The 115,343-nt window shown below is 36.1% G+C and carries 103 protein-coding genes, 1 pseudogene and 3 riboswitches (1 of these 107 running past the window's edge); of the genes and pseudogenes, 34 read left to right on the plus strand and 70 right to left on the minus strand.

The features are described from left to right. Positions 1-330: 330 nt before the first annotated feature. The 3 genes from ACQKM9_RS07000 to ACQKM9_RS07010 form a co-directional block, all read right to left on the minus strand. On the minus strand, positions 331-918 hold the full coding sequence (locus tag ACQKM9_RS07000; RefSeq protein WP_427733668.1) for a hypothetical protein: 588 nt from the start codon (positions 916-918) through the stop codon (positions 331-333). Positions 919-1,373: 455 nt separating this feature from the next. Then, the gene (locus ACQKM9_RS07005) at positions 1,374-2,597 is read right to left on the minus strand and encodes a chloride channel protein (protein WP_427733900.1); all 1,224 of its coding nucleotides are present in this window, start codon (positions 2,595-2,597) and stop codon (positions 1,374-1,376) included. Between the two features lie 625 nt (positions 2,598-3,222). Continuing rightward, positions 3,223-4,092, minus strand: coding sequence for a LysR family transcriptional regulator (locus ACQKM9_RS07010; protein WP_427733669.1), 870 nt, complete (start codon positions 4,090-4,092; stop codon positions 3,223-3,225). A gap of 207 nt (positions 4,093-4,299) precedes the next feature. On the opposite strand from ACQKM9_RS07010, the gene ACQKM9_RS07015 reads away from it, so the two are divergent. Beyond that, positions 4,300-4,974: an NAD(P)H-dependent oxidoreductase gene (locus ACQKM9_RS07015; protein WP_427733670.1), complete on the plus strand. Its 675-nt coding sequence runs from the start codon at positions 4,300-4,302 to the stop codon at positions 4,972-4,974. A gap of 179 nt (positions 4,975-5,153) precedes the next feature. Here ACQKM9_RS07015 and ACQKM9_RS07020 read toward each other — a convergent pair whose 3' ends face one another. The 5 genes from ACQKM9_RS07020 to ACQKM9_RS07040 form a co-directional block, all read right to left on the minus strand. Then, positions 5,154-5,327 (minus strand): hypothetical protein, encoded by a 174-nt coding sequence (locus ACQKM9_RS07020; protein WP_427733671.1) that lies wholly within the window; start codon positions 5,325-5,327, stop codon positions 5,154-5,156. A gap of 470 nt (positions 5,328-5,797) precedes the next feature. Continuing rightward, positions 5,798-6,616 (minus strand): MetQ/NlpA family ABC transporter substrate-binding protein, encoded by an 819-nt coding sequence (locus tag ACQKM9_RS07025; protein ID WP_427733672.1) that lies wholly within the window; start codon positions 6,614-6,616, stop codon positions 5,798-5,800. Positions 6,617-6,632: 16 nt separating this feature from the next. Continuing rightward, complete coding sequence (locus tag ACQKM9_RS07030) at positions 6,633-7,304, minus strand: methionine ABC transporter permease (RefSeq protein ID WP_427733673.1); 672 nt, start codon at positions 7,302-7,304, stop codon at positions 6,633-6,635. Further along, the gene (locus ACQKM9_RS07035; RefSeq protein ID WP_427733674.1) at positions 7,294-8,307 is read right to left on the minus strand and encodes a methionine ABC transporter ATP-binding protein; all 1,014 of its coding nucleotides are present in this window, start codon (positions 8,305-8,307) and stop codon (positions 7,294-7,296) included. The genes ACQKM9_RS07030 and ACQKM9_RS07035 overlap by 11 nt, the downstream gene beginning before the upstream one ends. A 118-nt stretch (positions 8,308-8,425) precedes the next feature. Next, a riboswitch (SAM riboswitch) is annotated at positions 8,426-8,531 on the minus strand. Between the two features lie 79 nt (positions 8,532-8,610). Continuing rightward, positions 8,611-9,399: a carbon-nitrogen family hydrolase gene (locus tag ACQKM9_RS07040; protein WP_427733675.1), complete on the minus strand. Its 789-nt coding sequence runs from the start codon at positions 9,397-9,399 to the stop codon at positions 8,611-8,613. Between the two features lie 181 nt (positions 9,400-9,580). Between ACQKM9_RS07040 and ACQKM9_RS07045 the strand changes: the two genes are divergently transcribed. Next, positions 9,581-10,744: a pyridoxal phosphate-dependent aminotransferase gene (locus ACQKM9_RS07045; protein WP_427733676.1), complete on the plus strand. Its 1,164-nt coding sequence runs from the start codon at positions 9,581-9,583 to the stop codon at positions 10,742-10,744. Between the two features lie 464 nt (positions 10,745-11,208). Here ACQKM9_RS07045 and ACQKM9_RS07050 read toward each other — a convergent pair whose 3' ends face one another. The 8 genes from ACQKM9_RS07050 to ACQKM9_RS07085 form a co-directional block, all read right to left on the minus strand. Continuing rightward, positions 11,209-12,408, minus strand: a complete 1,200-nt coding sequence (locus ACQKM9_RS07050) for a glycine C-acetyltransferase (RefSeq protein WP_427733677.1) — start codon at positions 12,406-12,408, stop codon at positions 11,209-11,211. A gap of 345 nt (positions 12,409-12,753) precedes the next feature. Next, a complete protein-coding gene (locus ACQKM9_RS07055; RefSeq protein ID WP_427733678.1) occupies positions 12,754-13,395 on the minus strand; it encodes a YczE/YyaS/YitT family protein in 642 nt (213 codons plus the stop codon). A 124-nt stretch (positions 13,396-13,519) separates the two neighbouring features. Further along, positions 13,520-14,005, minus strand: coding sequence for a Cys-tRNA(Pro) deacylase (gene ybaK / locus ACQKM9_RS07060; protein ID WP_427733679.1), 486 nt, complete (start codon positions 14,003-14,005; stop codon positions 13,520-13,522). 14 nt (positions 14,006-14,019) lie between these two features. Next, complete coding sequence (locus ACQKM9_RS07065) at positions 14,020-14,673, minus strand: hypothetical protein (protein ID WP_427733680.1); 654 nt, start codon at positions 14,671-14,673, stop codon at positions 14,020-14,022. Between the two features lie 120 nt (positions 14,674-14,793). After that, on the minus strand, positions 14,794-16,977 hold the full coding sequence (locus ACQKM9_RS07070) for a DNA topoisomerase III (RefSeq protein ID WP_427733681.1): 2,184 nt from the start codon (positions 16,975-16,977) through the stop codon (positions 14,794-14,796). A 16-nt stretch (positions 16,978-16,993) separates the two neighbouring features. Continuing rightward, a complete protein-coding gene (locus tag ACQKM9_RS07075) occupies positions 16,994-17,587 on the minus strand; it encodes a TetR/AcrR family transcriptional regulator (RefSeq protein WP_427733682.1) in 594 nt (197 codons plus the stop codon). A 315-nt stretch (positions 17,588-17,902) separates the two neighbouring features. Then, the gene (locus ACQKM9_RS07080) at positions 17,903-18,466 is read right to left on the minus strand and encodes an NADPH-dependent FMN reductase (RefSeq protein WP_427733683.1); all 564 of its coding nucleotides are present in this window, start codon (positions 18,464-18,466) and stop codon (positions 17,903-17,905) included. 220 nt (positions 18,467-18,686) lie between these two features. Beyond that, positions 18,687-19,487: an oxidoreductase gene (locus ACQKM9_RS07085; RefSeq protein WP_427733684.1), complete on the minus strand. Its 801-nt coding sequence runs from the start codon at positions 19,485-19,487 to the stop codon at positions 18,687-18,689. Between the two features lie 146 nt (positions 19,488-19,633). Here ACQKM9_RS07085 and ACQKM9_RS07090 point away from each other — a divergent pair, with 146 nt between their 5' ends. From ACQKM9_RS07090 to ACQKM9_RS07115, 6 genes are all read left to right on the plus strand, one after another. Then, positions 19,634-20,713, plus strand: coding sequence for a PseG/SpsG family protein (locus ACQKM9_RS07090; RefSeq protein ID WP_427733685.1), 1,080 nt, complete (start codon positions 19,634-19,636; stop codon positions 20,711-20,713). An 80-nt stretch (positions 20,714-20,793) separates the two neighbouring features. Next, positions 20,794-20,982, plus strand: a complete 189-nt coding sequence (locus tag ACQKM9_RS07095; protein WP_038180262.1) for an SE1832 family protein — start codon at positions 20,794-20,796, stop codon at positions 20,980-20,982. Between the two features lie 355 nt (positions 20,983-21,337). Further along, positions 21,338-22,900 carry an ABC-F family ATP-binding cassette domain-containing protein gene (locus tag ACQKM9_RS07100; protein ID WP_427733686.1) on the plus strand — a complete coding sequence of 521 codons (1,563 nt, stop codon included), beginning with the start codon at positions 21,338-21,340 and terminating at the stop codon, positions 22,898-22,900. A gap of 376 nt (positions 22,901-23,276) precedes the next feature. After that, a complete protein-coding gene (locus ACQKM9_RS07105) occupies positions 23,277-24,164 on the plus strand; it encodes a YitT family protein (protein WP_427733687.1) in 888 nt (295 codons plus the stop codon). 201 nt (positions 24,165-24,365) lie between these two features. Next, positions 24,366-24,770 carry a transcriptional regulator Spx gene (gene spx / locus ACQKM9_RS07110; protein ID WP_427733688.1) on the plus strand — a complete coding sequence of 135 codons (405 nt, stop codon included), beginning with the start codon at positions 24,366-24,368 and terminating at the stop codon, positions 24,768-24,770. 25 nt (positions 24,771-24,795) lie between these two features. Continuing rightward, entirely contained in the window at positions 24,796-25,224 is a 429-nt protein-coding gene (locus tag ACQKM9_RS07115) for a MarR family winged helix-turn-helix transcriptional regulator (protein WP_038180287.1), read from the plus strand. Positions 25,225-25,426: 202 nt separating this feature from the next. Here the strand turns inward: ACQKM9_RS07115 and ACQKM9_RS07120 are convergent, their stop codons facing one another. Together ACQKM9_RS07120 and ACQKM9_RS07125 are read right to left on the minus strand one after the other, a co-directional pair. Then, on the minus strand, positions 25,427-25,993 hold the full coding sequence (locus tag ACQKM9_RS07120) for an RNA polymerase sigma factor (protein ID WP_427733689.1): 567 nt from the start codon (positions 25,991-25,993) through the stop codon (positions 25,427-25,429). A 229-nt stretch (positions 25,994-26,222) separates the two neighbouring features. Continuing rightward, positions 26,223-27,476 (minus strand): hemolysin family protein, encoded by a 1,254-nt coding sequence (locus tag ACQKM9_RS07125; RefSeq protein ID WP_427733690.1) that lies wholly within the window; start codon positions 27,474-27,476, stop codon positions 26,223-26,225. A gap of 160 nt (positions 27,477-27,636) precedes the next feature. Between ACQKM9_RS07125 and ACQKM9_RS07130 the strand changes: the two genes are divergently transcribed. Beyond that, positions 27,637-29,019 (plus strand): dipeptidase, encoded by a 1,383-nt coding sequence (locus tag ACQKM9_RS07130; protein ID WP_427733691.1) that lies wholly within the window; start codon positions 27,637-27,639, stop codon positions 29,017-29,019. Positions 29,020-29,321: 302 nt separating this feature from the next. Here ACQKM9_RS07130 and ACQKM9_RS07135 read toward each other — a convergent pair whose 3' ends face one another. Then, complete coding sequence (locus tag ACQKM9_RS07135) at positions 29,322-29,894, minus strand: nitroreductase family protein (RefSeq protein ID WP_427733692.1); 573 nt, start codon at positions 29,892-29,894, stop codon at positions 29,322-29,324. Between the two features lie 137 nt (positions 29,895-30,031). Beyond that, positions 30,032-31,852: a sensor domain-containing diguanylate cyclase gene (locus ACQKM9_RS07140; protein ID WP_427733693.1), complete on the minus strand. Its 1,821-nt coding sequence runs from the start codon at positions 31,850-31,852 to the stop codon at positions 30,032-30,034. Between the two features lie 96 nt (positions 31,853-31,948). On the opposite strand from ACQKM9_RS07140, the gene ACQKM9_RS07145 reads away from it, so the two are divergent. Continuing rightward, a complete protein-coding gene (locus ACQKM9_RS07145) occupies positions 31,949-32,533 on the plus strand; it encodes a glycerol-3-phosphate acyltransferase (RefSeq protein ID WP_427733694.1) in 585 nt (194 codons plus the stop codon). Positions 32,534-32,618: 85 nt separating this feature from the next. Here the strand turns inward: ACQKM9_RS07145 and ACQKM9_RS07150 are convergent. Beyond that, positions 32,619-33,110 (minus strand): annotated as a pseudogene (locus ACQKM9_RS07150) (amidase domain-containing protein); the annotation flags it as partial. 304 nt (positions 33,111-33,414) lie between these two features. Here ACQKM9_RS07150 and ACQKM9_RS07155 point away from each other — a divergent pair. Continuing rightward, the gene (locus ACQKM9_RS07155) at positions 33,415-34,437 is read left to right on the plus strand and encodes a DUF2804 domain-containing protein (RefSeq protein ID WP_427733695.1); all 1,023 of its coding nucleotides are present in this window, start codon (positions 33,415-33,417) and stop codon (positions 34,435-34,437) included. A 179-nt stretch (positions 34,438-34,616) separates the two neighbouring features. On the opposite strand, the gene ACQKM9_RS07160 is transcribed toward ACQKM9_RS07155, so the two are convergent. Then, the gene (locus tag ACQKM9_RS07160) at positions 34,617-35,339 is read right to left on the minus strand and encodes a glycerophosphodiester phosphodiesterase (RefSeq protein WP_427733696.1); all 723 of its coding nucleotides are present in this window, start codon (positions 35,337-35,339) and stop codon (positions 34,617-34,619) included. 174 nt (positions 35,340-35,513) lie between these two features. On the opposite strand from ACQKM9_RS07160, the gene helD reads away from it, so the two are divergent. Further along, on the plus strand, positions 35,514-37,745 hold the full coding sequence (gene helD / locus ACQKM9_RS07165; RefSeq protein ID WP_427733697.1) for an RNA polymerase recycling motor HelD: 2,232 nt from the start codon (positions 35,514-35,516) through the stop codon (positions 37,743-37,745). Positions 37,746-37,799: 54 nt separating this feature from the next. Here the strand turns inward: helD and ACQKM9_RS07170 are convergent, their stop codons facing one another. The 3 genes from ACQKM9_RS07170 to ACQKM9_RS07180 all read right to left on the minus strand — a co-directional run bounded on the left by ACQKM9_RS07170 (position 37,800) and on the right by ACQKM9_RS07180 (position 39,717). Beyond that, positions 37,800-37,937 (minus strand): hypothetical protein, encoded by a 138-nt coding sequence (locus ACQKM9_RS07170; protein WP_155981159.1) that lies wholly within the window; start codon positions 37,935-37,937, stop codon positions 37,800-37,802. 270 nt (positions 37,938-38,207) lie between these two features. After that, positions 38,208-38,816 (minus strand): GDSL-type esterase/lipase family protein, encoded by a 609-nt coding sequence (locus tag ACQKM9_RS07175; RefSeq protein WP_427733698.1) that lies wholly within the window; start codon positions 38,814-38,816, stop codon positions 38,208-38,210. A gap of 37 nt (positions 38,817-38,853) precedes the next feature. After that, positions 38,854-39,717: a GNAT family N-acetyltransferase gene (locus ACQKM9_RS07180; RefSeq protein WP_427733699.1), complete on the minus strand. Its 864-nt coding sequence runs from the start codon at positions 39,715-39,717 to the stop codon at positions 38,854-38,856. A 114-nt stretch (positions 39,718-39,831) separates the two neighbouring features. Here ACQKM9_RS07180 and ACQKM9_RS07185 point away from each other — a divergent pair, with 114 nt between their 5' ends. Then, positions 39,832-40,899 (plus strand): acyltransferase family protein, encoded by a 1,068-nt coding sequence (locus ACQKM9_RS07185; RefSeq protein WP_427733700.1) that lies wholly within the window; start codon positions 39,832-39,834, stop codon positions 40,897-40,899. A 57-nt stretch (positions 40,900-40,956) separates the two neighbouring features. Here ACQKM9_RS07185 and ACQKM9_RS07190 read toward each other — a convergent pair whose 3' ends face one another. The 3 genes from ACQKM9_RS07190 to ACQKM9_RS07200 all read right to left on the minus strand — a co-directional run bounded on the left by ACQKM9_RS07190 (position 40,957) and on the right by ACQKM9_RS07200 (position 45,723). Beyond that, positions 40,957-42,780, minus strand: coding sequence for an ABC transporter ATP-binding protein (locus ACQKM9_RS07190; protein WP_427733701.1), 1,824 nt, complete (start codon positions 42,778-42,780; stop codon positions 40,957-40,959). Next, complete coding sequence (locus tag ACQKM9_RS07195) at positions 42,773-44,506, minus strand: ABC transporter ATP-binding protein (protein ID WP_427733702.1); 1,734 nt, start codon at positions 44,504-44,506, stop codon at positions 42,773-42,775. The genes ACQKM9_RS07190 and ACQKM9_RS07195 overlap by 8 nt, the downstream gene beginning before the upstream one ends. A 296-nt stretch (positions 44,507-44,802) precedes the next feature. Further along, the gene (locus ACQKM9_RS07200) at positions 44,803-45,723 is read right to left on the minus strand and encodes a DMT family transporter (RefSeq protein WP_427733703.1); all 921 of its coding nucleotides are present in this window, start codon (positions 45,721-45,723) and stop codon (positions 44,803-44,805) included. Positions 45,724-45,925: 202 nt separating this feature from the next. Here ACQKM9_RS07200 and ACQKM9_RS07205 point away from each other — a divergent pair, with 202 nt between their 5' ends. Continuing rightward, positions 45,926-47,941, plus strand: a complete 2,016-nt coding sequence (locus ACQKM9_RS07205) for a sensor domain-containing protein (protein ID WP_427733704.1) — start codon at positions 45,926-45,928, stop codon at positions 47,939-47,941. A gap of 86 nt (positions 47,942-48,027) precedes the next feature. Here the strand turns inward: ACQKM9_RS07205 and ACQKM9_RS07210 are convergent, their stop codons facing one another. Both ACQKM9_RS07210 and ACQKM9_RS07215 read right to left on the minus strand, forming a co-directional pair. Next, positions 48,028-48,486, minus strand: a complete 459-nt coding sequence (locus ACQKM9_RS07210; RefSeq protein WP_427733705.1) for a threonine/serine exporter family protein — start codon at positions 48,484-48,486, stop codon at positions 48,028-48,030. Between the two features lie 10 nt (positions 48,487-48,496). Beyond that, positions 48,497-49,237, minus strand: a complete 741-nt coding sequence (locus ACQKM9_RS07215) for a threonine/serine exporter family protein (RefSeq protein WP_427733901.1) — start codon at positions 49,235-49,237, stop codon at positions 48,497-48,499. Between the two features lie 241 nt (positions 49,238-49,478). On the opposite strand from ACQKM9_RS07215, the gene ACQKM9_RS07220 reads away from it, so the two are divergent. Beyond that, the gene (locus ACQKM9_RS07220) at positions 49,479-50,852 is read left to right on the plus strand and encodes a polysaccharide deacetylase family protein (RefSeq protein ID WP_427733706.1); all 1,374 of its coding nucleotides are present in this window, start codon (positions 49,479-49,481) and stop codon (positions 50,850-50,852) included. Positions 50,853-50,919: 67 nt separating this feature from the next. Here ACQKM9_RS07220 and abc-f read toward each other — a convergent pair whose 3' ends face one another. From abc-f to ACQKM9_RS07245, 5 genes are all read right to left on the minus strand, one after another. After that, a complete protein-coding gene (gene abc-f, locus ACQKM9_RS07225) occupies positions 50,920-52,785 on the minus strand; it encodes a ribosomal protection-like ABC-F family protein (RefSeq protein ID WP_427733707.1) in 1,866 nt (621 codons plus the stop codon). A 122-nt stretch (positions 52,786-52,907) separates the two neighbouring features. Continuing rightward, positions 52,908-53,039 carry an RAxF-45 family protein gene (locus tag ACQKM9_RS07230; RefSeq protein ID WP_368537708.1) on the minus strand — a complete coding sequence of 44 codons (132 nt, stop codon included), beginning with the start codon at positions 53,037-53,039 and terminating at the stop codon, positions 52,908-52,910. Positions 53,040-53,076: 37 nt separating this feature from the next. Then, positions 53,077-54,288, minus strand: a complete 1,212-nt coding sequence (locus ACQKM9_RS07235; protein ID WP_427733708.1) for an acyl-CoA dehydrogenase family protein — start codon at positions 54,286-54,288, stop codon at positions 53,077-53,079. 1 nt (position 54,289) lies between these two features. Beyond that, on the minus strand, positions 54,290-55,459 hold the full coding sequence (locus tag ACQKM9_RS07240) for a CaiB/BaiF CoA transferase family protein (protein ID WP_427733709.1): 1,170 nt from the start codon (positions 55,457-55,459) through the stop codon (positions 54,290-54,292). Positions 55,460-55,723: 264 nt separating this feature from the next. Next, a complete protein-coding gene (locus ACQKM9_RS07245) occupies positions 55,724-56,038 on the minus strand; it encodes a DUF3870 domain-containing protein (RefSeq protein WP_427733710.1) in 315 nt (104 codons plus the stop codon). A 442-nt stretch (positions 56,039-56,480) separates the two neighbouring features. Here ACQKM9_RS07245 and pcp point away from each other — a divergent pair, with 442 nt between their 5' ends. After that, positions 56,481-57,128, plus strand: coding sequence for a pyroglutamyl-peptidase I (gene pcp, locus ACQKM9_RS07250; RefSeq protein WP_427733711.1), 648 nt, complete (start codon positions 56,481-56,483; stop codon positions 57,126-57,128). Between the two features lie 263 nt (positions 57,129-57,391). Here pcp and ACQKM9_RS07255 read toward each other — a convergent pair whose 3' ends face one another. The 4 genes from ACQKM9_RS07255 to ACQKM9_RS07270 all read right to left on the minus strand — a co-directional run bounded on the left by ACQKM9_RS07255 (position 57,392) and on the right by ACQKM9_RS07270 (position 63,404). Continuing rightward, complete coding sequence (locus tag ACQKM9_RS07255) at positions 57,392-58,861, minus strand: APC family permease (protein ID WP_427733712.1); 1,470 nt, start codon at positions 58,859-58,861, stop codon at positions 57,392-57,394. Between the two features lie 96 nt (positions 58,862-58,957). Continuing rightward, positions 58,958-60,310, minus strand: a complete 1,353-nt coding sequence (locus ACQKM9_RS07260; RefSeq protein WP_427733713.1) for an aspartate aminotransferase family protein — start codon at positions 60,308-60,310, stop codon at positions 58,958-58,960. A 419-nt stretch (positions 60,311-60,729) separates the two neighbouring features. After that, complete coding sequence (locus ACQKM9_RS07265) at positions 60,730-61,902, minus strand: saccharopine dehydrogenase family protein (RefSeq protein ID WP_427733714.1); 1,173 nt, start codon at positions 61,900-61,902, stop codon at positions 60,730-60,732. Positions 61,903-61,925: 23 nt separating this feature from the next. Beyond that, a complete protein-coding gene (locus tag ACQKM9_RS07270; protein WP_427733715.1) occupies positions 61,926-63,404 on the minus strand; it encodes an aldehyde dehydrogenase family protein in 1,479 nt (492 codons plus the stop codon). A 186-nt stretch (positions 63,405-63,590) separates the two neighbouring features. On the opposite strand from ACQKM9_RS07270, the gene ACQKM9_RS07275 reads away from it, so the two are divergent. Both ACQKM9_RS07275 and ACQKM9_RS07280 read left to right on the plus strand, forming a co-directional pair. After that, complete coding sequence (locus tag ACQKM9_RS07275) at positions 63,591-64,376, plus strand: TIGR00266 family protein (RefSeq protein WP_427733716.1); 786 nt, start codon at positions 63,591-63,593, stop codon at positions 64,374-64,376. Positions 64,377-64,838: 462 nt separating this feature from the next. Then, complete coding sequence (locus ACQKM9_RS07280; RefSeq protein WP_427733717.1) at positions 64,839-66,038, plus strand: MFS transporter; 1,200 nt, start codon at positions 64,839-64,841, stop codon at positions 66,036-66,038. A 58-nt stretch (positions 66,039-66,096) separates the two neighbouring features. Here the strand turns inward: ACQKM9_RS07280 and ACQKM9_RS07285 are convergent, their stop codons facing one another. From ACQKM9_RS07285 to ACQKM9_RS07330, 10 genes are all read right to left on the minus strand, one after another. Next, a complete protein-coding gene (locus ACQKM9_RS07285) occupies positions 66,097-67,059 on the minus strand; it encodes a 2-hydroxyacid dehydrogenase (RefSeq protein WP_427733718.1) in 963 nt (320 codons plus the stop codon). A gap of 105 nt (positions 67,060-67,164) precedes the next feature. Next, a complete protein-coding gene (locus ACQKM9_RS07290) occupies positions 67,165-67,581 on the minus strand; it encodes a methyl-accepting chemotaxis protein (RefSeq protein ID WP_427733719.1) in 417 nt (138 codons plus the stop codon). Between the two features lie 242 nt (positions 67,582-67,823). After that, complete coding sequence (locus tag ACQKM9_RS07295) at positions 67,824-68,864, minus strand: ribonucleotide-diphosphate reductase subunit beta (RefSeq protein WP_427733720.1); 1,041 nt, start codon at positions 68,862-68,864, stop codon at positions 67,824-67,826. Positions 68,865-68,875: 11 nt separating this feature from the next. Then, positions 68,876-71,101 (minus strand): ribonucleoside-diphosphate reductase subunit alpha, encoded by a 2,226-nt coding sequence (locus tag ACQKM9_RS07300; RefSeq protein WP_427733721.1) that lies wholly within the window; start codon positions 71,099-71,101, stop codon positions 68,876-68,878. Positions 71,102-71,282: 181 nt separating this feature from the next. Continuing rightward, positions 71,283-71,461, minus strand: a riboswitch (cobalamin riboswitch). A gap of 235 nt (positions 71,462-71,696) precedes the next feature. Beyond that, on the minus strand, positions 71,697-72,884 hold the full coding sequence (locus ACQKM9_RS07305) for a PepSY domain-containing protein (RefSeq protein ID WP_427733722.1): 1,188 nt from the start codon (positions 72,882-72,884) through the stop codon (positions 71,697-71,699). A 91-nt stretch (positions 72,885-72,975) separates the two neighbouring features. Next, positions 72,976-73,665, minus strand: coding sequence for a PepSY domain-containing protein (locus ACQKM9_RS07310; protein WP_427733723.1), 690 nt, complete (start codon positions 73,663-73,665; stop codon positions 72,976-72,978). A gap of 1 nt (position 73,666) precedes the next feature. Continuing rightward, positions 73,667-75,025, minus strand: a complete 1,359-nt coding sequence (locus ACQKM9_RS07315; protein WP_427733724.1) for an ATP-binding protein — start codon at positions 75,023-75,025, stop codon at positions 73,667-73,669. Beyond that, positions 75,015-75,725: a response regulator transcription factor gene (locus tag ACQKM9_RS07320; RefSeq protein ID WP_427733725.1), complete on the minus strand. Its 711-nt coding sequence runs from the start codon at positions 75,723-75,725 to the stop codon at positions 75,015-75,017. The genes ACQKM9_RS07315 and ACQKM9_RS07320 overlap by 11 nt, the downstream gene beginning before the upstream one ends. A gap of 134 nt (positions 75,726-75,859) precedes the next feature. After that, positions 75,860-76,684 (minus strand): undecaprenyl-diphosphate phosphatase, encoded by an 825-nt coding sequence (locus tag ACQKM9_RS07325; RefSeq protein ID WP_427733726.1) that lies wholly within the window; start codon positions 76,682-76,684, stop codon positions 75,860-75,862. Between the two features lie 109 nt (positions 76,685-76,793). Continuing rightward, a complete protein-coding gene (locus ACQKM9_RS07330) occupies positions 76,794-77,885 on the minus strand; it encodes a metallophosphoesterase (protein ID WP_427733727.1) in 1,092 nt (363 codons plus the stop codon). 178 nt (positions 77,886-78,063) lie between these two features. On the opposite strand from ACQKM9_RS07330, the gene ACQKM9_RS07335 reads away from it, so the two are divergent. From ACQKM9_RS07335 to ACQKM9_RS07360, 6 genes are all read left to right on the plus strand, one after another. Then, the gene (locus tag ACQKM9_RS07335) at positions 78,064-78,414 is read left to right on the plus strand and encodes an ABC transporter permease (protein ID WP_427733728.1); all 351 of its coding nucleotides are present in this window, start codon (positions 78,064-78,066) and stop codon (positions 78,412-78,414) included. A 14-nt stretch (positions 78,415-78,428) separates the two neighbouring features. Next, positions 78,429-79,091, plus strand: coding sequence for a PspA/IM30 family protein (locus ACQKM9_RS07340; protein ID WP_427733729.1), 663 nt, complete (start codon positions 78,429-78,431; stop codon positions 79,089-79,091). 110 nt (positions 79,092-79,201) lie between these two features. Continuing rightward, complete coding sequence (liaF, locus tag ACQKM9_RS07345) at positions 79,202-79,903, plus strand: cell wall-active antibiotics response protein LiaF (protein ID WP_427733730.1); 702 nt, start codon at positions 79,202-79,204, stop codon at positions 79,901-79,903. Further along, positions 79,900-80,958 (plus strand): sensor histidine kinase, encoded by a 1,059-nt coding sequence (locus tag ACQKM9_RS07350; protein WP_427733731.1) that lies wholly within the window; start codon positions 79,900-79,902, stop codon positions 80,956-80,958. Before liaF ends, ACQKM9_RS07350 begins: the two co-directional genes overlap by 4 nt. After that, a complete protein-coding gene (locus ACQKM9_RS07355) occupies positions 80,933-81,562 on the plus strand; it encodes a response regulator (protein ID WP_427733732.1) in 630 nt (209 codons plus the stop codon). The genes ACQKM9_RS07350 and ACQKM9_RS07355 overlap by 26 nt, the downstream gene beginning before the upstream one ends. Positions 81,563-81,794: 232 nt before the next feature. Then, positions 81,795-83,090, plus strand: coding sequence for a helix-turn-helix domain-containing protein (locus ACQKM9_RS07360; RefSeq protein ID WP_427733733.1), 1,296 nt, complete (start codon positions 81,795-81,797; stop codon positions 83,088-83,090). Between the two features lie 43 nt (positions 83,091-83,133). On the opposite strand, the gene ACQKM9_RS07365 is transcribed toward ACQKM9_RS07360, so the two are convergent. The 4 genes from ACQKM9_RS07365 to ACQKM9_RS07380 form a co-directional block, all read right to left on the minus strand. Further along, complete coding sequence (locus tag ACQKM9_RS07365) at positions 83,134-85,377, minus strand: histidine kinase dimerization/phospho-acceptor domain-containing protein (RefSeq protein WP_427733734.1); 2,244 nt, start codon at positions 85,375-85,377, stop codon at positions 83,134-83,136. Between the two features lie 2 nt (positions 85,378-85,379). Next, entirely contained in the window at positions 85,380-85,553 is a 174-nt protein-coding gene (locus tag ACQKM9_RS07370; protein WP_427733735.1) for a hypothetical protein, read from the minus strand. Then, positions 85,528-86,223 carry a response regulator transcription factor gene (locus ACQKM9_RS07375; protein WP_427733736.1) on the minus strand — a complete coding sequence of 232 codons (696 nt, stop codon included), beginning with the start codon at positions 86,221-86,223 and terminating at the stop codon, positions 85,528-85,530. Before ACQKM9_RS07375 ends, ACQKM9_RS07370 begins: the two co-directional genes overlap by 26 nt. Positions 86,224-86,588: 365 nt before the next feature. Then, positions 86,589-87,473 (minus strand): DMT family transporter, encoded by an 885-nt coding sequence (locus ACQKM9_RS07380; protein ID WP_427733737.1) that lies wholly within the window; start codon positions 87,471-87,473, stop codon positions 86,589-86,591. A gap of 107 nt (positions 87,474-87,580) precedes the next feature. On the opposite strand from ACQKM9_RS07380, the gene ACQKM9_RS07385 reads away from it, so the two are divergent. Then, on the plus strand, positions 87,581-87,811 hold the full coding sequence (locus tag ACQKM9_RS07385) for a DNA-binding protein (RefSeq protein ID WP_427733738.1): 231 nt from the start codon (positions 87,581-87,583) through the stop codon (positions 87,809-87,811). 133 nt (positions 87,812-87,944) lie between these two features. Here ACQKM9_RS07385 and ACQKM9_RS07390 read toward each other — a convergent pair whose 3' ends face one another. After that, positions 87,945-88,928: a homoserine dehydrogenase gene (locus ACQKM9_RS07390; protein ID WP_427733739.1), complete on the minus strand. Its 984-nt coding sequence runs from the start codon at positions 88,926-88,928 to the stop codon at positions 87,945-87,947. A gap of 558 nt (positions 88,929-89,486) precedes the next feature. Next, positions 89,487-90,782, minus strand: a complete 1,296-nt coding sequence (locus ACQKM9_RS07395) for an O-acetylhomoserine aminocarboxypropyltransferase/cysteine synthase family protein (RefSeq protein WP_427733740.1) — start codon at positions 90,780-90,782, stop codon at positions 89,487-89,489. Positions 90,783-90,898: 116 nt separating this feature from the next. Then, a riboswitch (SAM riboswitch) is annotated at positions 90,899-91,012 on the minus strand. A 199-nt stretch (positions 91,013-91,211) separates the two neighbouring features. Between ACQKM9_RS07395 and ACQKM9_RS07400 the strand changes: the two genes are divergently transcribed. Then, on the plus strand, positions 91,212-91,943 hold the full coding sequence (locus tag ACQKM9_RS07400) for an NADPH-dependent oxidoreductase (RefSeq protein ID WP_427733741.1): 732 nt from the start codon (positions 91,212-91,214) through the stop codon (positions 91,941-91,943). Between the two features lie 150 nt (positions 91,944-92,093). On the opposite strand, the gene ACQKM9_RS07405 is transcribed toward ACQKM9_RS07400, so the two are convergent. After that, positions 92,094-93,779, minus strand: a complete 1,686-nt coding sequence (locus ACQKM9_RS07405) for a hypothetical protein (RefSeq protein ID WP_427733742.1) — start codon at positions 93,777-93,779, stop codon at positions 92,094-92,096. A gap of 124 nt (positions 93,780-93,903) precedes the next feature. Between ACQKM9_RS07405 and ACQKM9_RS07410 the strand changes: the two genes are divergently transcribed. The 6 genes from ACQKM9_RS07410 (at position 93,904) to ACQKM9_RS07435 (ending at position 99,837) form a co-directional block, all read left to right on the plus strand. Then, on the plus strand, positions 93,904-94,554 hold the full coding sequence (locus ACQKM9_RS07410; protein WP_427733743.1) for a lysoplasmalogenase: 651 nt from the start codon (positions 93,904-93,906) through the stop codon (positions 94,552-94,554). 35 nt (positions 94,555-94,589) lie between these two features. After that, on the plus strand, positions 94,590-95,816 hold the full coding sequence (gene pepT / locus ACQKM9_RS07415) for a peptidase T (protein ID WP_427733744.1): 1,227 nt from the start codon (positions 94,590-94,592) through the stop codon (positions 95,814-95,816). 25 nt (positions 95,817-95,841) lie between these two features. Further along, positions 95,842-96,801 carry a DMT family transporter gene (locus ACQKM9_RS07420; RefSeq protein ID WP_427733745.1) on the plus strand — a complete coding sequence of 320 codons (960 nt, stop codon included), beginning with the start codon at positions 95,842-95,844 and terminating at the stop codon, positions 96,799-96,801. 570 nt (positions 96,802-97,371) lie between these two features. Continuing rightward, on the plus strand, positions 97,372-98,082 hold the full coding sequence (locus ACQKM9_RS07425; protein ID WP_427733746.1) for a Fe-S oxidoreductase: 711 nt from the start codon (positions 97,372-97,374) through the stop codon (positions 98,080-98,082). A 168-nt stretch (positions 98,083-98,250) separates the two neighbouring features. Further along, complete coding sequence (locus tag ACQKM9_RS07430) at positions 98,251-99,540, plus strand: Nramp family divalent metal transporter (protein ID WP_427733747.1); 1,290 nt, start codon at positions 98,251-98,253, stop codon at positions 99,538-99,540. A gap of 48 nt (positions 99,541-99,588) precedes the next feature. Then, entirely contained in the window at positions 99,589-99,837 is a 249-nt protein-coding gene (locus ACQKM9_RS07435; protein ID WP_427733748.1) for a hypothetical protein, read from the plus strand. 86 nt (positions 99,838-99,923) lie between these two features. Here ACQKM9_RS07435 and rbsK read toward each other — a convergent pair whose 3' ends face one another. The 8 genes from rbsK to ACQKM9_RS07475 all read right to left on the minus strand — a co-directional run bounded on the left by rbsK (position 99,924) and on the right by ACQKM9_RS07475 (position 107,388). Then, the gene (gene rbsK / locus ACQKM9_RS07440) at positions 99,924-100,820 is read right to left on the minus strand and encodes a ribokinase (protein ID WP_427733749.1); all 897 of its coding nucleotides are present in this window, start codon (positions 100,818-100,820) and stop codon (positions 99,924-99,926) included. 13 nt (positions 100,821-100,833) lie between these two features. Then, complete coding sequence (locus ACQKM9_RS07445; RefSeq protein ID WP_427733750.1) at positions 100,834-101,646, minus strand: energy-coupling factor ABC transporter ATP-binding protein; 813 nt, start codon at positions 101,644-101,646, stop codon at positions 100,834-100,836. Then, positions 101,639-102,499, minus strand: coding sequence for an energy-coupling factor ABC transporter ATP-binding protein (locus tag ACQKM9_RS07450; RefSeq protein WP_427733751.1), 861 nt, complete (start codon positions 102,497-102,499; stop codon positions 101,639-101,641). The genes ACQKM9_RS07445 and ACQKM9_RS07450 overlap by 8 nt, the downstream gene beginning before the upstream one ends. Further along, complete coding sequence (locus ACQKM9_RS07455) at positions 102,496-103,239, minus strand: energy-coupling factor transporter transmembrane component T (RefSeq protein WP_427733753.1); 744 nt, start codon at positions 103,237-103,239, stop codon at positions 102,496-102,498. The genes ACQKM9_RS07450 and ACQKM9_RS07455 overlap by 4 nt, the downstream gene beginning before the upstream one ends. 104 nt (positions 103,240-103,343) lie before the next feature. Further along, positions 103,344-103,943 carry an ECF transporter S component gene (locus ACQKM9_RS07460; protein WP_038180462.1) on the minus strand — a complete coding sequence of 200 codons (600 nt, stop codon included), beginning with the start codon at positions 103,941-103,943 and terminating at the stop codon, positions 103,344-103,346. 530 nt (positions 103,944-104,473) lie between these two features. Further along, positions 104,474-105,433 carry a nucleoside hydrolase gene (locus ACQKM9_RS07465; protein WP_427733754.1) on the minus strand — a complete coding sequence of 320 codons (960 nt, stop codon included), beginning with the start codon at positions 105,431-105,433 and terminating at the stop codon, positions 104,474-104,476. A 139-nt stretch (positions 105,434-105,572) separates the two neighbouring features. Beyond that, positions 105,573-106,259 (minus strand): GNAT family N-acetyltransferase, encoded by a 687-nt coding sequence (locus tag ACQKM9_RS07470; RefSeq protein ID WP_427733755.1) that lies wholly within the window; start codon positions 106,257-106,259, stop codon positions 105,573-105,575. A 19-nt stretch (positions 106,260-106,278) separates the two neighbouring features. Then, positions 106,279-107,388, minus strand: coding sequence for a mandelate racemase/muconate lactonizing enzyme family protein (locus ACQKM9_RS07475; RefSeq protein WP_427733757.1), 1,110 nt, complete (start codon positions 107,386-107,388; stop codon positions 106,279-106,281). 95 nt (positions 107,389-107,483) lie between these two features. Here ACQKM9_RS07475 and ACQKM9_RS07480 point away from each other — a divergent pair, with 95 nt between their 5' ends. Further along, entirely contained in the window at positions 107,484-108,728 is a 1,245-nt protein-coding gene (locus tag ACQKM9_RS07480; RefSeq protein WP_427733759.1) for a hypothetical protein, read from the plus strand. Positions 108,729-108,771: 43 nt separating this feature from the next. Here the strand turns inward: ACQKM9_RS07480 and nhaC are convergent, their stop codons facing one another. The 3 genes from nhaC to ACQKM9_RS07495 form a co-directional block, all read right to left on the minus strand. After that, entirely contained in the window at positions 108,772-110,223 is a 1,452-nt protein-coding gene (gene nhaC, locus ACQKM9_RS07485; RefSeq protein WP_427733760.1) for a Na+/H+ antiporter NhaC, read from the minus strand. A 211-nt stretch (positions 110,224-110,434) separates the two neighbouring features. Beyond that, complete coding sequence (locus ACQKM9_RS07490) at positions 110,435-111,535, minus strand: amidohydrolase (RefSeq protein ID WP_427733761.1); 1,101 nt, start codon at positions 111,533-111,535, stop codon at positions 110,435-110,437. A gap of 196 nt (positions 111,536-111,731) precedes the next feature. Further along, positions 111,732-111,866, minus strand: a complete 135-nt coding sequence (locus ACQKM9_RS07495; protein ID WP_255511505.1) for a hypothetical protein — start codon at positions 111,864-111,866, stop codon at positions 111,732-111,734. Positions 111,867-112,042: 176 nt separating this feature from the next. Between ACQKM9_RS07495 and ACQKM9_RS07500 the strand changes: the two genes are divergently transcribed. Further along, positions 112,043-112,333: a hypothetical protein gene (locus tag ACQKM9_RS07500; RefSeq protein WP_427733762.1), complete on the plus strand. Its 291-nt coding sequence runs from the start codon at positions 112,043-112,045 to the stop codon at positions 112,331-112,333. 13 nt (positions 112,334-112,346) lie between these two features. On the opposite strand, the gene ACQKM9_RS07505 is transcribed toward ACQKM9_RS07500, so the two are convergent. The 3 genes from ACQKM9_RS07505 to mprF all read right to left on the minus strand — a co-directional run. Next, positions 112,347-113,987, minus strand: coding sequence for a hypothetical protein (locus tag ACQKM9_RS07505; RefSeq protein WP_427733763.1), 1,641 nt, complete (start codon positions 113,985-113,987; stop codon positions 112,347-112,349). Continuing rightward, positions 113,980-114,735 (minus strand): ABC transporter ATP-binding protein, encoded by a 756-nt coding sequence (locus ACQKM9_RS07510; RefSeq protein ID WP_427733902.1) that lies wholly within the window; start codon positions 114,733-114,735, stop codon positions 113,980-113,982. Before ACQKM9_RS07510 ends, ACQKM9_RS07505 begins: the two co-directional genes overlap by 8 nt. Before the next feature lie 130 nt (positions 114,736-114,865). Continuing rightward, positions 114,866-115,343 carry the 3' portion of a bifunctional lysylphosphatidylglycerol flippase/synthetase MprF gene (mprF, locus tag ACQKM9_RS07515; RefSeq protein ID WP_427733764.1) on the minus strand. The gene runs 2,102 nt beyond the window's last position, so 478 of the gene's 2,580 nt are visible here — the last part of the coding sequence; the start codon falls outside the window, past its right edge; the stop codon is at positions 114,866-114,868.

Here is a 115,343-nt window from a genome sequence, read left to right on the forward strand (position 1 = left end):
AGTGAACCACCTTCCAATGAGTATTTATTGTTTAGCTGTCGTTAAGACTAAGTATTCCACCTCTGGCAAACAAATTCCTTCTTAAACTAACCTGCTCCGTTAGTTCAATAAAGAAAAAAGAGCTGCATATGCAACTCATGATCTTCAAGTAAAGCACCCCGTTAGTTTTAGTGAAAATCTTCACAAATTTTCTTAACTAATGGTTTCTGTTCTATTTACTGTTTTATAGGTCTTTCAAAAATCAATTCATAGTATGACCCTACTGCAACTCCTTTAAAAACGTATTAAAGTAAAGGTGTAGGAAGTTCAATAATATTTTTTGGGTGAATTTTATGGAAATCGAGTTGGGAATTTATTACTAATATTTTGTATTATATTTACTACTCTACTACTTGTATTGAGAACACCATGATTAGATACCCTCTCTAATTTTAATTGATCTTTAAAACAGGCAAGCCAATTTCTATTTCCTTTTGACGTTGGATGACAAAAATCTAAAGTACCTTTTTGAATACTGCCTGCAAAAATACCAGCATCAAAATCACGTACAGAAATCATGCCATCTAAGTTGTGATATTCTTTTTCCGTAATTTTACCACTTTCGAATAAGTATTGACGTAGTCCATATATTTCTTTTCTTGAACAGTTAGTTACATCTATTATTTTAGCTATTTCTTCGTCGTTACCGTTTGTGACTTTTAAGGAATTTACTACTTCTCTTATTTCTTCTGCTGAAATTATAGGATAAAATTCATACGGTTTTCCATTTGGATCTACTCGCATGTTTGAATTCGTAGTAGATAAATCCTTTTTGGTTAATTCGTTTAGATAAAATTTAAAATTATGATTTAATTGATTACTTTTCTGTTTTACTTTTTTATCAAAAGAGTTTGTTATGTTATAAGAAGAAATTTTCATTTTGTAGTCCGTCCTTTTCTTTGACTATTTGGATTTTTGACGATACCTTATTTAATATTAACATTAACTTACTTTATTTGAAATTTAACACAAAATCAACCACACTTATTCAACTAACCTGCCCCGTTAGTTCAATAAAGAAAAAAAGAGCTGCATATGCAACTCAATGATCTTCAAATAAAGCACCCCGTTAGCTTAACAGTAAGCCCGAAGTATAAAAAAAGCATTCGAAGTAGCATGGGCAAATACCCCCTTACTATTAGGTGATTTTTCTTGTGGCATCAAAAAGCACCTCCTAAAATTGATACGTTGATCGTACCAAGGAGGTGCTACATTTGGATATGCGTTGTTTGATTGGGGGCTTACTTTATTTCTCTAACTCCAACCAAGCCACACTGGACATGTATCGAGTGCTGACAATAGAATAAACTAAGATGTGGATGTATTCAGCTAAGTTATCCCCGTTTCAGCTTTAATAAATACACTGGTAAATATGCTGCAATTAACATAGGTATAACCAGCTTCACTTGAAAGATCATGATTAAAAGCAAAAAAACTGCCAGCGGCTTCCTGAGTACTGCACTGGTGAGAGATGTGGTGACTATGGCAATGGTTGTTACTGGATCTATCGAGAATAACGACGCAATTCCATAGCCTATGCTTACCCCTGCGAAAATAATAGGAAATATATGTCCTCCTCGCCAACCTGAGGCTAAACAAAATTCAGTTAAAAATAGCTTTAAAATACCTATTGCCAATAATAAATAAGCTGACATACCGGTCCACTTAGTAGCTATTTCGGTTAACTCATGCTCCCCCGAAAATAAAGTAATAGGAAGAATTGTACCGACTAATCCTAGTACTATCCCGCCAATAACAGCCCTAATGACTTTATAATTTTCAAGTGGTTTGAGTATTTTTTGGGCGCTATGACTAAAAAAATTATATAATTTTGCAAGCAATACTCCTAAAAGGATCAGCGGAATTATTGCTAATATTTCATATCTTCCTAATACTGATGTACCAAAATCTGCTATGGAAAATTGTTTGTTATCTATTTTGGATAATAGTATAAATACAGAAAAACCTGCAGCAGTAGTTAATGAATATACAACTATCTTTATTAGCTTAATTTGCTTTGATTCTTTTTTATCTTCAAACAATGTAATAACTCCCAATTGCGGCGCCCTAAAAACAATACCCATTGTTGTCTCAATACTATATTCGATGATGATATCTCCATGTTCATTTAATACAGAATTTTTCTTAACTAATGATTTCAAAACATCTCCTGCCCACGTAGAAAGGCCTCCTACAATCCCGACTAAAGCCGCCTCGGGACCAAGACTGGCTCCAAAAGAAAGTACACAAATTGCAGTTATGGCGCCCTTAAACACTGAACTGTAATCAATTCTTTTTGTTTGCTTGAATTCTGCTAATACTTCATCTGTTAATCGTGGGTAATTACCAATGTACTTTTGAGATAGACCTATCAAAATACCGCCAACTACACTCACGATTAGTGTCCAATATCCAATATCAATTACATTCGGCAAATCAACCCATAAAAAGCGAGTCGTTACAGAAATAATAGCGAGAAAGCTCCATACGAGAAGCCCAATAAATCCTCCTGTAACGATGCTATATAGAATAAAAGTACCTGCTCCTATAAACTTCATTCTCTTATTGCCCCACTTTCCTAAAAAGCACAGATCCTGATGCATTAAAAATTTCTGACGTTGCCACTGACCTGCTACGTTACAGTTTAATTATCTCTTATCAATACTGGTGTTAGACATCTCAGCAGAAAAATAGTTTCCACATGAATGAAATGCGTGAGCTAAATCTCAGTAAGCCCGAAATATAAAAAAGCGCAGCGTTATGGTACGCATGACGGCTTACGCTTGTCCTTTTGGTAGATACTCTAATAAATCTACATGCAATAATCTCATTTTTTATTTCTCCTTATTTCAAAAATACGGTTCTATTATTGACTAACAATATTTCTCTACAAACAACCCTTCTTATTCAACTAATCTGCCTCGTTAGTTCAATAAAAAAAGGCTCTACTCCTTTTTGAAGTAAAGCCCCCATTAGTTTAAGTACATCTATTCACAAACTTTGGTATCTATGTATTGAAATAGATCAAAACTCTTTTTCATTCATTACAGGAATACTGCTATTAAATAGAAATAGCCATCATTGGCAGCTATGTATTGAGTAAAGTATCCATTGAGATTTGTCTCTATTTCTTGAAGTAAACACAGATATTACAGGAATGATGTCCTCTTTTCTCCTTTTTAATCAATCCCAATACTTTGAATAGGACTGGATTAAATGAATCATGCTCTCCATTGCTGGAGAAACCCACTTATCTTTATGATAGGCAACAAATGTAGAAATCGCATATTGATCATCTTTAATAATTTCCCCGTTAAATAACTTATTCTCTAACTCCTTTTTTACATTGAAATAAGGGAGCATAGAAATACCGAGTCCATTCATAACACATTGCTTAATAGGTTCTATACTGCCAAAATCTACACTTCCTTCAATTTCAATAGGGTGCTCTGTAAGATAATCATCAAATAGACTTTTATAGGTGCAAGTTCTCTCTGTATAAAGAACGGTCTTACTGTTTCCTTTTTGTTTATCTTTTAATGGCGTAATTAACACCATTGATTCTTGTTTAATCTTTTCACTGTGTAAATCTCTTTCTGTCCAATCGTTCTTTTTTAATACCAACGCCAAATCAATATTTCCTTGTTGGAGTTCTAAAGGAACGTTCTGATAATCAATAGAAGTAATAGATAAGTTTACCTCAGGATACCTTTCTTTATATTCCAATAAAATTTGAGGCAATCGGCAACTTGTTAACGCCTCTGAAGCCCCAATAGTTAAATTCCCGGTCGGTTCATTGCAACTATTTGCCTTTTCTTTAACCTCCGTATAGATATCCAAAATTTTTACGGCATAAGGGTAAAACTGCTTGCCGAAATTAGTAAGAATCACTTTTTTTCCTAAGCGATCGAATAAAGGTTGGTTAAATTCCACCTCCAAATCTTTAATATGATTTGTAACAGAGGATTGCGCATATCCAAGTTGATCTGCTGCTTTTTTAAACCCACCTTTGTCTACAATCGTTTTAAAAGTTACAAGATGACGAAGTTCCATATTTATTTTCCTCCTTTTACGTTCATTTTTACTGAACGTTTCATTCATTTATATCTATTTTACTAAACTAACTTCATCATTTACAATATATTTTGTAACCAATAATAAAAGTTGGTTCAATCAAAGTGATTGCAAAATACGGTTATACCCAAATTGTGATATAGACCTTATGTTGTATTCAAAAAATTTTAAAAGGATGGTTATAATATGAACAACATTTCAGCAAAAAAACAAGAGATAATTGATGCATATATGTTTAGACACGCAACGAAGGCATTTGATCCAACAAAAAAGATCTCAGAAGAAGATTTCGATTTCATTTTAGAAACAGGTAGACTATCACCAAGTTCCATAGGATATGAACCATGGAGATTTTTAGTTATTCAAAATATGGAGATTAGGGAAAAATTAAAAGAATTCAGTTTTGGAGGACGAGGTCAGTTTCCCACGGCTAGTCATTTAGTGATTCTTCTTGCTCGTAAAGATGCTAAAGCTGATTCTGATTATGTGCAAAATCTATTGAAGAACGTTAAAAATATTCCTGAACCTATCGTGGCCAATATGACTAATTCTTATAAAAACTTCCAAGAATCTGATCTCAAGTTGTATGAAAGTGAACGAGCTCTATTTGACTGGGCTAGTAAACAAACATATATTGCACTTGGAAATATGTTAACTGCCGCAGCTTTAATCGGGATTGATTCTTGTCCAATGGAAGGTTTCAACATGGAGAAAGTAACAGAAATTCTTGAGAATGAAGGATTATTAGATAGCGAAAAATTTGGTGTATCGGTTATGGCAGCTTTCGGATACCGATCTCAAGAACCAGAGTTTGAGAAATCAAGACAAAGTCGAGAAAAAGTTGTTCAATGGATTGACTAATTATCCGTATAAAATTTGTAGTACTTTTTTGTAAAGTAATTTATTGTGTTAATTAATTTAATATATTGTAGATAGAATAGTGTAGTGCTATTTTTCCCTAGTAAGTCAAATAAAAAGTCGATTCTTATATTTTGGAATCGACTTTTTATTCTTATTCTGTTAGGAAAGCACTATAACGATCATGTTTTGAAAAAAAATCGTTCATAAACTCCAATTATTTCTACTTTTGGAATAAATATAAATAATTGTTGATCGGTACTTGGAGCCTCAAAACTTAAAGTCCATTTATATCGTTTCCCTTTTGTTCCCCTTGTTCCTCCCATATCTTCATCAACAATCGTTAAAATTACCAAACATACATTTTAACACCATTCTTTACCCTATCTAATCCAAGATTGATAAGTGTGTAGTAGTCCTTGAAGATAAATGCCATCGAACTCAGATATCCAGCTTCAGTGGCCAGACTCTCGAGATCACTTCCTCCTTCTCGGTTGAAAACTGAAAGTACGTTTTCAATTCGAAGGTTCCAGCGCTTGTCGAGTCTAGACGGGCCACTTCAGCATTTACTCGAGATATCCAGCTTCAGTGGCCAGACTCTCGAGGTCACTTCCTCCTTCTCGGTTGAAAACTGAAAGTACGTTTTCAATTCGAAGGTTTCAGCGCTTGTCGAGTCTAGACAGGCCACTTCAGCATTTACTCGAGATATCCAGCTTCAGTGGCCAGACTCTCGAGGTCACTTCCTCCTTCTCGGTTGAAAACTGAAAGTACGTTTTCAATTCGAAGGTTCCAGCGCTTGTCTAGTCTAGACGGGCCACTTCAGCATTTACTTCATCCAGTCAGGTTTGCCGAAGCCTTTGAATTCTTCATCGATGATTTTTTCAAATTCTTCTGATTTAACGATTTCTAAGATGTCTTTCGCTAGTTGTGAATCTTTGTTTTCTTCCTTAACCGCAATAACATTACGGAATTTATCCGGCATGTTTTCTAAGAATAGTGCATCTTGTAATTTAAGTCCTGCTGCAAGCGCGAAGTTTCCTGGGACACCAACAAGGTCAGCACTTTCGATTGCACGAGGCAGACCCGCTGCTTCGATTGGTTGGAACACTAAGTTTTTAGGGTTTTCAACAACGTCTTTTTCAGATGCCTTTAGTTCTTCGATGTTAGGGTCAATTTTGATAAGACCCTGTTCTTGTAACGCTAATAATGTACGTGCAGCATTTGATGGATCGTTAGCAATCGCTACTTTTGCGCCGTCTTTAATATCATCAATTGATTTAAAATCTTTTGCAAAGAAGCCCATTGGCGCTGTTGGTACGTTAATTAGACCAGTTAACTTCATTTTGTTCTGTTCATTAAAGTTTTCAAGATAAATTGAGTGTTGGAAAAGGTTTGCATCAATATCACCAGAATCTAATGCTTTGTTTGGTTGTACGTAGTCACTAAATTCAACCGTTTTTACTTTATAGCCTTTTTTCTCTAATTGCGGGATGATCGCTTTATTTAACATGTCACTATATGGTCCTGCAGTTGCGCCAATTTTAATGTCTTTTGAATCCTTTGGTTTGCTTTCATCTTTGTTACCACATGCAACTAAAGCTGAAGCTAATACGAATAATATCGCTGCTAGTAAAAACTTTTTCATTTTCAATTCTCCCCTTTTATCGTTTATCAATTGCTTTTGAAATGGCATCGCCTGAAAGTTGAATAATTTGGACGATAACAATTAATATGACAACTGTCGCAATCATAATTGTGTTGTCATAGCGGTAATAACCAAAACGAATAGCTAAGTCACCAATTCCGCCACCGCCGACAATACCAGCCATTGCGGAATATGCGACTAAACTAATAATCGTCATTGTCCCCCCTTGGATAATACCCGATTTCGCTTCAGGTAATAGCACATCTCGTATAATCATCCATGGTGTTGCACCGACAGCTATTGATGCTTCTATGACACCTTTATCAACTTCACGCATAGACGTTTCTACAAGTCTCGCAAAGAATGGAATAGCTGCTACAGATAACGAAACACTTGCCGCTACGGGACCAATTGTATCTCCAACCAGTATTTTCGTTAGCGGGAATAACGCTACTAATAGAATGATATAAGGAACGGAACGAACTAGATTGACGATAAACCCTAAAACTCCATTAAAGAAACGATTATGTAAAAATAAACCTTTGCTTGTAACAAACAGTATAATTCCAAGTGGTAAACCGATAATTAGTGAAATGCTAAGTGAAATACCAATCATCAGTAACGTTTCACCAAATGCTTTCCAAATGTCTGGAAGCATACTAATAAAGTGTTCGAAATCAAATAGCATCGTTAATCACCTCCACAAACGCACCGCGTCCTTCCATATAAGAAATAGCTCTCCCTATATTATCCGGTTGACCTTGTAGCTCCATTAAGAAAATGCCAAGCGGTTTTTCTTGAATATATTCAATTGTGCCATGCAAGAAATTACCACGTATTTCAAAGTTTTGAATCATATCTGAAATGACGCCCTCACCAGCTACATCTCCTTTGAATAATACTTTCACAATTTCCCCTGTCACACCTTTAAGAATCGTTGGCGGTATTTCAAATGAAACAACGCTGCTAATAAATTCTTGTGTTAATGGCTCAACCGGATTTGCAAAAACGTCGTAAACCGCTCCTTCTTCAATGACCCTTCCATCTTGCATAATAACCATACGATCACAAATTTCTTTCACAACATCCATTTCATGCGTGATAAGGATGATTGTAATATTCAGCTCGCGATTAATCTTTTTTAATAAGCGTAAAATGGAAATCGTTGTTTTTGGATCAAGTGCTGATGTTGCTTCATCACAAAGTAGTACGGATGGATTGTTTGCAAGCGCACGAGCAATACCGACACGTTGCTTTTGACCACCACTTAACTGCGCTGGGTAAACATCGATTTTCTCAGATAAACCGACCATTTCAAGCAATTCTTTTACACGAGCTTTAATCTGCTTCGGTGGTATAGCCGCTGCTTTTAAAGCAAATTCGATATTTTCGCCAACCGTTTTTTGACTGATTAGGTAAAAGTGCTGGAAGATCATACCGATTTTCAAACGCGCTTTACGAAGTTGTTCGCCTTTTAATTTTGTTAAATCTTGACCATTTACGACTATACTGCCACTTGTTGGTCGCTCCAATAAATTGATACAACGTAGCAGCGAGCTTTTTCCTGCGCCAGAATAGCCAACAATACCGAAGACTTCACCTTTATCGATTGTCAACGATACGTTGTCTACGCCCGTTACCGAACCCTTTTTGGTTTTATATACTTTTGTAATATTCTGAATCTCAAGCATATTGTATCCCCTCAAATCTGTTTGAATTATGCAACTTCTATAGAAATACTTGGAATTCACTGTATTAAAAAATGCTTCTTTCGGTTATCTGAAAGAAGCATCGTAAGTGTAAATTGGCGATTTATCTTCCAGAACGTACTCATTCTGTAGGAATTGGCACCTTCCCTTTTTCAGGGGGTTGCCGGACGTCATAGGGCCTATCCCTCGGTCTCTCTAGATAAAGTTCAATATTCATTTGTAAGTTATGAACTAAATATTACTGTGAAAAAATGTAGATGTCAAATACTTTTTTGAAACTTTGTACTATTCCAAAATATCTTTATATAATTCAGAGCGACGATCCTCATATACCGGGATTCGTTGGCGAATTTCATCCACTATAGAGAAATCGACATCGATAATCGACATTTCTTCATCTTCTCCACCAGTCCATAACACTTCACCCCAAGGTTCAATAACCATCGATTGACCGTTAAAATTTTGTTTTTTATGGCTAATTCGATTTACTGCAATAACAAAACACTGACTTTCAATTGCTCGTGCTTGTAATAACGTTTTCCAATGATCAATACGTGGTGTTGGCCACTGTGCAGAAACGAAAATTACTTTCGCTCCGTTCAATGCATGAAGACGTAACCACTCAGGAAAACGAATATCGTAGCAAATAACACCAGCCGCTGGAATATCACCCAGTTCAAAGTTATTCTGCTTATCGCCAGCTGATAAATACAAATGCTCGTCCATTAGACGGAAAAGATGCGCTTTGTCATATTCGCTGACAAGCTCCCCTTTATTGTTATATACGTACATCGTATTGTAGAATTCCCCATCTTTTTTTGTTGATACCGAGCCACCAACAATATGAATTTGCAATTCTTCTGAAAGCTGTTGCAGGAAATTCTTTGTACGTTCCCCGTTCGGATCTGCCAGGTCTTCTAATTTCTCTAGAGCATAGCTGGAATTCCACATTTCCGGAAGAATTGCGAGTTCCGCCCCCTTATCAGCAGCCTCCCTGATAAACTTTTCAACGTTGATAAAATTTTTTTCGATGTCCCCGAAGGCAACATTTAATTGTATACATGCAATTTTCATAACTCCACCACCTGTAGACATTTTCTTAAAAAGGTTATAATATTTCTCTTATTATTGCGACTATTTTTATACATACGTCTATTTTATCCACAAAGTAGTTGTTGTGTATAGAGTATTTAGAAGAAAGATTTTGTGGATAACAAGTTATTAAAGAAAATAATTCAAGGGGGTTTGTTCGAAAATGGAATTTTCAACGAGATTACAACAGTTGCCGAAGCAGTTTTTCGCAACTTTAGTACAAAAAGTAGGTGCCGCAGTCGCGGAAGGTAGGGATGTCATCAATTTAGGCCAAGGAAATCCAGACCAACCAACACCTACTCATATTATAAAAGCTATGCAGGAAGCTGTTATTAATCCGCAAACTCATAAATACTCTCCATTCCGCGGCTTGCCCGAATTCAAGGAAGCAATTGCAGAATTTTATGCACGAGAATACGGGGTTGAAATCGATGCAAATACGGAAGTAGCCATACTTTTTGGCACAAAAATTGGTGTAGTTGAATTACCTTTAGCTATTATGAATCCTAGTGATTCAATGCTACTCCCAGACCCTGGTTATCCGGACTATTGGTCAGGCGTAGCACTAGCAGATGTCAAGTTCGATACACTTCCATTACTAGCGGAAAACGACTTCCTACCTGATTACACAACTGTGTCAGATGAGGTAAAAGCTCGTGCGAAATTAATGTATTTAAATTATCCAAATAACCCAACTGGTGCTGTTGCTAATTTATCATTTTTCGATAAAACTGTGCAGTTTGCGAAAGATCACGATATTGCAGTAATGCATGACTTTGCATATGGAGCAATTGGATTTGATGGTAAAAAACCAGTGAGCTTTTTACAAGCTAAAGGTGCTAAAGATGTCGGGGTTGAGTTGTATACTTTATCGAAAACGTATAATATGGCCGGTTGGCGGGTCGGCTTTGCAGTTGGTAACACAAAGCTAATTGAAGCATTAAATTTAGTACAAGACCATTTATTTGTCAGCCTTTTCCCTGCTGTACAAGAGGCTGGTATTGCAGCACTTACTAGTTCACAAGAATGTGTAACTGAGTTAGTGGATATGTATGAAAGCCGCCGGAACGCATTAAAAACCGCTTGCGATCGTATTGGCTGGGCTGTGACAGCACCAAAAGGATCATTCTTTGCATGGCTTCCTGTACCAGAAGGTTATACAAGTAAAGTATTTGCTGATTTATTGCTAGAACAGGCTGATGTAGCAGTTGCTGCGGGTAATGGTTTTGGTGAATACGGAGAAGGGTATGTACGTGTTGGCTTGCTTGTTGATGAGGACAGGCTTCATGAAGCAATAACGCGTATTTCCAAACTAAATTTATTTTAATGTATATACATTGAAAATCCAACTCATTCCATAAGTTGGATTACCAATGGCATAAGTTTAAAAATAGCAATAAAACAGCCACATAATCACAATCAAAGAATACTTACTCTTTGACTCTGATTATGCGGCCTCTTATTTTGTTATTAGCTAACATAGGTGCTTATTTCGCTTTCATTCAAGGAAATCTCTGCTTTTTTAGACGATTTATCTGTACAATCCGTCTTAAATAGTAATATTAAATTCTCCAAACTCTAACCATTCAATTACCTTAACTACAGCTTTAATTTATTCTAAATCGCTTCTTATCTTTGTTTCACATGGCCCACAATTTCAGTATAAAAGAAAAAATTACTTCTCTTAATAAAAGTATTCTATATTTGTCTGTGGAAAAGATACACTTTATAGAATTAACAAAAAAATCACCTAATAAAAATGCCCAGCACATAGCGCTGAGCATTTTAATATTATGAAATTACGCCTAGCTCTTTACCTACTTTTTCATAAGTCGCTAAAGCTTCGTCTAGCATTTCTTTTGTATGTGCGGCAATTGGCATGTTACGTACGCGCCCAGTGCCTTTAGGTACAGTTGGGAAGACAATCGATTTAGCGTAGACGCCTTCTTCAAAAAGACGAGCAGAAAAGGCTTGAGTTAGTTTTTCGTCACCGATGATACACGGTGTAATCGGAGTTTCAGATGCACCGATGTTAAATCCAAGTTTTTTCAGACCCGCTTTTAAATAATCGCCATTTTCCCACAGTTGATCGCAAAGTTCTGTTGAATCAATTAACATTTGAACAGCTGCAGTGATTGCAGCAACATCACCTGGTGGTAAAGCTGTTGAGAATAAAAATGGACGAGAACGTACTTTTAACCAATCGATTAAATTCTTCTTACCAGCTACGTAACCACCTACTACACCAATCGCTTTAGATAGTGTACCAATTTGGAAGTCGATTTCTTTTTCTAAACCGAAATGCTTCACAGTACCTTTCCCTTTACCTGTTACACCTGATCCATGAGCATCATCCACATATGTAATTAGATCAAATTCTTTCGCAATTTCTACGATTTCAGGAAGTTTTGCGATGTCTCCATCCATTGAAAACACACCGTCAGTGATGACCATTACTTTATTGTATAAGCCTGATTCAGTTGCTGCTTTTGCTTTAGTACGTAAATCATCCATATCAGAGTGATTAAAAGCAATAATTTTCGCTTTAGATAAGCGACAACCATCGATGATAGATGCATGATTTAATTGATCAGATAGGATTGCATCATTTTTATCCATAACAGCAGAAATAGCTGCCATATTACAGTTGAATCCTGATTGATATGAAATGGCTGCTTCAGTACCTTTAAATTCTGCTAGTTTCTCTTCTAATTTAACGTGAAGATCGAGTGTCCCATTGATCGTGCGGACTGCGCCAGCACCTACGCCATATTTTCCGATTGCTTCTTGAGCAATTTTCTTTAATTTATCATTTGTTGCTAAGCCCAGGTAGTTATTTGAAGATAGGTTGACCAAATTTTTGCCACGCACTTGAATAACTGAACCGTTCGGGCCTTCTACTGGATCTATTTCGTTGTATAAGCCCTGGTCGCGCAGTTGTTGCAAGTTGTCGTCTACGAATGTGTTCAGTACGTTTGACAAGAAAATCATCCTTTCAATTTTGGATAAAAATATTGTAGCATACTTTCACCATTATTTGTACATCTGAAAAGTACCATCACAAACAATAAGATGAAATTCATTGAAATTACTACATACACTGTCCTTACAAGAAGAACAGTTGTACACTCAGAAAAATTAGAATACTTAATTTTCTAGATTATCTTGGCGAAAATAGTGATCTATTAAGTAATATCATCAATCATAACTTCTTCTCCACACATCAGTCGCGTTTTTATAAAAATAGATTTCCATTAAAATTCCCTCGTTATAACTCATCCATCTTATTCTAGAGTACTAAAAAAGTGAGTAGACAATAGTCTACTCACTTTTTACTTATTTCGTTAACTCTGAAAATGTTACTTGTTCTTCACCGATACATTTCAACAATAATTTACGGCTATACGCAAGCGAAAATTGAACAATTGGGCCAAGACCAAATGCCATAAGAACAGTACCAAGACCAACAGGACCACCAAGTAACCACCCTGCTACAGCAACAGCTATTTCCATAATTGTACGGGCTTTAATAATACTTAATCCCAACTTGTCTACAGCTAAAAGCATCAAACTATCACGAGGACCAGCTCCAAGATTGGCTGAAATGTACATTCCGCCACCTAAACCTATTAAAATTATACCGATAATGAAGCTAAAAAATTGTAGGGCTAAATGATCAACATCAGGTAATAACCAATTGAAGAAATCGATGAATATACCGATACTTAGCATATTGATAAAAGTTCCTATCTTCGGAAATTGACGAGTGCCAATTGCTGTAATACCAATAATAATAAGCCCAGTAATGATTGACCAACTACCAATGGAAAAACCGAAGTTTTTGAATAGACCTATATGCAGTACATCCCATGAACCCACCCCGAAGGTTTGTCCTTTAATTGTTAACGAAACACCGAGTGCAATGACGATAAGTCCCATCATAAAAAATCCCCAGCGCCAACTATTTATTTTATTCACAAGAATCCTTCTTTCTACAGAAAAATGAAAAGCCCTCTACGCAAGAAGCATAAAGTGGCTTTTCAATGATAACTAAACTATTATAACAAAATTCGTTCCTATTTAAAATAAAACTATCCTAGATTTATATAATAGCTACAAATTTCGCATTTATGATTTTCGCTAAATCAGTCGGTTGGATACATATTTGCATGCCTATTTTCCCTGCACTAACAAAGATATGGTCAAACGTTTTTGCTGATTCATCTATGAAGGTTGGAAATAACTTTTTCATACCAATAGGCGAACAGCCGCCTCTAATATAACCTGTAGTTGGCAATAAATCTTTGACAGGTAGCATCTCTATCTTCTTTTCCCCAACTGCCTTTGCAGCAGCCTTTAGATTAAGCTCTGCTGCTACTGGAATGACGAAAACGTAATACTTTTCTTTGCCAGCTGTAGACATGAGCGTTTTATACACACTCTCAACAGGTTGACCAATTTTACCTGCAACTGAAATACCGTCGACTTGACCGTCTGTGATTTCATATTCTGTCAGAGAGTATGGGATTTTTTTTTGGTCCAATAAGCGTACTGCATTTGTTTTTTGTACTTTTGCATTTTTAGCCAAAACATTCACTTCTCCTAAGCAACACGATAAAAACTAGGCTGCGTCACTCTAAATCCTGATTTCGCCATCTGTACATGATATGAATAGCAGGAAATTGCTTGATCAAATAGACGCTGTTTAAGCTTTTGCTCTAATGTTTGTGTTGCGTTTGTTACTTGCCCAAATTGATTAGTAGAATCTTCTGTTGTAACTTGTAGTTTTACTTTGGTGATTTGATCACGAGTTTGCTGGATTATCTCATTTTCGCCTTCAGTAACACATACATCTTGTCTCTTTGGTTCTAATGCTGAATGGTGAACTCTCTCTAATACTTCAAATGTTTTCTCGAGTAGAGCACCAATAGAAGAACTCTTTTCCTCGTAAACCTGACTAACTGCAGCTGAGGTCTCAACTAATGGCGATGTCTGTTCCATGTTATCTTTTGCTTTAGCACGGAATTCCTGGTCCTTTTGTTGAAGCTCACGAATAGCAGCTTGGACTTGCGGCTGATGTTGTTTCTCCTTTTTACCCGTTAGCAAGTCCATTAGCTCTTCCAAAGCTGGATTCGAGTTTGGTTGAAAATACTGAGCTGTTTTACGATAAGCATCACCTGCATTCTTTTGCCTAAGAGCTCGTTTACGATTTTCAATGTCTGTATACTGATTGTTTAATTGAGCAGCTAATTTCATGCAAATCACCTCTTTTCAAATACCATTATAGTTAAAATCTATTTTAACACCGTTATCTGAAAATTCAAAAGGTCGTTGTTCTCAAATATTTACAATATTATAGTAGTAAAAAATACCCATTTATTCATCTTTTGTTCCTAGTAGCTTCTTCAGTGCCTCTGCCATTGCATTGTTTTGTGGTTGATCATCTTGTTTTTTCATGTACTTTTGAACTTCTTTTTTAGAAACTTTTGTATTGCCAGTTTCCTTCTTACGTTTCTCAAATACAGATAATTTTTCACGATGGCCACATGAGCAAACGAAAATGCGTCCTTCTCCTTCACCACGAAGTTCCAATTTCTTATGACAAACTGGACAACGTGCATTCGTCACCATTGATACTTTTTTCTTGTGACCACAAGCTCGGTCTTGGCAGACAAGCATTTTACCACGTTTGCCATTTACCTCAAGCAATAATTTCCCACAATCCGGACATCTTTTCCCTGTAACATTATCATGCTTGAATTTTTGATCGCTCTTCTTAATATCACTAACAGCTTTTTTAGAGAAATTAACCATATTGTTAATGAAATCCGATTTTTTTGCTGAACCTTTTGCAATTTTCGTTAATTGTTGTTCCCACTCTGCAGTTAAAGCAGGTGATTTTAAATCCGACGGTACTAATTCTAATAGCTGACGACCTTTAGAAGTAGCATGTAGGTCCTTACCTTTTTTCTCAATTAAAAATGAATTAAATAGCTTCTCAATAATATCTGCACGTGTTGCTACAGTGCCAATACCACCTGTTTCACTTAACGTTTTAATTAAGTCCTTCGATTCACCACTCATAAATTGTGCTGGATTTTCCATCGCAGCTAGTAATGTTCCTTCGTTGAAATAGGCTGGTGGCTTTGTATCACCTTGTGTCATTGCAATGGCGCGGATAGCGATTTTATCACCTCTATTGTAGCTTGGTAGTGAACGCTCATCTGTGTCGTCATCATCATCTTGTTGATATACACGTTTCCAGCCCTCATCACGAATTGTACGGCCTTTTACTTTAAATACTTCATTACCCACAGCTAACGTAACCGTTGTTTGATCATATTGGAACGGGCCAAAGAAAACAGCTAAAAAACGTTTGACAATTAAATCGTATAAGCGACGTTCTTTATCAGACAAATCTTGTAAAATAGCCACTTCTTCAGTTGGAATAATGGCATGGTGGTCAGATACTTTTGCATTATCAATAACACCCTTTTGTGGTTGTACTGAATTATTACGAATTAAAAGGTTCGCTGCAGCTCGATTATCCCCAACAGCTGATGCTTTAATACGTTCCTTTAACGTGCTCTTCATATCATCCGTTAAATGCTTTGAATCTGTACGCGGATAAGTAACTACTTTATGACGCTCATAAAGATTTTGAAGCGTTGAAAGTGTTTCTTTTGCAGACCAGCTCCAGCGCTTATGTGCCTCTTTTTGTAGCTCAGTCAAATCAAATAATGCTGGGGCAGATTGACGTTTTGGGGACGTTTGAATATCTTGAATAACCCCTTCAGTTTCAGCGTCTAATATTTTTAATAACTGTTCAATTTTTTCCTTTTGGAAAGACTGAGATTGATTATTTTGACGGTCAAACCAAGTGAATTTTGTTTCGTTTGAATGTGCTTGTAAGCCATAATACGTTTTTGGTTTAAAGTTTTTTATTTGTTGTTCACGTTCTGCAATCATTGAAAGAGTAGGTGTTTGTACACGGCCAGTTGATAATTGCGCATTATATTTAACTGTCAAAGCACGTGTGGCATTAATGCCAACAACCCAATCAGCTTCTGCACGTGCTACAGCTGCCTCATATAAATGTTCATAAGAACGGCCATCTTTTAAGTTTTTGAAGCCATCTTTAATAGCTTTATCCGTCACCGATGAAATCCATAAACGTTTAACTGGTTTACGGCATTTCGCTTTTTCTAATATCCAACGAGCTACTAGCTCCCCTTCACGTCCTGCATCTGTTGCTATAATAATCTGATTGACGTCTTGACGCATTAATTGTGCTTTTACTGCATTGTATTGTTTTGTCGTTTGACGAATAGGTACTAGTTTGAAAGGATTCGGTAATATCGGTAAATCTTCCATCTTCCACTCTTTAAACTTCTGATCGTACTGTTCTGGATCAGCATGAGTAACTAAATGGCCAAGTGCCCAAGTAACAATATATTGAGGCCCCTCTAGAAAGCCATTACCTTTTTTTGTACACCCTAAAACACGTGCTATATCGCGTGCTACAGATGGTTTTTCTGCTAAAACTAAGCTTTTTCCCATATAAATTCTTATCTCCTTATTTTAACGTTTGTAAATGTTCATGTAATACATGATTAATAATTTCGGGCGTAAATTTATCAGGCAGCATGATACAATGATAGGACATCCCTTCAAGGAGGGCATATAATCGAATGACTTCTACATCAATATCCAAATCTTTTCTTGCCTCTTTTAAGAATATTAGTAATTCAACTATCGTTCTCAATAATTGATAGGAGTTTTCTAAAAGCTCCTGACATTTTGCCCGAATGGCTTCATCTACTAATGCTTTAGATGAAAATGCTAGCCAAACCTCCATTTCTAATTTCCTTTCTAAATCTAACGGTAAAAACTGACGTAAGACTTCTAGTATATCTTCTATTGAAGGACCGTTACCAAATAAACGCATCGCTTCAATTCGTTCATCCAATTTTTTTCGAATTAGTTCCATCGAATAAATAAGTAGATCACTTTGTGTTGAAAAATAGTGCCTTAAAGAGCCGACAGAAAGATTTGCTTCTTGTGCAACGTTGCGCACACTCGCATTTCCCAGTCCCTCTCTTCGAATAACTGCCCAAGTTGCTCGAGCAATTCTTTCTCTTTGTACTTCAAATTTATTTATCTTGTCCATAATCCAATCATAACACATACGACCTTTTCAATACACTTGTATTAAATTTTCAACACAGTCGTATTGTTTTTATGCGAAGGAGAATTTAAAAGGCACTATGGTTGGGGAAATTAAATCGTATACTGAAATGATAAAAACAGCACTTGAAACTGCAAAGAATCAAATGATTGAGGAGGCAAAAGAAAAGGATCAGATGCCGTCATAGGTGTTCTGTATACATCTGAGTTTATTAAAAATACAACGAAAAATGTGTATGCATTTGGTACATCATTAAAATTTATACAAACTAAAAAGGAGTGGCAAAAGCCACTCCTTTTAATGTTGGTCGATCGGTTCTTTAGGAAGATCATTACTTAGTTCGCAATATTTCCCGAACACTCGTACTAATTCTTGTAATCGTTCAAGAACATTTTCATCGATAATGTTGTTGTCTTTATCAAAGTGACTAGCATGTGTGTAGACGTAGTTTGGAGTTACGAGTGCACGGAAGTAGTCGAGGATTGGTTTTAGTTGGTTTTCAACAACTAGGTGATGTTGTTGTGTACCTCCATTAGCTACAATTGAAACCGGTTTGTAGCGCAAAGCTTTAGGATGTAGAAAATCAAACGCATTTTTTAATACACCTGGAATTGATCCTTGGAAAATAGGTGTAGCTAAAATATAACCATCTGCTTCCTCGAATTTTTTCACAAGTGTTTTCATATCATCATTATATTGATCAAATGGACGTCCATCGACAAATTGATGTTCGAAGTCCGCTAGATGTAATAACTCTAGCTCTAGGCTACCATCAAATTCTTTAATATATGTCTCTATTTGTTTTAAAATTGCACCTGTTTTTCTGCCGATAATTGTTCCGTCTACAAGTAAAATCTTCATAGATGTTACCTCCAATTCAAAATTCCTACCGTTATTGTAACAAATGCAGATTCGTTATATAAGGTGACAAGCACCATTTCGACACAATTTCAGTCTTTAGACGGAACAGAAAACTACATTTTTCCCCAAACATAGTAAACCACAATACTTTAGCAAGATGGTTTACTATGAAAATTATTTTTAGACAAAAATATAAACTCTCATCAACTGTTTTTATATTTTATGGTCTATCATTTAACGGTTTATCTATTTTTTCCTCTTCTAGTATTTCCTTTTCGATGAAAATATCTTGACGTTTCTCCCAATTAAAGATAAGTTCTTCGTCGATTATTTCTTCATGATCATCAACTAATATATCTGTTTTTCCAATCATTGAAATTTCTGCAGATTCAAATACCCTTACCTTTTGATTTGTATTTTTTATAGCTACATTATACATAGCTTTTGCTAATGTATTGGCAGAAATAGCACGGTATTTATTAAGAGGACCAATGAATATAGGATTCAAGATATTCATCAAAGCTCCACTAATTTTCTCTGCTGGACGTACTTCCTCACGATTCCCCAACAATAACGATGGTCTAAAAACCGATAATTGAGGTAATTCCAGTGCAATTAAATTATGTTCCATTTTTCCTTTTACTTGATTGTAATAGAATTTAGAAGTTTCATTTGCACCCATAGCTGAAATAACAAGTACATGCGGAATACCACATTTTTTTGCTATCGATGCTATATTTACTGGATATTCAAGATCAACTTTTTCAAACATAGCCTTTGAACCCGCCTTTTTACGTGTAGTACCTAGGCAGCAATAAAGTTCATGTGCAAATTTGAAATCTGTTTCTTCCAATTGATCGAACTGACGAATTTTCACAACAAGTTTTGGATGTTTAAAATTCAATGCACGGCGAGCAATTACCGTAATCTCCGCGTACTCTTCACTCTCGCAAAGGACTTGGACAAGCTCCTGTCCTGTCAAACCAGTTGCTCCAACAACAATTGCTGAACGCATCAACATAACTGTTCACGTCCTTTCCTAATCTATATACCGTCCAAAAATACGTATAGTTTAGCCTGTGTATCTAATATTCTAGTGATTTTACAGACATAATCATTAATTTCCCACCATAAAGTAGATAGATAAGTTGAAAGGATGGGATTTAAATGACTAATAACCAAACAGAAAATCATTCTAAAAAAACGATTGCATTTGCAGTTGAAGTTTCATCACATAATGACCTATACCCCGTTGAAAGAATCGCGACACTTGTTAAGATGTTCAGTGATGAAAAAATTCTCATTTTCATTAAGCAACCTTCTGAGTTAGCGTTGAAAAAGCTAGCAGCGACAGGAATAGAGCCTATTTCTTACCGCGATCAAAAACAGTTGCTTCAATATATATCTAAATTAAAGCCTGATTTACTTGTACGTGATGGCATAAATACAGAACTCGAAGATACGGAGAAAATAAAAGAAATTGTCCCTACTCTCGTTCATTTTGATGATTTTGGTGAAGGTGGTAAAGCAGCCGATTGCGTGTTGCATACACTTTATAGAGAAATCCGTGAAAAAGTAGATCCTCATTACTTAACTGGTCCATCTTCATTTGTTGTACCTGAAAAAATCGCAGCCATTACTTCTACTGAAGATGAAGGAGAAAGACCTCATATTGTCGTTGTATATGAAGGTAGTGATCCGGAAAATTTAACATATCGGACTATGCGCCACTTAATGCAGCTACAAATTCCTGTACGTATCTCTGTATTAGTAGATCCTTCGTACGCAAATGATATAGATGAATTGAAGATGATGGCTTTAAGTCGCAGGAATATTACTGTTATACAAGCTGCTGATATGCTGGAAACCCTACTTTCTCAAGCACAAATTGTCATTTGTTCAGCAAGTTATACCCCTTATAAAGTTGCAGTTGTAGGTATCCCTTGTATCGTCATCTCTCAAAACGAAACAGAAATTATGCATGCATTCCCTCGTGATCAAAATGGTTTTATTCAACTTGGAAGTGGTCGCAAATTAAAACAATCTCACTTGCAAAATGCTGTTATGGAACTTCTTTTGCATGAAGCACGTCGCGACCGCGCCATTAGAAACCAAAAAAAGCTCGATCTACAAAGTAACAACCATTATATCTATTCCATGCTCATTAATTTTGCGCACAGAACACCAAAAGCACAGGCTTTTTTAGTACAAGATCACACCAAGAAAACGCCACGTATGATACAATAATAAAAAAGCTGTGTTGAAATTTGGCTCAGTTCCAGAATTCGACATGGTAATAGTCGAAATCTATTTAAAGGAGTATTTTCATGCCTACTAAAGCCGAAATAGAATACCAAATATTAGAACTAAAAAGCGACTACATCCGTCATCAAGGTGACATCGAAAAACTCGATTCAATCGGGAACGGATCAGCTGTCGAGCAGGCCGAACAACGCCTAAAAGACATGGAACAACAACTAGCCGAATTGAACAAACAACTCGCAGCGTTGTCATAACTGCGGGTTTTTTTATTGTAAATGCTAATGGCGCTCGTTCAGTGGAAGATAGCCTAAGTTCGCCACGTCCTGTGGCAACGGCTACCTGACCAACATCCTGTTACCGGACAAGCACTCGAACTTTCAAAACGAAATATCTTTTAATTTTCGACCGAGAAATTGGAAGTGACCTTAAGAGGCTGGCCAAGTTCGCGACGTCCTGTCGCAACTTTTGCATGATCAAAATTCTATTGACCCAAAATCAAACTACTAACTATAACAAGAAATACGACTCGCCACGTTTACAATTATATGTTGGAAAACGAATATTTACTTACAAAGCGCAGCTGTCGTATTTTATATGGAGGACAAAATAATGAGCATTTTAACAGTTGAAAATCTTGCCCATACATTCGGCGACCGTACACTTTTTAAAGATGTATCGTTCCGCATCGTAGAAGGCGAACATGTTGGTCTTGTTGGAGCCAATGGTGTAGGAAAATCTACATTAATGAGTATCATCACGGGACAACTAATCCATGACCAAGGCAAAGTTGAATGGTTACCGAACACACATTACGGTTATTTGGATCAGCATACTGTGTTAACACCAGGTAAAACGATGCGCGAAACTTTACGCGATGCCTTTTTACCGCTTTACCAAAAAGAAGCTGAGATGAACGAAATCACAGGTAAAATGGCTGAAGCAACACCAGAAGAGCTAGAAGAATTATTAGAACAAATGGCTGAAATTCAAGACGCTTTAGATGCTGGAGATTTTTATACATTAGATATGAAAATTGAAGAAGTTGCGCGTGGACTTGGTCTAGATGCAATTGGCCTTGAGCGTGATGTAACAGCTCTTTCTGGTGGTCAACGTACAAAATTATTACTTGCGAAGCTTCTATTAGAAAAGCCAAAAGTTTTATTACTTGATGAGCCTACAAACTACTTGGATGAAGAGCATGTTACTTGGCTTTCAAATTATTTAAAAGGATACCCACATGCATTCTTCTTAATTTCACATGATACAGAATTTATGAATGGCGTTGTCGATGTTATTTTCCAATTAGAATTTTCAAAACTAACTCGCTACACTGCCACTTACGAAAAGTTCTTAGAACTAGCTGAAATTAACAAGCGTCAACATATTGATGCTTATGAAAAACAACAAGAGTTTATTAAAAAACAAGAAGGTTTTATCGCAAAAAATAAAGCACGATATTCTACAACTGGACGAGCTAAATCACGCCAAAAACAATTGGATCGCATGGAACGTATTGACCGTCCAGAAACAGCTGCAAAACCAAAATTCAACTTTAAAGAATCACGTAGCTCAGGTCGTTACGTCGTAGAAGCTGAAAATCTATTAATTGGCTACGACAAGGACAAGCCATTATTACCACCACTTACTTTCGAAATCGAACGTGGTGAAAAAATTGCCCTTGTTGGTATGAATGGTGTTGGTAAGTCAACACTATTAAAAACAATGCTTGGCAAAGTCCAACCTCTTGGTGGTAAAGTAACACGTGGTGACTTCCTCTTCCCTTCTTATTTTGAACAAGAAGTTAAAGCGGGGAACATTACACCTATTGAAGACGTTTGGAATGCGTATCCAAGTTTAGAGCAAAGCCAAATACGTGCCATTCTAGCATCTACTGGTTTGAAAAACGAGCACATTTCACGTCCATTAAACCAACTTAGTGGTGGAGAACAAGCAAAAGTTCGTATTTGTAAATTAATGATGGATGAAAGTAACTGGATGCTATTCGATGAACCGACAAACCACTTAGACGTTCATGCAAAAGAAGAACTAAAACGTGCTATGAAAGAATACAAAGGCACAATCATCCTAGTCAGCCACGAACCTGAATTTTACGAAGGTCTAGTAACAAAAATATGGGACGTAGCAGAATGGTTCTCAACTGGACATCAATAACTAAATGCTGTTGCGGCCCGCTCAGCCCCGACAAGCACTGGAACTTTCGAATCGAAAATATCTTTTCAATTTTCGACCGAGAAAATGGAAGTGACCTCGAGGGGCTGGCCGCTGAAGCTGGATATCTATCTAAAGCTGTTGGCGCTCATTCAGACTCGACAGGCGTTGGAGGGCTCGAACACAAGACGCTTTTTGTCTTGTGCCGAGACTGAAACGATTTGAAAGTCTAACGCCTGAAGTTTAATATTTCTCTAAAAACTAAAACTCCGCTTTTGCGGAGTTTTTTCAAATCCTATACATTTGCCATGGTTTCGTAGATATCCCTTGAAATCAGCAACATATCGTGTAAAAATTATTATGAGGAAGGTGGTTTTTTATGGATTCAGACAAGAAAGCTAAAATAGTACAGAGGAAAAAAAATAAACTTAAGAAATATGCAATCAAACTTTTCTTTTTAACAATAGGAGCACTTATCATGGCTGTTGGGCTGGAAATGGTACTTATCCCAAACAACTTGATTGATGGTGGCGTCACGGGTATTGCCATTATGGCCTCTCACCTTACAAATCTTTCACTAGGGTTATTCCTATTCCTCTTTAACTTACCATTTCTATATTTAGGCTATAAACAAATTGGCCGTACATTTGCCTTTTCTGTCGCTTATGGTATTGTCGTTTTATCAATAGCTACTTCATTTATGCATAATTCATCAGCATTCACAAATGATACTCTATTAGCTACGGTTCTGGGTGGTATATTACTAGGTATCGGTGTTGGGATTGCAATTAGAGCTGGCGGTTGCTTAGATGGCAGTGAAACATTAGCCATCTTATTTAATAAAAAGTTACCCTTCTCTGTAGGACAAATTATTTTATTCATGAACTTATTTATTTTAGGTAGTGCAGGATTAGTATTCGGTTTTGATCGTGCTATGTATTCGCTTATTTCATATTTCATTGCATTCAAAACAATTGACCTTGTTTCCGAAGGCTTGAATCAAACGAAGTCTATTTGGATTATTAGTGATGAAGCGGATGAAATTGGAGATCAAATTATGGCTCGTTTAGGTCGCGGTATTACGTACTTAAATGGACAAGGTGGCTATTCAAAAGATGATAAACAAGTGATTTTCTGTGTTATCAGCCGTTTAGAAGAAGCTAAATTAAAAAATATTGTAGAAGACGTTGATCCATCAGCATTTCTTGCTTTCAGTAATATGACTGAAATTCAAGGCGGAAACTTTAAGAAAAAAGATGTTCACTAAATAACTCATACTTTCAAAATCCACTGGGCATAATTAGTACAGTGGATTTTTTTTATTTAGTAGCTACTATTTTTGTCGAAAATTCAAATTTTCTGCTTTAGACGTTAATTTAACTTTTTTTTATTCAAAAACCATTGACTTATTTATATCTTACTTGTAAGATATAAGTATAATAATCAGTAGAGAAAGCGGGATAAATAGATGGCTGTTACAATTTTCACTCAAACGAGCTGTACATCATCAAAAAAGGCTTTACAGTGGCTAAAGGAAAACAACATTTCTTTCACTGAAAAAAGAATTACCTCTGATCAGTTAACATTGCCTGAATTCAAATTGATTTTAAGCATGACTGAAGATGGTACAGACGAAATTATTTCTACAAACTCTAAAGACTTCAAAAACTTAAATTGCGATATTAATCACCTTTCTATTCAAGAACTATATGATATTGTAAAGGATCATCCAAAAATGCTACGTAGCCCAATTTTGGTCGATGAAAAACGCCTACAAGTTGGCTATAATGATATGGATATTCGTCGTTTCATCCCACGCAAGGTGCGTGCTTATGAGCTTTATGAAATGCAACGCCTTTCACAAGAAGGCTGAATGAAACATTTTGGAGATGAGTAATATGAATGACGCTAGAAGAGAAAGCATTTCTTCACTATTTGAAGTAGTTGCTACTTTAGAGCGCAAATGGGCAAATGAATGGAATAGCCAGAACAGTCTAGGCTTTTCTAAAACGCATATTTTAATACTAGATCTTCTAAATAACGAAGGTCCAAAACGTCCTTCGGCTATCGCTGAAAAACTTCAAGTGACAACAGGTGGAGTAACTGTTCTAACTAGCAAACTAATAAAAACTGGCCTTGTTAAAAAGACCCAAAATGAAACAGATCGTCGTGCATCGCAACTTGAAATTACAGATACTGGTAGAGAACTCCTGTCAAAGGCACATCGCCATGTAAATGAAATTATCGAAAAAATGTTTGGCATGCTCAGCGAAGAAGAAATTCATACGCTCAGTAAGATTTTCTCTAAATGCTTATTTGGTTCATAACAACCGCTAACATGAAATTATTGTGTTAGCGGTTTTATTTTGAGTAAAATAATGGTCATATCCTATAGTTGGCATATCATACTTCCTACCATACCAAAATAGCTACCACATTTGGGTAGCTATTTTCTTATATATTTACCGTTTTTCAAGGCGGCGATCTCTGTATAGATTGCCCGACTTTTGATTAACGGACAACTATAGATTAAGCAGGCATGATTGCCTCAACTGAAGATTGATCAGCCATCATCATATCTTTTAGACGTTGTTTCGCACGGAATAAGCGAGATTTAACTGTACCGATTGAAACATTCATTAATTCTGCAATCTCAACAAGTGAGTATTGATTTACATAGAAATATACTAATGTCGTACGATATATAGTATCTAATTTACCAATTTTATCTTGGACAATTTGAGCGATTGCATCTTGCTCAATAACTTCCTCAGTGGATAGTTCATTATTGGGAACCAAATCTAGTACAGGAACGTCTAAAGTATCAGGTTGGTTCATCATGTATTTACTACGACGAACACTTTTGCGATAACGGTCGCGGAAAGTGTTCATACAAATTGTAGTTAACCAAGCTTTGACATGATCTACGTCAGCTACATAAGATTCATAACGTACAACTTTTACCCATACTTCTTGCATTAAGTCCTCTGCCTCTGCTTTATTGCGAGTTAGTTTTAGACATAAATGATATATATAACGATTATATTCCTCATAAACTGTTTCAAGTGTTGTATTTGTATTTGTTTTTGTATTCATTTTCATTACCTCCGATTCGCGTCTTGCTTTGTTAAACCTATTGTCGCAAAAACAAACCTTTCACTCTATCGGATTCTCTTTCAATTTTATTACATTCATGTAAGGTTAGCAGTTAAGTCTTGTAATCTAGTCTTTAAAACATTGATTTATCAATACTCTAAAATGGTATTTTACATTACAAAAGAAAAATCCTACCCAATTTCCTGGATAGGATTTTATTCATTTTCAATTATTCTTCCTTTTTATCATGTTCGATTGTCTTCTTTGTGATTGTTAATTTTACGATTCGATTATCGTCCATTTCATTTACAACTACATGCAAATTTTCATAATCGAATGATTCATTTTCTTCTGGAACATGAACGCATTGTTCCAGAACAAAACCACCTAATGTATCGTGAAGTTGTGGAATATCTACTTCAAAAACTCGATTTGCCTCGACAATTTCAAGACGACCATGACAAACAAGTTTAGCTTCTGTCACTTCATAAATGAGTGACTCCTCTTCCTCATCTGATTCATCCTCGATTTCTTGTCCAATCATTTCTTCTATTATATCTTCATGCGAAATAATCCCAAGTGTCCCACCATATTCATCAAGAACTATAGCTAAATGCTTTTTCTTAGCCAGCATTAATTTAAATACTTTCTCTACATTGATATTCGAAACTACAAATAATGGTTCACGATCTATAAAATCATCAAGCGTTTTAGACGGATCTAATGTCCATTCAATAAATTTCTTCGAATAGAACATGCCAACAACATCATCCATGCTTTCATCGTAAACCGGATAACGAGTGAACGAATATTCCAAAATTGTATCGCGCACTTCTTCAAATGTTGAATGGATAGAAAGCCCAATAACCTCTGTTCTGTGTGTACCGAGTACATCAGATACATCTTTATCTGGAAAATCCATTACACCTTTAAGTCGCTCTGATTCGTCAAAAGCAAATGTACCTTCTGTAGAAGCAATGTCTACCATCGTTCGAAGCTCTTCTTTAGTTAGTATGGCCTCTTTCACTGCTCCATTCGAAATGATTTGGATAAATATATTGGTAAAACTTTGGATAATCCATGTAATTGGGCGCAAAATTTGCACTAGCAATGCAATTATTGGAGCGACCATGTAAGCAATTTTATCCGCAAATGTTACAGCTATTGTTTTCGGAAGAACTTCTCCAAATATAATGATAATAACTGTCAAAATTGTAGTAGCTACCGAAAGTTGCCAACCATGTCGAAGTGCGATGATAGTTAAGAATGTTGGCAGTAGTATGTTCGCTATATTATTCCCGATTAAAATTGTTGTAATCATGCGGTCCGGATGCGAAATGAGCAAAAACAGTTTTTCAGACATGCGATCTCCTTGTTCAGCACGCAACTGGACCTTCATCCTATTAATAGCCGTTAACGCTGTTTCACTGCCTGAAAAGAAAAATGACGCCACCAAACATATGATTAAACCTATAAACTCCAACTAAACTTCCTCCTGTTAATAAATGAATTCAGTACATTTTCATATAGATAATATACCATATTATTGATAATCGACCTCTTTTCATGTGTACCTTCCTAATTAATTTAAGGGATATGCTATAATTACTCTATTATCAGATATTTTGAAATGAGGGATAATTATGAATAGTATAGACCAATATTTCACTACTAAACGTGAGGTTCATTTGGAAGAATTAAAGCAGTTTTTATCTATTCCAAGTATCAGTTCTTTATCTGAACATAAAGAAGATATGAAGACGGCCGCTGCTTTTTTAGGCGATGCTATGAAAAAAGTCGGATTAGAAAACATCACTATTAATGAAACTGGGGGCCATCCCGCTGTCACTGCAGATTGGTTACACGCTGAAGGCAAACCAACCATTTTAGTATATGGTCACTATGATGTACAACCTGTTGATCCTTTAAACTTATGGGATAGCGAGCCGTTTAAGCCTGAGATTCGCGACAATATTTTATATGCACGTGGTTCAAGTGACGATAAAGGTCAAGTGTTCATGCATATTAAAGTCATCGAAGCTTTAATGCAAATAAAAGGTGAGCTACCCGTGAACGTGAAATTTTTAATCGAAGGTGAAGAAGAAATTGGTAGTAAAAACTTACCTGCATTCGTCGAGGAACATAAAGACTACCTAGCTGCAGATTTAGTTTTAATTTCAGACACAGGTCTTTACGCGCCTGGGAAACCTGCTGTTTGCTATGCTTTACGTGGTTTAACAGGAGTACAAATAGATATTCGCGGAGCTAAAGGCGACCTTCATTCAGGACTTTATGGAGGCGGTGTACAAAATCCAATACATTCCTTAGCTGATATTTTGGCATCCTTCCATGACGAACATGGCACTATTACAGTAGATGGCTTTTATGACAATGTTCTTCCTCTAACGGACGAAGAACGTGCAGCATTTCGCGCTTTAGATTTTGACGAAGAAGGTATCAAAGAGGAAATTGGTGTGAAAGAATTATTCGGTGAAAAGGGCTACACTTATCTTGAACATACATGGGCGCGTCCAACACTAGAAGTAAACGGAGTTTTCGGTGGTTTCTCTGGCGAAGGTATTAAAACAGTTTTACCGGCAGAAGCCGGTGCAAAAATAACTTGTCGCCTTGTTCCTAATCAAGATCCTGAAGAAATTGTAGAAAAGCTACGAGCACATATCGCAGCGCACAAGCCAACTGGTGTTGAAATTACAGTTACTGACTTTGATAAAGGTAAACCATTCATTACACCAATGAATCATCCACTAATCCAAGCTGCTGGACGTTCTTACGAAAAAACATATAACACACCAACAGCATATATTCGTGGTGGCGGTTCAATTCCCATCGTCGCAGCTTTTGATGAGATTCTAGGAACTCCAGTAATCTTAATGGGTTTCGGACTTTCAAGCGAAAACTTCCATGCACCAAACGAACACTTCCATCTAGAAAACTACGACAAAGGACTCCGTGTTATCAGTGACTACTACTACGAAGTAGCAGCAATTGATAAGGATACCCTATAAGTAAAAAAATATATTAATCCGCTCCTTTTAAAGGAGCGTTTTTTTATGTACAAAACTGATTTAAACTAGGATTTAGTGCTTAATTGATACTACTCGAACTTCTATTTTGCATTGCTTGAGCTCACATTTAACCTACTCATCTCTTCTTTTGCACTACTCAGGCATCTATTTAACCTACTCACCTACTCTTTTGATTCACTCATGCTCTCTTTTAACCTATTCACTAAACCCCTATCAAAGAAATCCCGCATACGTTTAGTTAACGCATGCGGGATTTCTAATGCTCTAGTTAATATTAAATTCTATTCGCCAAAAATCGTTACAATTTCACTTGCTGATTTACGTGGCTTTTCTTTTGGTACAAGGTCGTAGTAGCCGAATTGTAACATGCTAATAATGCGTTCACCTGGTTTTGCACCCATTGGTTCACGGAATTTAGGATTATCTAGCCATGCAGGAGTTTTCCAGCATGCACCGATTCCTTTATCCCATGCAAGTAGTTGCATATTTTGTATGAAGCTACTTGCCGCAGCATAGTCTTCTAAACGTTCTTTTTGTCGTGCATCTTCAGGAACGACTACAAATGCATAAGCACCCGGTAATGAGAATTTACTCATCTTACTTTGAAGCTCACCTTCAGAAAGATCTTTCCAATTTGGTACGGCAAATTCACGAATAAGGTCTTTTAATGGTTCTAACTCAGGACCACATGCCACTACTAATCGCCAAGGTTGACGGTTACCGTGATTAGGCGCCCATACTGCATCGTCAATTATCGACATTAAATCTTCGCGATCAATTGGCTGACCATTGAACATTTTAATGGAACGACGTTGTGTAATTGCCTCTATTACTGTTAATGATTGTTCCTTCATTTCTATCACTCCTACTCTGCAAATCTTTACAATTTTGCAGTAAGTTTCATCATACGAGTTATGTATGCATCACTATCCACCATACCATACTCATAAAAAAAAACAAAAAATGATGAAAGAAATCCCTATCATTTTTATTATAAAAAATTCGTTTGATTGCGTCCGTTATTTTTTGACTGATAAAGTGCTTGGTCTGCTGCTTCGATAAAATCACTTACTGTTTCAAATGAATGCATAAATGTCGTAGTGCCACCGATGCTAATGGTTACAAATCGTAGATCACTTCTACCATTATGTTCAAATTTAGCATTTTCAACTGAACTGCGTATTTTCTCAGCAAGTACCCTTGCCTCCACTTCACCCATTTCTCGAATAACAATTGCGAATTCTTCTCCACCATAACGAGAAATTACGCCTTGGTCAGCCATGACATCTTTTATTATATTCACCGTCTGGCAAATAAGATCGTCACCTTTTAGATGTCCATATGTATCGTTATATTTTTTGAATTCATCAATATCAATCATAAGTAATGTTAGCGGCCACTTATCTTTGTAACTTTCTTGGAAACGCATTGGTAGTCGGTCTTCAAAATAGCGCCGATTATTAATGCCTGTTAAGCCATCTAATTCAGTCAGTTGCTTCAATTGCTCATTTTTCACCTGTAGTTCATATGTTCTTTCGTGAATCTTTTTATCAAGTGATGTATTTAACGTCATTAATTCCTTGCCAAGTAATTCAGTTTCATGGAAATTCCTTGCATAGTTGCGACTTAAATTAAATGCCTGCAAAATGACATAGAAGAAAAATCCGTAAGTTGAAAGCATGAGTGTATCTATTAAACCCTTTGCAAACAAATAATCGTTTACCACCGTTATAAAAAACAATAAATTCGCTACTAAGTTCATTAGAGCAGTAGGTCTTTTGTTAACAAAAGCTTTCACTAATATTATTATTATGAAAATCATAAGTATAAAAGCAAGGAAAAAAACATCAAAGAATAGGGGTTTAAAAAAGCTCGGTGGCGTCACCCAAGTTAGTATTAATAGTGGCATGATTATTGCCATAACTATATAAACGGTCTTCTTCCCCGCTTCTCTTGGAAATAGTTGCGAAATAAAGGCTATATATATAAGGACCGAACCGTAGATTAAAGTGTGTTCAATTCGCTTTAGTAAAAACCAAGACAAATGTGAGAACTGCATTTGTAAAAGCATTGGCCCTACGAAAAGTGAACGCACCGCTATGAATAGACTCAACAAGCCAAAGTAAAGGACAGATCGTTCGGCTTTCCTATATAAAAATACAATTATATGGTATATCCCTATAATAATTATACTGCCATTCATAAATAACAGAGCTGCTTGTCTATCTGAATGATAATTGACTATAGCATCTGCTTGCCCAAATAAAATCTCTTCACTTGGTCCACCAACACTGTCTTCAAAATTAGATACCTGCAAAACGACTAAAACCTTTTCAGAGTTAGGAACAAAATAGCCAATTCTAGGTGTCATTGAAGGAGCTGATGTATCTTTCGAAGTACCAACAGAACCACTTGATGAGATGGGTATACCATCGACAAACAAAGTATAGGCGCTTGATTGAAAACGAGTAGAAATAGCAAAAGTATGACCAATCTGCTCTTTAGGAATTTTCACATAGAGAGCAAATGTTGCATAGTCTTTTATATTCCTTAAAGGGTCATTCCAAGTGCTTGATAAATATTCTTTATCAACATTTGATGTTTTCATCCTCTTCTCAATTTCTCTATTAGATAGTAGTTCATGAGTAAAAAATAACCATTCGCCTCGTAATGGAATGACAGAACTCTCTGCTATATCTGTATGATTGAGTACTAATAAGCCGTGTTTGATTTGGGCATTAGTTTCAAAATTGACTAATGTACAGCCACTGAGGATGAATACAAATAGTAGTAATGCACTTATCTTTCTCAATTGTACTCCTCCAAAAATTTGATAATCGGTTAAAAAAGGGTTGTTTTCATAGTTATTTTTCCTACATACTGTATAAAAGAGTCTGGAGGATTTTGTATGTCTTATTTGACGATTTGTTATTGGCTAGTGAGTTACTTCGCCGGTACATTCCTGACTGCATGGTGGGTTGGCAAATGGCGAAATATCGATTTACGTGAGCATCGTAGTGGGAATTTAGGTGCTAGAAATGCTGGTGCAGTTATTGGTAAATCCGCATTTTTACTCACTTCAATTGGTGATGGTAGCAAAGGGTTACTCATTGTTCTACTTGGCTACTTACTGAACGAGACAGAATTATCAATTGCAGTTGCTGGTGCCCTTGTCATTATCGGGCATTTATTTCCTTTTTGGTTAAAAGGAAAAGGTGGTAAAGGTATTGCAACTTTTGTCGGAGTTACACTTGCTTTTAATCCTCTATTATTTTTAGCTTTTGTTGTTGGATTTTTAATTCCAATTCCTTTCCTAAAAAGCGCAACACTAAGTATGCTTTTGGGTTATGTATGTTATATTGGATCGATTATTTACAGCGGATGTTTACCAGTTGCGTGGCCAATCGTTCTTATTATTCTAATCATAGTTTACAAACATCGCTTTGACATTATCGAGTCCTATCAAGAAAAAGCTTGGAAATCGAAAAAATAATAAAAAAATCAACATTTTAATATTCCGTTTTTATGAAAACACAGCAAACCCGACCTATTATCCATTGAATAGGTCGGGTACTTTATTATATTGGTAATATAACATCTTCTATGTGAAAAAAGTAGTATTTCATATTCGGCGTATAAGCAGTTGAGTCTTTATATTCCCATGGTCGATGAAAGCTATTGGTTGTGTGGGCATTCACTAGAGGTTCACCATCTTCAAAACTTGTAACGATGACAGAATGATCTATTCTTCCATCACCTTGGAAATCGAAAAAAATAAGATCTCCTAGCTCTAAGTCATAGGCAGTTGCAACTCGCTTTCCCCTCAGTCCCTTCTTTGAAGTTTCTAAATACCATCGCAATGAATGCGATGTACTCCAACTAAAACTCCAATTACCTCCTTTTAGCCACCAGCCCTCCGATCGGTTTGGCGATCCCCACATCGGTCCACCGCCTGCAAAAAGACATTGCGATATATAATTCGTACAATCCACATCAAATCGCGGAAATGCTGGATTGTAGCTGTCCCACCATTTATCGGCGTAAGCGACAGCTGCTTGTCGATTGTAAACCGCTCCATCACACCTCCTTACTCATTTATATGCACTGCTATTGTTGATTATTTCTGTTATTTCAAAATATTGCATTTATAGTCGTTTTGTCATTTTAAGTCGTATTTCAGAAATTTATCTATTAATTAAGAACCTCAAATTATTACTCACTTTATTACATTTCTATGATATTTGTCAGTGCCTTTACATTTATACAACAATTTCAATATTCCTTATTTGAATCGCCCAATATAAGTCAAAAATTTGGTACAATGAAAACAACTAATTTGTTTCTCCTATTTTACGTTTGAAAGGGTGTTCGAAATTGACACAGCACGCAGAAAAAGAAATTGTTGAGTCGACATTATTATGTGACAAGAAGGGTAATCTAAATCCCGCTGCCATAGGATTCGCTCGAAAACCGATTATCAATAGTAATTTGAAAGGCCATTTCATGCGTAAAAAGAAATGGAATTATTGGTGTGTTTTCGGAGATGAAATTATGTTCTCTGCAACTATTAGCCATTTAGATTATGCTGCTGTTTGTTTCGTCTACTTCTTAGATTACGAAACTCAACGTTACTTTGAAAAGACAATCACCATCCCCTTAGGCAATAAAGTAAAAATGCCTACAAACGTATTAGAAACTGTAAATTTTAATCACGATGATATGAAAATCCAACTGCTATACGCGCAAAATGAAACACAAATGACTGTCACTATCCCTGATTTTGATGGTGATTTACTGCATGCTGACTTAACAATCAAACACCCTGTAAACGACGACTCTCTCAATGTGGTCATCCCTTGGAATCGCCAAACATTCCAATTTACTGGGAAACATCATTCATTACCAACTAACGGTTACGTTAAAATAGGAGAAAAACGTTATAATTTTCAAGAAGAAGAGTGCTACGCCGTACTTGATTACGGTCGTGGCATTTGGCCACGTGAAGCAACTTGGAACTGGGCTATGGCTTCCCAAAAATGTAGAGGGCACCGAATCGGTCTAAACTTAGGTGGCCAATGGACAGATGGCACCGGCATGACGGAAAATGCAATATTCCTAGATGGCAAAATGACTAAAATCCATGAAGATGTCATTTTCGAATACAATGTAAAAGATTTTATGCAACCTTGGCATATTAAATCTAAATTCACGGATGATGTTCAACTTACATTCACACCTTTCTTTGAACGTATCGCTACAACAAACGCCAAAGTTATCAAATCCGAAGTGCATCAAATGGTTGGCTATTTCAACGGTCGCGTTCGATTAGACAGTGGTTGTTACTTACCTATCCAACAATTACTCGGCACTGCCGAAGAACATTTAGCTAAATGGTAAAAAGGACAGCCTCTGATTTGATTGAGAGGCTGTCCTTTTATCTTGGGGCTTGTTAAAAATGTGGTCGTTGGGGAGAATAGATTTTTTTGAGTAGCACTGGTCTCTTCGAGTAGTGATAGTCCCTTCTCGAGTAGCGATAATCCCATCCCGAGCAGCAATAATCTCGCTCCGAATATCCCTTAACCAACCCTTCCATGCAAATAGAGTTTCTCCGGAAAATCTGTAAAAACGGCTTCGACTCCAAGTTTTTTCATCGAATCATAATCTTCTTTTGTATTCACTGTATAGACACGTACGATATTACCTCGTTCAATCGCTGTTTTAACAGCTTCTCGTTTAGCCGCTACTAGTGAAACATGTAATGCATCTGTACCTATCATTACACCGTACTCATGTAGATTTACTAATATCTTCATGAATAATGCCCCTACTTCGTTCTGAGGTGCCTTTTTTAATACTCGCTCCACCATTTCATGATCGAATGATGAAAAGACAACTCGATCCAACATGTCATTTTCTTTGAGCATTGTTATTACTTCATCTTCTATCCCCTGATACACAAAGACATCCGTTTTCAATTCAATATTAATCATATGATGAGTCGTTCTGAAAATATCCAATACTTCTTGTAGCGTTGGAATCTTCTCACCAGCAAATTGCTCCCCTTTCCATGACCCAAAATCATATGAACGTAATTCTTCAAAGGTCATATCACGGATATAGCCTTCTCCGTTTGAAGTACGATTAATACGTTCATCATGATTGATTACGAGAACGCCATCTTTTGTACGTTGGACATCTAATTCAACACCATAAATCGGTAATCTTGCAGCTTCACGGAAAGAGCATATTGTATTTTCAGGGAAATCACCTGAAGCTCCACGATGTGCAAATATTTTCATTAATTATTTCCTCCAAAAATTTATTGTTAACTTTATGCTATACTTTATAAAATTTCCAGACAATTGAAAAACTTTTACTTGTACTCTCTGAATTCATGTAGTAATATTTATCATTGCTATCAAAACCCCAACATCTTCAACAGGACGCAAAATTGCCAAATTGGAGGACTGTAAATGACACAGAAGCATCCCGATTTTGAACAAGAAGCTCAGCGCCTGGCTTACACAAAACATTATATGCGAAAACTCTTAGAAGAATCCAAACGTGACGTTCAATCAGCACAGGACAGTATTCGAAAATCGATGGCTGATTTAGAGTACCTAGATTCAAGTTTAAGCTACCTCAACATTTTAACGAATGCTCGATTTTTTGAAATGGCACGTGATCAAAAAGAAGGTCTTGAAGCAGTTCAGCAAAAACCTTATTTTGCCCGTATACATTTTCAAAAAGAAGGCGAACCAGCAGAAAAATTATATATTGGTAAGACCTCTCTCTTTGACCGTGAAACACAAGAACCCATCATCGTCGACTGGCGCTCTCCCGTGGCGAACGTATACTACGACGGGCGACTTGGTGATCTTACTTATAAAGTACATGACGAAGAATACAATGGGCACCTCTTTTCAAAACGGCAATATAAAATTGAAGAAGGCAAACTATTAGACGTCCAAGATATTGACCTGACAACAAATGATGAACTATTACAAGATGCACTGGCAGGTAAAGCTGATGTACGCCTTACCGAAATCGTTTCAACGATTCAAGCTGAACAAAACGATGTTATTCGTGCTCATTTAAAGCAACCAATACTCGTTCAAGGTGCAGCTGGATCAGGAAAGACAACTATTGCACTCCATAGGATATCTTATTTCCTATATACGATGGGTGAGCATTTCAACGCAAAAGAATTGATGATTTTAGCACCAAATCAGCTGTTTATAGACTATATTGGCGACGTTTTACCTGAGCTTGGTGTGGATCAAATTTGTCAAACAACCTACTCAGATTATGTACAACAAGCAACTGATATTAAGCTGAAAATCCAAAATCCAAATGAACATCTTGAAAAACTCGTGAGCGAAGACGTTATCGATGAAACCGTGCTTTGGCTAACCAGAATGAAAGGTTCACTTGAATACCGAGATGTTATGGATCGCTATTTAAAAAAGATTGAATCACAAATAGCTGATCAGTTCGAAGACGTTTATATCGAAAAGTATCGCATTTTAACAGGTTCCCATTTAAGAAAACTCTTCTTAAATGATTTTGCCTATATGCCCATTGAAAAGCGAATTGAACGAATTAGAGCTGTGCTACAAAATTATGTACGACAAAAGAAAAAGCAAATACTACTTTCTTTAAATAAAAGATATGATGAAATTTTGGATAAGGCGTTGTTTGGTATTCAAGATGCAGCTAAACGTAAACAGACAGTGACAAAATGGATTGATGAACGTGATGTTCGTATTCCAGCTGTTGAAAAGATGGCTAAATCTACCTGTTCAAGTTATATGAAGCGTTTTAAAAAGCATAAAATAAAAGCCTTGTATCGTGACTTTTTGACGAATTATGATTTACAAAGAGAGTTGTCTCCCGAATGGTCTGAAGGAGAACATGAGCAATTTTTCAACGCACATATAAAAGAAACTTGGGCCTTAGAAGATTTGGCAGCAATCTTTTATTTGCATGCCAAATTCAAAGGGGTCAACGAAGAATGGAAAATGCGCGTTGTTTTCATCGATGAGGTGCAAGATTATAGCTTATTCCAGTTAGCTGCTTTAAAAGAAGGTCTAGAAACTGATATGTTCACTATGGTAGGCGACTTGGCCCAAGGAATACATAGTTACCGCTCCTTAACGGACTGGACGCCCGTACGCGAGTTATTCCCTCGCGCTACTTATAAAACTTTACAAAAAAGCTATCGTACTACAATAGAAATTATGGCTGTTGCAAATGAAATCTTATCGAAAATGGGCGAAGATTTACCACTTGTAGAGCCAGTTGTCCGTCATGGAGATGAACCAACCTTCTATGAGATGAAAATAATTGACCCCGTAGCGATTGAAGATATTCATCAACAAATTAGAGCAAAAGGGCACCGTTCCATTGCACTCATTTGTAAAACTTCTGATGAAGCAATGAACTATACGAAAATATTACAAAATGCTGGTGTATTGGCACAAACTTTATCTGAATCATCCGAGATTGATCAAGGTGCACTTCTCGTCATACCAAGTCATTTAGCGAAGGGGCTTGAATTTGACGCAGTTATTGTAACAGCCATCGAAAAGCCTTTCCGTGATACAGCACTGGACCGTAAGCTTTTATATGTAGCTGTCACCCGTGCAATGCATGAGCTACATCTTGTAGGCTCTTCACGCAGTGCGTTTTTATTAGCAGAATAAAAATAAAGAGGCATTCCAAAAGTCGTTTGCAAGACGACTTTTGGAATCCTCTTTTTATTTCCTCGCAGAGAGAGGATAATAATTTTGTTTTTTAGAGAAGATATTCATTATCTTTCTGCGGATACCCTTTTTCTCTTTTACTAACTGCTTTTCATTTTTTTCATCGACTTTTCCTAGTGCAGGTAATCTCATTGTAGATCTCCCCTTTGCGATGGTTTTAGTACTCTCTTAACATTACCATTAGTTTATGAATATTATCGACAGAATATGTATATTTTTAGTAAAAATTATTATTAATTTTAAATTTTCAGTTAGAATTTCAAAAAATCAATGTTTCGTTAAATATAGCTCTCTATTACAAGACAACTGTCCTTAAATGACTAATGATTTCAAATACCTTTAATAATCATTTAGTAAATTAAAAATACCAAGCAAACTGCAATTTGCTTGGTATTCTTCGGATTATTTAAATATACTCCACATTCTTTTGAACAAACTCTTTTTACTTACATCATCCATTTTATTTATTTCTACTACTACCGCATCTGATAACAGGTCGTAACCGGCTTCTCCGAAGTGTAATCCATCGTTTTTGATGCCCACTAAAAGCTCTTTGTAATTTGGCTTACTATAGAGAATTTCAAAAAAATCAATGATATGACATCCTGTTTCTTCTGCGACATCTTTGACTGCTTGGCCGTATTTTTTCAACCTCTGATTTTTTCGATTTGGTTGTAGTACTTCATCGACCGGAGGAGATGTAATAAGAATTGTTCGATCAGCTCCAATTTGCTGAACAAAGTAACGAATATTAGATTTAAAGGTGCCTATCGGTATTAATTTGTGCTTTGCAGAATCGTTTCCTCCAAATAATACTGTTACGACATCAGGATTTTTTGAAAGTACATCCTTCTTAAAACGAACTCTAGCTTGCTCCGTTGTATTTCCAGATACTCCTGCATTAATAAATTGATGCTGTTTCATTTTAAACTTTAGCATGGATGTTAAAACCGGTTTTGGATAGTTTTCTTTTCGTGCTGTAATACTATCTCCAAAACATATGATTTTCATCTAATCATCCCCTTCTGCTATTTTTCTTTTCTAGATATTATTTTTTCGCGAAATAATCTACTTGCTGCATTTTCGAAAATCCAGCTCGTTCGTAGACAGATAGCGCTTGTTCATTTTCAATCTCAACATCAAGTAATACTGTCGATTGTTCTTTTTTGGCAGCAATATTTTTAACCCATGCTAAAAGTGCTGCTCCTATACCTTGACGTTGGAAATCAGGATGTACTGCTAATGCAGTTACCCATTGGACATCATTCTCTTCAACTGAAGTCACAGTGCCTACAACTACGCCATCTTTTTCAGCAAGCCATAATACACGTCCATCTGTTGACGTATTCGTAGAGATTAGATGATCTGTATCTTCTGGAGTATCATCAAATGCAAACTCAAAAATAGTAACAAGTGCATCGCGTTCTCCATTATATAAGCGAATTGTTAAGTCGCTAAGAACGTCTGTAAATTCAGCATCTGCCTGTAGTGTTGCTTCTGAAAAACTATATTCATAGCCTTGATCTTCTATGAATTTACGGCCTTCGTCACCGTTTAATGTAAGAGCTAATTCTCCAACAGCAATACGTTCATTAAATCCAGTTGCGATGCTCCCAACTAGTAGTTTACCAATACCCATCCCACGATACATAGGAGCTACAACTGCGGACCATTCAAATGTATTGAACCCCATCGTATCAACTGCACTAGCTACACCAACAAGTTCGTCCTTATCCTCATCATAAGCCAGCACTAGAAAGCCATATACCTCTGGGTTGCACCAGCTACTTTCGTTCATCACCACTTTGTAATTTAGTTTATCTTCAAGTTCAGCTTTTCTCAATAATTGTAAAATCTCTTGATAAGTCTCACCATCAATAGGATATGTTGCTTTCATTATAAAAATATTCAAATTGGAACCACCTTGTTGTAATTGTTTTGTCATCTAAATGATAACAAATTATCAAATTAAGCGACTATCATTTAGCTTTTTAGGGGTATAGAATATCGAGATGGAGGTTTTACAATGATAAAACAACGATTAACTTGGGTTGATGTGACAAAGGGATTTTTAATGATATTAGTAGTAGTAGGTCATTTTCCTGGCGACTTGGATTACCCTCTTTTACAATATATCTATTGGTTCCATATGCCCGCATTCTTCGTACTGAGTGGATTATTCTTCAAACCGCTATCAAAGGACGAGCCTATACGTAAAGCCGTAAAAAAACGATTTATGCAATTGATGGTTCCCTATTTCTTCTTCCTATTGATTATTACATGCATTCGTTATATATTGGCATTCGCTTATGGAAATACCGATATTTCATGGTATATGGAGGATTTAAGTACGCTCATTATTGGTGGACGTTATGCACGTGGATCTTACGGTGTATTCTGGTTTACAACGGCCTTATTCTTTACTTATTTATTATTCTTATTACTAACAAAATATTTAAACCGCTTCTATCAATTTTTTGTACTTGCAATTTGCTACATTATCGCGCATGTCCAAAGCTATTATGTAATAGATGTTATTGGCGGCTCGTCTGCTGAAGCTTCACAAACAATACCTATACTATGGAATTTAGATGTTACACTCATAACTTTGGTCTACTTCGCCATTGGCTATTATGCAAAAGATTTATTTTTACACATTCGTTTGCCCTTATGGACAATTTGTACAGTTAGTTCGCTCTTAGCAATGTATCTGGCATGGATAGATCAATTTGATTATCACTTAAGCTTGAAGTTTATTCGTTACAATCATGCCCTATTGGACCTTGTCATCCCTTTCATCTTTATCATTACCATTTTCGGTATATTCCAATTTATTACTCGCTTCACACCATTGAAAGCGTTGAAGTTTATCGAAATGCAGTCAATCACTATTATGTATATGCATATTTCGGTAGATAAACAGATGAATAATTTCTTTGACTACGATCTCATTGGTTATACTGTTTTATGTCTGGGTATATCTATCATAGGCTCTTTAGTTATTAAAAAATTCATCCCATATGGATTATTCTTCATCGGAGATATTCGTGCTAAACGCCCGATTCTCTTTAAAAGCAAACTATTTACCACATAAACAAAAAGGCATTTATCCATATAAAATGGGTGAATGCCTCTTCTATTTACCAAAGAGTTATGCATTTGATTCTTCTAACATTTTATAATAAATTCCTTGTTTTTCAACTAACTCCTGCTGGTTGCCTGCTTCAACAAGTTCACCTTGTTGCATGACAAAGACAATATCAGCTTGTCGTACCGTATTTAATCGATGGGCAATTACAAAGCTTGTACGTCCTTTCATTAAACGTTCTAGAGCTTCTTGAATTTTCAACTCTGTTACAGTATCAATGCTACTTGTTGCTTCGTCTAACAATAGAATTACAGGGTCTGCGACAAGTGCTCTTGCTATAGATAATAACTGTTTTTGACCTTGGCTAATTTCAGCACCATCAGCAGACAGAAATGTATCATAACCATTCTGCAACTTCATAATGAAGTCATGAGCATTAGCTTTACGTGCAGCTTCTTCTACTTCTTCATCTGTTGCATTTAGCTGACCATACCGAATGTTTTCCCTAACCGTTTCTTCAAATAAAAACGGATCTTGTAAAACAAATGCCATTTGACTGCGCAAATTTTGACGTGACATTTCTTGAATGGGTGTACCATCAATAGTAATTTCACCTTTATTTACTTCATAGAAACGTGCGAGTAACTGTAAGATAGTTGTTTTACCAGCCCCAGTAGCTCCTACTAAAGCAGCTGTTTGACCTGCCTCTACATGAAAACTAACATTTTTTATCGTATGTGCTTCATCTGTTTGTTCATATTTGAACGAGACATCATTGAACTTTACGTCACCTTGTAGTTGTTGGATTACTTTGTCTGAAGCTAAATCCACCTCTTCCTCTTCGTGCATAATTCCAAAAACACGTTCTGCTCCTGCAATCGCTGACAAAACATTATTAAACTGATTTGCTAAATCGTTTAGTGGACGTGTAAACTGACGCGCATATTCTGAAAATATCACAATCGTCCCAATTGTAACTTGGCCCTTCAATGCTAATAAACCACCGACGCCCGCAACAATGGCAAAGCTTGCATTATTTAAAAGGTTCATGACCTTTGGAATACCACCTGAGTAAACATTAGACCAAAAGCCAACGTTGCGTAACTTAGTACTTTTCTCTGCAAATTCTTCAATCATACGCTGCTCCTGAGAAAAAGCTTTAACAATTCGTTGTCCTGAAATCGACTCCTCAATCATCCCATTTAATGCTCCTAATGCTTGCTGCTGTTCTTTAAATAACTTACTTGTACGGCGTGTAATCCATCTTGTAGCAACGAACATTACTGGGATGATGATCATCGTCAAAAATGTTAATAGAGGGCTCATTGACAACATAACAACCAACGTCCCAATTAACGTTAAAACACTTGAGAATACTTGAATAAATGTACTATTCAAGGTCGAACTAACATTCTCAATATCATTTGTCATACGGCTCATTAACTCGCCATGTTGACGCTTATCAAAAAAGGAAATTGGTAACTTCTGTAACTTAGTGAATAGACCTGTACGCATGCGATAAATCGTTTGTTGTGCAATACCAATCATCCAATAGTTTTGGAGAAACAATGATAATGACAAACCTATATAAATGGCGATCAAACCAAATATTAGCTTAGACAAGCCTGCAAACTGAGCTTTCATAATGTGGTTATCAATAATTTTCCCAATTAAATAAGGACCTAATAATGAAAATACCGAGCTCGCTACTACCATGAGTAGAACTACAATTAATAGCACGCGTTGTTCATCCACAATTCGCCAGATATGCCCTAGCGTTGAACCCCAATTTGTAGCGCGATCCATCTTCTTATTACGCTTCTTTTGTATATCTTCTTTCGTCAAAATATTTTTATAACCAAAAGGTTCTCTTATTGCTTTAAGCATTATCATCCACCCCCTGCTCTTGTTGTGAAGTCGCAATTTTTTGATATAATACGGAACTTTCCATCAATTCTTCATGAGTACCAAATGCCGACACGAATCCGTCTTCTAGTAGCAAAATACGGTCAGCTCCCTTTGCTGTACGAATTTTCTGAGTCACAACAAGCATTGTTGCCTTTTCACACTCTAACGCACTCCATAATGCAGATTCCGTTTTGACATCTAATGCACTTGTACTATCATCTAAGATCAAAAATTCCGGCTTACGTATTAATGCCCTTGCAATTGATAATCGTTGTTTTTGACCACCAGATAAGTTCACTCCCTTTTGCCCAACTCTCGTTTCATAGTCATTTGGAAAGTGCAGAATTGAATCATGTATTTGTGCCTGTATTGTCGCCTCTTGCACTTGTTCAATTGAAGCAGCTGTTTTTCCCCAGGTTACGTTATCGTGGATAGAACCAGTGAATAACAATGCCCGCTGTGGTACATAACCAATAGCCTCACGCAACTTTTCTAAAGGCCAGTTTTCCACATTCACTCCATCCACAAAAATATCCCCAGACGTCGTATAGTAAAAACAGGGTAATAGCTGTAACAATGTTGATTTACCAGAGCCAGTCGCACCCATAATAGCTAATTTTTCACCTTGACCACATTCAAAAGAGATATTACGCAATACGAATTCATCTGTCTGTGGGTACTTAAAAGAAACGTTGTCAAAACGTAGAGTGCCGCGTTGCCCAACTTCCAGTGATCCTTTATCCTTCTCATCTTCTTCTAAACCTTCTTCAATTAACAATACTTCCTCCATACGATCCGCTGACGCTTTCGCTCGTGAAATAAATACGATAATAAATGAAAACATTGAAAATGCCCCTGTCATACGTAGTGCATAGTTGACTATCGCTACAAGTTCACCGATTTGCGTTTCTCCTTGCTCAATTTTCCCCGCTCCAAACCAAAGAACCACAAGCAAGCTAACATTCATAACAAACAGCAATATGGGCTGAATATACTCCATCGTTCGTAACGCTTTAGATGTATCTATCTTCAAAGAAATTGCTACTTTTTCAAACCTACTTGCTTCGTACAAACCACGCAAATAGGCTTTTACTAAACGCATCGCCTGTAAATTCTCTTGAATAACACGATTGACTCGGTCAACACGCTTTTGAACGGCTGAAAAATATGTAATACCTTTGCGAACCATTAAAAATAAGAAAACAGCTAAAAACGGAGCACCAATTACAAGATAAACAGCTAATGATGGCTTCACATAAAACGCCATTATTAAACTACCAATCACAACAAGGGGCGTACGTAACATGACTCGTAGACTCATGAATAAAACTTGTTGTACTTGAGATACATCGCTTGTTAAACGCGTAATAAGTCCTGCCGTTGGAAATCTCAAAAACGTCGTCATTGTAAATGATTGTACTTTTTTAAACAATGCATTCCGCAAATCAAAGGCAAAGCTTTGTGATGCATGTGCTGAAAAAAATGAGTTCGTAACGCCTGCGATAAAACCCAGGAATGCTATTAGCATCATTATTCCGCCCCATAACCAAACCGTTGCAGAATCTTGTAAAACGATTCCATCGTCAATAATTTTCTTGATAATTAGTGGCTGGATTAACTCAACAGCAAGCTCTACAAGCATGAGCGAAATAGCAATAACAGCGAACCATTTGTATGGTTTTATGTATGAAAACATTATCTTCATGTTATAACCTCCTATATTCATTTCGTCTCTCGAAATTTATTTAATTGTTCCTTATTATGCCATAAAATAACCATAACTTGTGCTATAAAAACTCAAAATATTTAGAAGGGTAATTTTATTAATATTTTTCTTCATGTATATATAAAAAAAGTCCCCCTCACTCAAAAAGTGAAAGAGACCATTTATTTTTAAATAATAGATTTTGAAATAGAGCATGCAATTCTTTACGCTAATTTAGTTTCTTAAAAAAATAATCACTTACAAAATCACAGTGATATTTATTTTTTTCACTAAATTTATATGTCTGCTTTTTGTTGCTTATCCCCTTCAATGGAAAGCCACGTTACACAAACAAGCATGATTATGATACCTAAAATTTGCCATATCTCTAGTGTTCTTCCTAGCCAAATAACAGAAATGATCATAGCCGTTAATGGCTCCATACTTGACAACACACTTGTTTCTACAGCTGATATATATTTCATACTACTTAAAAACAATACAAAGGCAGCTGTTCCAAAAAATATAATAGCAGTTAACATTAATGCGATTTTCGGGTCTAATAATAGGCTCCATTCATCAGAACTCCAGACTTGCGAAATTACACCTAGTACAATTCCTCCGATTAGCATCCCCCATCCTACCACAATAAGGACACCCCATTCCTTCATAATGGCTGCAGGATATAAAGTATAAAAAGCAAATGTTAAACCAACCGCGACTCCCCATAAAAGAGCTTCAGAACTAACGAGCAATGTCTCAAAGGAAGCATTCGTTAGTAATAAAAACAAACCAACAAGTGTCCCTAGAATACCTAATACTTGATATCTTGGTGGCCATTTGCGATATGAGATTGAAACAAAAAGGATAATGAAAATAGGTGCCAAAAATTGTAGTAATGTTGCCACAACCGCATTACTAGCATCAATAGCTGCTACAAATGAAAATTGCACTCCAAGCATTCCTAAAACACCAAATACGACTAATTTCCTCCACCAAATAGGATATTTCCAAATACTTGTTACATCTTTTTTAGTTAGCAATAAAAAGGATAATAGTATTATACCCGCCAAAATGAGACGGACTGTTAGCATAAACGCTACAGTTAAATCACTATTAGATAATACCCACTCCATAAGTGGTCCCGTAGCACCCCAAAGCATTGCTCCAGAAATAATCAGTATTATCCCTCTTAACCTATGCGACTGATGATTCATTCCTAACCCCCTCTTTTATGATTATATTTTACTGCATTTTCGATATTTTTTTGCATATTTCTTCCCATTTTAGCCTTTATATATTGTCAATATTAATATATAATTCTGAATTTCTTTTTTATACATTACCTATTACTAATGACGGATGACATTCTTTTCACTATAATAATAGATATAGTAACTTCAAGGAGTCGTCGCATGCATGAATGAAACTCAAATAATTTTTAGTACAGCCAATTCAGTTTTGAACCAAATGCCATTCCCAATGATGGTTATTGATCATGAAGGAATCGTAGCGGCATGGAATCGCCAAGCCGAAAAAACTTTCGGGTATTCTGCTGATGAAGTTCTTGGTAAATTTACCCCCTTCATAGAAGCAGAGAAATCAGGCCTACATAAAGACGGATGGACAAAGCTATTACGTTCTCCTGAACCTATCCGTTTAGACAAAATGGCATTCATAGCAAAAAATAAAGAAGCTATCTTTTCATCTGCTTTAGCAAAAGCATTTACTATCGAGAACAAGCGTTATGTATTTTTCCATTTTGAAATGACAGATGAAATTCAAAAAGATCCATCACCTTATCAAGAATTACTTAGCTTGAAATCAGGGTTAGAATCCTCCTTTATGATGTTAACGATGGATCAAGAAGGTTTAATCAATTTCGCAAACAACAATTTCTTAAAACGGAGCAAATGGACACCGAAACGAATTATAGGCAAAACATTTTGGCAAATGTTCCCTCAAACAGATAACGGAACTGCTGATGCAAATAACATCTGGACATCCCTAAAAAACGGCAAGACTTGGAAGGGCGAAGTTGAGAAAATGTCGAAAGACGGCTTATCCTATTGGGTCGATTTAACGGCAATCCCGATTTTCGTGGCATGTAAAAACCCTGCCTACTTTATACTGCTCGAAAATGATATTACAGAAAAAAAACTGCTACAAAACCGTTTAGAAAAAATCGCTTATATCGATCAAGAAACCGGTTTAATGAATCGCTATCGTCTAGAACAAATCGTCACTGATATGATTCAAGAAAAGAATCACTTTACATTCGTTTACTTAAGCATTGATAAATTTTACTCTTTGAAGGAAATTTATGATGAACAAACAGAAATAGTCCTTTTACAGGAATTCACAAACCGTATGAAAATATATTTCCAAGATAGCACAATGGCTAGAGTCGGTATAGATGAATTTGTCGTATTAACTCCACTTGGTGAATGGTTTATCCAAGGTTTCCTTGCCTATCTAAAACAACACCCTATTTATGTAAACAATCGTGCAATACCACTTTCAATTAGCGGAGGTATTACAAAATATCCTGAGGATCAATCATCATTCTCACATTTAGTGAAAGCCTCACATGCGGCAATTTCTAAAGTGCGTTCTGATGGTGGTGGTAATATTATTAGTTTAACAAAAGCTGATCATAAAGCACTTAGTACAAAGGCCATTATTGAAAAGCGCCTACTAATCGCGCTGGATAAAAAGAACTTAAAAGTGCTCTATCAACCCCAATTAAATTTAGAAACAGGTAAAATTACTGGTGTAGAAGCCCTCGTACGTTGGGAAGACGAGGAAATAGGTATCGTTACACCTGATGTCTTAATCCCAATCGCCGAAGAAACTGGTTTGATTAATGATATTGGCGCCTTTATGCTTGAACAAGCTTGCTTACAAGCAGTAGCTTGGCATAAAAAAGGCTTAGATTTAAAAGTAAGTATTAATTCATCTGTACGAGAATTCCGTGATAAAAACATGGTACAACATATTAGAAAAGTATTAGAGAAAACAAATTGCCCTGCTAAACTATTGCAAATTGAAATTACAGAAAAATTCGCTTTAGAAGCTGAAGCCGAAACTTCTATAATTCAACAGATGAAGCAATTAGAAACTGACGGTATTGTCTTCGTCCTTGATGACTTTGGTACAGGATATGCATCTTTCCGTTACATGCAGCTCTTGCCATTAGCAGAAATCAAAATTGACCAAACATTTATTTCAACACTTCAATATCAGAAGAAAGCGCAAAAATTAATACAAGGTATGATTCAATTTGGAAAATCTATCAATATGCGTGTTTTAGCTGAGGGTGTTGAAACAGCAGAGCAATTAGAATTACTTACATCATTCGGCTGTGATGCAGCGCAAGGTTATCATATTAGCCATCCTATCACACCTAAAGAGGTTGAAAAACTTTTAAAATAACACTTTGTATATTTTCCAATGAATACATGTTTTAAATAAAAAAATGACCTTCGCTCAAATTAGCGAAGGCCATTTTTTATGTAAATTTAATTTTGTAACGCTCTTGCCTTTCGTTTGCGGATTATATTGAAAATGAGTTGCATAAACACCTCTGCAAAGACAAGTCCCATAACAATGGCACCCGTAAGAATGAATGCCTTCGCTGCATCTTGAATACTTTCAAGATATTCATTTTCAACGACATGTCTCATTGCATTGTAAGCCATTCCCCCAGGTACGAGTGGAATAATCCCAGCAACACTAAAGATAATCATCGGCATTTTAAAGCGCCTTGCCAACATATGTGCCACAATCGAAATAACAAACGAACCTGCAAATGAAGCTATTACAGCATCCACACCTTGCTTCAATAGAGAATAGTATATTAGCCATCCGATGGCTCCAACTAACCCACAATGGAATAGAGTTTTTTTCGGTGCATTAAAAATAATTCCAAAACCAGCTGTTGCTAAAAAACTAAGAACTCCTTGGGTGACCCAAAACATAGTATTCCTCCTAAAATGACAATACTAGTGCAACACCCGCACCGATCGCAAATGCTGTTAAAAAAGCTTCCGTTCCTTTAGCTACTCCGGAGACAAAATGTCCTGCCATTAAGTCCCGCACTGCATTTGCAATAAGTAAGCCTGGTACTAACGGCATCACAGAAGCAATAATGATTTTATCTATTTGGATACCTATACCCAATTTTACTGCTACAAACGCTGTAATTCCTACAAACAATGCAGCTGTAAATTCTGCAAAAAACTTTACCTTTGTTAACTCATGCATTAAAACAAAAAGTGAAAAACCAATTCCTCCAGCTAAAATTGCTGCCGGAACATCACTCCAAACACCTTCAAATAAAATTAAAAAACATCCACTTGCAATAGCCGAAGCGACTATTTGAAGCCAAGTTGGGAAATATAAATTTGAACGATCTATGCGTTGTAATTCCTCAAACGCTTCTGACAAAGTAATTTGCTCTGCGGTTAATCGACGTGATACACCATTTACAAGCGCAATTTTCTCTAAATCTGTCGAGCGTCTCGGTATTTGAACAATTCTTGTTGGTCTTTTATGACCAGCTGAAAATATTATTCCTGTAGGCGTCACAAAACTCTGTGCAGATGTTAATCCTTGTGAATTTGCCATGCGTAACATCGTATCTTCAGCACGATACGTTTCCGCTCCACTTTGCATAAGTAATCTTCCAGCTAGAAGAAAACAATCTATTGCGAGTTCCTCTTCTTCCATTTCAATCACTGTTTTTCCCTGCCCTTCATAAACAAAATTTAGTAAATAAAACGTTATGTACGACTACTTATTAGTAAAAAAATGTAATATTACGCATGGCAAAATGCCCCTTTCGCGTCATTTTTACTTATTTTTCAACAAAAGTTGATTTTTTAACATAAATTCAAAACTTTTCGCTCCACTTTGCCGTCTAATCGTATAGAATAGAACACATAATAGTTTTAAAGGAGGTCTTGGGGAAATGACCACAACACGCCCTAAAAAAAGAGGGCTTTGGATTGACACAATATTAATTTGTAGTGTTTTTGTACTATCTGCTGTTTTGCTTTTCTTTTTTTTCACACCAAAAAACGACAAAGAATCTTCAGTAACAAATGGGGTCGCTTTAGCAGCACCGCCTGAGCATCAGACAAAGGATTCGAAATATACCGGTATTAAAATTGCCTCTATTATTTCAGACGATCAACGTATGCCCTATTCAATTGAATATCCTCAAACTGAAGATAAAGAATTCAACAAAGCTATAAAGGATGCCGTTTATAAGGCGCGCGATACCTACTTAGCTAGCATGGAGGAAATCCTCCAAAATGATGCAAATAAAATTGGCAAGTTAACAATAACATTTAAAACCTTGCACCATAAAAAGAATTACTACTCGTTTGTTTTAACTCAAAATACATATAAAGGCACAGGAAGTAAAGAAAAAACTATCCAAACTTTTATGTATGATAAAAAAAATAATAAACAGTTGTTTTTAAACAACGTTATTAAAAACGAAAATAATCTGGCAAAACTTATACCTTTTGTCGAAAAACAAATAAAAAGCGATGACCAGTTTAAATCATATATCAATACAACAAAATTAAAAAATGCTACTACACCTACGTATTCAAATTATAAAAATTTCTCTTTAACTGATAACTCTTTATACATTTATTTTGACGGCGCTAAATTGTCTGATAATAGTAATGTTATCTCAAAGATTAAAATACCACTTTCTTCTGTAAATAGTATACTGGCGAAACCGTTCCAAATAGTAGGAATAAATCCAGATGGTACGAAAAAGAAACAAATTGCATTAACATTTGATGATGGTCCTAATGCAAAAGTAACGCCGAAAATCTTAAAAACACTTAAGAAATACGATGCGAAGGCAACATTCTTCATGCTTGGAAGCCAGGCAATGTACAATCAAAAGCTTGCTAAAAAAGTTGCTGATGCTGGACATGAAATTGGCAATCACACATTTTCACATACAAATTTAATCACACTTTCAAATAAGAAGATTAAAGCTGAAATCAACCGAACCAATGAAGAAATTCAAAAAGCTACGGGCGAAAAACCAACGTTATTCCGTCCACCTTATGGTTCAATCAACGAGAGAGTGCGTTCACAAAATAAACTACCAGTTATCTTATGGGATGTTGATACACTTGACTGGAAAAATCGTAATCCTAAAACACTTTTAACTATGGTCAAACAGTATAGTCATGATGGCGCTATTATTTTAATGCATGATATTCAACCTACAACAGCTCAAGGTTTAGATTCTGTATTAGCTTACTTACAAAAGCAAGGTTATGAGTTTGTAACCATATCTGAGTTAAGAAGATAATTGTAGAACCTAAGACCAATGATATTAGCCCTCGATTACATTATGTAATCAAGGGCTATTTTTATGCTTACTCTAATTCTTCCATCCATTGTTCTAATAATACTTCAAGTTTCTGCTCTACTCTTTCCTTCTCAGCTATAAGTTGTTCATATAAGTTCCAATCCTGCTCTTGATAAATTTTCTGATTCAGTTGCTTTATAGTAGCTTCAATCTGTACAATCTCTTGTTCTTTATTTGTATCATTTTTTATTACTTTTACTTTTGAAGATGTTTTTTTCTCTTGTTTTATTGACTGTGGTAAGTTAAGAGCTTGTTTCTCATTAAATTTTTGTCGTGCCCAGTCGTACGGCCCCTCATACGTTATTAATTGCTGATGCTCAAGCCACACTGTTCTCGTAAATAATTTATTTAAAAAGAAGCGATCATGAGAAACAGCTAAAATAGTACCTCTAAAGTCTTCTAACGCGTCTTCTAGTACTTCCCTTGATTCTATATCTAAATGATTTGTCGGTTCATCTAAGATTAGTAAATTGATGTCTTGATGCATGAGCTGTGCTAATCTAAGTCGCATACGTTCACCACCACTTAAATTTGCAATCCTCTTAAAAACATCTGCTCCGTAAAACATGAATTTAGCTAAAATATGACGAGCATCACCTTCAGTGACAGAGACTTCATCACGAAAAACATCAATGAGTCGTGCTTTAGGCTTATCAATTTGAAAATGCTGTGATAGATAGCCAATTTTAACTTGGCTACCTAACTTACATGTTCCCGTATCTATCGTTATCTTATTAAGTAACATATTCAAGATAGTAGATTTTCCAGTACCATTACGCCCTACAATTGCCATATGTTCTTGCCATAGAAGTTGTAAATTTACATTTCTGAGTAATACCTTATCTCCAAAAGCTTTTGTGACATTTTTTAGTATGGCAACTTCCTTCCCACTGCGAGGAGCGGCTTCAAAAGATAAATCCATTTTTTTAGGATCAATAATTGGCTTGCGAAGCTTTTCAATACGTTCTAGAGCTCGCTCCATATTACGAGCACGTCGGTGCATTGCCTCATTCGGTGGATTGGCTTCATTCGCCCATTGTCGCATACGTTTGATTGCCTCACGCATCTTCTTCATCTTCTTTTGTTGTTCTTCGTATTGTTGAAACTCTCGCATAAGACGCGCTTCTTTTTCAACACAAAAGTCTGAATAACTACAATGATAAACTTGTAACTCACCTTGCTCTAAATCTACAATTTTCGTGACAACCTTATCTAAAAAATAGCGATCGTGCGATATGATCACAACTGTTCCCGTATAGTCGACTAAATATTGCTCTAACCATTCTACAGCAAACAAATCCAAATGATTCGTCGGTTCATCTAATAGTAGTAAATCCGGCTTAGTCAGAAGCAATTGACCGAGCATAATTTTCGTCTTTTCTCCACCACTAAGACTGTTAAAGGGCTGTTCTACAAAATCATTTAATTGTAGTCCATTAATGATCATCTCAATTTGAGCCTGCATACTATAACCGTCTGCTAATGTGAAGCGTTCTTGCACATCACCATATTGAACTAAATATCTCTCTAGTTGCTCAGATGTTGCAGTGGCCATACTTTTTTCAAGCTCATGCATTTGGCTTTGTAAATCAAGCAAATGCTTAAATGCCTGCGCTAATATAGCCTGACCTGTAATCTTTTCTGAAAATATTGGAATTTGCGCTAAATATCCAATTTTAGTTCCTTTTTTAAAATGAATTTCCCCTTGGTCTGGTGATTCTACCCCTGCAATAAGCTTGAATAAAGTCGTCTTCCCAGAACCATTACGTCCAACTATTCCTAAACGATCTCCTGTTTTAATATCTAATACTAAGTCTTCAAAAATACTATTCCCGCCGAGCATTTTACTTATATGTTGAACTGTACAAATCATGCTTGATTACTTCCTTCCGTATGACACAGCTGAAAGTACCCGATTTTTGCCAAAACAAAAAGACTACCTGATTAACAGACAATCTTTTACGCCTTAAAATTTGGCTTGGAAAGAATGGTTAATCAGCTGTGGATTATTTGATTTTGTAGAAAAATGGGCGCACTTATCCCGTTAACCGCAAAATCGAAAGAAATCGCACATGTAATTGGAAGAAATTCCAAAGTATAAACATATGCATCCACAACGTTTTTCATTCTTTCCTCACCTCCGTTTCAAATAATTATGAATAGTCTAACATAATTGGTGGTCAATTTCAAATGGCCATTTAGGTAGCATATGATTCAATGGCTTATCTTCACGTTCTCCCAATACATAATCTGCTTGCATTAATGTATGAATCTCACGTGTCCCTTCATAAATTACCGGTGCTTTTGAGTTACGAAGGAAACGGGCTACTGGGTATTCATCTGAATATCCGTATGCACCGTGAATTTGCACCGCATCATCTGCTGCCTTGTTGGCAAAATCGCATGCCTGCCACTTTGCTAAAGATGTTTCGCGTGTATTACGAATACCTTGATTTTTTAATTCTCCCACACGATAAACTAACAAACGGCTCATCTGATAGCCTGCTTCCATTTTCGCTATCATTTGTTTTACAAGCTGGTGCTGTCCTATTGGTTTGCCAAAGGTGTAGCGTTGATGGCAGTATTTTACGCTTTCTTCAATACATGCCATCGATAAACCAACTGCTCCTGCCGCTACAGTAAAACGACCATTATCTAAAGCTGCCATTGCAATTTTAAAGCCTTCGCCTTCTTCACCTAATAAGTTTTCTTTTGGGACTTTGACATCTTCAAAGAAAAGTTCACCCGTATTACCAGCACGGATTCCATACTTCCCTTTTATCGCTTTCGAAGAGAACCCTTCCCACGTACGATCTACGATGAAGGCTGAAATTCCTTTGTGTTTTAATGAACGATTACCTGTGTAGGCAAATACGATGAAATAATCGGCCACATCACATAAAGAAATCCATGTTTTTTGACCATTTAAAATATAGTGGTCACCATCAAGTACTGCATGTGTAGACATAGCGGCTACATCAGATCCCGCTCCAGGTTCAGTTAAACCGAAAGCGCCTATCTTCGCCCCTTTAGCCTGAGGGATGAGGTACTTTTTCTTTTGTTCTTCATTGCCCCATTGCAATAGAGTCATACTATTTAGTCCCGTATGGACAGATACAGCTGTACGAAACGCTGTATCACCACGCTCTAATTCTTCACAAACAATAGCTAAAGAGTTATAGTCCATTCCACTACCACCGTAAGCTTCAGGAATACACACACCCATTAAACCTAAAGCTGATAATTTAGAAAAAATTTTCGGATCGAACTTACCTTGACTATCCCATTCAGTAATATGGGGCATGATTTCTTTATCAACAAAGGTACGCACTGTATTTCTCAACATTTTTTGCTCTTCGGTAAATTCAAAATTCATATTAATTCTCTCCCTTATGTGTCATTTTTTCATACAAAGGCTGTAAAATTTCATCATTGTGCTCTCCTGGATTTGGTGGATGATGTCTTACTGTCACAGGTGTTCTTGATAATTTCAATGGGCTCCCGATCATTTTGATTTTACCTATTGTAGGGTGATCATATGTGATGAACATATTACGTGCCTGTAACTGCTTATCTTGTTCAACCTCTTGAATATTTTGAATAGGCCCAGCTGGTATGTTCTTTTTTCTGCACACGTCATACCAATGCGCTGTAGACTTTTGTAAAAAAGCTGTTTGCAATAAAGGTATGAGCACATCACGTTGCTTTACACGATCTGGATTAGTACGAAAACGTGTATCCTGTGCATATTGAGGTACCTTCAGCACTTCACAAAGTGTTGCAAACTGATGATCGTTTCCAACTGCAATGACCATCTCACTATCGGCCGTTTTAAATGTCTGGTACGGTACGATATTGGCATGTGCATTTCCAAGTCCAGTTGGAATATTGCCTGACATTAAATAACTGCTCCCAACATTGACTAATGCGCTCACAGCTGCATCATATAAAGCGATATCGACTTTTTGACCGATTCCTGAGCGACTACGTTCTAATAATGCAGACTGAATACCAATACATGCGTACATTCCAGTAAGTACATCAGTGATTGCTACGCCTGATTTTTGTGGGCCAGATTCTTCAGTCCCTGTAATGCTCATCAGGCCACTCATACCTTGGATAATAAAATCATATCCCGGTAAATAGCGATCTGGTCCAGTCTCACCAAAGCCAGTAATCGAGCAATAGACAATACCTGGGTTGATTTCAGCTAACGTTTTGTACCCTAAACCAAAGCGCTCCATAGTACCTGTTTTAAAGTTATTAATGATGACATCGCTATCTTGTACTAACTTTTTAATAACTTCGCGTCCCTCTTCTTCCTTTAAATTGAGTGTGATAGCTTTTTTATTACGATTTGCTGTTAAATAATAAGCACTTACATCATCTTGGAATGGAGGCCCCCATTTTCGCGTCTCATCACCACTATCAGGGGCCTCTACTTTAATGACCTCAGCCCCTAGATCACCTAATATCATTGTGCAGTATGGTCCTGCAAGTACTCGAGATAAATCGATTATACGAATATTTTCTAAAGCACCAGACATCCTGTCACCTCTCTTCATAGGTCAATAAAAAAGCCAATTCAAAAAGACTCCAGCGAATATACTGAGTGTCAAATTGAACTGGCTCTTATCTGTGTCATAAAACCCGGCAAGGCTTCAAACAGATTAGACAGTATTGGCTTACTATTTCCCTTGTTACCTCATCATGCGAAATGAACGTCTTGTACGTTTTTGCATGATTTATTATCTTTAACTTTACTATACTATTCTTTTTTTGTAAATTTATAACTAACTAAAAATTCTGAATTATTTTGTCGATTTGTAAGATTCATATTGTTTATATAAATCTTTCAATGCCGACATTAATGCGTTTCCTGCTTTACCTAAGTAATGTATTTTCACTGCTTCGACCGGTTGTGTAATACCCTCTTGCAAACTATGGCCTCTTAGTAATTGCTCAACAAAAGATTTCCCATGCTGCGTTGCTAACGTACAACTTGCTGCAACGATTACCCCATATTTCTTATCAATTTCCGCAGTGATTGTTAGTGTCTCATAAATGTTTTGTGCTGCCATACCAGATGGCAGTCTCGCATGCCCTGCTATAAAAATTGTATTCATAATGGTTCAACTCCCTCAGCATATTATTTATCTAAAATTTAGAAATTATATAAAAATCATACAACACTTATCATTAATTTGAAAGTTATTTAATAAGCGGAAATGCCCTATTATCAATGAGAATGCAACGTATTGATAGAAAATAATAAGCACTAAACATTGCTAAATCTATTTACAAAATAATCAATGCCCTTTGATACATATTGGGATTCTAAATACCCTTTAGTTCCCTATCATCCACCTTCACTGCCTATACCACTTTCTTACATACTTCCGAATCGCAATTTTATTTCATACCCACACCTTATTAAAGACTTTGAATTCCCCATAATTAGTCACTTGGATTTTAAAAATATTCCTAAAATTCTTACTTTGATATACAATAACACTTAGTTTATATTATGTATTTTCTTGTTTCATTAGGAATATAGGAGGGATCGGATTGAAGAAAAAAGTGTTGTTAACCGGCTTTGAGCCCTTTGGCGGAGAAAGAATAAACCCTTCCTGGGAAGCAGTAAAACAGTTAAATGGAGAGGTTATTGATGATGTAACTCTAGTTGCTGAACAAATTCCAACTGTATTCGAGAAATCAGTTGCGGTATTGGACCATCTTATCCAGCAACATAATCCTGATATCGTTATCTGTGTAGGACAAGCTGGAGGTCGACTTCACATCACACCTGAACGAGTTGCAATCAATATTGATGATGCTAAAATTCCAGACAATCAGGGCAACCAGCCCATTGATAAACCGATTGTAGACAAAGGGCCAGTAGCCTATTGGTCTACGCTCCCCATCAAGAGAATTGTCGAAAACATTAAAGAGAGCAATATTCCAGCATCGGTATCCCACACCGCCGGAACTTTTGTATGTAACCATATCTTTTATGGGTTAATGGACTATATCGCCCGAACTTCAGCAAGCATTCGAGGCGGCTTTATCCATATCCCTTTCATTCCGGAGCAAACAATTAATAAAGAAGCGGCTAGCTTGAGTCTTGAGACAATTGTTAAAGGCCTAAAAATAGCTGCTGTCACATCTGCTAAATATGAAACGGATATTCATATAGTAGGTGGGATGACCCATTAATTGCACCGTTTCTTAAAATGATTTGAGCGATTTCCATGTTTTCTTAGAATTCATGATATGCCTCCTGTTTATGATGTATTTATCCTTTTTTGCTGGCGAGCTTGGGATAATTTCATCAAAAACAAGAGGTCTTTTTATGTTCAAATCTCATTTTCATTCATTTAATATAAATTCTATTTTCTTTCACTTTCACCTCTTGTTTCATCAAGCCACACACTTATTTCTCATTGGTTATCGTACAAATTACAAATGTTCATGTGAAATTAAACTCTTTCCAAAACTCCATTTACATCTTTTTGTGATGAAGTTTCTTCAATATCTTCTTCAGATAACACACGTTCTATTTCTTGGTCCATTAGTTTGTTGGCATTTTTAGCACCATATTTAACCATAGAGATTTTGTACAACACTGCCCCAAAAACAGCCCATGCTAATATGATTACCCACTCATACGGCCAAACTAATGCGGAAGGCATACCTGGTAGATATAAAATACATATACCAATTGACATTAGGACAGCTAACCAACCAATTAATGTACCTCCTGGCAATATAAAAGGTCTTTTTAAATTAGGCTCTCTTTTACGCAAAATAATAAAGGCAATTGCTACTAAAACCCATGCAATAACAAGAGCAAACCCACCTGCATCTACTAACCAGACAAGTGCTGGTCGACCAAATAATGGTGCTAGAGTAGTCAAAACCGCAATGAGTAAAATCGCTTTATGGGGCGTTCTATATTTAGGATGCAGCTCGCCTAATGCCTTTGGTAACATTCCTGCTCTCGCCAATGCGAAAATGGCACGACTACCACCAACATAGAAGCCAATCCAGCTCGTTAATATCCCACCGATTCCACCAAGTACTAAAACATTCCCCATCATCTTACTACCACCAAATGCCTTTGCCATCGCATCTGCTGTAACAAGCGATGAACTGGCAATTTCCGATGGAGTCAGCACGTATGAAACGCCGAAGATAATTGCTACATACCAAGTAATAGCTAAAAACACTGAAATGATTAGAAGTTGTCCAATTCGTTTACGTGGCAGATTAATCTCTTCTGCAGCTTGAGGTATCACATCGAATCCTACAAACATGAATGGCGTCATAATCAATACAGCCATAATGCCACCCCAGCCTTTTTCAAACAAAGGCTGCATATGCTCAGGGTTTCCTGCAATAGAACTTCCCGTAACCAGCAATACACCTGAGATTAATATGAGTAATGTCAAAATTGACATCACAACACTTGTAATTTTCATACCCCTATAGTTAATCCACGCAATAATAATCGACCCAAGAATTCCTACTGCTACCCAAGTGAAATTTACATCCCAGCCTGCAATTGTATACATGTAACCGACGCTATAGCCAGGAATGACATATTCAAAAACAGTTGGTAAAGCTACAGCTTCAAAGGCTACAACTGAAACATATCCAAGAATCATTGCCCATGTTGCTATAAACGAGGTGAGCCGTCCAGTCGCCCTATATGTGAAGAATAGTTCTCCACCAGATAACGGCATAGCTGAGGACAATTCTGCGTACGTTAACCCTATAAAAATAACAAGTAATCCACCTATTAAAAATGCTATGATTGCACCTAGTGAACCTGCTTCTGTAATCCATAAACCAGCTGTTACTACCCAACCCCAACCAATCATTGCTCCAAAAGCAAGTGCCATAACGTCTCTATTCCCTAAAATTTTCAATAGCTTTTGATCTTCCATCTTACACCCCCAGATAAGAGTCTATTGAAATACAATGGACTCTATTAATGGAATTACTCTCGATCTATCTAGCTTTGAATAATTTTTCATTAGTTTTTAAAGTGCCGCTAGCTGCTCTTCAACCTCTTGTTGAACACTTAGTACAGCTTCACGTAATATAGCAATTAGGTCATCTATCTGCGCTTTTGTAATAATCAATGGTGGTGAGAAACATACGATATCTGTATTGTCATAAGTAACTGCACGACATATAACGCCACGTTCATGCAATGCCGCAATAATTCTTGGCGCCACTTTCAACTCGGCAGGAAAGCGTTTATTCGTTAAAGGATCTTGTACAAATTCCATGGCTCCGAGTAAACCTAACGTACGAATATCACCTACAATCGTAGATTCCTCTTTAATAGATTTAAATCCTTTTTGTAATTCTTCACCCATTTTAGAGGAGTTATCAACCAGATTTTCGCGTTCTAAAATTTCAAGGTTTTTTAGAGCTACTGCCGCACCTGTCGGATGACCACTATAGGTAAAACCATGGAATAGTACTCCTTCTGATTTCTCCTTCAGCACATTATGCACATGATCGGAAACAATGACACCACCTAGTGGAAAATAGCCACTTGTTACACCTTTTGCAAATGATAATACATCCGGCTCTACTCCATAATTTTCAACACCAAACATTTTCCCTGTACGTCCAAATCCTGTAATAACCTCATCTGCTATATATAAAATGCCATATTCATTGCATACCTTACGTACTTCCTTGTAATAATCCTTCGGCGGGATCAGTACTCCCCCTGCCCCTTGGACAGGTTCTGCCATGAATGCCGCAATCTTTTCAGGTCCTTCAGCTTCAATTACTTCGCGAATGGATTGAATCGATGACTCAGTACCAATTTCATATGGAGATTTTGCATGCACAAATCCTTGCATCAAATTCCCTGCCATGTCCCAAAACTCAGGTATACCTGTTGCGCTTGTAGCACCTGCCGAGACGCCATGATATCCTCGTCGTAGTGCAATGATTTTATTTCGCTCAGGTTGACCTTGAATACGCCAATAATGACGAACAATTTTTATTGCTGAGTCATTTGACTCTGAACCACCTGATGTAAAGAACACTGCATTTAAACTATGTGGCGCTAAATCAGCAATTTTCTTTGCCAGACGAATAGCCGGCTCGTTACTAAAATTTGAAAAACATGAGCTGTATGCTAATTGTTCCATTTGTTCTTTTGCCGCTTCTGCTATTTCTTTGCGACCGTGCCCAATGTTAACATTCCAAAGCGATGACATAGCATCTATATACTTCGTACCTTCTTTACTTGTTAGATATATCCCTTCACTCTTTTCGAAAATCGCTTTTGGTCCATTCTCTTGTTGCTCTTGAATTGATGAGGTTGGATGAATAAAATGCTTTTTGTCCCATTCATTTAAAGTTGTCATCTGTATTCCCCCTGTTTTTTATTATCTTTTATTGAAGTGATGGTTTAACCGTATACTACATTTGATGTACTAAATCTTGTCTTGTTTTTGCTAAAAGAATGTTATCCTCCCCTCTTAACTGCATAAAAAAAACCAATTCAAAAAGACTACAGATAGATATCTGTGAGTCAAATTGAACTGGCTTATATCTGCGACAAAAAACCGGGTTTTGGTTTTTAACAGATTAGGCAGTCATATTTGTAAACTCAAGCACTTTACTATTTATATTTTAGGGCTACCACCAAAACTTACCCTTAACACATATTACTGACTATCAATTTTAAATATTCAAACTATTTATCGTTAATTTTATAAAATATTTTACGAGATTACTCGTTAGACTTTTTTGATGATATAAAGACCATACCCATAGTCCTCTTCTATCCTTTTACAATATTTGTTGAACGATGCATAGTTTCTTTAATAGATACTCCGCGTTTTTTCATTTCTTCCATGTATTTTTCACCTGGAACTACTTTCTCTGGTGGATATACTCCACGTTTTGAAATCGTACCATCGCCTACTAACTGAGCAACTACTGAAATTGTATTTGCAGTTGCTAATGCCATTGCTGTTTCATTGGTTTCTTTGTCTTTCTTAATAATCAATTCGTATTCGTACGAAACAAGCTCCTCACCCTTTTCGCCTGATACAATCACCCGTAATAATACCGCATCTGATTTATTACCAAGAGACATTTTACTTTGTAGCACTTCACGTAAAACATCACGTGCTTTGATGACTTGACCCTCTAGATTAACTGTTGTCTCCTTATTTGTTAAACCTAAATCTACAAGTAACTTGAATTTTTCTGCATGACCTTGGTAGCGAATTGTTTTATATTCTAACGTATTCACATTTGGGAAGGTCTGTGCCAAAGTAGATAGTCCACCTGAAGTATGAAAAGCCTCTAGCCCAGTAAAGCCATCAAAATAAACTTTTTCAATCTCTGACAATGAAGCAATTTCCTGCAGTTTCCCACCACGAATAACATGAGATCGGTCAGTATAGTGATCGAATACCCCTTCTAGAGAAAACACAATGTTATAATCCAGCGGTGGTTCTTTTTCAACGGGAATTCCTCCAACAAAGATTTTTATCGATTTGACACTCTCTAATTTTGATGCACCATAGCCCGTTAAAATGTTGATCATTCCAGGTGCAACACCTAAGTCAGGAATTAATGTAATGCCTTTTTCCTTAGCATCGTCAGATAAATCTAAAACAGCATTTGTTGCACCGCCAATGTGACCACCAAGATCAACTGAATGCACACCCACTTCAATTGCCATACGTGCAACTTTTTCATTAAATGTATAAAATAGAGCGTTAACCACAACATCTGCTTTTGCCATCACCCATTTTAACTCCGCATCATCATTGGCATCTAGATGTAGCACTTCTAATTTATCTGACTTCAATAACTCAGCGAATAGTGTTGTTTGACTGACATCTAGGTCTGCTAAGTACACTTTTTCAACTTTATCACTTTTAACCAAATCACGCGCAACCTCTTTCCCCATTAAACCTGCACCTAATACCGCTACTTTCATCTGAATGTCCCCTTTCTTTGTTATTATTCCGTATCAATTTGTGCCCGTTGCAACTTGCCACTGTAATCGATGTAGATACTCTTCCATTCCGTATAGACATCCAGTGCTGCTACACCAGAATCACGATGACCATTCCCTGTTCCTTTTGTGCCACCAAACGGTAGATGAATTTCTGCCCCAGTTGTACCAGCATTGACGTATACAATACCCGTATCTAAATCACGCTGCGCTTGGAATGCTCGATTAATATCTTGTGTAAAGATGGAACTTGAAAGTCCAAATTGCACACTGTTATTGACTTCAATAGCTTCTTCTAAACTTTCTACTTCTATCAATGAGACAACGGGGCCGAAAATCTCTTCTTGTGCAATACGAGCATCCCATTTCACATCAGTAAATAAAGTTGGTGCGTAATAAAAACCTTGATCAAAAGGCGTTCCAGTTAATATATTGCCCCCTGCAAGTAACTTCGCACCTTCCTGACGACCTAATTCTACATAGCTATTAATCTTGTGTAATGCAGTTTTATTAATAACCGGACCAATTTTTACCGACTCATCTAAACCATCACCAATTGTTAATAGTTGCATAGCTGTTAGGAGGCGTTCTTCCAGCTCTGCTTTTACATCTTTATGCACAATCACTCGACTACATGCCGTACAACGTTGACCCGCTGTACCAAAAGCACTCCACAAAATCCCTTCAATAGCTAGTTCTAAATCAGCATCATCCATGACTATTACTGCATTTTTGCCACCCATTTCTAAAGAAACTTTCTTTAAATGACGGCCGCCCAACTCTGCCACCTTGCTACCTGTAGCAGTTGAACCTGTGAACGAAATGACTTTGACATCTGGATGCTCGATTAATGCTGTTCCTACTTCTGAACCTGATCCAAAAACAACATTAGCAACGCCATCTGGTAATCCTACTTCTTCAAAGATTTTCGCCATTTCATAAGCCATCATTGGCGTTTCTGTAGCAGGTTTCCAAATAAATGTATTCCCTGCCACAATTGCAGGGAATGATTTCCAAGTTGCGATTGCTACAGGGAAATTCCAAGGTGTTATTAAGCCAACGACGCCAATTGGAGCACGAACACTCATAGCAAATTTATTGGCTAACTCTGACGGAGTTGTTTCCCCAAACAAACGTCGCCCTTCTCCAGCCATATAAAATGCCATATCAATGCCCTCTTGTACTTCGCCTCGACCTTCTTCAATAACTTTTCCCATCTCTTTCGTAAGTACCTGAGCTAAATGTTCTTTCTTTTCTTTCATTCTTAAACCAATTGCATACAAATAATCTGCGCGTTTTGGTGCTGGTACAAGTGCCCAACTTTTTTGCGCCTTTTTTGCAACAGCTACTGCCTGCTCCACAGCTCCTGTTGAAGACATAGGTACTTGAGCTAATTCCTCACCATTTGCAGGATTAATAACGGGTACGAATTTCAAATCTTCAGAGGTTCCCCATTGCCCTCCGATAAAATTTTGTAACTTCACTGCTATCCCTCCTTTTAAATGAAAACGCTTTCTCTTTATATATTTTCTACAAAATGCCTAAATATCCTTCATTTTCATTAAAATTGCAGTCAATTTATTTTTTCTTGAAAATTGACGAAACCTTTTAAAACCTCTAATCGTATTAATATTAAATACTAGACTTAAACAATTGGGAGGAAGAAAAAGATGAATAATCATGAAATTGATTACAAATTATACGGCGACGACATGCAGTTTGTAGAGGTTGAATTAGATCCACAAGAAACAGTCATTGCTGAAGCTGGTGCATTAATGATGATGGAAGACGGCATTCGCATGGAAACTGTTTTTGGTGATACCTCAAGCGGTGGCGGTTTCATGGGTAAACTAATGGGCGCTGGTAAACGACTTGTAACAGGTGAAAATTTATTCATCACAACATTCACAAATGAAGGTTATGGAAAAAAACATGTTTCCTTTGCTTCTCCCTATCCTGGGAAAATCATTCCTATGGATCTAAGTCGATATAACGGAAAAATCATTTGCCAAAAAGACGCATTCTTAGCAGCTGCTAAGGGGGTTTCGATCGGCATCGAATTCCAACGTAAATTAGGAACAGGATTTTTCGGCGGTGAAGGTTTCATCATGCAAAAACTAGAAGGTGATGGCATGGCGTTCGTTCACGCAGGCGGTACAATCATTCAAAAGAACCTACAAGTCGGTGAGACTTTACGTGTAGATACAGGTTGTCTTGTAGCTATGACAGCAGAAGTTGATTACGATATTGAAATGGTCAAAGGTGTAAAAACTGCACTATTTGGTGGCGAAGGCCTATTCTTCGCTACTCTACGAGGACCTGGAACAGTATGGATCCAATCTCTTCCATTTAGTCGTTTAGCTAGCCGTGTATTCGCAGCTGCGCCTCAAGTACCAGGTAACAAATCTGTAGGCGAAGGCGGCATCGGCGGCATATTTGATATTTTCAACAAATAAGGACGGCAACCTAATTGCTCAACATCCTATCACAGCGGTTGCATGACCAACACCCTGTTGGACCAAGGCGCCCGTTCAGCTACGAAACACGTTGGAGGACAGCAGCTAGAGTCGACATTTTACTTTAAGCACTCGTCCATCTTTATTACTCGTATCCAATTCTTATAACTCAACCTACTCTTTGATAAGAGTAGGTTTTTTCTTTAACGCAGTGTTCTTTACCTTATTACATCTCTCCATAAATACTGTACCTAATAATCTATTAGTCATTCTTCACTTCTATTACTCTATTTAAAAATTCTTCTTTCCCTCTTTCCCTTATGATAAACTTACAATAATTACAAAAAAGGAGTGGACGAATATGAAAAGCACTTTAATAACTTTCAAAGACAACTCGGAGGGCATGCTGTCTTAATAACGAGAGTTTGGCCTCCGTTAATTTACTAATACGGAGGAAAAAAATTGAAAACACAAAATATTTATTATGCAATCACTAGTTCACGCTCATTGCTTATACAAATGGTATTCACACTGAACGCAATTTATTACGTTATAAATGCAGGATTAAATCCATTACAACTAGTACTTATTGGAACGATTATGGAGGTAGCTGTATTTTTTTGTGAAATGCCTACTGGCTTAGTTGCCGATCATTTTGGACGAAAACGTTCTCTTTTCATCGGGACTTTTATAATTGGCATAGCACACTTATTGGAAGGAATATTTCCAGCATTTTGGTCAATTGCCATCGCGTCAGGTTTGTGGGGATTAGGCTGGACATTTATTAGCGGTGCTGAAGAGGCTTGGATTGCTGATGAATTAGAAGGTAGAAATTTAGATTCAGTATTTATTAAGAGTGCTCAATTTAGATCTTTAGGTCGATTTTTCGGTATTTTACTTAGCGTATGTATTGCTACTTTATTTTCAGTGCAAGTAACAATAATTATTGCTGGAATTTTATTAGTACTACTAGCTTTTGGTGCATTATACACAATGCCGGAGACAAAGTTCATCAAAATCTCACGAAAAAAAGATATTTCCGCCATACATCATCTAATAACAACAATTCGACATGGTGCGCGTCAAATTAAAGGAAATACAATGCTCGTGAGTATCGCGATTATAACTATACTTTTGGGGTTGGCGAGTGAAGGATTCGATCGACTATGGGGTGCTCATTTTATTGAAGGCTTTCATCTACCTGAGGATGAATCTATCTACTGGTTTGGAGCTTTTTATGCAGTAGCATTTTTATTAAACATTGTTGTTTTAAAATTTGTAGAGGGTCGTTTTAATAAAAATTATCCTGTAATTCTTTTGACTGCCAATGGTTTATTAATTATTGCAATGCTTGCATTTGCCTTTAGTTCAAACTTTTTGCTGGCTCTTCTAACTTTCTGGATAGCAGGAGCGCTACGTGATATTAACTATCCTTTAATCAGCGTAATGACGAATGAAAGATTAGAAGCACAGGGTCGTGCAACTGCTTTGTCTATGTTCGGACAACTCGATGCTATTGGGCAAATTGCTGGGGGGCCTATTATTGGACTATTAGCACTTTATACAACAATCGCTAGTGGTATCGCATCTACTGTGGTGTTTATTTTACCGATTTTATTCTTCTTAGTACTGATGCAAAGAAAGCTTACCAAGTCTATTTAGATATTTTACAAACAAAAATGTGCCGTGGACTCCAAGATCCTTCCGGCACATTTTTGTTTTATTTCACTTGGCTCTTTACTTCTCTTCCCTGTAAACAGGCTGTAATTGACTCTGCATTTTTTGCCATCATATTATTTCTAGTACGAATTGAAGCACTACCTATATGAGGAAGTGCTACAACATTTGGCAATGTTAATAAAGGATGAATAGTTGAGACTGGCTCTGTTTCAAAAACATCAAGTCCTGCTGCCCAAATTTCTTTATTTAATAACGCCTCATATAAAGCTTGCTCATCTATAACTCCACCGCGTGCAACATTGATAAGAATTGCGCTGTTTTTCATCAATGTAATTTCACGTTTACCGATTAACCCTTTTGTTTCAGATGTTAACGGCGTTAATAGCACAACAAAATCAGATTCTTTCAGTAATAGATCTAACTCTGCATACTCAAAACCATACTTTTCTTCAGCCTCAGGCTTTCTTGTACGATTGTGATATAGAACTCTCATATCAAAACCCATTCCTCGTCTTGCTACCGCTTCTCCGATACGTCCCATTCCTACTACACCTAAAGTTGCACCATGAATGTCCATCCCTGTTAATTGGTTAACAGACCAGCCTGTCCATTTACCCTCTCGTACTTCACGCTCTGCTTCTGGGATTCTACGAGCTGTTGCTAGCATTAGAGCAAATGCTAAATCCGCTGTAGTTCCTGTTAAGACATCTGGTGTATTCGTTACAATAATCCCTTTTTCCTTTGCAGCTTTAATATCAATATTATTATAGCCAACTGCTAGGTTAGCGATTATTTTTAACTTTGGTGCCTGTTCTATAACTTCACGAGTTATTTGATCAGAAATCATGACCCACATTGCATCTGCTTCACTAGCTGCTTGTTTTAATTCTTCAGCAGGCATCGGTCGTTCCTCTGATGACCACATCTTCACTTTAGCTATTTCTCGGAGTGGTGCTATGCACTCCTCTGATAATTTCCTGGTAATCCAAACTAACGGTTTCATCTAAACTTCCTCCTTTAAAGAACATAGTGAAAGTTTATCATATTATCAAATTATTCTGATTAAAATGCATAAAGACTGTCTTAATAGATAAATTTAACATGTCTATTAAAAATTTCTCACAGTTGTTTCTAATTCTGTAGCAGCTTGTTTTAATTGTTCTGAAGTTTCACTAATAGTTGTTACAACATTCGATAATATATCCATTCGTTGCTCTATCTCTTGGAAATCTTGAATGGTTACATTTACAACCTTACCTATGTTCTCAAATTCCTGCATAGATTTGTTATTTGCTTCAGCACCATTATTTACAAGGATTTGTATATCTTGAATAGCTGTTACTACTTGACTGGTTACACCACTGGATACACTGATTAGACTTGCAATTTGTTCGACAGATTTCTTCGTTTGATCTGCAAGTTTACGTACTTCATCAGCCACTACAGCAAATCCTTTACTATGTTCCCCAGCTCTAGCAACTTCAAAATGGAGAAGGAAGACGGATTCGAACCCCCGCGATAACATTTTTTACATGTATACGCGTTTTTTCTTGTTGTCTTTCCAACAATTGATTTGAAAATTAATCGTATTCTTCAAGAACGATTTGTTGTTCAAAGCTCCAATAACGCACCTTTATATCGATTATTCCAATAAATATTAAGTGTTTTTATTCTGGCACAATCACAAATAGGTCTAAATATTATTCGCACCACAAAAAAAAATGAGCGCTCCCTTCAGCGCCCATCTTCATATTATTATTTCATTTTTTATAGTTCATCAAAACCATTATCTTGAACATTTACCTTCACATATTGACGTGAACGTTGTTCGAAGAAGTCAGTTTTCCCTAAATCAACATCTTCATAGGCTTTGATCCATTTCATAGGATTTTTGCGGTAGCCGTCAAAAGGTCTTTCATAGCCTAACTGTGAACAGCGTACATTCGTATAGAAGTAAATATAATCTTCTACATCATCTACATCTAAGCCATCAATTTTATCTCCAATGACTTCATGTGCCCATTCGATTTCAAGTGCAGCTGCTTCACGGAAAATATCTTCAACTTGCTTAGCTCGCTCTGGCGTATCGTATTCAGGATACTCTTCTAACAATTCTTTATAGATTTTAACGAATAGGTCAACATGAAGCTGTTCGTCGCGGTTTATATAGTTAATCATTGTACTCGTTGCTACCATTTTTTGATTGCGTGCTAAATGGTAGAAGAATGCGAAACCAGAATAGAAGAATAAACCTTCTAAAATGACGTCATAGACGATGGAATTTAACATATGGTCGATATTAGGTTCTTCAGAAAATGTTTTATATCCTTTAATAACGAAGTCATTTCGTTTTTCAAGGACTGGCTCTGTACGCCAGAAATCAAATACTTTATCTTGCTCATCTTTTGATACTAAACTTGAAAGAATATATGAGTAAGAATGGTTATGAATTACTTCCTGCTGTGCAAGGATAATCATTAAAGCATTTAAGCTAGAATCTGTTAAATAATCTGCCACTTTTCCTGCATAGTCTGTTTGAACACTGTCTAACATTGCAAGTAAACCGATTGTTTTCATAAATGCTTCTTTTTCATTCGCTGTTAATGTTGGGAACTCTTTAATATCATTCCCCATATTAATTTCGAAAGGAGTCCAAAAGTTACCTAACATCTTTTTATATTTTGGATACGCCCAGCTAAAACGAACATCATCCCAGTTTAATATATTTGAAGAGCTCCCGTTTACAATACCTGTTGAACGGTTTGGAGCTGTTTTATCCATTAATTGACGTTTTTCTAGTTTTGTCATCGTAGTTCCTCCTAGCTTGCACATGATTCACATTCTAATAGTTCAACCGATGTTGAGCGGACGTAGTATGTCGTTTTAATGCCCAGTTTCCAAGCATTTAAGTGCAATTCTAATAGTTCTTTAGCCTTGACAGTGTTTTGTACATATAAATTTAGCGAAATACCTTGGTCGATATGACGGGCACGTGCTGCGTTTTGTTTTAAAGTCCAATTTTGATCAATAAAGTAAGCAGATTTGTAATACCAAGTTGTTTCTTGGTTCAAATCAGGGACAGTTACCGGGATCTTATAATCCTTTTTCTCTTCAGAATAAGATTTTTGGAAGATCGGATCAATACTTGCCGTACTTCCTGCAATAATTGATGTTGATGAGTTCGGCGCAATAGCCATTACATAACCGTTACGCATACCATTTTCAGCAACTGCTTGTTGTAATGCAGTCCACTTTTCATCTTTATATTGTCGCTTTGAGAAGTATTCTCCTGTTTGCCATTCCGAACCTTCAAATAATGGATATTGGCCTTTTTCTTTTGCTAATTCCATTGATGCTTGAATTGTTAAATAAGCAATTTGCTCATAAAGCTTATCCGCAAATTCAACAGACTCCTCTGATTCCCATGTAATACTCTTCAGTGCCAATAAATGATGCCAACCGAATGTACCAAGACCGATACCACGATAACGGGCATTTGTACGTTCTGCTTGTGGAACAGGAATACGATTTAAGTCGATAACATTATCTAACATACGCACTTGAATTGGGATCAATCTTTCTAAAGCTTCAGCAGGGACAGCTCGTCCAAGATTGATAGATGATAAGTTACATACAACGAAGTCTCCAGGTTTGCGACGCGTTACAATGACATCATCTTCTAATGTAATTGACTCGAATTTAGTGGCGCTCATATTTTGGAAAATTTCTGTACATAGATTACTTGAGTAAATCATACCTTCATGCTTATTCGGGTTTTTACGGTTTACTTCATCACGATAGAACATGAACGGTACGCCAGTTTCTAATTGACTACGCATAATGCGTTTCATGATATCAATTGCTGGTACAGCTTCACGTGTTAATATCGGGTTCGCTAAGCAAGCTTCGTACTTTTCACGGAATGAACCTTGTCCACGTTTTTCGTCATAGTAATCTTCAAGATTAAAGCCCATTACTTCGCGAATTTCATGCGGGTCAAATAAGTGCCAATCTTCACGTGCTTCAACAGCCTCCATGAAAATATCTGGTAAGCTAACGCCTGTGAAAATATCATGTGCGCGCATACGTTCATCACCGTTATTTAATTTTAAATCAAGGAATGGGAATATATCTTTATGCCAAATATCAAGATAAATAGCAATCGCGCCTTGTCGTTGACCTAATTGATCTACTGATACTGCTGTATTATTTAATTGTTTAATCCAAGGAACAACACCGCTTGATGCCCCTTTAAAACCACGAATGGATGATCCACGGCTACGTACTTTCCCCATATAAACGCCGATACCACCGCCAAACTTCGAAAGTGTCGCAACATCAGTATTTGAATCATAAATACTTTGTAAGCTGTCATCAACTGTATCGATAAAGCAACTTGATAATTGACCATGTGTTTTACCTGCATTTGATAATGTAGGAGTAGCAGTCGTCATATATAAATTACTCATTGCCCAGTAAGATTCTTTAATTTTTGCAAGACGATCTGTTTTTTCATTCTGCATTAGAGTCATCGCTATAATCATCCAACGCTCTTGAGGTAATTCGATTGGTGTTTTGTCAAAGTCTCGAGTTACATAACGATCCAACAGTGTTTTCAATCCGATATATGTAAAGATTTCATCACGTTTAGGTTCAATCATTAAGCCAATCTCTTCAAGTTCCTGTTTTGTATATGACCTTGTTAAAGCTGGGTCATATAAACCTTTTTCGACAAGCTTCTTAACTTGTTTAGCAAATGCTGTGTATACCTGTCCTACTTCTAATTGACGTACTGTAGATGCTTCTTTATAAACACCCGCCAACAATAAGCGAGCTGCAACGAATGTCCAATATGTGTCTTCTTCATCTAAAAAGCTTAACGCTTCTAGGCTCATCGCCTTCGTCCATTCAGCATCAGTGCCTTCTGGATTCTTATTTTCCCAGCGTTCAGACTTTCTAATAAGCTGACTAATTTCCTCTCTACCAAACTCTTCCTCTAATCGAGATAATAATATTGCTCTTTCATATGTCATTAATTGGACCATATCGTCGTCTCCTTTTTTACAAATATAAAAAGCGATGAATCTGCCTTCTTCGGCAGAGCCATCGCTCTAGGTTTTAAAATTGGAAACAGGCGAAATCACAACAAAAAAATACTTTTGAAATCAAAAGTAAATTGTTCAATGTAAAGTCTCTCGCTTCCACTTCTCAACCCCCGAAGAAAGTGTCATCATGCGCAAAAAGGCAGGTCTACTGGCTCATGCATCATCCAACTGTCACCCTTCCCAAGCATTGCTCAGTGGTTAATTGACAGTCGTCCGCATTCACAGTTGCGGGGACAGCTTCGGTTTCTCTACCGAATTCCCTTTTAAACCGTATATGGTACCTTTTTTCGCTCACATACTATATATTGTGTTTTACTGATTAATCTAATCTAACATATTGTGTTCCTGTCAGACAAGTGGAAATGCTAAATTAAAGTAAATGAAAGCAAAAGACCTACGAAAAATGTTTTATTATTTCCTATAATGTCTATTTTTATTTTAAAAAACAGGAGGTTAGAATTGTTTTAAGTAAGAAAATAATAAAAAACTACCCAAAATTGTATTTTGGGTAGCATAATATCTATTTTAGTAACAATTAATCGTCTTCATACTCTTTTTCGAAATCAAGAATGGCACCAGTCTTAGCGTCAATTTCTAATTCGTATTCATACATACCATCTTTTACTTCAACTTCATAAACGCCGTCTTCTTCATCCAATTCAATTTTAGTAATGGTACCTTTTGCTTTTGTTAAAGCAATTTGAGAAGCTTTTTGCTCACTGATGAAAGGTGTTACTGGATTTGGTGTTTTTGTAATTCTTTCTTTATCAGTAATCATAACTTTCCCAGTTATTGCATCGACTTCGATATCATATTCATAATCAGTAGTTAAAATCTCAAAATCATATACTCCGTCTTCACGGTCATATTCAGCTTTTTTCACTGTACCATTAACACTTTTTAAAGCAATTTCTTTTGCTTTTTCAATACCTATTACTTTATTACTTGTTGATGGCTTTGAAGGCTTCTCGGTATTTCCAGTACTTGGAATACCCGGTTTAGTATTTGTGATTACATCGTCAGCTACTTCTGATTCTTTTTTAATAACATTTCCTGTTTTTGCATCGATTTCAAAATCATATTCTGTTGCACCATTAATAATTTCGATTTCGTATACGCCATCACTTTTATCTAGTTTGGCTTTTTGTACAGTACCACCAACATTATTTAATGCTATTTGTTTCGCTTTCTCTAAGCCAATCACTTTGCCAGTTACTACTTTTTTTGAAATCTTCTCTTTTTCTTTTTTCACAATTTTCCCTGTGTACGCATTGATATCAAAATCGTATTCATATCCAGCTCTAATGATTTCAATTTCGTAAATACCATCTTCTCGATCTAATTTTGCTTTTTTCACAGAACCTTTAACCGATTTTAATGCTATTTCTTTCGCTTTTGCTAAACCAATTACTTTTTTATTATTAACTGAATTAGATACTTTTGTTGTTTCTGTTTTCTTTTCAAGTAAATTCCCCGTTTTAGCATCTAATGTTAATTCGTATTCTTTACTTTTGCCTCTTACATCAACTTCATATACTTGAACACCTTTTTCTTTGTCCAATTCTACTTTGTATACTGTACCTTTTACGTAGCTAAGTGCCTTTTTCGAAATTTCTTTTGAAGATAAAATTTTACCTGAGTTAGTTTGAATACCCGCTGCCGCAACTACTCCAGAGACTGCAAGTGATCCCGTAATTGCTAATGCCGTAATCATTTTTTTCATAATTATCTTCCTCCTCTTTGTTGATACTTATACTTTACACAATGAAAATGAAAGAATAAGGAGAATAAGATTAGAATTTGATGAGAAATTATTAATCCCACGTAATGGATAACACTTTGCCGGAAATAGCATGGATTTGGAAGACTGCATCTTTGTCGTTACCTTCAATCTCCACTAAATAATATCCGCCATCACTCGTATCGTAAAAAGAAATTTCATCTACAGTTCCATTCAGTTTTTTCTTAGCAATAGTAATCACTTGTTCCTTAGATAAAAGTGAAGAATCTTGCTCTGCATCTGCTTGAATTTCTGATAAAACTTCCCCATTAATTGCATCTATTAATAAGTTAATATGCTCTTTACCATTTACTACTTCTATTTGATATACCGGTTCTTCCTTATTTGTATTGAGTGAGATTTTTTTTATATCCCCGTCATATTGTTCTTTTATAATTTTTCGTATTCCAGTTTCTGGTAGATAGTTTATTTTTTCTTTAACAGCTGTTTTTTTCTGCTTCATCAATAAGATTTTGCCTGATTCAGCATCAACTTCGAGTTGATAAAGCTTGTTATTTCTTTGAAGCTGCACTCGATATTGATCGTTTATAGTAAGGAAGGAGATAATTTCCCCTCCATACATCGTTTCAATATTATTATAAATTTCATCAGTTGTAAGAGGTGTTTCTTTCGTCAGTTTATTCCAAATCATGATACTAAGAATCGTCGCAATAATAATGAGTGTCACAATGAATAGTATTGATAGTTTTTCGCGAATGCGCATATCATCGTTCCCCCTCATTACTATTTTCAAATCGCAAGACGATTGTAGTTCCTTCACCTAGCGTACTTAATACAGTAATATTAATTGCTAAACGCTCAGCAAGCTCATGTGCAATAGCTAGTCCTAAACCCGTACCACCGGTTTTGCGATTACGATCCTCACTAACACGATAAAAACGATCAAATAAATGTGGAATATTCTCTTGAGCAATGCCTTGACCAAAATCTTGAATGCGAACGACTAATTGCGATCCCTCTTTTGCTATGCTTACATTAATTTCACGTTCACTATAATGGCGTGCATTTTCTAAGAAAATAAAGAATAGCTGTTTAATTTTTTGTTCATCCGTTTTCGATGTAACTGGACCTTTACCTAGTAAGTTAAATTCTCTGCCATAAGCTTGATGCATTTGATGTAATGTATCCTCTAATACTTTATAAATATCAACTGATGCAATGGACAATGGTGATTGTTCTTTATTTTTGGCTAATTCAAGCATTTGTTGAATCATTTCATTCATACGAATGGATTCACTTAAAATTGCTTGGACCGCTTCATTTGCAACTTCTTTATTATCAAAACCACGTCTCTTCAATAGACGTGCATAACTCTCAACTACAGTTAAAGGTGTCTTTAGTTCATGAGATGCATTCGAAACGAAATGCTCTTGCTTACGAAAGTTTTGCTCCAACTGGCACATCATCTCATTAAATGTACGACTCATTTCAGCCATTTCATCTCGGCCTTCATTTTCTACATTTATTTTTTCGAAGGTTCCTGACTTTTGGCTTTCCTGCATCGTTGCAATTAGCCGATGAATTGGTTTAGTAACGATACGCCCTAGCGTCATACTTGAGAGTACAATAGGAATTGTTGCTAGAATTGTTACACCAAGTAAGACAAGACGTAACAACTCTAAATTTCGCGCTACGTCCTTCATGGATTGTAGCATTTGAATGTGTACAACAGAACCGTCAACCCAAATTGCCGGCATACTCATGGATAACACTGGTATACCTTCGTATTTTTCCACTGAATATCGTTTATGCTCATCTATATTGGGATGATAATCCTCAATACCTTCAGTAGATTGTACCGTAACGAGTGCTTCCCCATTTTTATCAACGGCTCTTATTGCCCCCCTTGGAGGGATATATGCGCGTAATATAGTCGCTGGGTCATTTACTTTACTTGTCTGGCTAATAGACGTTACAAGCTCTGTTGACTCAGATAATAGTTGATTGTACTCTGTGTCATAGGCCATTTTTTCAAATAAGAAGTAAATTCCAACCATCGTAAGTACAAGAATAATCAACATAACAAGCGACGAGAAAACATGAATTTTAGTCTTAAGCTTCATCCACCTGCTCCTTTAATACATAACCGACACCACGGACTGTTTGAATAAGTGGTTGTTTACTGCCTTTATCCACCTTCTGACGAATGTAACGAATATAAACATCTACGACATTCGTATCCCCGTAATAATCAAACCCCCATACAGCATCTAAAATTTGCTCACGTGAAAGAACTTGTTTTGGATTCTTGATTAAATAAAGTAGTAATTCATATTCCCTTGGTGTTAAATCAATCGATTTCCCATTTCTTTTTACTTCACGCGTCTGTTCATGTATAGACAAGTCTGCATACTCATGGAAAAACTCATCTTGTTCTACAGTGACTTCCATTTGCTGAGGATTAAAACGGAGTGCCGCTCGAATTCGTGCTAGTAATTCATCTATTTCAAAAGGTTTTGTCATGTAATCGTTAGCGCCAAGATCCAGTCCAGCCACTTTATCTTCAACATCACCTTTTGCAGTGAGCATAATAACAGGTGTATTAAATTCTGTTGCACGAATTCGCTTCAATACATCCAGCCCATTCAAACCTGGAAGCATAATATCCAGTAGTAGGAGATCCCATTGCTGTTCACGGTATAAAATAAGTCCATCTGTTCCTGTATGGGCAATTCCCGTTTCATAACCTTCAAATTCTAATTCCAGTTGTAATACACGTGCAATTTTTTCCTCATCTTCTATGATTAAAATGCGCTCAGCCATTATTCTCACCAACCGTTTTTTTATTTCTATAGTATCATGTCATTATGAAAATTCCATGAGAAGGACTATATGATAGACAAATTTCCCAAATAAAAAGAGCCTACCTTTATTTTAAAAGGTAGACTCAATTTTCATTAAAATACGATTATCGCTAATACAATCGCTAAAATAATTCGATAGATAGCAAATGGTGTTAATTTTATTTTGTCGATAAGTATTAGGAAGAATTTAATTGATAATAGCGCAAAAACAAAAGCACTTACGAACCCTACTGCGTAAAATCCAATATAGTCCATCGACATGTACTGCCAATTTTTCAAAACAGATACTAAGCTAGCCCCTGCCATAATTGGCACTGCCATGATAAATGTAAAATCCGCTGCCGTTTTATGATCTAAACCTAGTAACACCCCACCTGAAATGGTCGCACCTGAGCGTGAAAACCCTGGCCATAATGATAAACACTGTACTAAACCAATCTTTAATGCTTGACCGTATGAAATTTTATCTAAAGTAGTAACTGTCGGTCTTTTAGGCCCAAATTTATCTGCAACAATCATTAAAATTGCACCAGCTACTAAGCTGAAAATAACCGGTTTTACTCCAAATAAATAGTCATCGATATAATCTTTGAACGCAAATCCTAAAATCACTGCAGGTAGCATTCCTACAATAACATGTAATAAGTTAAATTTACGATTTGCTGGTTGACCTTTAATTTTATAAAGGCCTACTAAACTTAATAATCGTTTCCACATGACTACGACAACCGCTAAAATAGAGCCTAACTGTACGACAATTTTAAATGTATTAGCAGAATACATTCCTAAAAATTCTTCGGTTTTTAACCACATATCATCTACAATGATCATATGTCCTGTAGATGACACGGGTGCAAACTCCGTCATTCCTTCTACTAAGCCCAGTATAAGAGCCTTTAATAATTCAATAAAGTCCATAGTATCTCCTTATTCTTTTAATAATTGAAATGCCGAATCCTCACGCCATTTCTAGCTAAACTATCATACCACAATATACACCGTTTAACTTTTACCATTATATTAAAAATTACTTACAAAACTCTACGTCTACAACCCACATTTCCGAACGACTATTCGTCCTAATTGGTGGTCCCCAAAACCCGAACCCTGATGACACGATTGTATGCGTTGCTGCCTTTAGTTTATAACCATAATCATGTTCGAATGTTTTTCGAGTAATGTATTGATTTGGCCACATTTGTCCTAAATGTGTATGTCCTGATAAATGTACATCTACACCAAGTTTGCTTGGCGTTTCAATATCCGTAGGCGTATGGTCCATAACAATCCAAGGTAGCTTGTGATTAACGGTTGTTGCTAATGTTTCTAGAGAAGCTCTATCCCCATTAGTTTTGTCTTCTCTTCCTGTAACATAAAACGAATCTGCAACTAGAATGGTTTCATCTTGTAAAATGTTTACGCCAGATTTAGCCATTTCATGAACAAATAATGGAATTTTACGTCCATAATATTCATGATTGCCTAAAACGCCATATACACCGTATGTACTTTTTATTTGCTTCATCACTTCACTCATTCCATATTCCACATACCAAATGGGATCATCATCAACTAAATCTCCAACTAAAAAGACAACATCTGGTTTTGCTTCATTAGACAATTTTACAAAACGTTCTAAATGAGCTTTATTCGATAAAATACCTAAGTGAAAATCTGAGCCTATGACCATTCTTAATGACTTTTGTACAGGATTAGCTTTTTGAATTTTAATAGTAAGATTTCTTACAACTGGTGAGTACGCCATATAGCTACCGAAAGCTACAATGATGAGTAATAATACGGCAACAACATAACCAACCCATTTTATTTGTGAGTCTGGTAAGAGCCATACAAGTAAATTCGCTAGTGGGAATAACAACAAACCGTACTGAATAACAATCATCCAATAGCTCCCAATAACTTTAAATAAACGTAACTTATGATGAATGCGTTCAATCAGGATGCTATAAGCGACGATAGTCCAAATCACTCCGAAAACGACTTGTCCCTCAAAAGAAAAAGCAACATGGAGCCATGTATAGACATTCCATCCTAAATAGAAAACTAGTGCATTATATAGTAGAAACCCGATTAATCCAAATCCAATTCTTTTCCCCATAAAATTCCTCCCTGTTCCTTTTCCTGCTAGTATAGCATTTCATGTAAATGACGACTTGTTAGAAGCATACCTAGTAATTCTACGTCTCTGGTCTTAGTTGAAAATGCATTTCAGGGCCGTTTTTCCAAAAACAATCCTAGCGTAATATAAAGGTACAAACGAAGGGAGGCACTAACTTATGAAAAAAGTCGGATTATTTATCATCGGCATCATCGCCGCTATCACAATTTTATGTTCACTTGGTGCTATGGCAGGATTGGTTATTTCAGGAGCCATTCTATATGCAGGTATTCACTTCTACTTAAAGAGTGAATCAACATTTTCAAAAATCATCTGGGCTCTTGTTGCAATCGCGGGTTTACTAACAGCTGTAGCGAATATCCCTAGCTTTATCGGTTTAATCGCAATCGTTGTACTTTGGTATATTATTCGTAAATGGGACGGTAAAGAAAAATCGGCAATTATCACTGCAAAAACAGATGATCCATTCACAAATTTCGAAAACCAATGGGATGAATTAACAAAATAAGGGGGAATTTTAAAATGGCAAACTTACTACAACGTCTAAAATATACACTTGAGGCCGACTTACATTCAGTATTTGATAAAAAGGAAGCTAAAAACCCTATCGCTATGCTAAATCAGTATATCCGTGAAGCGGAAAAGCAAACAGAGCAAACTGGTAAATGGTTAGAACGTCAAGCATCTCTTAAAAAAGAACTTGAAAACGAGCTAGCAGTAGCAATCGAAATGTTCAATAAGCGCCAAAAGCAAGCCGAACTTGCTAAGCTAAGTGGCGAAGAAGATTTAATCGGCTTTGCAGAACAAGAAATGTCTGCTTATGCAAACCGACAAATCGTATTAAAAGATAGCATTAACAAAGCAACTGAAGAACTATTTGGCTTGGAACGCAAATACGAAGAAATGAAACATAAAATTAAAGATATGAAAGTCCGTCAGCTCCAATTAATGGGGAAAGAAAATGTCACACGTGCCCATAATCAGATGGATCGTGTTTTAAATCCAGAAACAAACGGGCAAGTCGGTAAACGTTTGGAAACTTTCGAATCTATGGAAGCTTATATTGAGCGTCTAGGCCAAAAAATTAATCAAGAGCATGAAATTTCATCTATGGAGCACCGTCTAGCAATGTTAGAAAAAAATGAGCCTCAATCAATTACAATTATCGAAGAAAAATTAAGCTAATACTAGACTTCTTTGGAAGGCCAGTTATACTAAAAAGGAGAAAGGCAGATGCCCTTCTCCTTTGAGTTTTTCTATTAAATAAATATTATTATGCGAAGAAGGAGGACAATATGAATCAAATTACAACAAATAAACTGACGATGTTACTTATCATCTCGCTATTGCTAGTCTTTATCGAAGTGACGTTTTTCGGTAATGGCAGCATTATTTTCGCCCTTCTTGGCATAGTAATGATTTATATGAGTATTAGTAAACGCCGAAAATGGTTATTTTGGATGGGTGCTGTCATCAGTATCATTTCATTATTTTCAATGTGGAGTTTACGCATTTTTGTCGTAGTAACACTTTTATATATTTTATGGCAACTAAAAAAAGGGGCTCCTATCTCAATTTCACTACCAGAGCAATTTGATCACAATCAAATCGGTGCCCAATCTATTATTCAAAATAAAGCATTCTCTTTTCAAAGGACTCCTACAAACGCTTACGAATGGCAAGATATTCATGTACAAGGGATTGTTGGTGATTTAACAATTGATACAACACAAACACTTTTACCGAAGGGTACTTCCCTTATATCAGTTCGTCAAGGCTTTGGAAAAGTGAGAATTGCCGTACCCTATGAAGTTCCAGTACGAATTCATTTTAATACTCTAGTTGGTGATGTTCAGCTTTTCGGCAACAAAATACCACGTTTATGGAATAAAACAATTTCTATGAAGGATGGCTATAATCAAGAAATTGAACATACTGTTGAGCTGATTATTACCGTATCAACTTTATTTGGAGATGTTGAGGTGATTCGTAAATGAAATCACTTTTCCCAAGATTTCTAACCATTTTCCTTATCGAAGTTGCCATTGTTTTATTCGTTTTCTTCATTTTATGGGGACTACCTGAATTAGATTCTTGGTCCCCTCTTTGGAAATTATATTATTTAGAACTACCACTTGGTTTGTGGATTGCAACATTATTAGCTATTTTCAGCATTAGTATTGCTATTTGGTCTATTTCATTAACACAAAGTAAAGAAAAAGAATTAGCAAATGTACTACAATCCGTAATACAAACAGATAGAAATACACCCGTTTCAACAAAATATTTATCTGAAAATGTTCGTAAATCTATTGAGTCTGTTGAAGACCTAATCAATACTCAACGGAAAAGTCTCCAACGAATTACAAATGAACGAGCTGAGGCTGAGGATAAAATAATTCAAGAGCGAATCATTCAAGAAAGACAGCGCCTTGCTCGCGAATTGCATGACTCCGTATCTCAACAATTATTTGCAGCTTCTATGTTATTATCAACGGTCAATGAAACAGCACCTGAAGATTTACCATTACATTTCACAAAACCATTAAAACAAACAGAGACAATTGTACAACAAGCGCAACTGGAAATGCGCGCTTTATTATTACATTTACGACCGGCTGCCTTGCATAACAAATCGCTGGCTCAAGGTCTTGAAGATTTATTGTTTGAATTAAAGCAAAAAGTTTTCTTCAACATACATCATCGTTTAGAAGAAGTTTCTTTGCAAAAAGGTGCGGAAGACCATTTATTTCGGATTGCCCAAGAAACCTTATCCAACACTTTACGCCATGCAAAAGCAACTGAAGTTGACATTTTACTGGTGGAACGTGATAATCTTGCTATTTTCCGTGTACAAGACAATGGGGTTGGCTTCCAAGAGTATGATGAAAAAGCCGGCTCATATGGTTTAAAAAACATTGAAGAACGTGCCATCGAAATTGGTGGTACTTGTAAAATTGTTTCCGTTCCAAATCAAGGAACAGTTATAGAAGTAAAGATTCCAGTAGAGAAGGAGCATGAACCAGATGATTCGAATATTATTAGCGGATGACCATGAAATGGTACGGATTGGTGTATCAGCCTATCTTCAAGCACAACCTGATATGGAGGTAGTTGCTGAAGCTACTAATGGGCAAGAAGCGTTTGACCTATCGTTAAAACATCGACCTGATATTATTTTAATGGATATGGTAATGCCCATTATGACAGGTGCTGAAGCTACAGCTGCAATTATTAAAGAGTGGCCACAAGCCAAAATCATGATGGTGACAAGCTTCTTAGATGACGATAAAGTTTACCCAGCTTTAGAAGCTGGCGCTATTAGCTACTTGCTCAAAACAACTAATGCAAAGCAAATCGCTGATGCTATCCGTCAAACTGCAAATGGTACCCCTGTTTTAGAGCCTGAAGTAACGAGTAAAATGATGAAGCGGTTACGTCAAACTGATCGTCCTCTTCATGAAGATTTAACTGAACGAGAGAAAGAAATCCTCCTTTTAATTGCTCAAGGAAAGGCCAATCAAGATATTGCTAACGAACTTTTCATTGCCTTGAAAACGGTCAAAACACATGTTAGTAATATATTAGCTAAACTTGAAGTACAAGATCGTACTCAAGCAGTCGTATACGCGTTTCAACATCATTTAGTGAAGTAAATGATGTTGGAAACAATAAATCATTTTAATAAATCCCTATTTTGTGATAATAAGTAATAATATGATGTTTTAATACCACAATTTTTAAAGAATTATCTAAATTTTCCTATAGTTATGAGTATAGTCTCTACAAACTATAATTTTCGTCACACAAAATCACTCTTTTTACCGATTCTAAAATTATTTTATTAGTGTAATATCCAAAATAGTATAATTTATGGAAGGTATATATATGCGAAATATTGGGCGAATTATTAAATCCGAACGTATAAAACAAAACATGAAACAAAAAGTACTTGCTGAAAATATTTGTTCTACATCTTATTTAAGTAAAATTGAAAATGGCAACAAATCTCCCTCTCCCGAAGTATTGAACGACTTAATTGAACGTTTACAAATTGATTTAAACTACTTTTCACAAGAAAACGAAGAGCAGGTTATGGATAATCTTTACGAAAATTACAAATCTATTGTACTAACTCGTAACGAGCAAGCTGCTAAGGATAAAGTTAACCATTATATGAACTATGAAATCAAGTTTGATGAACCAAAAAACTTTTACTATTATAATCTGTATTTGTTCAGACTTTTTTTAGTCTCTAAACAACCTCTAAATGAAATAGAACACTTTTTAACAGCCTTTTATGCCATGGAAGAAAATTTAGATGCACGTCAAAGTTTTATCTATAACGTCAATGCTAATATCTATCATTTTAGAAAAAGCAATTATATAAAAGCACTTTCCTATTTAGAATCATCTATAAATTTATTACCTAATATCCAATTAGAAGATTGGGAAAGAGCCGATTATTATTATATATTAGCTTTAAATTATTATTCCTTAAACCAAAACTTAAACGCGCTTAATTATGCAAAGAAATCTAGTGCTATTTACGAATCACTAGGATACTTCGCACGCTCAGTTGATTGTAAAACTTTAATTGCAGCAACATACATTCAAAATGGTCACTACGCTAGTGCAGAGCAAATTTTAGAAGATACTTCGCTCTTCTGTCATCAACATCAACTTCAACAATTTGAAAGTTTACTGTCGCAGAACATGGGCTTTATCTTTGCTCTCCAAGGGCATGCAAAAAAAGCTATTACTTTTTACAAGAAAAGCTATAAAGCTAAAACAGAAACTCTTAGTATTCTCATAACTATCCATTCAATCATTAAAGAATACTCTAAATTAAAACAAGAAGATTATGTGCGAAAATGGTGCGAAAAAGGGCTAAACCTTATAAAGGAAAATGAATTAACCGACAATACAACTACCTATTTGTATCACTTTAAAATTTTTAAAATGAAACATCAGTTAATTCCCTTTGACGAAAAGCTAATAGCCAATGCCATCGACCATTTCCAACGAATCAATGACATTAAAAACGTTCAAAAATACGCTATTCTTTTAGGCGATTTACTTTATGAGCAGCATGAATATAAAAAAGCCGCTTCCTACTTCCAAAGGTCAACTGAAGCTATGTATCAATTAAAGTATATTAATAAGTGGGAAGACCTCACATAACAGTAAAAACCCAGATTGCGTCATCGCAATCTGGGTTTTCTTATTAATAAACGGAAACTACATTTACTGTTACTTTAAACAAGTCTCCGTCTACTTCAATTTTCATACGAGCAGCATGTAAATCTACAATTGATTGTGCAATGGCTAAGCCAAGGCCTGATCCATCTGTATGACGAGAAGCATCTGCTCGCTTGAAGCGTTCATAAAGCTCCTCAACATTTTCACCAATCTCATATTTCGTTACATTTTTTATAACAAATTCAGCTTCACCATTGTGTTGACGAAGTGTCACATAGACGCGTGTACCTTCTAGTGCATATTTCAACGTGTTGACGATTAAATTATCCAGTACTCTCCACCACTTTTGACCATCAACATTTGCAAATAATGGCCCCTCTGGTGTATTCACACGGAAATCTAACGCAGATTTCGTTATATCCTCTTCATGTTCAGCAAGAGCTTGTTGTAGCAACTGATTCAAATCAACCCGTTGTTTTTGAAGCTCAATGTTGCCTGAAGCCATTTTCGAAACTTCAAATAAATCTTCGATAAGCGTTTTTAAACGCTGTGATTTTTTATCTAAAATCGCAATATATGAATGGCGTTCTTCCTCAGTAACATTTGGTTTTTTCAATAAATCTGTGTACGTAATAATCGATGTTAATGGTGTGCGCAAATCATGGCTTACATTAGTGATTAGTTCTGTTTTTAGACGTTCACTTTTCGCCTGCTCAGAAATCGACGTGCGAACGCCATCACGTAAATCATTTAGATTTTTGGCATGTGTAGCAAGTGCTGATTTACCTTGTATTTTAATTTCATTGCTCAAACGCCCCGCAGCCATTTGTTCTGTTTCTTTCATAATACGATTTAAATAGCTCATTCGGGTTAAAAATAGTAGCGTCGCTGGTAGTAGGATGAATAGAAACAGCGGGATGTATATAAGGAATAATTGCACTGTTAAAAATGAACCAGCAAGACCTAATCCACCCAAGAACATAATTCCGAGTAGCATAACTGATTGGAAACCGATGCTACGATTTAAGAATAAATCCTGTAACTTCTCAAAAGCTTTTCTTGCTAAACTATTCTGATATGCTTTTACACGTTTTTCTTCGCTATTTAGATCTTCAAAAACAGATACTAATTGTGCAAGGAATATCCATAAAATGAAATATAATATTACTAAAGCAAAGCCAATTCTGAGTAACTGATACACGCTAATATGATAATAACTATATTCAATCCTATTTTCTACTACAAATAAGCTGATAAACAGAGCCCATATCGTAACAAGTAGGCTAATAATTCGTACATCAATCGACCATTGGCGAATCCAGTTTGCAGCATTATTATTCTCTAAAAAGGCTTTCTTACTTGATTTCCAATTGACAAATAATATTACTAAACTTACTAACCCTAACCCCCAAATAATAGAGTACCAAATTTGGTTTGCTTTAAATGCTTTATAGTCCGTAGCAAATTCTGCATATTGTAGTGCATTCTTTGGAATTGTGATTAGCCCTTCGTACTGGTACGTTTTATCAATAAGTGCTTGGTCGATGTCACTTGGCTCTAGCTTTGTCGATATACTATCTGAACCTCCATACCAAGAATTCCCCTCACTATATGAATCACTTGAATAATCAGTATTAATACTATTCGACTCAAGTAATTCTCTCCCTTTTCCATATTTAATACTAAATGCAGCCGGACTTTCTACATCACCAAATGTAGTTGTTTTCTGTGTATCTACATCAGTTAATTTAAAAGCAAAAAAGCGATAGTTATTTAATAAATCCCTTTTTTTACTACTTACATCTGCCACGTAATCATCTATGGCTCTTTTCTTACTGTCAATAATTTTAGCTTTAATATGCTCATCATCTTCAAAATTTTTCGTAATATCATCTATTTTAGCATCACGTTCTTTAATCAAAGCCGCTTTCACTTTTGTTGACTTAGAATCGATTGCTTCAGCAATACGGTCTTCGTATTGGCTATTAATATTCTCAATTTGCTCGCTTAAACTACCATATCTTGTGCGGTGTTCCTCAATCTCATTCTCTGTCACAGTAACTGCTTTTTTTGCCTCATCAGCATCAATAGGATTTAATAGCAGAGGGCCAATATTGTTTGTAAACTCATATAACTTAGATTGAAAATCTTCAGAATCAAAGTAATCCTTCCCTATATATTTCTGACCTTGCTGTACAAATGAATACACACTGAACACAACAATTGTTAGCAGAAACAAACTAAAAAGCCTTTTAGAATTGTTTTTCATTATTACTCTCCCCCCATCCATCTTGTTAGCTGAGCAAATGTTCTAGTCGTCCTTGCAAAGCTTAAATCTACTAAATCTAAAATAAAAGATAAACAATAACTCAAGCTGATGACTGCTATAAATAATGCAAGGATTGACCATAAAAACGCATTATTGTTTCTCGATTTTGTAGCCAATGCCCCACACCACCTTTAAAAAACGCGGATTTTTTGGATCCACCTCTATTTTTTCTCTTATTTTACGAATATGCACTGCCACTATATTTTCTGCATTGTATGCAGGCTCGTTCCAAACGCGCTCGTAAATTTCCTGAATCGAAAATACACGACCAGCATTCGCCATCAATAGTTCAGTTATCTTAAACTCAATTGGTGTTAGTTTCACTGAATCCCCATCAAGCGTTACTTCTTTGGATTCCTGATCCAGTACTAATCCTTGCACAGCAATTTTCGATTGTTGCTCATTATATGTTCCAAGTTTCACATAACGGCGCATTTGTGATTTCACACGCGCCACAAGCTCCATCGGATGAAAAGGCTTAGTCACATAATCATCGGCTCCGACGGACAAACCATGTATTTTGTCCGAATCCTCCGCCTTCGCACTCAACATTATTATAGGAATGTTACGCTCCTCACGAATTTTAAATGTCGCCGTAATCCCGTCCATCTTAGGCATCATAATATCCAAAATTATTAAATGTACTTCATTTTCAGAAAGTATCTCCAACGCCTCAAGACCGTCTGCTGCCTTTAATACGTTGTAGCCCTCATTTTTTAAATAAATCTCAATTCCATCACGAATATCCTGGTCATCATCCGTTACAAGTACCGTATATTCTGCCATCTCTCGCACCTCATCCCTCAACAAATTTAAATATATATTTTACTCATTCATTAATTTCGTAGTTCTATAACATTAATAATACACATCAAATCTTAAGACCACCTTATCACAAAAATGAAGAAATTCTTAAGGTTTATAATAAATGCTGAAGGCGCTCGTTCAGCGGCGAGGTCGTTAGAAAAAAACTTGTTTGTTGCATCAACTCGACTGTTTGTTGTGCTATCTTAGTTGTTTGTTGCGCTAACTCCGCACTTTGTTATTTAGCAGAATATTCACGTCCTAATTTGCTTACATAATTCCGAAACTAGCTCACGCTACTCATATCTATACTTCATTTTCCCCACAAAAAAACTACTTAGCCTTAACTAAGTAGCTAAAATTTTATTAACTTTTTTAACACGACCGCCAAATGTAATAACTAAAATACCACCGAGTAGCATGGCAACACCAATCCATGCCGTTACGCTTAAGTACTCACCTACTAGAAATACGCCGAGTATAGCAGCGGTTAATGGTTCTCCGAGTGATAGTGTCACTGCTGAAGATGATGATATTTTTTGCAAGGCAGTTAAAAATAACAAATACGCGATACTCGTATCGAACACGCCCATGAATGCTAATGGTAACCAGTTTGCACTTTGTCCGACCCATTCAATTCCATACACTAATGAGATTGGACACAATAATAGCGCACTGATTGTAAATGTCATCGCTACTGCTGGCAATGCTTCTACTTTTTCCATTGATGCTTTGCTTACATGTGTATAGATTGCAAAAGCTGCTCCTGCACATAGAGCCATGGCAATACCTACCGGATTTACAGTTGCCTCTCCTTTATTTACAAACAATAATACACAACCAACTATCGCAAGTAATGTTGCTATTACCCATGTGAGTGTCGGTCTATTTTTGAAATAAAGCCAATCAATTAAACCTGCAAATACTGGAGAACTCCCAATTGTTACGACCGTTCCAATTGCTACGCCAGTCAAACGTACCGATGAAAAAAATAATGGTTGGAACAGGGCCATCGATAGTGCCGCAAAAAATGTATACTTCCAAGCCCAATGGCGGAATTTTATCTTTCTCATTAAAATAGCTATGCACAGTAAAGTGCCACCACCAACTGCTGATCGCATCATGGCAACAGTAAGAGGATTAATATCATCTGTTAAAAATGTCTGTGTAGTACCAACTGTTCCCCATAAAACAGCTGCCAGCAATACAAAGGCATACGGTAATTTACTCACTTAACACCTCACTCCTTATGTATTTTTTCATAAATATACCATAAATTCTGAAAGTTGAGGCAAACAGTTTCTTCTATTATAATGAAGGCAAAAGGAGGCATTGATCTATGTACAAAACCGTCGCAGATACAGCGAAAGATATCTCAATGCCAGAGCCACAAGTGATGCGTTACATCCTAGAAGGTCGCATTCATGCCGTTCACGATGGCGAACAATTTTTAATCAGCAGTGACCAATTTGAGCGTTACCATGAACAACTTGAACGTATCAAAGAAGAAATTGAAATTTGGAAGAACACGCCCATTCCAGAAGATATTGATATTAAAGATGAAGACTAAAAGACAGCCAAGAGCTGTCTTTTTGATTTGGATTATATAGAGAGAAAATTAAAACACCAATGGCATTTTACAATAGCCACTGGTGTTTACGATATGTAGAAGCTAGCATCTGAATGCCGCAACCAATATTTAATTAGATTGTAACAGGTGCTGTTTGTTTAGCTAGCATATCTGCATAATCTTCAACCATTACACTTGCAGTTGGGAACATTCCCGCTCCTGGTCCTACAAGAGTTAGGGTCCCAATGTAGTTTGTATCAAGAGCAACAGCATTATTAACGCCTTCGATTGAGTAAAGTGGATGTTCTGGACCAACTAGTTCAGGTCCTACTTTAGCAATTAACTCACCGTCTTCACCTAACTGTACATCCGCTACATGACGGTAACGTAAACCTTTCGCAGAAGCTTCTTCTACTTGCTCAGAAGTGATTTCAGTAATCCCAATTACATCAACATCTTCCCATCTTGGCTGTTTACCAAATGCTAATGCACTAAGAATCATAAGTTTTCGGAATGCATCTTGACCAGAAATATCGTTATACGGATCTGCTTCAGCATAACCAAGGTTTTGAGCATCTTTTAATACATCATCGAATGCTAACCCTTCACTACGCATTTGAGTAAGGATGTAGTTTGATGTTCCATTCAAGATGCCTTGGATATGGTGTACATCATTTACACGTAAAATATTTTGCATTGTTTTAATGACAGGAACACCACCAGCAGTTGTTGCTTCGTAGCCCACTTGTACGCCATATTGCTTCGCTTTTTCTTGTAAAACTAAACCATGTTTAGAGAACATTACTTTGTTAGCTGTAATAACGTTACAACCATTTTCAATTGCAAGTGATGAATATTTAAATGCTGGTTCTTCCCCAACTATTGCTTCAAATACAACTTGTAAATCTGGAATAGCTAAAATTTCTTCAAAGTTATCTGTAATTAACTCTTGTGGTGCATTTGAACGTGGTTTAGTCACGTCACGCACTAAAATTTTAGCAATTTCAATATCTACTCCTAATGTTTCCTTAAACTGTTCACGCTTTTCATTAATGATATGATAAATGCCTTGCCCTACAGTACCAAATCCTAGTATTGCTACCTTTACTGCTGCCATATGATCGCCTCCAAAAATAATATTACAATCGTACACTCAATTTCCAAATTGTTTTTAAAATCTATCTAGCATTGATGACATCAAAGTCAGGTGTTAAAACTCATTTTGTAGTTCCAATTCTGTCTGTGTTTCAGCACATCACCATATGATATGGACTTCCAATTAATTCAGAGAATAAGACGTATCGCTATTTACTAATTATGTTGCTGTACAACTGTATTGATCTCCTTTACAGCGTATCTCACCCATAATCCCCTTACGAATAGTTTTTCAAATAGCGTTTAGCAATTTTATCAATTACTAATACACTGTGCTTCAATTTTTTTACTTATTGATGATTCTAGACTATAAATGAACAGATTACAAGAAAAATCTTTCCTGGAAGGACAATTGTTTTTCTCAGAAGGTCATATAAGATGAGAATAACAACACTTTAGCTGTATTTTGAAATTTAAGATTAAATGTCACTAGTTTTAAAATAACGATTTAAAAAGAAAAAAGGACGACATAATGCCCCTCGTCATCCTTTGTCTTAGCCTTTTCTTCATTAATAAATACTTACTTTGTTACAACAGCTTCTGTTACTTTTGCAAAAGCATTATCTAGTGCTTCAATAATATCCTCAATTGCTTCTAAACCAATTGATAAACGGACAAGTTCTTCAGATACACCCGCTAGAACTAATTCTTCTGCACTTAATTGTTGGTGTGTTGTAGATGCTGGATGGATAATTAACGACCGTGCATCACCAACATTTGCTACATGCGAGAATAACTCAATGTTATCAATTAACTGGCGACCAGCTTCACGACCACCTTTAATACCGAATGTTAATACTGAGCCAAAGCCATTTTTTAAATACTTTTTCGCATTTTCATGAGTGGCACTGTCTTCAAATCCATTGAAGCTAACCCACTCAACATTTTCATGACCACGCAAGTATTCAGCTACTTTTTGAGCATTCTCATTATGTCGTGGTACACGTAAATGTAATGTTTCAAGTCCTTGAATTAACTGGAATGCATTGTCAGGACTTAATGTTGGACCAAAATCACGTAGCAATTGTACGCGTAATCGAGTTGCGAATGCAGCACTTGCAGTATCAACACCGTAGCGAATACCATGGTAAGATGCATCTGGCTCTGTATAGTCAGGGAATTTCCCTTGTGTCCAATCAAATTTACCAGCATCGACAGCAACACCACCGATTACTGTACCATGGCCACCAATCCATTTTGTTGCAGAGTGCACTACAATATCAGCACCGAACGCTATTGGATTTGAACCATATGGTGATGGAAATGTATTATCAACAATTAATGGAATCTCATTTTCATGTGCGATATTTGCCAAAGCTTCAATATCCACTACAGTTAAACTCGGATTACCGATTGTTTCCACATAAATTGCTTTTGTATTTTCTTGAATCGCTGTACGGAAATTTTCTGGGTCTCTTTCATCTACAAATGAAGCTGTAATGCCATAGCGTGGTAAAGTATTGGCTAACAAATTATATGTACCGCCATATAAACTACCTGAAGCAACAATATGATCGCCTGCACGCGCAATATTTAAAATTGAAAACGAAATAGCAGCCATTCCTGAAGATAGTGCTACTGCCGCTGTTCCACCTTCTAATAGAGCAACGCGTTTTTCAAATACATCGACAGTTGGGTTCATAATACGAGAATAAATATTACCGGGTTCTTCAAGTGCAAATAGTTTTTGAGCATGCTCCGTACTATTAAAAGCATAAGCAGTTGTACGATAAATTGGTACAGCACGAGCACCTGTTGTTGGATCTGCCACTTGGCCACCGTGTAATAATAAAGTTTCTGGACGTAAATTTGTCATCATTCATTCCTCCTAAATGTTTTTTTGAGATGGCAAATCGGAGGTGTGAGGAGGATTTTTTGGAAAAATAAAAACCCTCTTCGCTAAGAAGAGGGTTGCATAAGCAATTTTTCCTCCCCTTATCTGTCAGATCCGATTAAAAATCTGTAGGAATTAGCACCATTGTGAGTTCGTCACTCACCGGTTGCTGGGCATCGCAGGGCCTATCCCTCCGCCGCTCTTGATAAGAGTATTTGATTCAGTTCCATCTTGTTGACAAGTATAGAAGATATCTCGAACTAATGTCAATACTTTTATTTGTTTTTTCTGAACATTAAATTTAATAGCTATGATTTTATGAAAGATGAATTTAATTTAAGTAGACTTTAAAATATGTTAGCCTAAAGATAGAAAATAAATATATATTATTTAACAAAGGGGATTCAGATAATGACAAGAGAATTACTACGTAGTCACGCTTCTGTACGTAAATATACAGGCGAACTTATTTCTAAAGAAGTAGTTTTAGATTTAATTGAAACAGCACAAATGGCAGCGAGCTCGCATTTCGTACAAGCTTATAGCGTTATTTGGGTTACAGATGAAGATAAGAAGAAAAAACTTGGAGAACTTTCTAATAATGAATTCCAATTCGGAACAGCGGGTGCTTCATTTTTATTTTGTGTAGATTTTAAACGACTGCAGGTTGCGGGACAAAAGAATGGTGTAGAAATTATTGCTGATACTGCAGAGAACGTACTTGTGGGTGTAGCAGATGTTGCACTTTTCGCTCAAAACTTCGTTATTGCTGCTGAAGACCAAGGTTACGGTATTTGTTATATTGGTGGAGCGCGTAATAATCCAAAAGAAATTAGTGAATTATTTGGTCTTCCTGAATACGTATTCCCATTGTTTGCTATGACGATTGGTGTACCTACGAAACGTAATGAAACAAAACCTCGTTTACCAGTTCAAGCTGTACTACATGAAAACAATTATGATGTAGAACAATATGACACATTGTTAGATGAGTATGATGCAACAATGGAAGGTTACTATGCAAGTCGTGGGTCGAATCGTAAAATGGCCAATTGGACAAAACAAATGGCGGATTTCTTAATAGAACAGCGTCGACCACATATCAATGAATTTTTAGCACAAAAAGGCTTCACTTGGAAGTAAGGGACATAGCTCCGAAATTAGGGATACCTAGTTTTAGAGCTTTTCTTTTTGAGTTCAACCTATTATAAGTTGTTTTACTACACCTCAATTCTTTCACCTATTTATAATCCCATTAAAAAACCTGCCACTATTTAGTGGCAGGCAGGCATTTTATTCTTTTACTAAACCTTCAATTACTAGCTCTTTTACAGGTAGGAAGACTTCGCCTGAATTGATATATTTCACTTCGACTGTGTCACCTTCTTGTAGATAAATTGCTAGTGGTACAACTTCTGAGCTGACGCTATAGTTATCTTTGTTATCTAACATAAACGACACTGTTGTAAAGTCGCCATTTTTTTCTTTATAAACGCGGACAATTTTTCCTTTAATAGTAGCTTGCTCTTGCTTAGAGCTACCGTTTACTGAACTGCCTCCACGACTTAGGATAGCTTTATATTGTCTTAATGCCTCATTTGGAGTAGCTCCTGAAACTGAAAGCTCAGGATTAGCAGCTGAGACGATGAAATAATTTTGTAAGAAACCGTTTGAATCGAGCACTGGTGTTAACCAGCTTGCTTCACCATAGAAGTTGTAGATGATTGGCATTTGACCATGCCACTTTTTCTCGATAAATTTCTTTTCGATTATTTGTAATGCTCCTTGAGAATCCATGTACGCTTCCTCTTGGTTCCCCGTGTAATACGTTGCCTCTCCAGTTCGGCCATTTGTTAATGAATAACCGAGCATTGAATCGACACCTTCTTTAGGACTTGTAAAATCTGTGAAGTAGTACATATCACCATTTTCATCAAAGATTGGGCTAACATTAGCTTCCGTTCCTTCATCCGAAGGTAATTTCACATCTTTTTTCCCAAATTTACTATTCCAGAAACCGTGAACATAGTTACCAAAATAGCTATTTTGAAGGCTTACTGCTTCCGGTGAAACTGCACCGTCGATAAATGTTGGTACATCTTTTAAAGCAAATGTCTGAGATTTACCTGTTTTTGCATCGACCATAACAATACCTTCTGCATCAAAGCCGTTACGCGCTGTGATGAATTTCCCATATGAACGAATATAATATGGTTTACCATTATCATCAACTTCAAGTTGAGGCTCACCGTAGAAAATTTTCGTTGGATTTTCTAAACGAATATGACGCTCAACATTATTGTTTAAAAATGAAGAAGTTGTATATTTCATTTCTGATTTGATGAACTTTGGATTATCTGAAGAATCAGTAGCACTCATTTTAAAATAACCTGGTGTTACTTTCCCCTTCGTCCATTTAAAGAAGCCTGAGAATTCAACAGGCGCAATATACACAAATTCGCCGTTAACCTTCTGAATTTGCAAACTACCTAATTCATAGTAGCTTGTATTTGGTACTTGGCTAAAAGCCTTTTTCATTTTATTACGAGCAAATTTTGGCGGTACGCTTGCAGGTGTTTTTGTTTCATCAAATGCCTTCAGTTCCACTTTTTGTGTCATTTCAGCTGATGTGTATTTTTCATTTGCATTAAATAATGGCGCTGCCAAAATATATACACCAAAACCTAAGCTTCCTAAAAACAGAATACCTTTCAAATTACGTTCTATACCACTTGCAGACCAAGCTCCAAGCGCTGTTAAAACAATTATCACTGGCCATAAAAGTGTCCAATTTTGATCAATTATTAGAACATAGTAAATTGTTGCTGTCGCTATAAATGCAACTATGAATACGAAAATAAAGAATTGGATTTTGAATTTAGCTTTCAAATCTCCATCTTTTGTTTTACTTGTTATCGGTACGATTAATAGTCCAGCTACTGCTGCAACTATCGCCGACATTATTAATGTAGCAATCATTTTGATCATCCTTTCACATATCTATTTTACGATACAATCTTCAGAAAGTTTCAGTTATATTTAATAAAAGAAAGGTTTTATTTATTTTAAGCAAGAATACTATTTAATGAAAGGAGGTGAGAATATGAAACAAAAGATTCTCATTAGCTTAATCATAATTTTAGGCATCATTTATATTTTCTTTATACCTGCTGAACCTACTATTGTGAAACTAAGCTTTAAAATTATTCCAATGCTTCTCATTATTTGGTTAGCTTCTCTTCAAAAAGCATCTCCCAATACAAGTTATAAAACTTGGTTACTACTCGGTTTATTCTTTTGCATGATTGGCGACGCAACACTCCAATGGTTTTTATTAGGTTTAACTAGTTTTTTAATTGGCCATATTTGCTACATCGTTGCATTTATACAACTTAAAGAAAAAGTGATTGCTAAACCTGCAGCTACCCTTTTATTACTTTATGGAGGGTTTATGGTTATTTGGATTGCTGGGACTGTTTTTAAATCTGGAGACATCATATTAGGTGTTGCTGTTATCGCATATATCACTGTTATTTTAACAATGGGATGGACAGCTATTCAGACAAACTCGAAGCTTGCTACAATTGGAGCACTATCATTTATTTTCTCAGATTCAATTTTATCGATTAATATGTTCATTACTGATGTACCTTTTTCTCATGCACTTATTATGGTGAGCTATTACGGTGCTCAGCTATTATTTGCTATTAGTATTTCTTATTATTCCGTCATCCGAAAGAAAGTGTTAGAATAATGACAATGCTTTTACAATAAGGGGGATATTCCAAAATGAAAGAAACCGTGATTGAAAGACTAGTACGTTATGCACAAATTGACACACAATCTGATGCTGAAAGCGAAACAACTCCATCAACTGAAAAACAATGGGATCTACTTCATGTACTTGAGAAAGAATTGGCCGAAATCGGTATGACTGAAATATCTCTTGATGAAAATGGATATCTATTTGCTACACTACCAGCTAATTCAGACAAACGATTACCAACAATTGGTTTCCTAGCACACGTTGATACAACTACTGATTATACTGGTACAAATGTTAAACCACAGCGTCACGACAATTACGATGGTGGAGATATTCAATTAAATGAAAACACAGTTCTATCTCCCAAAAACTCACCAGAGCTTGCCAATTATGTAGGGCAAACATTGATCACTACTGATGGTACTACACTACTTGGTGCTGATGATAAAGCGGGTATTGTTGAAATTATGACAGCTATGGAATATTTAATTGCTAATCCTGATATTAAACATGGTAAAATCCGAGTTGCCTTCACACCTGATGAAGAAATCGGCCGTGGACCACATAAATTTGATGTTGAAGCATTTAATGCTGATTTCGCTTATACAATGGATGGTGGTCCATTAGGTGAATTACAGTACGAGAGCTTCAACGCAGCTGGAGTAAAAGTAAAAACTTTCGGTGTGAGTGTACACCCAGGCTCTGCCAAAGATAAAATGGTCAACGCTATTACAATGGCTATTAAATTCCAATCTTATATGCCTGCAGATGAAGTACCCGAGAAAACATCTGATCATGAAGGTTTCATTCACCTAATGAACTTCAACGCCCATATCGAAGAAGCAAGACTTTCTTATATCATTCGATACTTTGACCGAGAAGAATTTGAATCAAGAAAACAATTATTTAAAGAAGCTGAAGCTAAAATTAAAGCTGAATTCGGTGAAGATGCCATTACTATTGAAATAGCAGATCAATACTATAATATGGCCGAAAAAATTGAACCACAAAAAGAAATTGTTGATGTAGCCTTTAAAGCAATGGAAAATCTAGATATCAAACCTTTAATTTTGCCAGTACGTGGTGGTACAGATGGATCTCAACTCTCATATATGGGAATGCCTACTCCGAATATCTTCGCTGGTGGCGAAAATATGCATGGTAAATTCGAGTATGTCTCTGCTGAAACAATGGTTAAAGCTACTGAAGTTATCATAGAAATTGTCCAATTATTTGAACAACAGGCATAAAGTGTATTAATAGGTAGGTGGTATTTTGAAGGAAATTGCTTTAGGTGTTTTAGCGTCATTATTTTTTGCTGTAACTTTTATATTCAATCGAATAATGGAGTTAGATGGTGGTAGCTGGCTATGGAGCTCATCATTACGTTACTTTTTCATGATTCCCTTTTTGCTAGTTATTGTGATGTACCGTAAAGGCGTACAACCAATGACAAAGGAAATGAAAAAACAACCTAAAGCTTGGCTATTATGGAGCTTTGTAGGGTTCGTCCTATTTTATGCACCGTTAACATTCGCTGCTGCTTATGGACCTGGTTGGCTCGTATCGGGTACATGGCAATTTACAATTGTTGCAGGAGTATTATTAGCACCTCTTTTTTTCATACGACTTGGTGAAAAAGCTATACGACAGAAGATTCCTATTTTGTCACTGCTTATATCGTGCATTATTTTAGTAGGGATTATATTAATTCAAATCCCTAGTGCTAAAACAGTATCTGCAGAAAGCTTAATGCTAGGCATCTTGCCAGTTATTGTTGCAGCGTTTGCTTATCCACTTGGCAACCGTAAGATGATGGATGTTTGTGATGGTCGCTTAGATACCTTTCAAAGGGTTCTTGGCATGACCATCGCTTCGCTTCCTGCTTGGATTATTTTAGCTGCTATTGCTCTAATAACAGTGGGGTTTCCTTCTGCTAGCCAAGTGATTAATTCACTTTTTGTTGGGATTAGCTCTGGTGTTATTGCGACGATCCTTTTCTTTATAGCAACAGATCGAGTCCGTAATAATCAAGGAAAACTTGCAGCCGTCGAAGCTACTCAATCGACTGAAATTCTATTCGTTATTGCAGGAGAGATGATTATCTTAGGTATTCCTTTACCAGAGCCACTCGCCCTATTCGGCTTAGCTGTTATCATCATCGGAATGTTCTTACATAGCTATTACACAATGTTGATGAAGAAAAAACAAACGCCCACTGTGGAAACTCAGTGAGCGTTTGTTTTCATTTAAAGCTATTAATAATTTATTCAAATAAAACAGTTGTCATAATGAAATAGTGAATATATTCGCTCACAGAAATCATCACAACTCCATTTCAATACACCTGAGGCGTTTTCCATTTTATAGTTTCAAAAAAATACTTAGCCAATATTTTATTTGCTTAACGGAATTTCCTTTTACAAATTTGAATGCATTCTATTTAGCTAAATGATAGTGTTCAGAACAACAAAAAACGGCAAGCCACTAAAGGCTTACCGTTCCAGTCTTATCGATATATTCTTAAACTTTTGAGGGGGGTTTAAGAACACATTGTATTGTTTAGCTAAATTTTGGAGAAAAGTAGCTAATTAAAGTCCTTCTCTACTCGCTATGTTGTAAAGGAGGTTTTTCTTTATATGATAATGATAATCATTATCATATAAATAGTCAAGCATTTTATTGAAAATTCACTTATGTTTTATACTTTGGAAATTATTACTTTCTTTTTTCTATGAAAGTATGAATATTTATCCAATAATTCTTTAAAATTTTATTGTATAGTATTTTGTAAGAGGTGATTAAATGGGTAATTTATCTATGGATCAAAGACAGCAACTAAATGCATACAGCGTATATACGGACGAGCCATCAACAGTACTCTTCCGGCTAAATCAATTACAAGATGATTCATTTCTTCCTGATTTTATGAATCTTATTTATGCCATAAGTGGTGTAACGTCAGAAACAACTGCGATTTCATATTTCACAAAACGCTACGGCATGTTCATCGCTATGCAGTTTTACATGCTTAGTACATATGACGAAGTTTGGGATAGCGATGTTTCCTCAATCCATTTTGGAGCATGTGAAGAATTTGGTAGAACAGCACTTTGCACATATATAAAAGAAGATGATTGGCGTGTTGTTGATGATTCAGAACGTGAGGAAGTAATTGCACATATTTTACTCACACAATGTCATGAAATCATCCAGCAGTTACGCAAGATTACATCTGTTTCTCCATTAATGCTATGGGAAAACATTTTCGGATATATGCTTTGGCATTTTCACACCCTACTTTCTAATCCTGGAACTGAAGATCAGGCACGTATTGATTTAGACATTTTAGAGGATGACAAAGTATGGTCTAAGTTTTTAAAGCGATCTCAGTTTGCAAAGTATACTGGTGGGCAACATCCATCTAAATTAGTCAATATACCTGTTCGTAAGACATGTTGTTTTTCAAAAGACGTACCAGGATGGTTACAATGTGGCTTCTGCCCTTTAAAATAAGGATTTTCTTTCCTATCTAAAAAACCCAAAAAATTAATTGTTATTTTGATTAAAATAATCATAAATTTTTCTTTACAATTTCCAAATTGAGGATTATAATGTGAATAATAAAAGTTTCCTACAGGAAACTTTATTGTGCACACAACAATTTTGAGAGTGAGGGAAACTATGACGCAAGCTAGAGAGAAGACTGTCTATAAACGCTTCCGAGGCCCTACAGCTGAGGATGTATTAAGAGGTGATGTGAAGGGTTTCAGACGCATTTTACCCTTTCTAGGTCCAGCCTTTATCGCTGCAGTCGCTTATATAGACCCAGGAAATTTTGCAACGAATATTACTGCAGGCTCTGAATATGGCTATTTACTATTATGGGTAATCGCAGTTTCTAACTTAATGGCTGTCCTAATCCAATCTCTTTCTGCGAAACTAGGGATTGCTACAGGTAAAAATTTACCGGAAGTTGCTCGTGAAAACTTTTCTAAAAAAACATCGATATTTTTATGGATACAAGCTGAACTAGTCATTATGGCAACCGATTTAGCTGAATTTATTGGTGCTGCTCTAGGGATGTACTTAATATTCGGCATTCCAATGTTACCTGCAGCGCTTATTACAGCAGCTGGTTCATTTGCTATATTAGAATTACAACGTCGTGGATATCGTGCATTTGAAGCAGGCATATCTGGAATGGTTTTAATCGTTGTTGCAGCATTTGCATTTCAAACATTTATGGCGCAACCAGATGTCGGTGGTGTCATTTCAGGTATTTTCACACCACGATTTGAGGGTGTAGATTCCATCTTACTTGCAACAGGTATTTTAGGAGCAACTGTTATGCCTCATGCAATTTATTTACATTCTTCATTAACACAAAGTCGTGTTATTGGCCGTACCAATGAAGAAAAGAGAAGAATTTTCCATTTTGAATTAATCGATATTGTCATTGCTATGGTAATTGCAGGAGCAATTAATATGAGTATGTTAATTGTTGCAGCTGCCGTGTTCTTTAAAAAAGGTATTGCTGTTGAAGATTTAGACGTTGCATTTGATGGTTTAACACAATATATCGGACCAATGGCTGGTATTTCTTTTGGTCTCGGATTATTGATTGCTGGTCTAGCGAGTTCTTCAGTAGGTACGATGGCTGGAGATATCGTAATGCAAGGGTTTATACGAAGAAAAATCCCAATTTATTTACGACGAGCAATTACGATGTTGCCGCCTCTTGCTATTATTGCATTTGGTGTTAATGCAACTTATGCATTGGTATTAAGCCAAGTCATATTATCATTTGGTATCGCATTTGCACTCGTTCCCCTTATCATCTTTACAAGTAATAGAAAAATCATGGGCGAGCTGGTAAATTATAAAATTACTACAATTATTGGCTGGATAGTTGCTGCAATCGTAATTTCCTTAAATTTATATTTACTTTATCAAATGGCATTCGGTGCATAATCATAAACAAGTTCGAGCACACTTCTATATACAAGGGAGTGTGACTAAATGGAGAGACCTGAAATTCCAGCTGATAAAAAGATTTTCACTGATTTGCCCTATCTAGATAATCCTGATGTTGTCGATACAGATTCCATTAGCTTGTTCGATTTGCATGAAGATATGCAAACAGTTGACGCCATTCCTGTTGAAGAATTGAATGATGAAGTGAAGGAAGAAGACAATCATCATGGAACAAAATCAACCTCTTCTACAAAACGGAGATACGCACGCTCGAAAGAGGATACTGAAACGTAAGATCGAATATTTTATTAAAGTATTAAAAAGCCTTACTTAAAGTATTTATCTATACTTTAAATAAGGCTTTTATTTTCAATAACTAATTATCTACATAATGTACTTGGGATATCTGGTTGAGCACCCATTTCAGTTACTACAAATGCCGCTACTTTTGAAGCGTATGCAATAGCATCTGTAAGCAAATCTCCATGACATAATGCAACCGCTAAAGCTCCGTTAAAAGAATCTCCTGCTCCTGTTGTATCCACTGCTTTTGCCATTTCAGCTGCTATGAATCCACTTTCTTCGGAAGTCATATAAAACGCACCTTTACTTCCAAGCGTTACGACTACTGCTTGTACTCCTTTTCCTATCATTATAGAACATGCCTTTTGCAAGTTTTCTTCCGAATCTGCTGATATTCCTGTTAACAATTCAAGTTCTGTTTCATTAGGTGTTAAAATTGATACTTTCTGTAACAGTGAATCTGGAATATTTCGTGCAGGTGCTGGATTTAAGATGATTTTCGTCCCATTTGCATATGCAAGCTCTGCAGCCTTTTCTACTGCTTCAATAGGTATCTCCAACTGTAATAGCAATATATCACTTGTTTTAAAAGCAGCTTCTGATTCTTGAATCTGTTCAGGTGTTACAAGGAAATTGGCTCCTGGGAATAGAACAATCGAATTTTCAGCAACACTAGAAAGCTGAATGATTGCTTGGCCTGTTGCGCCTTGAGAAGAAATCGCTTCAGTGTTAACACCTTTTCTCTCCATATTCTCTTTCGCACGAATGCCGTGGTCATCAGCTCCAACACTTCCGATAAATTGGACGTCTGCACCTAGCTGCCCTGCAGTGACTGCCTGGTTAGCTCCTTTCCCCCCAAAATACAGATCATGTTTCGTACTGTGAATTGTTTCACCTTCTTTTACTATATGAGGTACTTCATATACAAGGTCAATATTAATACTACCTGCTACTATTATTTTTTTATTCTTCATTTAACTTGCTCCTTTATGGCTTAACTTTTTCGGAAATGGCAGCTAGGAGCTGGGCCTGCGTAGTTATATCATCCGATAAGGATAATAATTTAGCCATTTTTGTTACGGCAGGAGGCTTTAACATACTCATTTCAAGAACATCAGGGTTATAAAAAATTTGATTTACATTATCGTCTACAACTATTTTATGATTCGCCATAACAACAATTCTATCAAAATATTCAGTTACAAACTCCATATCATGTGTAATTGTAATTACCGTTTTTCCCTTTTCTTCAAGTACCTCTAAAATGTGTACCAAACGTTCTAAACCAACCTTATCTTGGCCAGCAGTGGGTTCATCTAAAATAATAACATCAGAATCCATTGCTAAAACAGATGCAATTGTTACAAACTTGCGGACAGAATAAGGTAAATTATATGGATTCTCATCATTAAATTTTTTCACACCGCATAAATCCATTGCCCAATCTGTTAGTTTGTCTACTTTCTCTTCAGGAAAGCCCATATTTTTAGGGCCAAAACGTACTTCTGATTCTATGTTATTATGAAAAATTTGATCATCAGGATTTTGAAAAACATAACCTACTTTTCTAGAAATTTGCGCTGTTGTGTATTCATTTGTATCCATATCGCCAACTAAAACATTTCCTTTAGTTGGCTTTAATAATCCATTCATTAATTTAACAGCTGTTGTTTTCCCTGCACCATTTTGTCCAATAATAGCAATCCTCTCTCCACTTAATATAGACAAACAAAAATCCTCTAAGGCTAGAGTTTCATCTGGATATGAATAACTTACATTATTTATTTTTATATTAGTCATTATTCTCCTCCCACTCTATGTCTAAAGATTTCGGTAGTTCTTCATTTTGAATAGGGATAAATTTTAATGGAACACCCATCTCTTTAAGATTTAAAGCCACTTCAGTAACATATGGGTATTGAATATTATATGTTGAATACTTGGGATCTGAAAAAACCTCTCTTACAGGACCCTGCATAACAAGTGATCCTTCATGGAGTACTAATATATTATCGGCATACTCTGCAATTAAATCCATTTTGTGCTCTACAAGTAATACCGTTTTACCTCGTTCTTTCATGAGACGAATAACATTAAATATGTCTTCAGTACCAATGGGATCTAACTGAGATGTCGGTTCATCGATTACCAAAATGTCTGGATCCATTACAATAATGGCGGCTAACGCAACACGTTGCCTTTGTCCTCCAGATAATTCAAATGGATTTTTTTCTCTTAAATGCTCAATGTTCACTAGTTTTAATACATCTTCAACTCTTTGTATTATTTCTTCAACTGATACACCTAAGTTTTCTAAACCATATGCAACTTCATCAAAAACAGAGTCTTTTACACCAGAAATTTGACTGAAAGGATTTTGAAATACATAGCCAATTTTCTCACCTAGTTGTCCAAGTTGATAATCTACAATTTGCTTGCCATCTACAATAACTTCTCCTGCTAATTCACCTTTATAAAAATGTGGAACAAAACCACGTATCGCATTGCACAGCGTTGTTTTGCCAGCTCCATTATTTCCAACAATAGCTGTAAATGCTCCTTTTTGAATTGAAAATGTAATATTTTTCAAACAAAAATCATCGCTAACAGGGTAACGATATGACATATTTTTTATTTCAATGATATTTTTCATAAGAAAAACCTCCAAACAATAAGACTAATCATCAAAATAAGTAATACAATTGGCATTATCCTATCAGAGCTACTTTTCTTTAACTTATGTAGGCTCGTTTTTTTAGTAGGCGCAGAAAATGCACGTGATTCAAGCGTGATAGCACGTTCCTCCGTACTGGCAATAGAAGATAAAATTAGAGGCGTTAATATTGGTATAAATGCCTTTGCACGTATCAAAAGTGATCCTTCCGTTTCCACTCCTCGAGTCTTTTGCGCTTCCATGATAGTATTTGCTTGGCGTCTCATTTCAGGAATTATTTGAAGCGTTGATAATACAATATACGCACCCATGGGTGGCATACCCAAATCTTCCAGCGCTTTTACGAAATCACGTATTTCTGTAATCCTGAAAAAAAGTATGAAAGCTGAACCCATTGCTAACACACGTGAAGTTAGTACGAGTCCGTACTGTAATCCTTCTTTAGTTACCTCAAATATCCACCATTCACCTATAACTTGGTCTCCTGGATAGAAAAAAAGTTGCATTAAAAATACGATTCCCAGTAAAAACACTAATGCTTTCACAACAATGTCTAAATATTGTTTTCCTACTCCCGCAATAATAGCTATCACAAGTAGTATAGGAAACCATGTAAATGCAAATATATAACTAGGTAATATAATTACTGAGATTGTTACAAATAAAGAAAAATACAATTTTGTCAATGGATGCAATTTTAATATTGGATTTAGTTTCATTGGCATCTCCTTAAAAATATGTCTTAAAATCTAAATCATAGAGAAAAAAGCCCCTTCCTTTCCATTGATAAACTAACAACGAAAATAGAAAGAGCTTAGTAGTATTAACGTTGTTTACGCTTCATATAAAGTTCCCCATAATTCATTTTGGATAAATAACGATCTGACATACTTTTAACAATGAAGTATACAATTAATACTGAGACTACTTTATCAGCTACTTCTGTAATAAAAGAAGAAGAGAATACTGCAGTCCATAACTCTTGGCCTGCTGCTAAAAATGTCGCAGTAATAATTGCTGATGTATTACCTGTAGCGCCACCAAAAACTAAAACGGTTATTGGTGCAGATACAATGACAGCAATAAATGTGATAATAATACCTGAAATAATCACTTTACCAATTTGTTTGAACATACCAAACTTAGATAAATAACCTGCACCAATCCCTATTGCTATAGATGTTAACGCATACGGTAAATAAATAGGATTAAAAATAGCATTAATTAAATTTGTAATAAGTCCCGCTAAAAGAGCTACCCAAGGCCCTGCCACTACACCAATTAAAATTGTGCCAATGGTATCTAAAAAGATAGGTAATTTTAATACATTAGCAACCTGGAACCCTACTAAGTTAACCGCAACACCTATTGGAATTAAAAGCATTGCTAACATATTAAAATCGTCTTTAAAGCTACGTTTCATCTCGTCTTCCTCCTTCGACTATTTTTCACCCTCAAAGAAACTGTTCAAAAAGTGCATCTCCATACACCAATCGTATTGTTTTCACATAGCTGTCAACTCCTCGATAATTCTGATTACCATACATATAAAGCCACACGCAAGTCGTGTAAGGGGATACTTTTATGTCGTTCCTTCATATAGAAAGCCAGTATTAATTGCATTGTCTTCTCCTACTGCATCTAATGATGGATACATGTTTTTGGTGACATTAAACTCAATCAAAATTCTTAGGACACTTATAGCATTCGAACCTACAGCATTTGGACTGCTCTAGATGATATTTCCCTGCTATCAATTAAAATTCTTAAATATGGGGGTCTAAACTTTTTCTATTTTCAATCTAGTTACAACATTTGATGATTTTGTTTTTACTATTTTTCAATCACTGTTTTACTTAATATATTTAAGAGGGCTAATAAATACTACTATTAAAAACAAAAAAACTACTTGATATCTAAATAGATATCAAGTAGTTTTTAAATACTTCTTTCTTAAGCTAGTTGTTTACCAATCGTATTCACAGCATTAAAGAATAATTCGATAAACCCTTCACGATTAACTGTATGTAATACTTTAACATTTGGTGCTTTACCAGTTTTACCTACATAATCAACAATTGTTGAACCTGCTGTTAAACGTCCTTCCAACTCTACTTCTACAAAGTAGTCCCCGCCTTGGAATAACTCTGGAGCAACAAGATAAGCAACTGCACACACATCATGTACACGAATTTGGTTCTCGAAATTTGGAGCATGAAATGGTGTTTGTGATTGTGTGAATGTATAAAATTTCATCATCTCTGCAACTTTCTCAGCAAACGGAGTTCCTGACTGGCTTAATCGTTCCATTTCATCGAGGGTAATATATGCTTTATGCGTTACATCTAAGCCACTCATCACAATCGGTAAACCTGAACGGAAAACTAATTCTACCGCATGTGGATCAACATAAGCATTAAATTCAGCAGTTGTTGTCACATTACCACCTACTGCTGCTCCACCCATCCATGAAATCATTTTAATTTTTGGCTTTACTTCTGGGTGTGCCAATAATAATGCTGCTACGTTTGTTAATGGGCCAGTCGCTACAATGATAATAGGCTCAACACTAGCTAAAAGCGTTTCACGCATTGCAGTTATAGCTGAGCGATCACTCGTTTGTAGAGTCGGCTCCGCCCATTTTACATTGCCTAATCCACCTTCACCATGAATCTCTTCAGCCACTTCTAGTGTATGAAACAAGGGAGCATCAAGACCTCTAGCTACTTCAACATCTTGTTTAATATACGTTAAGAAACTAAGTGCATTATACGTTGTTTTATCTTGCGATACGTTTCCAGCTTCAGTTGTTACTAAACGAATATCTAACTCAGGTCTTGCAAAAGCAAGTGCTAGCATCATTGTATCGTCAATACCAGGATCGCAGTCTAATATTAAAGGGATTTTATTCAATAGATTCACTCCTCAATACAGTTAATTCTATATTTACTTCAATAAGTATTGTAACCCTTTTCGAAGATTGTATCATCATCATAGTACATTCTTGTTTTTATATTTAAAAGCCACTTCCCTTATCAGAAGTGGCAAATACTCATTTCATTCTTTTATATTCTACAATCCATTCGTCATTTTCTAGAAATATTTGTACACCAATCCAGCCTTCTTTTAATAGACGTTGCTGCATAGTGGTATCACTCATTAATACTTTATATGATTCATTGAATGACAAAACGTCTTCAGTTGTTTTTTTGAAAAATACATAACGAAGCTTACCACCATATTTTAATTTTAAAGCTGCAACCATCATACCTTGAGAAAATTTATCTTTTAGGCTTGGGATATTGAACGGCTTTACTGTGGCACAAATATAATCAAAACGTTCCTCATCTACCTGCTCCATAATAACTTTAGCCAATGTCTTTTGAAGACCAAAGCCACGATAATCAGGCGATACATTTGAAATTTCTTGGTATAAAACACGTTGTAATTGAGATTCTTCTACTCCACAATCACGTCCAAGATGCTCATCATCAATTTCAGGCTCAAGAAGTGCACGGAATGCAATAAGATCTTCTCCTACAAATGCTCCAATCATTAAGCCGTTGCCTCGAAGAATATATTCAAATTCCTCTTGTGATAGAGGCTGTAACACGGATTGATCTGGTAATGCATTATAAACAATAGTTTGTAATTGTTGTATGATTGGTAAATGTTCCATTGCTAATGAGCGTATATCAAATGGTGTTTCACCTAAATGACCTTTATATAAACTGTTCATTCAAGCACTCCTCCAATTGTTATTTCACTACATGCGAGTAGTGGCAAAGTTCTTGTAGGATAGCCTCATCTACATCAATGCCTAATCCTGGACGCTCATTTAAACAAATAAATGGTACATCATATTTTAAGTTACCCACATCTTTTGAGAATTTTAATGGTCCTGTTAACTCGACACTTGTCATAATTTTTTTTGAGAATGCAACATGGAATCCAGCCGCAGAACCGATTGATGATTCTACCATCGATCCGATTTGACATTCAATTCCTGCCATTTCAGCCATTGTTGCTAATTTCATCGCTGGGTAAATACCTCCACATTTCATCAGTTTAATATTGACCTTATCAGCAGCACGTTTAGCAATAATTTCACGCATTTCTTTTACACCATGTAAGCCTTCGTCAATCATTAAAGGAATGTCTGTTTTAGATTTTATTTCTACCATCGCATCAATGTCGTCCGCAACAACAGGTTGCTCTAACCAATCTAAGTCAACGTCTCGTAATGCTCGTAAACCGCGTAAAGTAGTGGAACTATTTCCCCATCCTTGATTGACATCTACTCGGATTGCGATATCAAAGCCAACACGCTCACGCACTGCTTGAATACGTTCTACGTCCTTCATGACTTCTGTTCCGACTTTCATTTTGAATGAGCGGTAGCCTTGTCTCACACGCTCTTCTGCTTCATTTGCCATTTTTTCAGGTGTACCAATGCTTAGTACATGTGTTATTGGAAACTTATCATGATAACGACCACCGATTAATTGATAGACAGGTACATCTAATTTTTTTCCTGCTATATCGAAACAAGCAATATCAATTGCCGCTTTTGCTGCAGGTACTTGATAAACTGCCTTATCCATTAATGCATGAATTTTTTCGAATGCCATTGGATCTTGACCAATCATTAATGGTGCAAGTTGGTTTTTTAATACAGCATAGGTGCTTTCCCAACTCTCCCCTGTTACATGTTCATCAGGGACAGACTCACCGTAACCTATAACTCCTTCATCCGTAGTCATTTTCACGATTATAGAGGGCATTGATGGATATGTGTCATAGCTAATAATGAATGGTTCAATTAAAGGTAGTTCGATAGCAAAAATTTCAATTTCAGTGATTTTCATTTATACTCACTCTTTTCTTTTTATTTACGAACTGTTATAGTTGTCGTTAAATAGTCGTTAATTAGTAAAAAAATATAACAAGGGAGTCATATTCTATGTCAACAAAAATAGCAGTCATTTGTTCAAAAGCATTTATGAATCGTCTCAATATTATCTCACATGAAGTACCACATATACAATTAGATTTTTATATTTACAATTCACCAGAAGAAACACCAAATGTAATGAAACAAGTAAAACCTTGTGATGTTCTACTGTTAGCAGGGACATTGCCTTATTTATATGCCCAGCACTTATTAAGACAATGGCCAATACCTTGGACATATATAAAACAAGATGAAACGATGATCTCAACGACCATTCTTTCCGCCATCACTAATCACGATGTCACGATTGATCGACTATCTATTGATGTAATGAGCTCAACTTTTATACAAAATGTCTTATATGATATCCAATATGAAGGTCCATTACCATTCATGCAAGAAATTGAATTATCGACACCAACTAAGCAATTACTTACAAATCATATTGCTCTTTGGGAGTCAAAGCAAATTGATTTAGTCATAACGAGTATTCATGCTATTTATGATGAATTAACGGCATTGGGTATACCTGTTATACGAATGCTTGATCCAAAAAGTTCGATTATCCGGCGTCTAAATGAATCTATATCTCTATCACAATTAACAAAATTGGAGTCTGCAAAAGCCGTTGCCGGACTTATAGAATTTCATGACGGTGCACACAATACATTACAAATTGTTGAACAATTAGCTACAACCATCCATGCTTCATATCAACAAATAGACACTTGCTGTTTTGAATTATTCACAACATTCGGGCATTTACAAAATGCACTAACCCAAAATAAACTCGAGTCTTTTTTTACTGATTCAGAAAAGCCGATGAAGCTCGTCTTTGGTTATGGTGAATCTATACTTGAAGCTCAAAGGAATGCACAACAAGCTTTAAAATACGCTTCACCTAATGCTATTTATATTTTAACTGAAAACAAAGAATTACAAAGACCCTTTCCAAATACCACCACAACATTATCATTACAAGCTAAAGACCCTTATATTGTCCTTATGGCAAAAGAAACAAAACTTAGCCCGCTCAATATTTCTAAAATTATGGCCTTTAGTAAAGCGAGACAGTCGTTACAATTTACAGCTCATGATTTATCCGAGCATTTACAAGTAACACGGAGAACAACAGAGCGTATTCTAAAAAAACTTGTTGAACATAACTACGTTAAAATTGTTGGAGAAGAAATGACATATCAGCAAGGTAGACCACGCAGTTTATATGAGCTGAATTTCTCCACATACAATTAGTAAAGCCTTCTAGACATCTATTATGCTAGAAGGCTTTTGCCTATTAATCTAGTGCAGGAACACTGTTTATATCTTCTTCCTTTTTTAATTTCGCTTCATTACTCTTTATTAATGCCTGTTCTTCTGGCGTTAATTTAACAATAGAAAAACCAATGTATCCATAAATAATTGAAAGAATTGGTACAGTAAAGTTCAAGATTGCATACGGCGCATATTCGAAAGCGCTTACACCTAGTGTCGCTAGTATAAATACACCACAAGTATTCCACGGGAAGAATACTGATGTTAATGTACCGCCATCTTCTAAAGTACGTGATAAGTTTTTAGAATGCAATCCTCTATCTTTATAAACCTTAACGAACATACGAGAAGGTACAACAATAGATATGTATTGCTCAGAACAAGTTGCATTTGTTGTAATACAAGCGGCAATTGTTGCAGCCACTAAGCTACCCGTTGATTTCGCTGCCTTTACAATAATATTCATCATTGATTGAAGCATACCAGAATACTCCAATACACCTCCGAAAGTCATCGCAACAAGAGTCATTGATACAGTGAACATCATTGAATCAAGCCCACCACGATTAAACAATTCATAGACCATTTCATTGTCAGTTTCTAGTTTGAATCCTTCTTGCAAAGCATTTACTGCATCTGCTGGTGCACCGCCTTGCACGAAAATTTGAGCGATAAACCCTAGTAAAATCCCAACAACTAAAGCAGGGATAGCAGGAACTTTTTTCGCTACCAATACTATTACAATAACCGGTACTAATAATAACCACGGAGAAATAACAAAGCTTTCTTGTAATACACTTAATGTTCCTTCAATTTTCCCAGTATCCATTGTAGATGACGCAAACTGACGACCGAGTATGCCAAATACAACTAACGAAATAAGTAAAGCTGGAACTGTCGTATAAAACATATGTTTAATATGATCAAACAAATTTGTATCTGTTAAACCCGCAGCTAAGTTCGTTGTATCAGAAAGTGGAGACATCTTGTCACCAAAATAGGAACCAGAAATAACCGCCCCTGCAATCATCTCAGCAGGAATACCCATACTTAAACCAATACCCATTCCAGCTACACCAATTGTAGCCATTGTCGACCATGAACTTCCGATAGCTAGTGACACAATCGAACAAATAAGCATAATCGTTACTAAAAACCATGCCGGTGAAATAATTTTCAAACCGTAGAAAATCATCGTCGCTACGACCCCTCCACCAATCCATGCACCAATCGTTAATCCAACTAACATAATTATCACAATTGCAGGTAACGCAAGACGTATCCCCTTATACATCATGCCTTCAATCTCTGTCCATTTATAACCATGCTTCCAAGCAACAATCGCCGCTACAATTGTACCCACAATTAATGGCACATGTGGACTTTGACCTAATACCACTACTGTTACTAACATTGTGATAATCATAATCAAAAATGTTAAACCAGCCCATCCTGCACTAATCTCCTTTTTCATTTCTCACAACCCCTTTGCGAAAATATAAATAGTTTAGAATAGTCTATAAATATTAACTATTATTATAATAGTAATAGCCACTTCTTTTTGAGTCAAACCTTTTTTTGAAAGAGCTAGCATTTATGGTGCATAAACGAGCAAAATCCACCTGACTGATATTACTAAAAAATAAAAAACCTATGCAAGTTTTTCCTTCGCATAGGCTCTTAAATTATTTCACTAGAGTTTTTGAAAGAACTTTCGCTAAAACTTTAGCAGCATCTAGTAATGCTTCTTTTTCAAAAGTCATTTTAGGATGATGTAAACCTGGAGCTAAATTGGCACCAATACCGATCATTGTCGCCTTTAATTCTGGTTTTAATACGGTGTAGAAATGGAAATCATCGCTACCTGGCGTTACAACTGCTGGCGATAAATGCTCTTTACCTAACACTTCAATAATCGCCTCTTCTGCCATTTTTGCAGCTTCAGAAGAAACTTCTGCACCTGGTGTTAAATCCACCCAGTTCCATGTAATGTCCACATTAAATTGTTGCTTAATTCCTTTTAAGCCATTTTCAACTTTTGATTGCATCTCTTTTAATACAACGTTTTTCTGCGCGCGTACATCCATCGTAAAGCTTGCGCCACCTGGAATAATATTGATACTCCCGCCATCTGCTACAATTTTCGTTAACTTCACTGAATGTGGCTCAAATGGAGATATATAAATATTCTTCACCATTTGTTGTATAGCTACTACAACATCAATAGCATTTTGTCCTTGATGTGGTCGTGCGCCATGGGCATCTGTTCCATGGATATTGCCCTCTAAGAATACTGCTGCTCCATGGTGGATAGCTGGAGATACTTGCCCTATTTTAAGTTCCTCAATAGGACGTAAATGTACACCAAATAGATGGGTTACATCCTCAACTGCCCCTCTTTCAAAGGCAGCAACAGCACCGTTTCCTTTTTCTTCAGCAGGTTGGAAGATAAAACGAACACGATGATTTAACTTTTGACCTTTTAAATGTAATAGTGCACCTAATACCATCGATATATTGGCATCATGACCACAAGAATGGTTTGCACGCCATTCACCATCAACCTCTTGCCATAAAGCATCTATATCGGCACGTACTGCTACTACCTCTTTCCCTTCACCGATTTCCGCTAGTAAACCTGGTATATCACCAAGAAGTCTATAAGAAATGTTTAACTCATCTAATATAGACGCAATTTTTTTTGTTGTTTCATGTTCTTTCCAGCTAATTTCAGGATTCGCATGAAAATAATCAAACCAATTTACTATTTGTTCATCAATTGTCATGTTAAACACCCCATCTGAATCACATCATACTGCAAAAATGAATAGTTTTCCATCTAAGATTTTTTGTCCTACTTTAATTTCCCGTTAATGTTTTTACTAAGAAACGAATTAAAGTTCCGATGAACATTTACTGAATTATGGAAGAAAATAATCCCTTTTCATAAAAAAACAGCCCTTACACAAGGCTGTTCAATAGCTATAACTCCGTAAAAAAACCTTCAGGATATTGCTCACCATTATTCTCATGGCATATCTCCTCACGTTTTTCCTCTTCTTTTTGAACCTCAAAATCCTGATCTACTAAGTACGTTTCAAATCTTGATGCTTTCATTAGCATTCCCCCCTTATAAAATAATTTTAGTGCTTTTAATATTACAATTTTCCCCATGTAAATTCAAGTATTATTACCTAATTAATCTAAATTTTCTGTCTTTTATAAAAATAAAACAAAACCCAACATTTTACAGTATAATAAAAACAATATAATTGAACTAAAGGAGATTGTAAATGAGCCCTTTTTTAATCCCTATTTTCGCATTATTAATTCCAATTGTCGCCATTTCATCAAAAGCTTTCAATGATCGCTTGAAAATTAAACACTCTATACTAAAAGATGAAATCGAGCTTGAAAGACTGAAACAACAAAGCTTTATAGCTGAAACAGAAAAACTTCGTTTAGAAATTGAACAAGTTCGTTCATCATCTTCACTATCCAAAGATGCATTGTTAGAGTTTAAGCCTATTCAACCAGACTTAAATATAGAACCTACTCCAATCTCTTTTAAAGAAACAAAATAAAAACACGGTCGCTCTAAGAGTGACCGTGTTTTTTCTTTTCTCCAAATACAAGATGCCACCCAATAACAACCGCAATTATTAATATCAGCATATATATCAACTTACCATATGGAAACATAGCGACTAAATAATGGACTAAAGCAAATGCACCAATGACAAACATTGTTACTAAAATCTTTAACGTATTATTATCTTGTGTTAATTCATGAGAATTTGAAAAAGGATATACTTCTCCATTCAAAAGTACATATGAAAGCAAAGTCATCATAACTGCAACTAATAAAATTATAAGTAAATCTGGAATTATTACCCACGAGAATATAGCAATAAACACAATGCTTAACAAAGCAAAAGTAGGGAAGAACAACTTCACAATTGCTGCTTTGAGTGTACTACTATAAAATATTTTCGAATTGCTAATAGGTGTTGCTCTCAAAATCCAGTTACCTTTATATGCTCCTGAAAACTTTAATAAATGAACAACAGTCGGAATCATTAGCGCACTAAAATACAAAGGATACACATTTTCATTTGCCATGGCTTCTTTTAAAGAATAGATTCGTACTTCATTAAAAAACATGACAAAAGGAATTACAAGAGCAAAACCTATTTGTGAATATGCCTTTAATTTAAATTCTCGTTCCTGCCGAATCATTAGTGAAGCAAATCGATAAAAGGTACGCTCCTGAGCATTACGACATAAGATTTTCGAAGTCCAATCTTCAAAGAAATGTGACTTACCTTTAGTACGTACCGTATCACTCATCAGTTTTGATAAGCTTCGCTCAAACACTGGCATCAATTTAATATATAACCTCAGCATCAGCAAGGGAATAACAATACCACATGCCATTAATATAAGTATATTTATCGAATAATCTTGGTTTAGCAATACTTCAAAGAAGGCACTATACCAAAGCGGGGGTAAAAAAACGTGCCACCACGAAAACGTATACTGTAAATTTATTTGAGTTAACTCAAATGAATGTGCCATAACTTGATAGCTAACCATAACTGCAACAGCTAAAAATATTTGCACATAATTGATAAGATCCTTCAGTTTTTCACCACTAAAGAAACGTAGAATAAATAAATATGTGAAGGCAGTAATGACAACGACAAAACAACTAATAAAAACAATACTAACGATGAAAATGAGTCCGTAAAAAATACCAAATCGATAAATACCAACAGCAAGTGGAATAATGACAAATGAACCTTCCAGCAATGCTAAATAAATTACAATGTGCATTAATTTAGCCGCATTCAGTGTACGATTACTGACCGGCTTTGGCTGTAATATATTTTTGTCACGCACATCTAACAATACGGCTGAGAAATCAGACACCATCGTCGTAATTGTAATGAACATTAGCACAGTAAATAAAATGCTCGACGCGAACATATATTGATTTCCCAAAAATAAAATAGGGGTTAACAATATGAGTCCGTAAAAAAGATAAATCCAGAGTGATTTAATAAATTGATTGCCTTCTTTTTTCTGCTTTTGACCATTGAAAATAGCCGGTATTCTACGACTATCCATGGTTAGTTTCAATTGAATAAGTTTCCTCATAATTGGATAATCGATATCAAATTTCTCGAAAATCCACCGAAACGCATCGAGTACTCTTAACGATTTAAAATCATTCATGTACTCGACCTTCTTTCACAATCTCAACAAAGCGCTCGGCAATCTCCACCTGTTGATTAAACCCTGTCATCTGATTGAATATTTCCTCTAGTGTCCCCTCCTTACCTTGCTGTTGTAACTCTTCGAAACTACCATCTGCTACTACTAAACCATTAACTAATAGCACAATTCGATCACTAATCTTCTCAACAACTTCCATGATATGAGAAGAATAAAAAACCGTCTTCCCCTCATCAGCAAGTTTTGCTAAAATTTCCTTCACAACGAGTACACTATTTGCGTCTAACCCACTTAAAGGTTCATCAAAAAATAATAAATCTGGATTATGCAATACACTAGAAATGATTAGCACCTTCTGACGCATCCCCTTTGAAAAAGAGGTTAAGCGTTGATGAAAAGCATTTTCTAACCCAAACTGAAACATCAATTGATACGCTTTTTTCTCAGCTTCTTCACGTCCTAAACCATACATTTCTCCGGTAAAGGTCAAATATTCTGCGGCTGTTAAATGATCATATAGCTCTGCCGTTTCAGGCACATAGCCAATCCGTTTTTTATATGTATAATCTCCATCAGCAATATCCTTACCGAAAATTTCAATTTTCCCTGAATAGCCTTCAATTAACCCAAGCATTAATTTTACCGTTGTGCTTTTACCCGCTCCATTCGGTCCTATATAACCAATAATTTGTCCCTTACCTACTTCTAGATTAATACCATTTAAGACTTGTTTATTACCAAAAGACATCTCAACATTTTGTAATCGTAAAATGGGTTCACCTACCAACAAAACCACTCCTTTATAAGAATTTTCTTTTTTCTTTAATTATAATAAAACCCTAGAATCGTATTAATGACTCTAAGGTTTTATGGTTATTTTATCGTTTACGAGAGTTTTTAATTTCAGATACTTGCTCCCTCATAGTAGCGTACTTATTGTCACCTATTAATATCATAATTTGTAACATTGTAAAAGGTAAATAAGCTCGTTTTCTATAAGCCAAATATTTAGGCTTCCATGTATTTGCGAATTTCTCTTTAAAATGCAGCACATCTTGGAAATTATAATATTCTTGCCCATTAAATATAATTTCTGCAGCAATTTTCTCTGTTAATGTAGCATACTTGGAAACACCAATATGTGAAAGTGGTGTCATACCAACATTTAAAAGTTTGAAATTCTCACTCTTAGCCCAGATGAAAATATTGAGGAATAAATAATCTATTATACCTGTTGGAAGATCCGTCTTTTTCGAACGCATTAAATCAATCGAGATAGTCTGTTCTTCATCATATAACGGGATAATATTTGAGAATGCCACAACTTGATTTTCACCATTTTTCACAACCGCGAGT

The organism is Viridibacillus sp. NPDC093762, from assembly GCF_050279675.1.
GTDB lineage: Bacteria > Bacillota > Bacilli > Bacillales_A > Planococcaceae > Viridibacillus.

Bases quoted from the DNA above. Each gene is read 5' to 3' on its own strand.
- ACQKM9_RS07500 (WP_427733762.1), top strand. From the start codon at position 112,043: ATGAGCCCTTTTTTAATCCCTATTTTCGCATTATTAATTCCAATTGTC.
- ACQKM9_RS07290 (WP_427733719.1), bottom strand. From the start codon at position 67,581: ATGTTATCGCGGGGGTTCGAATCCGTCTTCCTTCTCCATTTTGAAGTT.
- ACQKM9_RS07410 (WP_427733743.1), top strand. From the start codon at position 93,904: ATGAAACAAAAGATTCTCATTAGCTTAATCATAATTTTAGGCATCATT.
- ACQKM9_RS07260 (WP_427733713.1), bottom strand. From the start codon at position 60,310: ATGACAACTTTAAATGAATGGGACAAAAAGCATTTTATTCATCCAACC.
- ACQKM9_RS07230 (WP_368537708.1), bottom strand. From the start codon at position 53,039: ATGAAAAACGTTGTGGATGCATATGTTTATACTTTGGAATTTCTTCCA.
- ACQKM9_RS07495 (WP_255511505.1), bottom strand. From the start codon at position 111,866: ATGAAAGCATCAAGATTTGAAACGTACTTAGTAGATCAGGATTTTGAG.
- ACQKM9_RS07170 (WP_155981159.1), bottom strand. From the start codon at position 37,937: ATGAGATTACCTGCACTAGGAAAAGTCGATGAAAAAAATGAAAAGCAG.
- ACQKM9_RS07430 (WP_427733747.1), top strand. From the start codon at position 98,251: ATGACGCAAGCTAGAGAGAAGACTGTCTATAAACGCTTCCGAGGCCCT.
- ACQKM9_RS07080 (WP_427733683.1), bottom strand. From the start codon at position 18,466: ATGAAGATTTTACTTGTAGACGGAACAATTATCGGCAGAAAAACAGGT.
- ACQKM9_RS07325 (WP_427733726.1), bottom strand. From the start codon at position 76,684: ATGGACTTTATTGAATTATTAAAGGCTCTTATACTGGGCTTAGTAGAA.
- ACQKM9_RS07035 (WP_427733674.1), bottom strand. From the start codon at position 8,307: ATGCTTGAGATTCAGAATATTACAAAAGTATATAAAACCAAAAAGGGT.
- ACQKM9_RS07360 (WP_427733733.1), top strand. From the start codon at position 81,795: ATGCGAAATATTGGGCGAATTATTAAATCCGAACGTATAAAACAAAAC.
- ACQKM9_RS07115 (WP_038180287.1), top strand. From the start codon at position 24,796: ATGAATGACGCTAGAAGAGAAAGCATTTCTTCACTATTTGAAGTAGTT.
- ACQKM9_RS07395 (WP_427733740.1), bottom strand. From the start codon at position 90,782: ATGACAAATTTACGTCCAGAAACTTTATTATTACACGGTGGCCAAGTG.
- ACQKM9_RS07510 (WP_427733902.1), bottom strand. From the start codon at position 114,735: ATGTCTTTTGGTAATAAACAAGTCTTAAATGGTATTAATCTAGAAGTA.
- ACQKM9_RS07335 (WP_427733728.1), top strand. From the start codon at position 78,064: ATGAAAAAAGTCGGATTATTTATCATCGGCATCATCGCCGCTATCACA.
- ACQKM9_RS07330 (WP_427733727.1), bottom strand. From the start codon at position 77,885: ATGGGGAAAAGAATTGGATTTGGATTAATCGGGTTTCTACTATATAAT.
- ACQKM9_RS07095 (WP_038180262.1), top strand. From the start codon at position 20,794: ATGCCTACTAAAGCCGAAATAGAATACCAAATATTAGAACTAAAAAGC.
- ACQKM9_RS07010 (WP_427733669.1), bottom strand. From the start codon at position 4,092: ATGGAACTTCGTCATCTTGTAACTTTTAAAACGATTGTAGACAAAGGT.
- ACQKM9_RS07240 (WP_427733709.1), bottom strand. From the start codon at position 55,459: ATGTCTGGTGCTTTAGAAAATATTCGTATAATCGATTTATCTCGAGTA.
- ACQKM9_RS07030 (WP_427733673.1), bottom strand. From the start codon at position 7,304: ATGCTATTTGATTTCGAACACTTTATTAGTATGCTTCCAGACATTTGG.
- ACQKM9_RS07390 (WP_427733739.1), bottom strand. From the start codon at position 88,928: ATGGCAGCAGTAAAGGTAGCAATACTAGGATTTGGTACTGTAGGGCAA.
- ACQKM9_RS07310 (WP_427733723.1), bottom strand. From the start codon at position 73,665: ATGCGCATTCGCGAAAAACTATCAATACTATTCATTGTGACACTCATT.
- ACQKM9_RS07245 (WP_427733710.1), bottom strand. From the start codon at position 56,038: ATGAATACAATTTTTATAGCAGGGCATGCGAGACTGCCATCTGGTATG.
- ACQKM9_RS07435 (WP_427733748.1), top strand. From the start codon at position 99,589: ATGGAGAGACCTGAAATTCCAGCTGATAAAAAGATTTTCACTGATTTG.
- ACQKM9_RS07195 (WP_427733702.1), bottom strand. From the start codon at position 44,506: ATGAAGATAATGTTTTCATACATAAAACCATACAAATGGTTCGCTGTT.
- ACQKM9_RS07385 (WP_427733738.1), top strand. From the start codon at position 87,581: ATGTACAAAACCGTCGCAGATACAGCGAAAGATATCTCAATGCCAGAG.
- ACQKM9_RS07275 (WP_427733716.1), top strand. From the start codon at position 63,591: ATGAATAATCATGAAATTGATTACAAATTATACGGCGACGACATGCAG.
- ACQKM9_RS07015 (WP_427733670.1), top strand. From the start codon at position 4,300: ATGAACAACATTTCAGCAAAAAAACAAGAGATAATTGATGCATATATG.
- ACQKM9_RS07350 (WP_427733731.1), top strand. From the start codon at position 79,900: ATGAAATCACTTTTCCCAAGATTTCTAACCATTTTCCTTATCGAAGTT.
- ACQKM9_RS07075 (WP_427733682.1), bottom strand. From the start codon at position 17,587: ATGGACAAGATAAATAAATTTGAAGTACAAAGAGAAAGAATTGCTCGA.
- ACQKM9_RS07300 (WP_427733721.1), bottom strand. From the start codon at position 71,101: ATGGTCCAATTAATGACATATGAAAGAGCAATATTATTATCTCGATTA.
- ACQKM9_RS07220 (WP_427733706.1), top strand. From the start codon at position 49,479: ATGACCACAACACGCCCTAAAAAAAGAGGGCTTTGGATTGACACAATA.
- ACQKM9_RS07065 (WP_427733680.1), bottom strand. From the start codon at position 14,673: ATGAAATTAGCTGCTCAATTAAACAATCAGTATACAGACATTGAAAAT.
- ACQKM9_RS07375 (WP_427733736.1), bottom strand. From the start codon at position 86,223: ATGGCAGAATATACGGTACTTGTAACGGATGATGACCAGGATATTCGT.
- ACQKM9_RS07355 (WP_427733732.1), top strand. From the start codon at position 80,933: ATGATTCGAATATTATTAGCGGATGACCATGAAATGGTACGGATTGGT.
- ACQKM9_RS07490 (WP_427733761.1), bottom strand. From the start codon at position 111,535: ATGACAATTGATGAACAAATAGTAAATTGGTTTGATTATTTTCATGCG.
- ACQKM9_RS07090 (WP_427733685.1), top strand. From the start codon at position 19,634: ATGACTAATAACCAAACAGAAAATCATTCTAAAAAAACGATTGCATTT.
- ACQKM9_RS07480 (WP_427733759.1), top strand. From the start codon at position 107,484: ATGTCAACAAAAATAGCAGTCATTTGTTCAAAAGCATTTATGAATCGT.
- ACQKM9_RS07255 (WP_427733712.1), bottom strand. From the start codon at position 58,861: ATGGAAGATCAAAAGCTATTGAAAATTTTAGGGAATAGAGACGTTATG.
- ACQKM9_RS07285 (WP_427733718.1), bottom strand. From the start codon at position 67,059: ATGAAACCGTTAGTTTGGATTACCAGGAAATTATCAGAGGAGTGCATA.
- ACQKM9_RS07160 (WP_427733696.1), bottom strand. From the start codon at position 35,339: ATGAAAATATTTGCACATCGTGGAGCTTCAGGTGATTTCCCTGAAAAT.
- rbsK (WP_427733749.1), bottom strand. From the start codon at position 100,820: ATGAAGAATAAAAAAATAATAGTAGCAGGTAGTATTAATATTGACCTT.
- abc-f (WP_427733707.1), bottom strand. From the start codon at position 52,785: ATGATTTGTACAGTTCAACATATAAGTAAAATGCTCGGCGGGAATAGT.
- ACQKM9_RS07130 (WP_427733691.1), top strand. From the start codon at position 27,637: ATGAATAGTATAGACCAATATTTCACTACTAAACGTGAGGTTCATTTG.
- spx (WP_427733688.1), top strand. From the start codon at position 24,366: ATGGCTGTTACAATTTTCACTCAAACGAGCTGTACATCATCAAAAAAG.
- pepT (WP_427733744.1), top strand. From the start codon at position 94,590: ATGAAAGAAACCGTGATTGAAAGACTAGTACGTTATGCACAAATTGAC.
- ACQKM9_RS07100 (WP_427733686.1), top strand. From the start codon at position 21,338: ATGAGCATTTTAACAGTTGAAAATCTTGCCCATACATTCGGCGACCGT.
- ACQKM9_RS07050 (WP_427733677.1), bottom strand. From the start codon at position 12,408: ATGATTTTCTTGTCAAACGTACTGAACACATTCGTAGACGACAACTTG.
- ACQKM9_RS07235 (WP_427733708.1), bottom strand. From the start codon at position 54,288: ATGAATTTTGAATTTACCGAAGAGCAAAAAATGTTGAGAAATACAGTG.
- ACQKM9_RS07405 (WP_427733742.1), bottom strand. From the start codon at position 93,779: ATGATTGCTACATTAATAATGTCGGCGATAGTTGCAGCAGTAGCTGGA.
- ACQKM9_RS07135 (WP_427733692.1), bottom strand. From the start codon at position 29,894: ATGAAGGAACAATCATTAACAGTAATAGAGGCAATTACACAACGTCGT.
- ACQKM9_RS07365 (WP_427733734.1), bottom strand. From the start codon at position 85,377: ATGAAAAACAATTCTAAAAGGCTTTTTAGTTTGTTTCTGCTAACAATT.
- ACQKM9_RS07085 (WP_427733684.1), bottom strand. From the start codon at position 19,487: ATGTTGATGCGTTCAGCAATTGTTGTTGGAGCAACTGGTTTGACAGGA.
- ACQKM9_RS07400 (WP_427733741.1), top strand. From the start codon at position 91,212: ATGACAAGAGAATTACTACGTAGTCACGCTTCTGTACGTAAATATACA.
- nhaC (WP_427733760.1), bottom strand. From the start codon at position 110,223: ATGAAAAAGGAGATTAGTGCAGGATGGGCTGGTTTAACATTTTTGATT.
- ACQKM9_RS07445 (WP_427733750.1), bottom strand. From the start codon at position 101,646: ATGACTAATATAAAAATAAATAATGTAAGTTATTCATATCCAGATGAA.
- ACQKM9_RS07045 (WP_427733676.1), top strand. From the start codon at position 9,581: ATGGAATTTTCAACGAGATTACAACAGTTGCCGAAGCAGTTTTTCGCA.
- ACQKM9_RS07265 (WP_427733714.1), bottom strand. From the start codon at position 61,902: ATGAAAGTAGCGGTATTAGGTGCAGGTTTAATGGGGAAAGAGGTTGCG.
- ACQKM9_RS07320 (WP_427733725.1), bottom strand. From the start codon at position 75,725: ATGGCTGAGCGCATTTTAATCATAGAAGATGAGGAAAAAATTGCACGT.
- ACQKM9_RS07120 (WP_427733689.1), bottom strand. From the start codon at position 25,993: ATGAATACAAAAACAAATACAAATACAACACTTGAAACAGTTTATGAG.
- ACQKM9_RS07315 (WP_427733724.1), bottom strand. From the start codon at position 75,025: ATGAAGCTTAAGACTAAAATTCATGTTTTCTCGTCGCTTGTTATGTTG.
- ACQKM9_RS07205 (WP_427733704.1), top strand. From the start codon at position 45,926: ATGAATGAAACTCAAATAATTTTTAGTACAGCCAATTCAGTTTTGAAC.
- ACQKM9_RS07425 (WP_427733746.1), top strand. From the start codon at position 97,372: ATGGGTAATTTATCTATGGATCAAAGACAGCAACTAAATGCATACAGC.
- ACQKM9_RS07190 (WP_427733701.1), bottom strand. From the start codon at position 42,780: ATGCTTAAAGCAATAAGAGAACCTTTTGGTTATAAAAATATTTTGACG.
- ACQKM9_RS07305 (WP_427733722.1), bottom strand. From the start codon at position 72,884: ATGAAAAAAATGATTACGGCATTAGCAATTACGGGATCACTTGCAGTC.
- liaF (WP_427733730.1), top strand. From the start codon at position 79,202: ATGAATCAAATTACAACAAATAAACTGACGATGTTACTTATCATCTCG.
- ACQKM9_RS07295 (WP_427733720.1), bottom strand. From the start codon at position 68,864: ATGACAAAACTAGAAAAACGTCAATTAATGGATAAAACAGCTCCAAAC.
- ACQKM9_RS07210 (WP_427733705.1), bottom strand. From the start codon at position 48,486: ATGTTTTGGGTCACCCAAGGAGTTCTTAGTTTTTTAGCAACAGCTGGT.
- ACQKM9_RS07340 (WP_427733729.1), top strand. From the start codon at position 78,429: ATGGCAAACTTACTACAACGTCTAAAATATACACTTGAGGCCGACTTA.
- ACQKM9_RS07105 (WP_427733687.1), top strand. From the start codon at position 23,277: ATGGATTCAGACAAGAAAGCTAAAATAGTACAGAGGAAAAAAAATAAA.
- ACQKM9_RS07070 (WP_427733681.1), bottom strand. From the start codon at position 16,977: ATGGGAAAAAGCTTAGTTTTAGCAGAAAAACCATCTGTAGCACGCGAT.
- ACQKM9_RS07175 (WP_427733698.1), bottom strand. From the start codon at position 38,816: ATGAAAATCATATGTTTTGGAGATAGTATTACAGCACGAAAAGAAAAC.
- ACQKM9_RS07040 (WP_427733675.1), bottom strand. From the start codon at position 9,399: ATGAAAATTGCATGTATACAATTAAATGTTGCCTTCGGGGACATCGAA.
- ACQKM9_RS07470 (WP_427733755.1), bottom strand. From the start codon at position 106,259: ATGAACAGTTTATATAAAGGTCATTTAGGTGAAACACCATTTGATATA.
- ACQKM9_RS07025 (WP_427733672.1), bottom strand. From the start codon at position 6,616: ATGAAAAAGTTTTTACTAGCAGCGATATTATTCGTATTAGCTTCAGCT.
- ACQKM9_RS07215 (WP_427733901.1), bottom strand. From the start codon at position 49,237: ATGGAAGAAGAGGAACTCGCAATAGATTGTTTTCTTCTAGCTGGAAGA.
- ACQKM9_RS07185 (WP_427733700.1), top strand. From the start codon at position 39,832: ATGATAAAACAACGATTAACTTGGGTTGATGTGACAAAGGGATTTTTA.
- ACQKM9_RS07000 (WP_427733668.1), bottom strand. From the start codon at position 918: ATGAAAATTTCTTCTTATAACATAACAAACTCTTTTGATAAAAAAGTA.
- ACQKM9_RS07455 (WP_427733753.1), bottom strand. From the start codon at position 103,239: ATGAAACTAAATCCAATATTAAAATTGCATCCATTGACAAAATTGTAT.
- ACQKM9_RS07005 (WP_427733900.1), bottom strand. From the start codon at position 2,597: ATGAAGTTTATAGGAGCAGGTACTTTTATTCTATATAGCATCGTTACA.
- ACQKM9_RS07145 (WP_427733694.1), top strand. From the start codon at position 31,949: ATGTCTTATTTGACGATTTGTTATTGGCTAGTGAGTTACTTCGCCGGT.
- helD (WP_427733697.1), top strand. From the start codon at position 35,514: ATGACACAGAAGCATCCCGATTTTGAACAAGAAGCTCAGCGCCTGGCT.
- ACQKM9_RS07460 (WP_038180462.1), bottom strand. From the start codon at position 103,943: ATGAAACGTAGCTTTAAAGACGATTTTAATATGTTAGCAATGCTTTTA.
- ACQKM9_RS07450 (WP_427733751.1), bottom strand. From the start codon at position 102,499: ATGAAAAATATCATTGAAATAAAAAATATGTCATATCGTTACCCTGTT.
- ACQKM9_RS07200 (WP_427733703.1), bottom strand. From the start codon at position 45,723: ATGAATCATCAGTCGCATAGGTTAAGAGGGATAATACTGATTATTTCT.
- ACQKM9_RS07475 (WP_427733757.1), bottom strand. From the start codon at position 107,388: ATGAAAATCACTGAAATTGAAATTTTTGCTATCGAACTACCTTTAATT.
- ACQKM9_RS07505 (WP_427733763.1), bottom strand. From the start codon at position 113,987: ATGAATGATTTTAAATCGTTAAGAGTACTCGATGCGTTTCGGTGGATT.